The sequence below is a fragment of the Sediminibacillus sp. JSM 1682029 genome (assembly GCF_041366435.1).
Classification (GTDB): domain Bacteria; phylum Bacillota; class Bacilli; order Bacillales; family Amphibacillaceae; genus Sediminibacillus; species Sediminibacillus terrae.
This window is the reverse complement of record NZ_JBEWYY010000001.1, coordinates 459,880-574,234: the sequence shown is the minus strand read 5'-3', so window position 1 is coordinate 574,234 and position 114,355 is coordinate 459,880. Positions and strand designations below refer to the sequence as shown.

General features: G+C 44.9%; 120 protein-coding genes, 1 other RNA gene, 1 pseudogene and 2 riboswitches (1 of these 124 cut by a window edge). Of the genes and pseudogenes, 83 read left to right on the top strand and 39 right to left on the bottom strand.

Annotated features, from left to right (window positions below; translation table 11 throughout):
- Positions 1-492 precede the first annotated feature (492 nt).
- From ABVF09_RS02885 to ABVF09_RS02875, 3 genes are all read right to left on the bottom strand, one after another.
- The gene (locus ABVF09_RS02885) at positions 493-969 is read right to left on the bottom strand and encodes a GNAT family N-acetyltransferase (RefSeq protein WP_026571782.1); all 477 of its coding nucleotides are present in this window, start codon (positions 967-969) and stop codon (positions 493-495) included.
- An 18-nt stretch (positions 970-987) separates the two neighbouring features.
- Entirely contained in the window at positions 988-1,446 is a 459-nt protein-coding gene (locus ABVF09_RS02880) for a helix-hairpin-helix domain-containing protein (RefSeq protein ID WP_026571783.1), read from the bottom strand.
- A 157-nt stretch (positions 1,447-1,603) separates the two neighbouring features.
- Positions 1,604-1,987: a DUF2642 domain-containing protein gene (locus tag ABVF09_RS02875; RefSeq protein ID WP_081718234.1), complete on the bottom strand. Its 384-nt coding sequence runs from the start codon at positions 1,985-1,987 to the stop codon at positions 1,604-1,606.
- Positions 1,988-2,076: 89 nt separating this feature from the next.
- On the opposite strand from ABVF09_RS02875, the gene ABVF09_RS02870 reads away from it, so the two are divergent.
- Positions 2,077-2,565: a GNAT family N-acetyltransferase gene (locus tag ABVF09_RS02870; protein ID WP_026571785.1), complete on the top strand. Its 489-nt coding sequence runs from the start codon at positions 2,077-2,079 to the stop codon at positions 2,563-2,565.
- Positions 2,566-2,577: 12 nt separating this feature from the next.
- On the opposite strand, the gene ABVF09_RS02865 is transcribed toward ABVF09_RS02870, so the two are convergent.
- Positions 2,578-3,102 carry a hypothetical protein gene (locus ABVF09_RS02865; RefSeq protein WP_026771590.1) on the bottom strand — a complete coding sequence of 175 codons (525 nt, stop codon included), beginning with the start codon at positions 3,100-3,102 and terminating at the stop codon, positions 2,578-2,580.
- A 200-nt stretch (positions 3,103-3,302) separates the two neighbouring features.
- On the opposite strand from ABVF09_RS02865, the gene ABVF09_RS02860 reads away from it, so the two are divergent.
- The 8 genes from ABVF09_RS02860 to ABVF09_RS02825 all read left to right on the top strand — a co-directional run bounded on the left by ABVF09_RS02860 (position 3,303) and on the right by ABVF09_RS02825 (position 10,765).
- On the top strand, positions 3,303-4,223 hold the full coding sequence (locus ABVF09_RS02860) for a hypothetical protein (protein ID WP_371068580.1): 921 nt from the start codon (positions 3,303-3,305) through the stop codon (positions 4,221-4,223).
- A 1-nt stretch (position 4,224) separates the two neighbouring features.
- Positions 4,225-5,001, top strand: coding sequence for a hypothetical protein (locus ABVF09_RS02855; protein ID WP_371068579.1), 777 nt, complete (start codon positions 4,225-4,227; stop codon positions 4,999-5,001).
- A 19-nt stretch (positions 5,002-5,020) separates the two neighbouring features.
- On the top strand, positions 5,021-5,794 hold the full coding sequence (locus ABVF09_RS02850) for a hypothetical protein (protein WP_051382070.1): 774 nt from the start codon (positions 5,021-5,023) through the stop codon (positions 5,792-5,794).
- Positions 5,781-6,605 (top strand): hypothetical protein, encoded by an 825-nt coding sequence (locus ABVF09_RS02845; protein WP_026771587.1) that lies wholly within the window; start codon positions 5,781-5,783, stop codon positions 6,603-6,605. Before ABVF09_RS02850 ends, ABVF09_RS02845 begins: the two co-directional genes overlap by 14 nt.
- Complete coding sequence (locus ABVF09_RS02840; RefSeq protein WP_371068578.1) at positions 6,602-7,420, top strand: hypothetical protein; 819 nt, start codon at positions 6,602-6,604, stop codon at positions 7,418-7,420. Before ABVF09_RS02845 ends, ABVF09_RS02840 begins: the two co-directional genes overlap by 4 nt.
- A 13-nt stretch (positions 7,421-7,433) precedes the next feature.
- The gene (locus ABVF09_RS02835; RefSeq protein WP_371068577.1) at positions 7,434-8,102 is read left to right on the top strand and encodes an ATP-binding cassette domain-containing protein; all 669 of its coding nucleotides are present in this window, start codon (positions 7,434-7,436) and stop codon (positions 8,100-8,102) included.
- Complete coding sequence (locus ABVF09_RS02830; RefSeq protein ID WP_371068576.1) at positions 8,099-8,617, top strand: hypothetical protein; 519 nt, start codon at positions 8,099-8,101, stop codon at positions 8,615-8,617. The genes ABVF09_RS02835 and ABVF09_RS02830 overlap by 4 nt, the downstream gene beginning before the upstream one ends.
- A gap of 639 nt (positions 8,618-9,256) precedes the next feature.
- Positions 9,257-10,765, top strand: coding sequence for a BCCT family transporter (locus ABVF09_RS02825; RefSeq protein WP_153462063.1), 1,509 nt, complete (start codon positions 9,257-9,259; stop codon positions 10,763-10,765).
- An 83-nt stretch (positions 10,766-10,848) separates the two neighbouring features.
- Here the strand turns inward: ABVF09_RS02825 and ABVF09_RS02820 are convergent, their stop codons facing one another.
- Positions 10,849-11,310, bottom strand: a complete 462-nt coding sequence (locus ABVF09_RS02820; RefSeq protein WP_153462061.1) for a GNAT family N-acetyltransferase — start codon at positions 11,308-11,310, stop codon at positions 10,849-10,851.
- A 123-nt stretch (positions 11,311-11,433) separates the two neighbouring features.
- Here ABVF09_RS02820 and ABVF09_RS02815 point away from each other — a divergent pair, with 123 nt between their 5' ends.
- Together ABVF09_RS02815 and ABVF09_RS02810 are read left to right on the top strand one after the other, a co-directional pair.
- On the top strand, positions 11,434-12,576 hold the full coding sequence (locus tag ABVF09_RS02815) for a DEAD/DEAH box helicase (protein WP_371068575.1): 1,143 nt from the start codon (positions 11,434-11,436) through the stop codon (positions 12,574-12,576).
- Between the two features lie 357 nt (positions 12,577-12,933).
- Positions 12,934-13,119 (top strand): hypothetical protein, encoded by a 186-nt coding sequence (locus ABVF09_RS02810; protein WP_026571789.1) that lies wholly within the window; start codon positions 12,934-12,936, stop codon positions 13,117-13,119.
- On the opposite strand, the gene ABVF09_RS02805 is transcribed toward ABVF09_RS02810, so the two are convergent.
- Positions 13,116-13,544 carry a VOC family protein gene (locus ABVF09_RS02805; protein WP_371068574.1) on the bottom strand — a complete coding sequence of 143 codons (429 nt, stop codon included), beginning with the start codon at positions 13,542-13,544 and terminating at the stop codon, positions 13,116-13,118. The two genes, ABVF09_RS02810 and ABVF09_RS02805, sit on opposite strands and share 4 nt — an antisense overlap.
- Before the next feature lie 85 nt (positions 13,545-13,629).
- Here ABVF09_RS02805 and ABVF09_RS02800 point away from each other — a divergent pair, with 85 nt between their 5' ends.
- On the top strand, positions 13,630-14,262 hold the full coding sequence (locus ABVF09_RS02800) for a Type 1 glutamine amidotransferase-like domain-containing protein (RefSeq protein WP_237648594.1): 633 nt from the start codon (positions 13,630-13,632) through the stop codon (positions 14,260-14,262).
- A gap of 12 nt (positions 14,263-14,274) precedes the next feature.
- Complete coding sequence (locus ABVF09_RS02795) at positions 14,275-14,748, top strand: isochorismatase (protein WP_237648593.1); 474 nt, start codon at positions 14,275-14,277, stop codon at positions 14,746-14,748.
- A gap of 209 nt (positions 14,749-14,957) precedes the next feature.
- Here ABVF09_RS02795 and ABVF09_RS02790 read toward each other — a convergent pair whose 3' ends face one another.
- Positions 14,958-15,350 (bottom strand): DUF1259 domain-containing protein, encoded by a 393-nt coding sequence (locus ABVF09_RS02790; protein ID WP_026571792.1) that lies wholly within the window; start codon positions 15,348-15,350, stop codon positions 14,958-14,960.
- 114 nt (positions 15,351-15,464) lie between these two features.
- On the opposite strand from ABVF09_RS02790, the gene ABVF09_RS02785 reads away from it, so the two are divergent.
- From ABVF09_RS02785 to ABVF09_RS02775, 3 genes are read left to right on the top strand one after another with little or no spacing between them, the layout of a single operon-like run.
- Positions 15,465-15,971 carry a GNAT family N-acetyltransferase gene (locus tag ABVF09_RS02785; protein ID WP_035427498.1) on the top strand — a complete coding sequence of 169 codons (507 nt, stop codon included), beginning with the start codon at positions 15,465-15,467 and terminating at the stop codon, positions 15,969-15,971.
- 34 nt (positions 15,972-16,005) lie between these two features.
- Complete coding sequence (locus tag ABVF09_RS02780) at positions 16,006-16,314, top strand: hypothetical protein (RefSeq protein ID WP_026571794.1); 309 nt, start codon at positions 16,006-16,008, stop codon at positions 16,312-16,314.
- Positions 16,315-16,318: 4 nt separating this feature from the next.
- Positions 16,319-16,486, top strand: a complete 168-nt coding sequence (locus tag ABVF09_RS02775) for a hypothetical protein (RefSeq protein WP_371068573.1) — start codon at positions 16,319-16,321, stop codon at positions 16,484-16,486.
- A 38-nt stretch (positions 16,487-16,524) separates the two neighbouring features.
- Here ABVF09_RS02775 and ABVF09_RS02770 read toward each other — a convergent pair whose 3' ends face one another.
- The 4 genes from ABVF09_RS02770 to ABVF09_RS02755 form a co-directional block, all read right to left on the bottom strand.
- Positions 16,525-18,447, bottom strand: a complete 1,923-nt coding sequence (locus ABVF09_RS02770) for an ATP-dependent DNA helicase (RefSeq protein WP_371068572.1) — start codon at positions 18,445-18,447, stop codon at positions 16,525-16,527.
- A gap of 195 nt (positions 18,448-18,642) precedes the next feature.
- Positions 18,643-18,960, bottom strand: coding sequence for a DMT family transporter (locus ABVF09_RS02765; protein WP_371068571.1), 318 nt, complete (start codon positions 18,958-18,960; stop codon positions 18,643-18,645).
- Positions 18,960-19,304 (bottom strand): DMT family transporter, encoded by a 345-nt coding sequence (locus tag ABVF09_RS02760; RefSeq protein ID WP_161993050.1) that lies wholly within the window; start codon positions 19,302-19,304, stop codon positions 18,960-18,962. The genes ABVF09_RS02765 and ABVF09_RS02760 overlap by 1 nt, the downstream gene beginning before the upstream one ends.
- Before the next feature lie 480 nt (positions 19,305-19,784).
- The gene (locus ABVF09_RS02755) at positions 19,785-20,570 is read right to left on the bottom strand and encodes a hypothetical protein (protein ID WP_026571798.1); all 786 of its coding nucleotides are present in this window, start codon (positions 20,568-20,570) and stop codon (positions 19,785-19,787) included.
- 175 nt (positions 20,571-20,745) lie between these two features.
- On the opposite strand from ABVF09_RS02755, the gene ABVF09_RS02750 reads away from it, so the two are divergent.
- Positions 20,746-21,633, top strand: a complete 888-nt coding sequence (locus ABVF09_RS02750) for a 50S ribosomal protein L11 methyltransferase (RefSeq protein WP_371068570.1) — start codon at positions 20,746-20,748, stop codon at positions 21,631-21,633.
- A gap of 178 nt (positions 21,634-21,811) precedes the next feature.
- The gene (locus tag ABVF09_RS02745) at positions 21,812-22,444 is read left to right on the top strand and encodes an SDR family oxidoreductase (protein WP_371068569.1); all 633 of its coding nucleotides are present in this window, start codon (positions 21,812-21,814) and stop codon (positions 22,442-22,444) included.
- Between the two features lie 217 nt (positions 22,445-22,661).
- Here ABVF09_RS02745 and ABVF09_RS02740 read toward each other — a convergent pair whose 3' ends face one another.
- From ABVF09_RS02740 to ABVF09_RS02715, 6 genes are all read right to left on the bottom strand, one after another.
- Positions 22,662-22,892, bottom strand: coding sequence for a hypothetical protein (locus ABVF09_RS02740; protein WP_026571801.1), 231 nt, complete (start codon positions 22,890-22,892; stop codon positions 22,662-22,664).
- 175 nt (positions 22,893-23,067) lie between these two features.
- Positions 23,068-23,235: a hypothetical protein gene (locus ABVF09_RS02735; RefSeq protein WP_153462053.1), complete on the bottom strand. Its 168-nt coding sequence runs from the start codon at positions 23,233-23,235 to the stop codon at positions 23,068-23,070.
- 116 nt (positions 23,236-23,351) lie between these two features.
- Positions 23,352-23,879 carry a hypothetical protein gene (locus tag ABVF09_RS02730; RefSeq protein ID WP_371068568.1) on the bottom strand — a complete coding sequence of 176 codons (528 nt, stop codon included), beginning with the start codon at positions 23,877-23,879 and terminating at the stop codon, positions 23,352-23,354.
- Positions 23,880-24,572: 693 nt separating this feature from the next.
- Positions 24,573-25,415, bottom strand: a complete 843-nt coding sequence (locus ABVF09_RS02725) for a MetQ/NlpA family ABC transporter substrate-binding protein (protein WP_026771568.1) — start codon at positions 25,413-25,415, stop codon at positions 24,573-24,575.
- A 44-nt stretch (positions 25,416-25,459) separates the two neighbouring features.
- Complete coding sequence (locus ABVF09_RS02720) at positions 25,460-26,122, bottom strand: methionine ABC transporter permease (protein WP_026771567.1); 663 nt, start codon at positions 26,120-26,122, stop codon at positions 25,460-25,462.
- Positions 26,115-27,125, bottom strand: coding sequence for a methionine ABC transporter ATP-binding protein (locus ABVF09_RS02715; RefSeq protein ID WP_371068567.1), 1,011 nt, complete (start codon positions 27,123-27,125; stop codon positions 26,115-26,117). The genes ABVF09_RS02720 and ABVF09_RS02715 overlap by 8 nt, the downstream gene beginning before the upstream one ends.
- A gap of 75 nt (positions 27,126-27,200) precedes the next feature.
- A riboswitch (SAM riboswitch) is annotated at positions 27,201-27,308 on the bottom strand.
- Positions 27,309-27,491: 183 nt separating this feature from the next.
- Here ABVF09_RS02715 and ABVF09_RS02710 point away from each other — a divergent pair.
- Positions 27,492-27,689 carry a YwbE family protein gene (locus ABVF09_RS02710; RefSeq protein ID WP_026571806.1) on the top strand — a complete coding sequence of 66 codons (198 nt, stop codon included), beginning with the start codon at positions 27,492-27,494 and terminating at the stop codon, positions 27,687-27,689.
- Positions 27,690-27,779: 90 nt separating this feature from the next.
- Here ABVF09_RS02710 and ABVF09_RS02705 read toward each other — a convergent pair whose 3' ends face one another.
- Positions 27,780-28,568 (bottom strand): HAD family hydrolase, encoded by a 789-nt coding sequence (locus tag ABVF09_RS02705; protein WP_026571807.1) that lies wholly within the window; start codon positions 28,566-28,568, stop codon positions 27,780-27,782.
- Between the two features lie 166 nt (positions 28,569-28,734).
- On the opposite strand from ABVF09_RS02705, the gene ABVF09_RS02700 reads away from it, so the two are divergent.
- From ABVF09_RS02700 to ssrS, 4 genes are all read left to right on the top strand, one after another.
- Positions 28,735-30,078, top strand: a complete 1,344-nt coding sequence (locus ABVF09_RS02700) for a hypothetical protein (RefSeq protein WP_371068566.1) — start codon at positions 28,735-28,737, stop codon at positions 30,076-30,078.
- A gap of 105 nt (positions 30,079-30,183) precedes the next feature.
- On the top strand, positions 30,184-31,254 hold the full coding sequence (locus ABVF09_RS02695) for a C45 family autoproteolytic acyltransferase/hydrolase (protein ID WP_371068565.1): 1,071 nt from the start codon (positions 30,184-30,186) through the stop codon (positions 31,252-31,254).
- A 238-nt stretch (positions 31,255-31,492) separates the two neighbouring features.
- The gene (locus ABVF09_RS02690) at positions 31,493-31,687 is read left to right on the top strand and encodes a Spo0E family sporulation regulatory protein-aspartic acid phosphatase (RefSeq protein ID WP_037329074.1); all 195 of its coding nucleotides are present in this window, start codon (positions 31,493-31,495) and stop codon (positions 31,685-31,687) included.
- Positions 31,688-31,744: 57 nt separating this feature from the next.
- Positions 31,745-31,931: non-coding RNA, 6S RNA (gene ssrS, locus ABVF09_RS02685), on the top strand.
- 810 nt (positions 31,932-32,741) lie between these two features.
- Here ssrS and ABVF09_RS02680 read toward each other — a convergent pair.
- On the bottom strand, positions 32,742-33,620 hold the full coding sequence (locus ABVF09_RS02680) for an SDR family oxidoreductase (RefSeq protein WP_035427598.1): 879 nt from the start codon (positions 33,618-33,620) through the stop codon (positions 32,742-32,744).
- 280 nt (positions 33,621-33,900) lie between these two features.
- Between ABVF09_RS02680 and ABVF09_RS02675 the strand changes: the two genes are divergently transcribed.
- From ABVF09_RS02675 to ABVF09_RS02655, 5 genes are all read left to right on the top strand, one after another.
- A complete protein-coding gene (locus ABVF09_RS02675; RefSeq protein WP_026571968.1) occupies positions 33,901-34,116 on the top strand; it encodes a hypothetical protein in 216 nt (71 codons plus the stop codon).
- 21 nt (positions 34,117-34,137) lie between these two features.
- On the top strand, positions 34,138-34,869 hold the full coding sequence (locus tag ABVF09_RS02670) for a nucleotidyltransferase domain-containing protein (protein ID WP_371068564.1): 732 nt from the start codon (positions 34,138-34,140) through the stop codon (positions 34,867-34,869).
- A gap of 95 nt (positions 34,870-34,964) precedes the next feature.
- Entirely contained in the window at positions 34,965-35,618 is a 654-nt protein-coding gene (locus ABVF09_RS02665) for a hypothetical protein (protein WP_371068563.1), read from the top strand.
- Positions 35,619-35,800: 182 nt separating this feature from the next.
- Positions 35,801-36,373 (top strand): nucleotidyltransferase family protein, encoded by a 573-nt coding sequence (locus ABVF09_RS02660; RefSeq protein WP_026571967.1) that lies wholly within the window; start codon positions 35,801-35,803, stop codon positions 36,371-36,373.
- A gap of 504 nt (positions 36,374-36,877) precedes the next feature.
- Positions 36,878-38,803, top strand: a complete 1,926-nt coding sequence (locus ABVF09_RS02655) for a heavy metal translocating P-type ATPase (RefSeq protein ID WP_026571966.1) — start codon at positions 36,878-36,880, stop codon at positions 38,801-38,803.
- A 16-nt stretch (positions 38,804-38,819) separates the two neighbouring features.
- On the opposite strand, the gene ABVF09_RS02650 is transcribed toward ABVF09_RS02655, so the two are convergent.
- A complete protein-coding gene (locus ABVF09_RS02650; RefSeq protein WP_371068562.1) occupies positions 38,820-39,950 on the bottom strand; it encodes a 5-methyltetrahydropteroyltriglutamate--homocysteine S-methyltransferase in 1,131 nt (376 codons plus the stop codon).
- Between the two features lie 288 nt (positions 39,951-40,238).
- Positions 40,239-40,342: riboswitch (SAM riboswitch) on the bottom strand.
- A 154-nt stretch (positions 40,343-40,496) separates the two neighbouring features.
- On the opposite strand from ABVF09_RS02650, the gene ABVF09_RS02645 reads away from it, so the two are divergent.
- From ABVF09_RS02645 to ABVF09_RS02605, 9 genes are all read left to right on the top strand, one after another.
- Entirely contained in the window at positions 40,497-41,447 is a 951-nt protein-coding gene (locus tag ABVF09_RS02645) for an alpha/beta hydrolase (protein WP_026571963.1), read from the top strand.
- A gap of 162 nt (positions 41,448-41,609) precedes the next feature.
- Positions 41,610-42,146 carry a TetR/AcrR family transcriptional regulator gene (locus ABVF09_RS02640; RefSeq protein ID WP_026571962.1) on the top strand — a complete coding sequence of 179 codons (537 nt, stop codon included), beginning with the start codon at positions 41,610-41,612 and terminating at the stop codon, positions 42,144-42,146.
- A 444-nt stretch (positions 42,147-42,590) separates the two neighbouring features.
- Positions 42,591-43,478, top strand: a complete 888-nt coding sequence (locus ABVF09_RS02635; RefSeq protein WP_371068561.1) for a beta-keto acid cleavage family enzyme — start codon at positions 42,591-42,593, stop codon at positions 43,476-43,478.
- Positions 43,479-43,481: 3 nt separating this feature from the next.
- Entirely contained in the window at positions 43,482-44,456 is a 975-nt protein-coding gene (locus ABVF09_RS02630; protein WP_026571960.1) for an L-carnitine dehydrogenase, read from the top strand.
- 1 nt (position 44,457) lies between these two features.
- Entirely contained in the window at positions 44,458-44,928 is a 471-nt protein-coding gene (locus ABVF09_RS02625; RefSeq protein WP_371068560.1) for a thioesterase family protein, read from the top strand.
- A 38-nt stretch (positions 44,929-44,966) separates the two neighbouring features.
- On the top strand, positions 44,967-46,166 hold the full coding sequence (locus ABVF09_RS02620) for a quaternary amine ABC transporter ATP-binding protein (RefSeq protein WP_371068559.1): 1,200 nt from the start codon (positions 44,967-44,969) through the stop codon (positions 46,164-46,166).
- The gene (locus ABVF09_RS02615) at positions 46,163-46,993 is read left to right on the top strand and encodes an ABC transporter permease (RefSeq protein ID WP_026571957.1); all 831 of its coding nucleotides are present in this window, start codon (positions 46,163-46,165) and stop codon (positions 46,991-46,993) included. The genes ABVF09_RS02620 and ABVF09_RS02615 overlap by 4 nt, the downstream gene beginning before the upstream one ends.
- A gap of 67 nt (positions 46,994-47,060) precedes the next feature.
- Complete coding sequence (locus ABVF09_RS02610; RefSeq protein WP_026571956.1) at positions 47,061-47,942, top strand: glycine betaine ABC transporter substrate-binding protein; 882 nt, start codon at positions 47,061-47,063, stop codon at positions 47,940-47,942.
- A 77-nt stretch (positions 47,943-48,019) separates the two neighbouring features.
- A complete protein-coding gene (locus tag ABVF09_RS02605; RefSeq protein WP_026771558.1) occupies positions 48,020-49,732 on the top strand; it encodes a CocE/NonD family hydrolase in 1,713 nt (570 codons plus the stop codon).
- A gap of 45 nt (positions 49,733-49,777) precedes the next feature.
- On the opposite strand, the gene ABVF09_RS02600 is transcribed toward ABVF09_RS02605, so the two are convergent.
- Entirely contained in the window at positions 49,778-51,310 is a 1,533-nt protein-coding gene (locus ABVF09_RS02600) for a glycine betaine uptake BCCT transporter (protein ID WP_371068558.1), read from the bottom strand.
- Between the two features lie 309 nt (positions 51,311-51,619).
- Here ABVF09_RS02600 and ABVF09_RS02595 point away from each other — a divergent pair, with 309 nt between their 5' ends.
- Both ABVF09_RS02595 and ABVF09_RS02590 read left to right on the top strand, forming a co-directional pair.
- Positions 51,620-52,879 (top strand): MBL fold metallo-hydrolase, encoded by a 1,260-nt coding sequence (locus ABVF09_RS02595; protein ID WP_371068557.1) that lies wholly within the window; start codon positions 51,620-51,622, stop codon positions 52,877-52,879.
- Between the two features lie 6 nt (positions 52,880-52,885).
- A complete protein-coding gene (locus ABVF09_RS02590) occupies positions 52,886-53,152 on the top strand; it encodes a DUF3006 domain-containing protein (RefSeq protein ID WP_026571952.1) in 267 nt (88 codons plus the stop codon).
- Positions 53,153-53,450: 298 nt separating this feature from the next.
- Here the strand turns inward: ABVF09_RS02590 and ABVF09_RS02585 are convergent, their stop codons facing one another.
- Together ABVF09_RS02585 and ABVF09_RS02580 are read right to left on the bottom strand one after the other, a co-directional pair.
- Positions 53,451-54,467: an LLM class flavin-dependent oxidoreductase gene (locus ABVF09_RS02585; protein WP_026571951.1), complete on the bottom strand. Its 1,017-nt coding sequence runs from the start codon at positions 54,465-54,467 to the stop codon at positions 53,451-53,453.
- Positions 54,468-54,853: 386 nt separating this feature from the next.
- Complete coding sequence (locus ABVF09_RS02580; protein WP_026571949.1) at positions 54,854-55,831, bottom strand: NAD(P)H-quinone oxidoreductase; 978 nt, start codon at positions 55,829-55,831, stop codon at positions 54,854-54,856.
- A gap of 174 nt (positions 55,832-56,005) precedes the next feature.
- Here ABVF09_RS02580 and ABVF09_RS02575 point away from each other — a divergent pair, with 174 nt between their 5' ends.
- The 4 genes from ABVF09_RS02575 to ABVF09_RS02560 all read left to right on the top strand — a co-directional run bounded on the left by ABVF09_RS02575 (position 56,006) and on the right by ABVF09_RS02560 (position 61,042).
- Positions 56,006-56,986, top strand: coding sequence for a pyridoxal-phosphate dependent enzyme (locus tag ABVF09_RS02575; RefSeq protein ID WP_026571948.1), 981 nt, complete (start codon positions 56,006-56,008; stop codon positions 56,984-56,986).
- Positions 56,983-57,960 (top strand): cyclodeaminase, encoded by a 978-nt coding sequence (locus tag ABVF09_RS02570; protein WP_153462029.1) that lies wholly within the window; start codon positions 56,983-56,985, stop codon positions 57,958-57,960. Before ABVF09_RS02575 ends, ABVF09_RS02570 begins: the two co-directional genes overlap by 4 nt.
- 18 nt (positions 57,961-57,978) lie before the next feature.
- A complete protein-coding gene (locus tag ABVF09_RS02565; RefSeq protein ID WP_153462027.1) occupies positions 57,979-59,148 on the top strand; it encodes a M24 family metallopeptidase in 1,170 nt (389 codons plus the stop codon).
- 319 nt (positions 59,149-59,467) lie between these two features.
- Positions 59,468-61,042, top strand: coding sequence for an FAD-dependent oxidoreductase (locus tag ABVF09_RS02560; protein WP_037329068.1), 1,575 nt, complete (start codon positions 59,468-59,470; stop codon positions 61,040-61,042).
- Positions 61,043-61,385: 343 nt separating this feature from the next.
- On the opposite strand, the gene ABVF09_RS02555 is transcribed toward ABVF09_RS02560, so the two are convergent.
- Together ABVF09_RS02555 and ABVF09_RS02550 are read right to left on the bottom strand one after the other, a co-directional pair.
- Positions 61,386-61,682, bottom strand: a complete 297-nt coding sequence (locus ABVF09_RS02555) for a spore coat protein (protein WP_026571944.1) — start codon at positions 61,680-61,682, stop codon at positions 61,386-61,388.
- Positions 61,679-61,885 carry a hypothetical protein gene (locus tag ABVF09_RS02550; RefSeq protein ID WP_026571943.1) on the bottom strand — a complete coding sequence of 69 codons (207 nt, stop codon included), beginning with the start codon at positions 61,883-61,885 and terminating at the stop codon, positions 61,679-61,681. Before ABVF09_RS02550 ends, ABVF09_RS02555 begins: the two co-directional genes overlap by 4 nt.
- A gap of 126 nt (positions 61,886-62,011) precedes the next feature.
- On the opposite strand from ABVF09_RS02550, the gene ABVF09_RS02545 reads away from it, so the two are divergent.
- The 4 genes from ABVF09_RS02545 to ABVF09_RS02530 are packed head-to-tail and all read left to right on the top strand — an operon-like array spanning position 62,012 to position 63,983.
- A complete protein-coding gene (locus ABVF09_RS02545) occupies positions 62,012-62,218 on the top strand; it encodes a hypothetical protein (RefSeq protein ID WP_026571942.1) in 207 nt (68 codons plus the stop codon).
- A gap of 15 nt (positions 62,219-62,233) precedes the next feature.
- Positions 62,234-62,593 carry a spore coat protein gene (locus ABVF09_RS02540; protein WP_026571941.1) on the top strand — a complete coding sequence of 120 codons (360 nt, stop codon included), beginning with the start codon at positions 62,234-62,236 and terminating at the stop codon, positions 62,591-62,593.
- Positions 62,594-62,618: 25 nt separating this feature from the next.
- Positions 62,619-63,755 (top strand): zinc-dependent alcohol dehydrogenase, encoded by a 1,137-nt coding sequence (locus ABVF09_RS02535; protein ID WP_026571940.1) that lies wholly within the window; start codon positions 62,619-62,621, stop codon positions 63,753-63,755.
- Between the two features lie 48 nt (positions 63,756-63,803).
- Entirely contained in the window at positions 63,804-63,983 is a 180-nt protein-coding gene (locus ABVF09_RS02530; RefSeq protein ID WP_026771549.1) for an H-type small acid-soluble spore protein, read from the top strand.
- A gap of 116 nt (positions 63,984-64,099) precedes the next feature.
- Here the strand turns inward: ABVF09_RS02530 and ABVF09_RS02525 are convergent, their stop codons facing one another.
- Positions 64,100-64,372, bottom strand: coding sequence for a hypothetical protein (locus ABVF09_RS02525; RefSeq protein WP_371068556.1), 273 nt, complete (start codon positions 64,370-64,372; stop codon positions 64,100-64,102).
- Between the two features lie 236 nt (positions 64,373-64,608).
- Here ABVF09_RS02525 and ABVF09_RS02520 point away from each other — a divergent pair, with 236 nt between their 5' ends.
- From ABVF09_RS02520 to ABVF09_RS02505, 4 genes are all read left to right on the top strand, one after another.
- Positions 64,609-65,046, top strand: a complete 438-nt coding sequence (locus ABVF09_RS02520) for a GNAT family N-acetyltransferase (RefSeq protein ID WP_026771547.1) — start codon at positions 64,609-64,611, stop codon at positions 65,044-65,046.
- A gap of 157 nt (positions 65,047-65,203) precedes the next feature.
- Positions 65,204-65,839: a DUF4937 domain-containing protein gene (locus tag ABVF09_RS02515; protein WP_026571936.1), complete on the top strand. Its 636-nt coding sequence runs from the start codon at positions 65,204-65,206 to the stop codon at positions 65,837-65,839.
- A gap of 267 nt (positions 65,840-66,106) precedes the next feature.
- Positions 66,107-67,252, top strand: coding sequence for a YibE/F family protein (locus ABVF09_RS02510; protein WP_026771545.1), 1,146 nt, complete (start codon positions 66,107-66,109; stop codon positions 67,250-67,252).
- Positions 67,249-68,025 carry a YibE/F family protein gene (locus ABVF09_RS02505; protein ID WP_026571934.1) on the top strand — a complete coding sequence of 259 codons (777 nt, stop codon included), beginning with the start codon at positions 67,249-67,251 and terminating at the stop codon, positions 68,023-68,025. The genes ABVF09_RS02510 and ABVF09_RS02505 overlap by 4 nt, the downstream gene beginning before the upstream one ends.
- A 56-nt stretch (positions 68,026-68,081) precedes the next feature.
- On the opposite strand, the gene ABVF09_RS02500 is transcribed toward ABVF09_RS02505, so the two are convergent.
- The 3 genes from ABVF09_RS02500 to ABVF09_RS02490 form a co-directional block, all read right to left on the bottom strand.
- The gene (locus tag ABVF09_RS02500; RefSeq protein WP_371068555.1) at positions 68,082-69,050 is read right to left on the bottom strand and encodes an N-acetylmuramoyl-L-alanine amidase family protein; all 969 of its coding nucleotides are present in this window, start codon (positions 69,048-69,050) and stop codon (positions 68,082-68,084) included.
- A gap of 281 nt (positions 69,051-69,331) precedes the next feature.
- Positions 69,332-69,790 carry a hypothetical protein gene (locus tag ABVF09_RS02495; RefSeq protein ID WP_051382067.1) on the bottom strand — a complete coding sequence of 153 codons (459 nt, stop codon included), beginning with the start codon at positions 69,788-69,790 and terminating at the stop codon, positions 69,332-69,334.
- Positions 69,791-69,874: 84 nt separating this feature from the next.
- The gene (locus ABVF09_RS02490) at positions 69,875-70,522 is read right to left on the bottom strand and encodes an HAD family hydrolase (protein ID WP_371068554.1); all 648 of its coding nucleotides are present in this window, start codon (positions 70,520-70,522) and stop codon (positions 69,875-69,877) included.
- A gap of 477 nt (positions 70,523-70,999) precedes the next feature.
- Between ABVF09_RS02490 and ABVF09_RS02485 the strand changes: the two genes are divergently transcribed.
- From ABVF09_RS02485 to ABVF09_RS02415, 15 genes and pseudogenes are all read left to right on the top strand, one after another.
- Entirely contained in the window at positions 71,000-72,325 is a 1,326-nt protein-coding gene (locus ABVF09_RS02485; protein ID WP_371068553.1) for a D-serine ammonia-lyase, read from the top strand.
- Positions 72,326-72,495: 170 nt separating this feature from the next.
- The gene (locus ABVF09_RS02480) at positions 72,496-73,971 is read left to right on the top strand and encodes a M20 family peptidase (protein WP_371068552.1); all 1,476 of its coding nucleotides are present in this window, start codon (positions 72,496-72,498) and stop codon (positions 73,969-73,971) included.
- Between the two features lie 291 nt (positions 73,972-74,262).
- Complete coding sequence (locus tag ABVF09_RS02475; protein ID WP_371068551.1) at positions 74,263-75,078, top strand: sugar phosphate isomerase/epimerase family protein; 816 nt, start codon at positions 74,263-74,265, stop codon at positions 75,076-75,078.
- A 382-nt stretch (positions 75,079-75,460) separates the two neighbouring features.
- Positions 75,461-76,489 (top strand): Gfo/Idh/MocA family protein, encoded by a 1,029-nt coding sequence (locus tag ABVF09_RS02470; RefSeq protein ID WP_026571930.1) that lies wholly within the window; start codon positions 75,461-75,463, stop codon positions 76,487-76,489.
- Between the two features lie 57 nt (positions 76,490-76,546).
- Positions 76,547-77,707, top strand: a complete 1,161-nt coding sequence (locus ABVF09_RS02465; RefSeq protein ID WP_026771539.1) for a Gfo/Idh/MocA family protein — start codon at positions 76,547-76,549, stop codon at positions 77,705-77,707.
- Positions 77,708-77,759: 52 nt separating this feature from the next.
- Positions 77,760-78,635 carry a sugar phosphate isomerase/epimerase family protein gene (locus ABVF09_RS02460; protein ID WP_026571928.1) on the top strand — a complete coding sequence of 292 codons (876 nt, stop codon included), beginning with the start codon at positions 77,760-77,762 and terminating at the stop codon, positions 78,633-78,635.
- Positions 78,635-79,408: a sugar phosphate isomerase/epimerase family protein gene (locus ABVF09_RS02455; RefSeq protein ID WP_153462016.1), complete on the top strand. Its 774-nt coding sequence runs from the start codon at positions 78,635-78,637 to the stop codon at positions 79,406-79,408. Before ABVF09_RS02460 ends, ABVF09_RS02455 begins: the two co-directional genes overlap by 1 nt.
- Positions 79,409-79,661: 253 nt before the next feature.
- Positions 79,662-80,603: a carbohydrate ABC transporter permease gene (locus ABVF09_RS02450; RefSeq protein WP_081704542.1), complete on the top strand. Its 942-nt coding sequence runs from the start codon at positions 79,662-79,664 to the stop codon at positions 80,601-80,603.
- A gap of 19 nt (positions 80,604-80,622) precedes the next feature.
- On the top strand, positions 80,623-81,477 hold the full coding sequence (locus ABVF09_RS02445; protein ID WP_026571925.1) for a carbohydrate ABC transporter permease: 855 nt from the start codon (positions 80,623-80,625) through the stop codon (positions 81,475-81,477).
- Between the two features lie 53 nt (positions 81,478-81,530).
- On the top strand, positions 81,531-82,889 hold the full coding sequence (locus ABVF09_RS02440; protein WP_371068550.1) for an extracellular solute-binding protein: 1,359 nt from the start codon (positions 81,531-81,533) through the stop codon (positions 82,887-82,889).
- Positions 82,890-82,968: 79 nt separating this feature from the next.
- The gene (locus ABVF09_RS02435; RefSeq protein ID WP_153462012.1) at positions 82,969-83,577 is read left to right on the top strand and encodes a YesL family protein; all 609 of its coding nucleotides are present in this window, start codon (positions 82,969-82,971) and stop codon (positions 83,575-83,577) included.
- A 6-nt stretch (positions 83,578-83,583) separates the two neighbouring features.
- Positions 83,584-84,762 carry a DUF2264 domain-containing protein gene (locus tag ABVF09_RS02430; RefSeq protein WP_371068549.1) on the top strand — a complete coding sequence of 393 codons (1,179 nt, stop codon included), beginning with the start codon at positions 83,584-83,586 and terminating at the stop codon, positions 84,760-84,762.
- Between the two features lie 18 nt (positions 84,763-84,780).
- A complete protein-coding gene (locus ABVF09_RS02425) occupies positions 84,781-85,776 on the top strand; it encodes a hydroxyacid dehydrogenase (protein WP_371068548.1) in 996 nt (331 codons plus the stop codon).
- Between the two features lie 40 nt (positions 85,777-85,816).
- Positions 85,817-86,230 (top strand): GNAT family N-acetyltransferase, encoded by a 414-nt coding sequence (locus ABVF09_RS02420; RefSeq protein WP_371068547.1) that lies wholly within the window; start codon positions 85,817-85,819, stop codon positions 86,228-86,230.
- Positions 86,231-86,431: 201 nt separating this feature from the next.
- A pseudogene (locus ABVF09_RS02415) lies at positions 86,432-86,716 on the top strand (IS5/IS1182 family transposase); the annotation flags it as partial.
- 347 nt (positions 86,717-87,063) lie between these two features.
- Here the strand turns inward: ABVF09_RS02415 and ABVF09_RS02410 are convergent.
- Positions 87,064-87,654, bottom strand: a complete 591-nt coding sequence (locus ABVF09_RS02410) for a VanZ family protein (protein WP_026571919.1) — start codon at positions 87,652-87,654, stop codon at positions 87,064-87,066.
- A gap of 144 nt (positions 87,655-87,798) precedes the next feature.
- On the opposite strand from ABVF09_RS02410, the gene ABVF09_RS02405 reads away from it, so the two are divergent.
- On the top strand, positions 87,799-88,161 hold the full coding sequence (locus ABVF09_RS02405; protein WP_371068546.1) for a PadR family transcriptional regulator: 363 nt from the start codon (positions 87,799-87,801) through the stop codon (positions 88,159-88,161).
- Complete coding sequence (locus ABVF09_RS02400) at positions 88,100-89,158, top strand: HAAS signaling domain-containing protein (RefSeq protein ID WP_371068545.1); 1,059 nt, start codon at positions 88,100-88,102, stop codon at positions 89,156-89,158. The genes ABVF09_RS02405 and ABVF09_RS02400 overlap by 62 nt, the downstream gene beginning before the upstream one ends.
- Before the next feature lie 109 nt (positions 89,159-89,267).
- Here the strand turns inward: ABVF09_RS02400 and ABVF09_RS02395 are convergent, their stop codons facing one another.
- Entirely contained in the window at positions 89,268-89,798 is a 531-nt protein-coding gene (locus tag ABVF09_RS02395; protein ID WP_026771534.1) for a DinB family protein, read from the bottom strand.
- A 191-nt stretch (positions 89,799-89,989) separates the two neighbouring features.
- Here ABVF09_RS02395 and ABVF09_RS02390 point away from each other — a divergent pair, with 191 nt between their 5' ends.
- From ABVF09_RS02390 to ABVF09_RS02360, 7 genes are all read left to right on the top strand, one after another.
- Positions 89,990-90,496 carry a DinB family protein gene (locus tag ABVF09_RS02390; RefSeq protein WP_026771533.1) on the top strand — a complete coding sequence of 169 codons (507 nt, stop codon included), beginning with the start codon at positions 89,990-89,992 and terminating at the stop codon, positions 90,494-90,496.
- A gap of 196 nt (positions 90,497-90,692) precedes the next feature.
- Positions 90,693-92,108: a hypothetical protein gene (locus ABVF09_RS02385; protein WP_026571914.1), complete on the top strand. Its 1,416-nt coding sequence runs from the start codon at positions 90,693-90,695 to the stop codon at positions 92,106-92,108.
- Positions 92,109-92,168: 60 nt separating this feature from the next.
- Positions 92,169-92,546 (top strand): hypothetical protein, encoded by a 378-nt coding sequence (locus tag ABVF09_RS02380; RefSeq protein ID WP_371068544.1) that lies wholly within the window; start codon positions 92,169-92,171, stop codon positions 92,544-92,546.
- A gap of 182 nt (positions 92,547-92,728) precedes the next feature.
- Complete coding sequence (locus tag ABVF09_RS02375; protein WP_026771531.1) at positions 92,729-93,439, top strand: response regulator transcription factor; 711 nt, start codon at positions 92,729-92,731, stop codon at positions 93,437-93,439.
- A complete protein-coding gene (locus ABVF09_RS02370) occupies positions 93,436-94,908 on the top strand; it encodes a HAMP domain-containing sensor histidine kinase (RefSeq protein ID WP_371068543.1) in 1,473 nt (490 codons plus the stop codon). The genes ABVF09_RS02375 and ABVF09_RS02370 overlap by 4 nt, the downstream gene beginning before the upstream one ends.
- A complete protein-coding gene (locus ABVF09_RS02365) occupies positions 94,898-95,959 on the top strand; it encodes a LolA family protein (RefSeq protein WP_371068542.1) in 1,062 nt (353 codons plus the stop codon). The genes ABVF09_RS02370 and ABVF09_RS02365 overlap by 11 nt, the downstream gene beginning before the upstream one ends.
- Positions 95,960-95,969: 10 nt before the next feature.
- Entirely contained in the window at positions 95,970-97,688 is a 1,719-nt protein-coding gene (locus ABVF09_RS02360) for a M56 family metallopeptidase (RefSeq protein ID WP_371068541.1), read from the top strand.
- A 278-nt stretch (positions 97,689-97,966) separates the two neighbouring features.
- On the opposite strand, the gene ABVF09_RS02355 is transcribed toward ABVF09_RS02360, so the two are convergent.
- The 5 genes from ABVF09_RS02355 to ABVF09_RS02335 form a co-directional block, all read right to left on the bottom strand.
- A complete protein-coding gene (locus tag ABVF09_RS02355) occupies positions 97,967-98,305 on the bottom strand; it encodes a hypothetical protein (protein ID WP_371068540.1) in 339 nt (112 codons plus the stop codon).
- A 171-nt stretch (positions 98,306-98,476) separates the two neighbouring features.
- Entirely contained in the window at positions 98,477-98,959 is a 483-nt protein-coding gene (locus ABVF09_RS02350; RefSeq protein ID WP_371068539.1) for a GNAT family N-acetyltransferase, read from the bottom strand.
- A 21-nt stretch (positions 98,960-98,980) separates the two neighbouring features.
- Positions 98,981-99,544: a histidine phosphatase family protein gene (locus ABVF09_RS02345; protein ID WP_371068538.1), complete on the bottom strand. Its 564-nt coding sequence runs from the start codon at positions 99,542-99,544 to the stop codon at positions 98,981-98,983.
- Between the two features lie 87 nt (positions 99,545-99,631).
- Complete coding sequence (locus ABVF09_RS02340) at positions 99,632-99,808, bottom strand: hypothetical protein (RefSeq protein ID WP_153461995.1); 177 nt, start codon at positions 99,806-99,808, stop codon at positions 99,632-99,634.
- A gap of 117 nt (positions 99,809-99,925) precedes the next feature.
- The gene (locus ABVF09_RS02335; RefSeq protein ID WP_202616110.1) at positions 99,926-100,087 is read right to left on the bottom strand and encodes a hypothetical protein; all 162 of its coding nucleotides are present in this window, start codon (positions 100,085-100,087) and stop codon (positions 99,926-99,928) included.
- Positions 100,088-100,193: 106 nt separating this feature from the next.
- Between ABVF09_RS02335 and ABVF09_RS02330 the strand changes: the two genes are divergently transcribed.
- The 3 genes from ABVF09_RS02330 to ABVF09_RS02320 all read left to right on the top strand — a co-directional run bounded on the left by ABVF09_RS02330 (position 100,194) and on the right by ABVF09_RS02320 (position 103,051).
- The gene (locus ABVF09_RS02330; protein ID WP_371068661.1) at positions 100,194-101,783 is read left to right on the top strand and encodes a BCCT family transporter; all 1,590 of its coding nucleotides are present in this window, start codon (positions 100,194-100,196) and stop codon (positions 101,781-101,783) included.
- A gap of 272 nt (positions 101,784-102,055) precedes the next feature.
- The gene (locus ABVF09_RS02325; protein WP_153461993.1) at positions 102,056-102,217 is read left to right on the top strand and encodes a hypothetical protein; all 162 of its coding nucleotides are present in this window, start codon (positions 102,056-102,058) and stop codon (positions 102,215-102,217) included.
- A 30-nt stretch (positions 102,218-102,247) separates the two neighbouring features.
- Positions 102,248-103,051, top strand: coding sequence for an AAC(3) family N-acetyltransferase (locus ABVF09_RS02320; RefSeq protein ID WP_051382061.1), 804 nt, complete (start codon positions 102,248-102,250; stop codon positions 103,049-103,051).
- Between the two features lie 79 nt (positions 103,052-103,130).
- Here the strand turns inward: ABVF09_RS02320 and ABVF09_RS02315 are convergent, their stop codons facing one another.
- Positions 103,131-104,666 (bottom strand): multicopper oxidase family protein, encoded by a 1,536-nt coding sequence (locus ABVF09_RS02315; RefSeq protein ID WP_371068537.1) that lies wholly within the window; start codon positions 104,664-104,666, stop codon positions 103,131-103,133.
- Positions 104,667-104,848: 182 nt separating this feature from the next.
- Here ABVF09_RS02315 and ABVF09_RS02310 point away from each other — a divergent pair, with 182 nt between their 5' ends.
- From ABVF09_RS02310 to ABVF09_RS02300, 3 genes are all read left to right on the top strand, one after another.
- On the top strand, positions 104,849-105,466 hold the full coding sequence (locus ABVF09_RS02310) for an NUDIX hydrolase (protein WP_026571903.1): 618 nt from the start codon (positions 104,849-104,851) through the stop codon (positions 105,464-105,466).
- Positions 105,467-105,665: 199 nt separating this feature from the next.
- A complete protein-coding gene (locus ABVF09_RS02305; protein WP_026571902.1) occupies positions 105,666-106,334 on the top strand; it encodes a potassium channel family protein in 669 nt (222 codons plus the stop codon).
- Positions 106,335-106,339: 5 nt separating this feature from the next.
- Complete coding sequence (locus ABVF09_RS02300) at positions 106,340-107,665, top strand: TrkH family potassium uptake protein (protein ID WP_371068536.1); 1,326 nt, start codon at positions 106,340-106,342, stop codon at positions 107,663-107,665.
- 38 nt (positions 107,666-107,703) lie between these two features.
- On the opposite strand, the gene ABVF09_RS02295 is transcribed toward ABVF09_RS02300, so the two are convergent.
- Positions 107,704-108,918: a Bcr/CflA family efflux MFS transporter gene (locus ABVF09_RS02295; protein ID WP_026571900.1), complete on the bottom strand. Its 1,215-nt coding sequence runs from the start codon at positions 108,916-108,918 to the stop codon at positions 107,704-107,706.
- 175 nt (positions 108,919-109,093) lie between these two features.
- On the bottom strand, positions 109,094-109,240 hold the full coding sequence (locus ABVF09_RS02290; RefSeq protein WP_162832884.1) for a hypothetical protein: 147 nt from the start codon (positions 109,238-109,240) through the stop codon (positions 109,094-109,096).
- Between the two features lie 1,140 nt (positions 109,241-110,380).
- Between ABVF09_RS02290 and ABVF09_RS02285 the strand changes: the two genes are divergently transcribed.
- Positions 110,381-111,352, top strand: a complete 972-nt coding sequence (locus tag ABVF09_RS02285) for a Gfo/Idh/MocA family protein (protein ID WP_371068535.1) — start codon at positions 110,381-110,383, stop codon at positions 111,350-111,352.
- A 355-nt stretch (positions 111,353-111,707) separates the two neighbouring features.
- On the top strand, positions 111,708-114,355 hold the 5' portion of the coding sequence (locus tag ABVF09_RS02280; protein WP_371068534.1) for a UPF0182 family membrane protein. It continues 160 nt past the right edge of the window; only the first 2,648 of its 2,808 coding nucleotides appear in the window; it begins with the start codon at positions 111,708-111,710; its stop codon lies beyond the right edge, outside the window.

Below are 114,355 nucleotides of genomic sequence, written 5' to 3'. Positions count from 1 at the left end.
TCTAAGAGAGCTGTTAAAGTTTGTTGTTGATTCTCCCGAATCGCTTATCGGTGGATGCTTGCCGCGGGCACGGCCTCAGCTAACTTGGTCAAGAAAATCACTTGACCAAGTGGATCTTTGGCTCGTGCTGTTCCCGCAGGCGTCACCACCGAACGCTCATCGTGGAATCAACCGATGGTAAAACGAAAAAGAGTGATTTTCTTTGATTTATAAAAGAAAGTCACTCTTTTTTCTTGTACCAGGAAAGTAATACATAAAAGGAAGGGATTCGATGTAAGATCGATGGCGATTTTCACAGCTAATGTGAAACGAATCGTTAAACGAATGAAGGAATAGATGGCATAAATCACTTGAAATTAGATAAAAAGTGGTCAGTATGGAAATTCAGTTCCATACTGACCACTTTTTTAAAATTCTACTTTTCAAAGACCTTCAGTTTTTCAATTGTCGAATCCTCTGGCATGTTTTTGTTTATCTCTTTCTAAGTGAAAATCAGTTCAGTATCCGGTACATCATCAGGTCATCGACATACATTCCATCTAAAAAAAACTCATCTACCAATCTTCCCTGTTCTCTATATCCGTTGCGTTCATAAAAGTGGATTGCTGAGAGATTGGTTGTCATTACACGCAGACATAGTTTATGGATGCCCTGTTTTTTTGCTTCTTTTTCGACAAACCGCAAAAGGGTTGAACCAACTTTTTGTCCCTGAAAGTCTGGATGGACGCCAATCACCAACTCCCAAACGTGTCGGTTGGAATCTAGCGGTATAGGACTCCGATAACTGATAAAACCTGCAACAGATTCATCGATTACAGCAACGTATTGACTGCCGGGCGGACAGCGTTCCTCATAAGCGGCAAGCGATTCCCACTTATGTGGGTGTGGTGTGTTTTCTACATTCCAGATTAGATTGTTCAGCTGCATTAATTGCTGTGAATCCTGGTGCAAAGATGGACGTATTTTCAAGATATTCCTCCTTGACGATTACCCGACCGGCTTGGGCCTTGAGGATGGGTAACCATGTCTCTCACGATAATTTTTTCTTTCAGCGGTAAATTCAAACCACTGTTTCTTGCTGTCCGGGTTTTCTGCATAATATACCACACAGCGAAGCTGATCCTCTACACACGGATCAACTGGTGTACGGAGCTTCTTTTCCAGGCAATCCAGTAATTCAGCCGGATTTTCGCCACGTACATCCTCGAACGAGTACTTCCCGAGGTAATGCACCAGATTTTCAGCCATCCGGCAGCCAATCGACGGTATTTGCTGGAAGGTTGCCAATCCTTTTAACAATCGGGCTCGATCATAAGTGATATCCATTAAATCAGATAGCGTTTTTAACTCTAAATTGGCAATCTGATTGAGTCTTATCTTCGCTTTTCGTAAGCAGCTTCTCTCTTCTGCTGTCAGCGGAAGTTTAGGGGTTTTAGTTGTGCACATGTAATCACCTCTATTCCGAATAGTTGCCTCCTGATTTAATTCGACTTAACCTGCTGCTTTCCTTTAAAAATTTTCTTTATTTTGCAGGATTTTCGGTGATTTTACTAGTAATTTTGTAAGGAGAGCAGGAGGGATGGATACAGAAGCCGATTGGGCATTAACGGTACGTAATCGGCAGCCCTTCAAAATATACAATCTGCGAAATCCGGATATGAAGTGCCCGCGTTTTACTTATGTTCAATTGGATATGATCCACAGCAACGCCACTAAGCAGCCCCTCCACTTTTCCTGCAGTGGTCATCACGCTGATTTGCTGGCCTTGGTGCCGGCTTAGATGATCGACATAGACGGGTTCGAAAGGGGCCATATACTGTGTAGGCTGGGGCAAAGCCGGGACTGAGTAAACGGGAGTGGTAGGGGAGGGCATTTGGTTGATATATGCCGGCTGGACAATCGGCTGCAGCATCACAGGGGTTTCTTCAGGTGTTCCGCTGCGTGCTTCTGATTCGGTGTTCAGCTGGGAACGATCGTTTTCTTCCATATTCCTATCACGTTCCTTCCATTGATGTATGGCTTTATATGTATGCCGCCAACATCCCGATTATGCGGTCTATAAGGAGTTGACAAGGAGTGTTAGTGACAAATCATTGTATATTGCGACTGTTACAGCCTGGTGATTACAAAGGGATTCTGCAGCTTTACCGAAATGAGAAAGTGAGAAAATATCTTGGCGGCACGGTACCGGAACATAAAATCAGCGAAAACTTTCAGCAGTTATTTGCCTCTGGTACGCCCTCTTGCCATTGGGCGGTAAGGGAGAAATCAACGGAGAGCTTTATCGGCACGGTTTCGCTCGATCTCCATCACGATGGGCATGCTACCGAGGTATCGTATCAATTTCTCCCTGTGTTTTGGGGGAAGGGCTATGCAACAGAAGCTGTCAAAGCCGTAATCGATCATGGGTTTGCTGCTTTGGGGCTTCCAGAAATAGTGGCAGAAACACAAACGGAAAATGAACGATCAAGACGGCTTTTGGAAAGGTTGGGAATGGAAGAGTCACGATCAGTCGAACGTTTCGGTGAACAGCAAACGATTTACCGATTGCTGCATATGAATTGATTGATTGTTTTTTTACGAGTAAAAAGCCTGATAGAAATGCCGGTAGGTGTCTTGTTGCGATCTTATGTCCGAAAGTGGAACATACATCCAGCCCATTTCCTCCAGAAAGGCGTCATATCTTCTAAGTAGCTCTGTCTGCTGCAGAGCCATCTCTACATGGGCATTTCTCACCGCCATGTCCTTCATCATCAAAGCAGAAGAAAAATTGTCGTCAGCCATTTGCTTAGCCGTGGAGTGGACCTCCAAGGCAATCCACTGGTCGTTTTCTCCCGCTTCTCCATTTTGCCAGTTTTCATATCCTTTTTCCTCGAATACATATAAAGGCGGTACTTCAATCGGTTCATGATAAGCAGGATCAATAAAAGCGAGCATGATATGGACATGACCCTGCATGGCATTGGCCTGCTGACGGATGATTTTTTTCAATTGTGGCGACTGGACCATTCGCTGGTAAACGTTCAGTTTATGGATGATTCCCTTGTGCGCAGATAAGTGCTCGGCCATGATTCCCAAATCGGCTGCAGGAAGATTGTGCATAACAGCACCCCCGGTAAGTTGTGGTGGTTTTACTATATGAATGGGCAGGGAAAGTGTGCGAATGAATGTTGGGGAGATAATAATTAATATTACAGAATTTTTACAATAATGTTGTAATTATACATTGTAATGGTAAAATAAGGTAGTGAATAGAGTGATAAACAATTTGTTTATAAATTCATGATGAAGGAGGGCAGTGTGTGAAAAAATACTTTCCAGTTCTACTGATTACAATACTCGCGCTGACGTTAACAGGCATTAAATTGTATCCGACGATAGCCGGGGCGTTGAATAAAGAAGAACCGCAAAAAAAACAGCAGCTATCAAATGATCCCGATGAAATTGCCCAGGAAACGAAGCATAAAAATCCCCTGCTCGAAGATGACTTCCCATTTAAACTCGAGGAACAAGAAAAATATGCGCAAGAAAATCCCGATAAATTTGCTATCGTGGAAAAAATGTATTATGCATGGGATTACATTGACAATGCCGAAGGGTCGTATGAATACGGAAATAACGGCCAAGTGGAAAATCGCGTCACCTTTCATGTCGATTTTGAACAAAAGCAAAATAAAGCCGTCTATGAGACATTGGGGAATGGAAGTGTAGTGGAAACCGAGCAAATTTTACTGAATGATGGCCAGATTCTCAGGCAGCTAAAAGAAAAACGACTTTATTCTCTGAAGCCCGTTAATAATCAAGACGATGTAGAAGTAATGACGACCTATTTAGGTTATGTCATTGGCAGCGAATGGTGGATGCTTCTCTACGATAATTATGACAGCTGGGAATACAAGGAAAAGAAAGCGTTCGGCATTCCTGCGTTCAAAATAAAGGGGACACTCACAAAAGATACTTCCGAGATGCTGGCTGGTCCGTTTGAGATGACGGTCGCCAAAGAAACCGGCGTATTGCTCGATTTGCAATGCTATGGAGAGGAAGACAAAGATAAATCCGTATATTTTATAAAGGTCGCGGATATTTCCATTAATAAAGGGATTGAAAATGCAGAGGAAGTTTTCCAATTGGATGTATCAGGTAGTGAGGAACTGCCTTTTGAAGAATATGGTAAGGAAACATATGGCGCCAAAGCCGGTGGCGAGAAAACAGGATGGGATTAGGATGCGGGTGTTTTGGAAAGGTTATTGGTCATGGAAACACCTGGTGGCGGGTTTGTTTTACATACTGCTTGTGATCATGGCCTCGATTGCCATGTCCCTATCGGGGCCTTATAATCATTCTTTATTTGACTTTATAGCGAATTTGCAGGGCGGTGGAAGCGCAGGTGCGACTGTGCTGCTATATGGTGCACTTCCCATTATTACGCTAGTGTTTCCATTGATGATAGACAGGATGGAAACCGTAATGGTCGTCACTAGGCTTAAGCAGCGCAAACAGTTGTTCTCTCAACATGTAATCTTTGCTGTTTGTTTCAACTTTTTGTTGATTTGTTTGATGGCAGCGGCTGGATTGTCAGCTGCATATTTCTTGACCGGCAGTCTGGACAATTTATGGGGAGAAGAATCGGGAGCGATTTATTATTTTCTCGACAATAAAGCGCATTTCCCGTTTTATGTGCCGCACGTGACGGGTTGGAAAGTTTGGTTCTACATATGGAGCAATCGTTTTTTCTATTTAATGATGGTCAGCATGTTCGTTTTATGCTTCCAAACAGTGTTCCGAAAAAAAACACTCACGTTTATCGGCATGATGGTTTTGTTCGGAACTCCATTTCCCTATTTACTCGATTTTGCGGTGTTTTTACATCCGATTCACATTGAAATGCCGTTATGGCTGTCCTGGCAGGATCAAATGTTTAATCTTGTTTATTTACTGTTTTGGAATGCAGTTGCTTATTTCCTGGCAAGCAGGCTGTACACTAAGAAAGAATTTTACTAGAGAAAAAAGGGGGGATTCCATGCTGGAAATGGAATGGAAACGAGTTGCCACACGTCCGGCGTTTTGGCTGGCAATAGTGGTGGGCGTTGTGTTGGCCGTCGTCCCGGCCGTACAGACGTGGCCGCAACATGTGACAGCGGATTACTATTATACGTATCCGAGAAGTGCTTTCATCTCCTGGTTTTACTTTATAGGAACAGGCACGTATTACATATATGCGTTGCTTGTGCCGATTCTTGCTTCGATTGCTTTTGCAGATTCACACGCTGAGGATGCCAATACAGGTTTCATCAAAAACATTTTGACCAAAGTGGAAAAGAAAAAATATTTTCTCGTTCGTTATCTTTTTAATTTTGTCATAGGCGGAGTCGTGGCAGTATTTCCGTTAATCCTCAATTTTCTGCTTGAAATGGCGGCATATCCGTTAATTGAAAACAACTACTATTTCGGGATGAACCTGGTTCAAGATGGTAACTTGCTGCCGGACTTGTTTTACGGGCACCCGTTTGCCTATGTACTGGTGGTCGTGCTGCTCAATTTTTTGCTGGGCGGTATGCTGGCTTCCTTAGGCCTGGCATTTTCGTTTCTGGTGAAGAATCGTTACATCGTTTTGATACTGCCCTTACTGGTTTTTATGGCTTTAGATGTACTGATTCCTTTTTCGCATAGTATTTCTGCAGTGTTTTTGTACAACGGCAGTTGGAATTTCGCCGGCACGGCTTATTTGGCAGTAGGTATCATCGGCCCGTTAATTTGGTATGTAGCACAGGGGTACAAACATGAAACAATCTAACGTATGGACGATCACCCGCAAAGGTATTGCATCCCTCGGAAGCCGTTGGTTCTATGTGTGTATTTACTTCTTGGTTATCATTATGGGGCTGATTTTCTCTGTCTTCTATTCATTTGGCTCCAGAGAGGAAGGATTGATGGAAAAAGCAGGGGTTATGGATTTAGTGGTATTTCTTAATCAAACCTCCGGAACCACGAATCATTCCATGCTCACTTTCCTGGCGATCCCGTTGATCGTCAGTATCGTCCACTTGCTGGTGCAGTACCAGGAGAGAAGCAATGTGGTCTTGAAAATCGGTTCACGGTTTACATTATGGCAAACCCATGCCGTTTTCGCTGTGATTGTTTCGTTCGTCTTGACTGTTTGCCTGTTAATTGTTTCGTACGTGCTAAGTGGACTGATAGTCGGGTTTGACAATACTTGGATTACGAAGGACAGCATTTTATATGAATTATTAGGTGACAAACAGCTTTTTTCCTCCGTCGTGCCGTATGTTTCGACAGGGAGAGTATTGACGGTAGTTTTTGTGACCAAGTTTCTCAGTTTTCTGTTAATCTTTTTTCTAGCGTTGTTTCTTAAACGCTTCATCAAAAATATAGCGATTATTTTCATCGTCTTGATAGCTATGTCTGGACTAGACAGAACGGGCATGGTTCCATTTGAATTTTTCACCTTTTTTGCTTCACTATCCCTTGAAGACTGGCTGCATCCGGTGCATATCTATTATAAGTGCTTCTATTTATTTGTTCTATCCCTTTTTTTATATGGGATAACCGGAGTGGTTTATGAAAAGAAGGATTTTTTGCAATGAGAAAACGACTTGTCTTTAAGCGGTTGCTCTATCGCGATATAGCCTACAGCTTTTCCTACAGCAAAATAAAGTACGGTATCTTTTTTATTCTTACGTCGTTGTTGGCGGCAGGCAAAGCGCTTCAGCTGCAAGGCATAGACTCAACCGGCAGTGTCGATGTCCTCTATTTTATGTTGAAGGATGAAGGATACTTTTTGGATCTTGATAATTATCAAGTCCCTGTCGATTGGATTTTCTTTCAAACTGTCGCGCTATTTTTGCTCAGTGACTATTATGTACACGATTTGGGGAGAAACGCGCTCTATGTGACCATCCGCAGTTCTTCCAAAGCAACTTTTCTGCTGGCAAAGCTTTGCTGGTTGATTTTGCAGACGGCTGCACTGTTTGTCGGGGTGTTTCTGGTTGTTTTCTGTGTGACGGGATTGGTGCTCGGCCACTTTTCTCTGGAAGTTACGCCTTTTTATCAACACCACATCATGCCGATGCTGCAGCTTGATAGATCGCCGTTGCAATTGATGGCACAGTTGCTGATCGGCTACATCGTGACGACGTTGGTTCTGTCGATGATTCAACTGCTGCTCGTCCAATTTTTGGAACCGATCTTCTCGTTTTTAATCGTCGTTCTGTTGCTCGGAATCTCGACGATAGGCGACAGCAGATGGCTGCCTGCTATCCATTCGATGATTTTAAGGCAGGAAATCTTTGATCTGGACCACGCACTGAGCTGGCAATTTTCCTATCTGTACAGTGCTGCTTTGTTTATCGTTTTATCCATAGCTGCCTTGCTGGTATACAGGCGAAAGGACATTTTATAAAGGGGGAAACAAGATGACTGGCACTGCGTTTTTAGAAGCCAACCACGTTTCAAAACAAATCAAGAAAGAACAGGTATTGGCGGATATTGATTTAACCTTACATAAAGGGAAAATTTATGGCTTCCGCGGTAAAAATGGATCGGGAAAAACGATGCTGTTCCGCCTGCTTTGTGGATTGATACGGGCTAGCAAAGGTTCCGTGAAAGTAGACGGGAAAACGCTTGGGGAGGATATCTCCTTTCCGCCGAGTGTCGGTGTGTTAATAGAATATCCGGGTTTTCTAAATGGATACACAGGTTTTAAAAACCTGAAGCTTCTCGCTGAAATCAACAAAATCGTCGATGATGAAAAGATTAAACAGTCGATTCGGATGGTCGGTCTTGACCCTGATGACAAACGGAAATATCGCAAATATTCGTTGGGGATGAAGCAGCGGCTGGGAATTGCCCAGGCAATCATGGAAGAGCCGGAACTAATTATTTTGGATGAACCGACAAACGCCCTCGATTCTGACGGAGTGGAGGAAATAAAAAAAGTGCTGCTCGATCTCAAAGCAGATGGAAAATGTATTTTGATTGCAAGCCATGATAAGGAGGAGCTGGATTATCTTTCCGACGAGATTTTCATGATGGAAAACGGCAAAATCGTCGATCACTATGCGCTGGAAGGTGATTCCGCGTGAACAGGAAAAGATTTTTGGCATTACTTCTCGTCGTTGCTGTTGTGGCGGCATACTCGGCGCGAGTCTATGCGGTCAACAAAGGGGTGGCGAAAGAATACAGCATTGAATCCTTTGCAGTAGGAGATGAAATTTCCTTAGGGGATGCCGTACTGACAGTGGAAGACGTCCGCTTTGGCGAGGAAACCGAGGAACAGCATGGTCAGGAGTGGATACAGTGCACCGTGACAATGGAGTTGGAGAACACTTCGGAAGAAGCAATTTCAAAGGTAAAAGCCATCGAAACCAAGCTTGCTTACGGTAGGGATGTGTACCAAACGAACCAAGGAGATTTTGACATAAATGCCCTGCTAAACATGGAGCCCGGAAAGCAAGAGAAAATCGAGTTGACTTATGAAGTCAAAGCCGAGGACAGACAGGGGCAAGGCAAGCTTTATATTGTACAGGATTTGTATCCGGAACTGGTTGAGAAAACATATAAACAAGGAAAAAGGTATGGGATGGCAGTTGAATTTTAGCATCTTTTCTTAAAGGTACCGATCTTTTTCAGCAGGTTAAGTGCTAGAACTCGCTTCGGCAGCATACTTCGCTTTCCGCGGGCACGGCCTCAGCTTCCTCAGAAGGAGCCCACTTCTTGCGGGATCTTCGGACTCGTGCTATTCCCGCAGGAGTCTGCGCATGCTGTCTACGCTAGTTGTAGTTTTTTATTAAAAATCTTCAAAACAAGATATTAATCACAAGAGGAATGTAACACCAACAAAAATGCTAAGAACGTTTAAGGAATGTCTTCTTTAGAAAACACGTTAAAAGCGAAGGAAATACCTGAAGACTCCAGCGGGAGGAAAGGCTTTGGTGAGATCCCGCAGAGCGTAAGCTCGAGGAAGCTCACCAGCCGCCCGCGGAAAGCGTAAGGTATTTCTGCAGCGTCGCATTCCAACTCAACGAGTGAATGATGCTAGAAAGTCTCTTTTTGAAGTTACGTCGCAGTTTTCTATCAAAAGTATAAAAACTTGAAAGAGACAAAGTTGGCGAACAGTGCCTTTCTTAAAAACAGGTATCCATAGGATAGCTGTTTTTCCTTTTCCGTCTGTTTTATCTCTTTTCGGGAATGGGTACAGCATAAAGAATGAGCTGTACCGAAGAAAAGAGGTGGAAATATGGACAGAGCGAAAAAGAAAGCGCCTGGTGCCGTTTTTTACGTCAGCTTTTGCATCATCGTATTGTTCGTCGCTTGGGGAGTCGTTTTTCCGGAGCAGTTGAGCCAGGCATCGACAGCCGGTCTGCATTGGATGCGCAATTACTTCAGCTGGTTTTACATGCTGGCTACGACGATTTTTGTATTGACTTGCTTATACCTTGCCATCGGTCCTTATCGGCATTTGAAGCTGGGCAAGCCTGACAGCAAGCCCTCTTACTCCTTTTTCACCTGGCTCGGGCTTTTGTTCGCGGCCGGGATGGGTGTCGGTCTCGTTTTCTGGGGCGTGGCAGAACCGGTTCTGCATTATGTAGAACCGCCGCCGGGCTACGAGGCGGAAACAAATGAAGCAGCCAAAGCTGCATTGACTTACAGTGTCTTCCATTGGGCGCTCCAGCCCTGGGGAGTATTTGCGATCATCGGCTTATCGATGGCGTTTTTTAAATTCAGGAGAAATCGGCCCGGGTTGATCAGCCATGCCTTTTATCCTTTGCTTGGCGAACGGACGGATGGAGTAGTGGGAAAAGTGATCAACATTTTTGCCACGCTTGCCACTGCAATCGGAGTGGCCACCACTTTTGGACTCAGCGCCATGCAAGTGAGCGGCGGAATTTCCGAAGTCTTCGGAACGCCGAATAGTAAAGTGACACAGTTGATTATCATTGCAGTTGTCACCGGCTTGTTCATCACCTCGGCGGTTTCCGGGGTAAACAAAGGCATGCGCTACTTAAGCACAAGCAATATTATCATCGCAGGGGTACTGATGGTTTTCGTACTGGTCCTCGGACCGACTGCATTTTTACTGGAAAGCTTTACGACGGCGGTCGGGCAGTATATCGGTCAATATATCCCGCTAAGCTTATCGTTGTCCCCTTATTCGGATGGTTCCTGGCGGGGACAATGGACGATTTTCTTTTGGGCCTGGGTCATTGCCTGGGGACCCTATGTCGGGACGTTTATTGCCCGTATTTCACGAGGCAGGACGATCAGAGAGTTCGTTTTCGGTGTCTTGTTTGTCCCGGCTTTGCTTGGGGCGATATGGTTTTCCATCATGGGCGGCACCGGCTTGCATATGCAAATCAGCGAAGGCATCGACATTGCCTCCAGAGCGCAACAGCATGAGGAAGTGGCATTCTTCATGATGCTCGGCAACCTTCCGATTGGATTGGTGTTGAATATATTGGGTATTTTGTTGATTACGATTTTCTTCATTACTTCAGCTGATTCTGCAAGTTATGTGTTAAGTGTTTTGTCTTCAAAAGGTACACTGAATCCTAAGACGCTGACGAAGCTTTCCTGGGGTTTTCTGATCTCGATCACGGCAGCGGTTTTGCTTCTAAGCGGAGGACTGGAAGCACTGCGCGCAGTGGCGATCATGACGGCGATGCCGTTCACAGTGATCATTCTCGTGATGATTGTGTCGTTGATCAAAGGGCTCCGGGAAGAGTTCGGCAAGCATCCGACAAGTTGAAAAACCGGCAGGTAAGCTGCCGGTTTTTGTTAGTCTTAGGAAGATGTGCTTACGGCGGGAATTCTCTCTATAGGTGGAGCTATTCATAACTGCTTATAAACACTTTCGCGGTATGGCTGGAAGCCTTTGTTGTGATAAAAAGTCTTGGCCGATTCATTGGCGGTCCAGTAGTCCAGTTCAATGCGGCTAATTCCTTCAGACGCGGCCCTGTCGAATATCTCTTCCATTAACCTGGAACCAAATCCTTTGCCTTGATAGGCATTCTCTATGCTTATTTGATGGACATAAATGGATTGGTGTGTTTCCAGATAGGCAATGCCAGGATAGGTTCTTTTTTCAATCCAGGCAAAGCCGGCTGGCTGTTGGTCCTCTTCAACGAGTAAAAAGGTAAATTCCGGTTTATCGACGATGCTTTCAAAGAAATCAAGCGCTTTTTCGGCATTGTATTCAGCGAAAATATCGGGATAAAGCTTGCTGTGAAGCTGGTGTACGGTTTCGTTCAGTTTTGCGATGGATTGGCAGTCGCGGGTTTCATGGATTTTCAAGTTTTATTCCCCCTGTTAACGGTTTGCTTGTATTATAGCTTATAATAGACAAGTGTAGGGTGGAAGTTTAGCACTCATACTAGAAACGAAATGAATAGAGACAACGGAAAGGATTTTTTATAAATGTCACAAGCAATCGAAATGTTATTTTCAGAGCCTCGGCCGTATTTGCGTTCAGCGTGGGAAAAGGCTGGTTTCACAGAGCCGACAGCAATCCAGAAAAAAGCAATTCCGGAGATACTGCAAGGAAAAGATGTGATTGCAGAATCACCGACAGGCAGTGGGAAGACGCTTGCTTACATATTGCCGCTTTTACAAAAGGTGGATCCTGAGAAAAAGCATGTACAGGCAGTGATTCTTGCTTCCTCTCATGAACTGGTCATGCAAATCCATCAGGAAATCCAAACCTGGGCTGCCGGCAGCGGAATCGGCAGTGCATCACTTATCGGCGGAGCGAACATTAAACGCCAGCTGGAAAAGCTGAAAAAACGGCCGCAAATCATTGCAGGAACACCGGGAAGGGTGCAAGAACTAATCAACAAAAAGAAATTGAAGATGCATGAAGTGAAAACAATCGTATTGGATGAAGCAGATCAGTTGGTGGTCTCCGAACATGAGAAAACAATCCAGTCCATCATCAAAAGCACCTTGAACGAACGGCAGCTGCTGGTATTTTCCGCTACCATTTCCAAGGAAGTGGAAGAAGCTGCCTTGTACATGATGGAAGAACCATCCATTATTCGTGTTGGCAGAGAAGAAACAGATACCCCTCCTGTCGAGCACGGCTATTTAGTAGTAGAGGCGCGAGAAAAGCTGGAAGTGCTGCGCAAACTGATTCGTCGGAAGGACCATATAAAAGCGTTGGCCTTCGGCAATGATATCGGCAGTCTCACCGTCCTTGCCGAGAAGCTGGAATACAAGGGAATCAACGCTGGTATCCTGCACGGAGATTCTAAGAAGCAGGAACGGGAGAAAACAATCAAGGCATTCCGCTCGGGTGAATTGGATCTTCTTTTGGCGACAGATGTAGCTGGAAGAGGGCTGGATATCAAGGATATTACCGATATCATCAACATCGACCTGCCTGGAGAGACGGATCAATATATCCACCGAGCCGGACGAACTGGCCGGCTCGGTACTGCTGGTGGAGAAGTCCTGTCCATCATAACATCACCGGAAGAAAAGAAACTCAAACGGTATAGCAGCCAGCTAAACATCCCGATAACCAGAAAAAAACTGTACAAAGGAACCTTGCGATCTTATTAGAGGGGAACTAGAAGAGGGGTCAGTCCCTCCACGCGTTCTGAACCAAAAAATGACCGGTGGAGGGACTGACCCCAAACTGCTCATTAACACGACAAAGAGAAGCAGAAATATTGGAGTGACAGGGTGTGGAGCGGTTTGGGGTCTGACCCCAAACCGCTTTCTTCTGCGAAATAACCAGAAGAAGGGACAGTCCCCGAAACGCTCATAAAAGCAGAAAACTGTTTTTCAAACGGTTTCGGGGACTGTCCCCTCCATTTTTTTGGAACTTTTTGGCTGGGTGATCGTATAAGTAGTAACAAGGGGTATAGAAATGAATAAATTGTTTTACCTAAAATCATTTATTAGGAGGGACTCTGCATGACGATGTTTGGCTGGATTTTTTGGGGAGCGATTGCGCTGATAGCAGTCGCTGCCATTATTTTAAAGTTCAAATTTAACATGAAGTCGCCAGATTCCACTAAATCGGCTGCTCAAATGCAGGCGGAGGAAAGGGCGAGAAGCCATTTCGACAAGCTGCCGCCCGGTGGTGGGTTCGGTGGCTAATGTTCTTCTTGCTGCTCAGGATAATCGCAGTATTCGATGATGGTGCCTTCGGTATCAGCTGGATTTAAATATACCAAACGCCGCCCATGCTTGTTGACGCGCAAACTGTCGGGCAAAGTGCGAATTCCTCTTTCCTTTAGATCCTCCAGGGCTTTCTCCAAGTCATGGACGTGATAGGCGATATGATGGACTCCTTTACCTTTTTGCCTGATGAATCGGGCGATGGGGGAGGTTTCATTATTCGTCGGGTTTAGCAGCTCGATGCGGCTTCCGTTCACCTCCATAATGGCAATTTCGCTTTCGACACCTTTTGCTTCACTCCGGTAACGGTCGATGAGTTTTCCGCCCAAAACGTTCTGATTAAATCCAATGCTTGCTTCTAAATCACGGACTGCGATTCCAACGTGATCGAGTTCGTATGGCATAAATATCTCCTTTCATCTAAAAGCTTCGTCTTATTTTACCATATTGCCAGATAACCTATAAATCTTAAAAAGGTCGGTGGATTCTATGCAACACTTATTTCTTTTCGGCGGCAGCCCGCCATTTACGCCAGAGTTGGGCAAGGTTTTTGCTGAAACTGCCAGTCAGGCAAACAAAAAAGTTGCCATTTTATTCTTGGAGAGAGAGGGGTGGCGGGAGTATATGTCGAAGTATACTTCGGTGTTAAAGGAGCATGGTCTGCAGGACTTCTTTTACATGCCGCTTCACCCCCGCGTCTCAACCAGTGAATTGGAACAGTTGGACGCATGCAGCGGAATCGTCATCGGCGGAGGAGATACCGTTCGCTACCGTGACTACATAGTGGATACGCCGATTGGTGAACGGATAAGGAAGCGTTACCTGTCGGGAGTGCCGGTCGCCGGATTTTCTGCAGGAGCGTTGATCAGTCCGGAGCACTGTGTCATACCTCCTGTCGACAATCGGGAAGGAAAACATTTATTTCTTCCTGGTTTGAAGCTAATCGAAGATACTATCATCAGTGCCCATTTTACGAAGTGGAAGGAAGAAGCAAACCTGCAAAAAGCACTAAGGAAAACGGCCGTTCCCACTGGTTATGGCATAGACGATGATGCTGGTTGTTATTTTAAGAATCAGTCATTGGTTCTAACAGAAGGAAATATCAGAGTAATGAGAGGATGAAGGGGGAGTAAGATGGTTCAATTGGCTGAGGACTATAAAAAACGTTCGATTCGCTTTTTGGAAATTTGGCAAAAGCAAGGTTGGCGGATGAAGGTTTACGGTATTTCCTATCAGGGAGGGCAACCGAGGAAAGAACTGGTCGATACAGCCAGAACATTAGCATTGCAGACAGTGCCTTTTCCGGCGATGAACAGCGACCGTTACGGCGTCGGGTTCATCGGCGTGCACGATGGGAAGGATTCAGATTTTATTTTCATCGACTGGTGGTCCAATGAAAATGAACTAAACCATCATGTGTATATTTCAAAACATGGAGAGAAACCGCAGTTTGAATATTGCACACCAAAAGGACTGATAGCCTGTACGTGGGATCTCAAGGTTTTGAATTTCGAAAGGGACTGCTGGGTGATGGCGGTGTTAAACAATCCAGCCGGCACTCCCGATATAGAACAGTATTTGCAGTATCACATGAACGAGGACTTCTAAGCTATTATAAGAGGAATACCTCTCTACAGTGGATATTGTTCATACAAAACCCTGGCTGTGCCACGTTAACGAGTGGAATGTTGTAGCATCAGTTAGCATTCGAGTCATGGACAGGGCTGAGGATTGTATCGAAAGCATGTTGGTGCAACAAAATATGTGAAAACCATTAAAAAAGGGTCTTCGAGATATTCGAAAACCCTTTGACAATTCTAATCTTTTAAGACGGAAATGGCGTTTGATAGCTTCTGGGCAAAATCTTCCGGTTTTTCCACGGCTTGAACGTGGAGGTATTTGATATTCGGCTCAGCGAACAACCAGTGATTATGCAAAGCAGTAATCGTAAGATCGTTTTTACCGAGTGCCCTGGTGAAGTCGGGTATTTCTTCCGGGAGTACCACGATTTCAGCATGATTCAAGGCTGTACCGTCTTCTTCCAGGGATTCAAAATGAATTTCCATCGATAATTCGCTTTTGAAGGGACGCCCTTGAACCGTGACGTCCAAGTCCCGTTCTTTTTCTGCTTCGCACATCCCGTCTTCGACTTCGGTTTCTACTCCCAGGATGTCCCCGAAGGTTTTCGCTATTTCCTGGATATCTGGCATGCTAGTCATCTCCTTAAAAGCTTTTATGTCATTCTATTTCCCTATGCACTAAATCCTACACTCTTGATGCGGAAAAAATCTTATCAGTTATTGAAAGAAAAGAGGAGAAGCGATTTGATTACTATAAAAAAAGCCCAGCCGGAACATGCTGCGGGTATTGCCCGTGTGTGTACGGTAGCCAATTGGGCCACATACAGGAACATTCGGAGTACGACATATATAGAAAGAGTCATTGAAGAATTTTATAACGAGCCGCGTATTCTCAAGGAAATCGAACAAACCAGCAGATCCTGGGGAGGCTGGTTTGTAGCGATGGAAGAGGGGAACGTAATCGGAGCAGCGGGCGGGGGAATGACGGAAGAAAAGGAAGCCGAGATATATGTACTTTACCTAGATCCGGAACGGCGTAATGAAGGGATTGGAACCATGTTGTTAGAGGCAGTTACGGAACAGCAAAAACAATTGGGTGCAATCAAGCAATGGGTGTCCGTAGCGGAAGGTAACCAAAAGGCGATACCATTTTACGAGGCTCGAAGTTTTCAATTCCATTCCCGACAGGCGGACTATGGAAGTTCCCAGGAAGAGCGTTACCAATCACTCCGTTTCGTGCGCTTCTTCTAACCAAAGGCAAGATTGCAGAGAGAGGTGGATTTTAATGGAGGGTACCTTGACCGCAGTAGTGCTGTTTCTGATTATCGCAGCAAGCATTGCCATGAAATTCAGAAAGGCAATCGGCTTCAAAGTAGTTCATTCTGCGTTCTCCTTAGAAGAATACAGCAGGATCGCTTCCCGGCTTGAGCAAAATGGAATCCACTTCAAGATAACGTCCCACCAGAAAAACCATGTACCAATCGGGACGGCTCAACCGATCAAGACGGGAGAAACCTTAACCCAGTATGACTTTTTGGTGAAAAAAAGATATGCAGCCCGGGCCCGGCATGTTTTGCAAAATGAGAGGGGTTGATTTTTTGACGTGGAAATGGAAAGATTTTGCCGTCATTCTCCCTGGCGCGATTGGAACCTGGATGTTTTTTCGTGATGGAAATACGGCGATGGGCATCTTGTGTCTCGTTTGCGGATTCATTTGGGTAGTTGGCACAGTGAAGGAATATCGCAAGAATGATCCCCAGGATTAAAAAAACCAAGCTCTCCAATTTAGAGCTTGGTTTTTGTTTTACCATTGTATTTCGACCGGGAGGACCTTTTCGATAGCTGGTTGGTAGCTAGTGGCTTCTTCTGGTTTTAACCAAATGTGGATGGTGCCACTATCGTCACTCGACCTGATCAACCTGCCGATCCCTTGCCGAAGCCGGAGAAGCATATAAGGCTCATCAACCGATTCAATCGGATTGACAGCATGCTTTCGTTTGGCCTGAAAGACAGGATCATGCGGCGGGAAAGGAAGAGAAACGATGATTACCTGCGTCAAAGCATCCCCCGGGACATCCAACCCTTCCCATAAGTGATAGGAACACAGCACCGAAGACGGATCCAATTGAAACTTACGGACTGTTTCACTGATTTCCCGATCTCCTTCATAAAGCATGCTGAAGGTCCAGTCTTGCTTGTCCGCCCAGGAACGGAACAAATCCATCTCTTGTTTGGAAGAGAAGAGAAGCAGAGAACGCCCTTCATTTTCGTGTAGTTGTTTCCTGATTCTGCTCCACTTGTCTTCCTTGTCGACGTGTCCGAAAATACCCATTTGTCTCTCATAATCAAATGGGGAGGAGACAGAAAAAGAGTCATAGGACGCAATCCCCAAACTGTCTGCCAAGTGGGAGAAATCTCCTCCTTGCGATAAGGTGGCCGACGAGAAGATGAACGGAATGCTTTGTGAAAAGACTTCTTTTTTCAGTACATCTTCCACTAAACGCGGCATGATAACCAGCGTCGTATCTGTTCCGGTTTCTTCCAGCCAATATATTCCTTCATCGTCTTTTAACAAAATCGATAACCCATAAGAGAAAAACTCCAGATATTCTTCAATGATGCGGATGTGGTAGGGATCGATGGTAAACAGTTCAGAATCGAACACCAGCTGTTCCAGAACCTGTTGTACTTTTTCATTCAAAGTGTGCGCCATTTGTATTAGGTTGTCCGAAAGCGTGACCTCTTTACGGGAGGATCCTTCCACTATCGTCGACTTTTCGGATAAAAGGTCAAACCAATCCTCATGAAGGGCAAGAATATCTTCGATCAAATAAAGGGTTTCTTCCCGTACATCCTGACTCATGTAACCTGTCAACACCTTGGTCAACGTGTCGGCATGGAAACGGTACGTCAAGCCTTTTTGTGCAGCAAACTCCAACAGATGTCCCTCATCAAACACTACACAACTGGCTTCTGGCAGCAATGGCATTTGGCCTTCCCGTTTCCTCGATTCTTTTGTCCAGACATGCTCCATGTAGAAGTCGTGGGAACAAATAATCAAGTCAGTGGCATGGCGATAATATTCCCTGTTCAGTGTCTGGCCGCTCCGGTGTCGCCACTCACAAGTAGAGCATTGCTGTAAAGGATCCCAGGCGATTTTCTTCCATGTTTGGTTGGAGACCCACGGATATTCTTTTCGGTCGCCATAGCGCTCGAATGCCTGCATGGATGCCCCCTGGTCAAAAACGAAGTCCGGTATTTGATCGTGGACAGCCAATACGCTTTCATCATCGGTCCGATTTGCCAGGGCGTCCAGTTTTCGCACACAGACGTATTGCTCCCTGGATTTGGCCAGACGTACATCGACGCTGAGACCGAGAGCTTCCTCCAGCTTTTCGATATCGCCGCCCTTTTTGACCAGTTGTTCGATCAACGTTTCATCCGCACAGGAAATGATAGCAGGTTTACGTTGGTGGCGTGCATAACAAATGGCATAAAGCAGGTAAACAAACGTTTTTCCCGTACCGACGCCTGCTTCTGCAAATATGGTCCGCTTGTTTTTAAAGGCTTGTTCCAATTGAAAAGCCATGTAAATTTGTTCATCTCTCAATTCGTACCCTTGTTCCGGTAACATATCGTAAAAAACGTCGCCTACATAGTCGCCGAGGCGATCATAAAAATTTTCCGTCTTGTCAACGGTAAATGGAAGTGAACTTGTTTTAGACATAACATTCTCCTCAAATACATGATCAGTCGCTAAACTTCAATATTACCATAAAATATGATGTCATACCGGGAGAAAAAAACCGGAAGGGCGAATTTTTCCAGGAATTCATTGAAACATTTGTGACATAACTTATGTAGAGAACTATAACCAAATAAAATCCGCACCAATCCAGATGCGGATTCATTCCTCGTGTGTTCAGCCTGTCTCCAAATGAAGGAGGACAACACCGGCTATGATCATGAATATCGATATGATTTTCAGCCGATTGTATGTTTCTTGGAAAAACAAAATGCCGATTACCGCTGTAGAGACCACCGTGACTCCAGACCAGACCGCATAAACGAAGCCGACTTCGAAGTGTTGGACAGCCAGCGTTAGACAGGTCAGACAGAGGGCGTAGCACAAAAAGGCCGAAACAGTAGGAAAAGGTCTTGTATAACCTCTGGCCAGCTTGACCGATAAATTCGATAAAAAGGCCAGAACCAGGCTGCTTATTAAATAAACATACGCCATCATGCTCCCTCCCCGGCTGTAGGAGCTTTTTGTCTTGTACTGACGTTCAATCCAATAACGCCGGCGATGATAAGCAGTGTGCCTGCCATCTTCACAGAAGAATTGGATTCTCCGAAAGCTAAGATTCCGACGCTGACGATCAAGGCAGTTCCCACACCGGACCAAATCGCGTTGACCACGCTTATTTCTGAATGATAAGCAATCGTGATGTACAAAGTGAATGAGATGGCATAGCATACAGCGACGATGACCGCTGCCATCCAGCTGTTGTCTGCCAGCTTCATGAACGAGGCACCGGTCGTTTCCAAAATGATCGAGGTACTCAGCAAGCTGTAAAATTTCATGATGTTGTCCTCCTTGAATGTTGAACTGGTCCCAGGGCAGTGGAAGTACGATTGCTTCAAATAAATTTGCATTACGATACCTCGCAAAAAAGGAAATAAAACTAGTCTGGCATCATTTTAACTAATTTGTAATCTTTTTTAGCAGAAAGATTTGATTTTAGGAGGAAGAGGCCAATCCAAAAGCTTGTCAGAAATATTCACAATAGATTAGGGAGGAAGAAAAGGTTATGTTACATTGTTATCAGATAAGAGAGAAAAAGGGGAGTCAATACATAGTGTGAGCGAAGCAGTCCGGATGCACGACAACAGTGCCCAGCTTGCCTTACAAGGAATGGTTGTTGGTCAAAAAGATCAAAGGATCATAACCAGCATCCAAGATAGAAAAGGTAGTGCATGGCGGCCAAAATAAAACCGCGCGAATTCTGAATGCTAAACGAATTCGCGCGGTTTTTATCTTAGTCACTATGCATTTGTCCAGCCTTACTGCTCTTTTTCCAACTCATAGTCACCTTCCTGGCTATGTACCACTATATGGGTTTGATCGATAATTTCTAAACCTACTTCAGTGGAGATGGTTGTTTTCCCGTTTTCCTCTGGTCGGTACAGCAGTACACCGGAGAATGTGTTCTCAGAACGATCGTTCACGGCTAGGACTTGCTCTTGATTATTGGTGGTAATATGAAGGTTGCTAGTTAGCCCTTTTGTAAAAGTGATTGTTTCACCCGACTCTGTTTCTTTCCAGTCCCCATACAACATACCCAGCTCTTGGTTATCGAAAGCAGTAAACGTATAGGAAGCTGCACCGTCAATGGTCAGCACTGCAGTGGTCTCGTCGATTTTTTCCAGACTGGCAGCTTTTCCTTTCCATTCCGGACGGTCTTCAGGAGCTTTGACGATATCACCCAGCACAGTATTTTCATTTTTTTCACGGATATCCATGAAAAAGGTTGTCAGCCCATCCGCTTCCCTATCATTACTTGAACGGTTTAATTTTTGAAAATGGATAGATCCCAGTCCGAATTCCATGCTAGGGAGCCCGGAATTGCCCCATCCGAATTCCTCCATTTTGTATAAGTCATTCAATTCTTTTGTCAACTTTTCTTCTTCCTTTTCACTGCGTTGTTCCGGCTTCGCAGCATCTACAGAGAGTTCCAGCTGACTTTCTATTTGATCATCCTCCGAGTGGGTTTCGGCGGTGGAACTCGGTTGACAGCCAGCCATGACCGCTGTCAGAAACATGGGGATATATATGATTGCATTTCGCAAAATAACACTCCTAAAATCAATTTTTCTGATAGAATTGCCGTATTATAGTGTATCAGTTTTCCTTCCTTTTTTATAGAAAAATTTTTGTGAAGTTCAAGGAAGTCAGGGTGGTTGAAAAGCCGGGAAAGAAGTCCGTATACTTTAAATAGAAGTTGGAAAGGAAAGGAATTTGACTATGTTACATGAATTTGTAGTACGGATTGCGACAGACAGTCTCGATCAGGCAATTGAAAAATTAAATGCGTTCGGTGTTTACAATCTATATTATGAGCCTCCGATTGAAATTTTTCAGGTCGACAATGGTTATGATTATCGCGAAATCGAACAAAAGTATGCCGAGTTGAAAGTGTATGCAGAAGAGGACAGTGTTCCCGGTCTTCCGGAAGCTTATTTCAAGCGGATAGAGCAGGCATTGGAGGTGCCGAAAGAAGCCATCCTTCATCGGGAAGTGGACGAGCAGCAGTGGGATACTGCCTTCGCAGATATAGATTTGGGAAATGGCTGGATCCTCTGTTATTCGGGTAACGAGGCTAAGTATCCAGACAAGCAAGTACTGAAATTTGAACCGCAGGCTGCATTCGGGACCGGCCTTCATGAGACAACACAGGACTGTTTGCGCATCCTGTTGTCAAAGGATTTATCCGGTCGGACGATACTGGATTTGGGAACTGGTTCCGGCGTATTGTCTGTTGCGGCTGGGTTGAAAGGTGCTGGTTCACTGACCGCTGTCGATTATGAACCGGTGGAAAGAGAAATTCGCTTGAATGCCGAGCTGAATGATTTGCAGCAGCCGTTGCAGGTGGTAAAGGGAGATCTGCTAACAGGTGACTATCGAATAAAAGAACATTACGATCTGATCATCATCAATATTGGGGCAGAGGAAACAATAAAAATAATGGATAGACATCTTTTGCCTGAAAAAAGCAGTGAATTTCTCATTTCCGGCATTGTCGAATGGAATGCAGATAGTGTCGTCGCTGATTTTCAGAAGAAGGGATTTTCCATTAAGGAAAAACGGCAGGCCAATGAATGGGTGACGATTCTTTTTGAGAAAACAGCCTGATAGTCGCCGACCATTATTCGTGTTTAATCTGCTTACATGAATGCCGGAAAACCCTTGTCGGTTTTACCGATTGTGTATTTGGGGAAAAATAGTTGAGTATGGAACGTATGCCTTCTTTTTGTGGAGGGGTAAGAATTTGAATGACGTGCCAAAACCGATAAAAAGGAGAGTTGATCTCATGAAAGTATTAGTTGCAGGTGCCAATGGACATACCGGACGCCTGATTTTGCAATACTTGGTGGAACGTGGACATGAAGCGTACGGGATGGTACGCGATGAACAACAGGCTCCCCGTCTTAAAAATATAGGCGCTCATGTTGTAACCGGAGATTTGGAAAAAGATTTATCCGATCTTGTAACAGGGATGGACGCTGTCATCTTTGCAGCGGGTTCCGGTTCGAAAACAGGACCGGAAAAGACCAAAGATGTCGATCGTGACGGAGCAATCAACTTAATCGATACGGCGAAAAAACAAGGTGTCGACCGTTTTGTTATGTTGAGTTCGATTTTCGCTGACCAGCCCGATGTAGCTGAAGGGCCGTTCGGCTATTATTTGCAAATGAAAGGGGAGGCGGATGAGCACTTGTGCAACAGTGGTTTAACTTATACCATTGTCCGTCCGGGCGGATTGACACACGAAGAGCCGACCGGGAAAGTGCAGGCTGCTGAAGACGTCGAAAGAGGCTCCATCAGTCGGGGCGATGTGGCAGACGTGATTGTCACTTCTCTCGAACAAAAAAACACGTATCATAAGTCCTTTGATTTAATAGAAGGAGAAGACGAAATTCCAGAGGCATTAAAAAAACTGTAAGCAAAAAGTGTTCCTTTCTATAGGGACGCTTTTTTAGAAGAAGACACTCCCATTTCTTGGTAAGAGTCGATAAGAGTGATCGAATCACGGAGAAAAGAAGCACTTCCCATGTTGAGCGATTATTCTTTTCAACATAACTTTCATGCGAAAAACCTCAGCCTCTGTCTCTGCAATATATTTGAAAATAGAATTGTCGATGGAACCATACAATATAGTTCTATATCCATACACCAATCAAGTATACAAAAATTCCGATGATCAAACTTCCGATCACGGGCACCAGCGTTTTGGAGTGGCTTACCAAATTCACAAGCCCCAGGTAAAAGAAAAATATGGCTAGATAAGTGAACGGTGATACCGATTGAAAAACAGATGCTAAAAATAGAAGTAAAAGTGCGACTAAGGTATGAAGTCCGGCCAGTTTTCCGGACTGTTTTCTTTCTGACATGGTATTCGATCCTTTCGGGTATAGTACCCTGCCATTATACGCCAATTTTCCTGTTAGGGGAAATCTAGCGAATAAAGCAAAAAAAGACGAAAAGGAAAGTATCCCGAGCTAGCCTTTTCGCCTTTATATAATAGAAAGGAGACTAAAATTGGAGAACGCCTGTGAATCCCGATACCTACTGTTGTTTTTTCACTGCCTGAACGACTCCTGCCGCACGTTCGCGTAGGCTGTTCAAGCTAGTTTTTCTGCTGGCCGCTGAGCTGGTAAGGCGTTGCTTCTTCGCCTGTATCGATTCATGCAATTCTTTCAGCTTTGCGCGGTGATTGCTTACTTCTGGTAACATGATTGATTCCCCCCTTTCATAATATAGCTTATGGAGGGAATGCTGGTTTGCTAGTATGTTTCTACTAGAATATACAACCATTTTTTATAATTGCCAGCAGATAAGAGGGGTGAAAACTAGTTTTCCTTGCTTTCGTCATCCATCATATCACTTAACATCTTGGTCATCGACTTGAACTTTTCCTCGTCATTCAGCATGTCTTTCATCGCTCCGAAAGCCTGTTTGGAAAGCTCCGGATCATTTAGCACTTTTTCCATCATTTTGCTGCTGTCTCCACTAGAAGTGAAGCTTTTCAGCAGTTCACCCAGGTCTTTGTTTGCCATTTGTCCTACCACTCCATTCAAAAAGTTTTTCGGAAAGTGAGTTCGCACATATTGAAAGGCCTGACGCAGTCCGTTTCTTACTTGAGGTGTATTGAGCGCCTGATAGAAGCCCTGCAGTTTTTCCAATGAATCGGTGTTGAGCCGTTTTGCCTGCCATTCCGCTTTCAACCGGTCCAGAAAAAATCCGGAGTCGACCAATACCGCTTCTGATGCCTCGCTGTTATCGGTTTCTTCTTTCAACATTGCACGTTGTTTTTCCGGATCTGTGATTTGTCTGTAACCAGCGGAAGTTGTTTCGAAAAAAAGAGTGCTTTTTGCCATTATTTCACCATCCTTCAATTATACTTTCTATACATAATTACGTAGCGGGAATGGTTTCGTCCGTGTGAATGTCTAGTAGAAACAGCCTTTTTTGAAAATAGATGTTAGTCCCCCTGACTGGACGGTTCACTTGACTATTTTTACGTAATTCCGCGCGGGAATGGCTTTTTCGTCTATACCAAGCTTTTAAAATTTCATAGGTTGTTAATGTGAGGCCTCACCGAAAAACTTTTTAATAGAATAGAGGTGATATGGCATGGCTATCGTAGCTGCAATCCTATTGTTGTTTTTCTGGTTTGTAGTATTTACACCAATTATTCTATTAATTGCTGTTTTGGCTGCCCTTGGTATCTAAAACGGACAATATAAGCCAGCTTCTCACTCCTCCATCCAGGAAAGATGCTGAACGGTAGAGGGAAAGGGCAACGGCAGTGTGCCATTGCCCTTTTACATATGGATGAAAAAGTATTCGGAATCCGATGAAAACTGCCAACCTTCCATTTTGGCGTAAGATACTGCCAGTAAAGAAAGGAGCAGTACCCGCTACAATGCGAAGCGGCCATCAAACAGCCGCATAACAGGAAATCTATCTAAGGGGCTCCCCCTTATAGGAAAATAAAAATAACCGAACGAATCCGAGTGCTTGGCAGTTCGAATATCGTTCGGTTATTGGTTGGTCACGATGCTTTTCTTTTAATCTTCTTTCATCCACTCCGGTTTTCCAAAGCCTTGGAATTCTTCATCGATAATCTGTTCAAATTCATCCGATTCTACTACTTCTTTGATATCTTTGACATATTGTTTGTCAAGATCTTCAGTATTCACCACTACCCGGTTTCGGTAATCGTCCGGCATATCTTCTAGCGCCAGGGCATCCAGCAAATCAATATCGGCTGCCAGAGCGTAGTTCCCAGGTACGGCTGCCAAGTCTTCACTTTCCACGGCTCGTGGAAGCTGACCGGCTTCGATTTCCTGAAATTTCAGGTTCTTAGGATTTTCGGCGATGTCGTCTACGGAAGCACGTAAAGGATCGACGTCTTCGCTGATCGTAATCAATCCTTCATCCTGAAGCATGACCAGAGTTCTCGCCAAGTTTGTTGGATCATTGGCGATGACAATGGTACTGCCGTCTTCGATAGCATCTATACTATCGAAAGTGTTGGAGTAGAGACCCATCGGTGCTGTCGGTACAATGATCACTTCGGATAAATCCATGTTATTTTCTTCTGCAAAAGCTTCCATGTAAATTTTATGCTGGAACAGGTTGGCGTCCAAATCGCCGTTTGCCAGAGAATTATTCGGCTGAATATAGTCGGTGAATTCCTTGTTTTCCACTGTGTAGCCTTTTTCTTCAAGGAGTGGAGCGATGGCTTTGTTTACCATGTCGCTGTAAGGCCCGGTAGTTGCTCCGAAGGTTATCTCTTTTTTGCCGCTGTCGCTTCCTTCTCCATTACTGGCGGTGTCATCTTCATCTGAGCCGCATGCAGCCAACACTGTTAGCAATAAAATCGTCAGCAAGGTTAATAATTTTTTCATTTTCGTTCCCCCTCATTCTTCGTTGATAAACTTTTTATATTTTCTCAGCGCTTGTTGACCGCCTTTGCGATGAAGTCACCGAGATACTGCACAAATTGGACCAATACGATCAATACGATAACGGTAGTGAACATGACGGTATCGTCATAGCGGTAATAGCCATACCGGATAGCCAAGTCGCCGATACCTCCGCCGCCGACGGTTCCCGCCATCGCCGAGTAACCGATAAGGCTGATGGCTGTGATGGTCAAGCCACTGATCAAACCGGGCTTTGCTTCCGGGAAAATGATATCTTTGATAATCATCCATGGGGAAGCTCCGACTGCAACAGCAGCTTCGATAACACCTTTATCGATTTCTCTGGCGGCCGATTCGACAATACGGGCATAGAACGGAATGGCGGCCACCGATAAGGAAACGGATGCAGCCAGTGGCCCGATAGTTGTATTGGTCAGCAGCTTCGTAAATGGAATCAGGAAAACAAGTAAAATAATAAATGGGATCGAGCGGATTAAATTAACAATGATTCCGACAACCAGTTTTACAAATTTGTTTTCCAGAAAAAGTCCTTTGTCGGTGACGTATAGCAAAATCCCCATCGGCAAGCCAATAAGAACGGCCACCAGCAGACTTATCCCCACCATCAGCATCGTTTCCAAAAAAGCTGTATTCAACTCCGGCAAAAGTTCGATAATCCGATCAAGCATGCTGAATCACCTCCAGCTGATTGACACGCTCTTTTAAGTAAGCAACCGCTTTGTCTACTTCGGATCGTTCACCGGTCATTTCCATAATGAAAATGCCGAGTGGTGTTTCGCCGATGTATTCGACTTTCCCGTGCAGGATATTCCCGCGTACCGAGAAAGTCTGCAGCATATCGGAAACAACGGCTTCACCGGCGATGTCACCACGGAATTGGAGGCGCATCAAGGTTCCGGTGCAGTTTTCCAATAATTTGGCCGGCAGCTCAAAGCTAAGGACAGTTTGAATGAACGCTTTGGTGAGCGGCTCGGTCGGATTGGCGAAAATTTCATATGTAGATCCTTCTTCGATCACGCGTCCCTCCTGCATGACCGCACAACGGTTGCAGATTTCTTTGACAACTTCCATTTCATGGGTAATGATGACAATCGTAATTCCAAACTGCTGATTGATTTTTTTCAATAATTTCAATATCGATTTCGTCGTACCTGGATCGAGTGCGGAAGTGGCTTCATCACAAAGCAGGACCTTCGGGTTGTTCGCGAGTGCCCGGGCGATGCTTACCCGCTGTTTTTGGCCGCCGCTCAATTGAGCCGGATAGTCGTTCGCTTTCTCGCGCAAACCGACTAATTCAAGCAATTCCAAGACGCGATTTTTCCGTTTGGATTTTGGGACTCCGGCAGCTTTTAAGGCAAAAGCGACATTTTCGAAGACTGTTTTTGATGAAACCAGGTAAAATCCCTGAAAAATCATCCCGATCGATTGTCTCGCTTCCCGAAGTTCCTTGCTGGATAAGCTCAACAGATCAACATTGTCGATCCATACTTTGCCGGTAGTCGGGCGCTCCAAAATATTCATGCAGCGGAGCAATGTGCTTTTTCCGGCTCCGCTGTAACCGACGATGCCGTAAATTTCCCCTTTTCTGATGTCCAGGGAAACTTCATCAACGCCGGTCACTAAACCAGCTTTTGTTTTGAACATCTTACTTACATTTTCAATTGTAATCATCCTGTTCCCCCCCAAACATCGTACAAAAATAAAAAAACCTCTTTCATTCAGAAAGAGGGAAGAAATACTATTCAATCCTTATCTTTCAGAATGAATCACCATTCTGCAGGAGGTAGCACCACTCCGCAAGGAAGGTTGCTGTGACGTCGACAGGCCTGGTCCCTCGGTCACTCTGGATAAGATTTATTAGATATGTAATTTGTAAGTAAGATAGATTCTATCATAATTGGCTGATAAATGTTTGTCAATGTATTTTAATTGGTAAAAATCAAAAAATTTCAGAGAATGAAAATGATAAGGTTTTCATGGAAACGACAGGCTTTTAATGGTAAGATGCTAACAGCAATACTGGAAGGAGTGACTTTGATGGATGGAAGGAAACGAAGTGCTATTAACCCGGGAGACTCAGTAGATATTGTGCTGAAGAAAGACCAGCGGTCCGGAAATTTGACCAAAGGGGTTGTGCGGGATATTCTAACCAATTCAAGCGAGCATCCGCACGGGATCAAAGTCCGTTTGGAAGATGGACAGGTTGGAAGGGTCAAGTCCGTCCATAAAGATTGAACATGCGTGACATAAAACAAGGGAGCGGATCGTCGTGAACAGACGGACCGCTCCCTTTTTGGGGAAAAGCTTACCACACCTTCAATTTCCTTATTTTATCAGTCCCAAGCTTTGCAGGCCTTTATAAATGCCGGAATCTTCTACAGTCGTTGTCCGATGCTTGGCATATTGGAAAAGGTCAGGGTGGGCATTTCCCATGGCAAACCCTTCGCCGACTGCCTGCATTAACTGCTTGTCATTCATGCCATCGCCAAAAGCAATCGCGCTTTCTTTCGGGATTTGCAGTCTATCGAGTAACTTGGCCACGGCTTTTCCTTTATTGACACTGTCTCTGATAACATCATAGCAGTGGTCAAGTCCGCTTACGTTCACTTGAGAAAAATCAATGTCATCTTCAACTTTGTAAAGAGAGGGATCTGTTTTCGAAAGTTTCATTAGGGTGACACCCAAAATATCATCGATCACTTCCGGTCCGAACAGTGCGTTTTTCTTTAATTCGAAAACATCGATGAATCGTTTTACGACCTCTGCTTCCATCGAGGTGTAGTAATTTCTTTCACTAGTATAAAGCACCATTTCATGTCCATGGCGGCTGGCCGTTTCAGTGAATTTTCGAACCGTATCTGCTTTCAGCGGTTCATCGACAATTACCTCATCCCGGTAGATGGCAAAAGCGCCGTTATAACCGATAAAGGAATGGATGTCGAGCTCCGTGGCGATATCAGCGATTTCATGGAGTGGACGGCCAGTTGCCAGGAAAACTTCCACGCCTTTTTCTTTGACCTCGAGCACTGCCTGTCTGGTGGAGTCTTGGATGGTATGATCAGGACGCAGAATTGTGCCATCAATGTCTAAAAACAAAACCTTGTAGTCGTTCATGTGATTCTCCTTTTGCTTTGAATGATTATTCGTTAACTAGGATGAATCTTATCATATCTTGTGCCCTTATTGAAAACTTTGCCCTTATAGCTCGTACAATACCTGGCAAGGATGTCGGTATGGTAAAATAGGTGAAAAGCATGAGAATGAATACGGGAGAGCAGTCATGAAAAATTTACAGAAGCAAAGCATCAAGGTAATTGATTTTCGAAACGGGAATGTCACAGAAAACATTGGGCAGCTGGGAATAAAAGATGATTTTCTCATCATTGCTGGAATGGAGGTGTTTCCTCCTTCCAGAACACCATTTGGCGAACTTTTTCTGAAAGATGATTTTGAGCTGGAAGGCCCGGGGATGAATGGTCGTCTGGTACCCGTGATACAGGAAAACCTGGGGAAGATTGTCAGCAACCTGAAAGCTGTCCGGTTTTACATAGGACACGAGAAAGATACGATACAGACGCCGAGTACGGAAGAAATACAACATAGGGTGGATGATGTCAATCACCAGTTCGACTGCCTGGACAGCGAACAGGTGCAACGTTGGCTATATGAAAACAATTCTGATTATCGACATAAAATAGTATCTGCCAGAGAATGTACTGAACAAACAATCCAAACCTTGTACATTTCCAATCTGGATTTTCCTGATGTAAAAGAAATAACGGCTGATTATTTACAGCTGCCTGAGTTAAAGGAACACCTTCGGGGAACAGGGCCGGAGGAGGGCAAAACCTATGTGGGGTTGCTCCTCTGTGGCAATCATGTTCAATGGGTGGAAAAAAACGGAGACGAAACAGTCCTGAAAGATAAACTAGAGCATGAATACAGGAAATGGTGGACGGAAAACAAAGCTGAAGACCACTTGTGTCGTAAAGCGATTGTTCCACTGGACACAGATAAGGAAGATCCTTACATTGCTGTCCACCATTATGTTTTTCCGGCATTTGGCGGGAAGTATCAGTCGGGGCGGCTTCGTTACAGCGTTTGTTCGAGCTTTACCGAGGGCGTGCTGGCCAAAGACCAGTTGCAAAAGCAAAATAAGCTGAGGAACAGCAATCAAACCGAGTATTTCTTATTGTTTAACCGTACCTTGGATGTCGTTTATACTGCAGGGCTTAATGAGCGATATTGCCAGAACTGCTGCGCGTTTTATTACCCATTGCCCCGGCATTTCCTTATGGAGGACCATTTAAAACAATACAGTCCGTATATCCAAGGAAGACATATTCCTGTAGAGGTCGGCATATTCAACAAAACCAAGTATTTGTTTGATGAGTTCGCTTGTCCTTCGTGTGGTGAAAAGTTGAAGAAGGTCTATGAAGTATTCACCAAGCCCTCCAAGCCAAGAAGGTATGAGCCTGAAAGCGAAGAAGATTATGATATCTACGATTATCTGTCGATGGAAGCGAAAATGGAAGCAGAAGAGAGAAGCAGCCAGCATGAACTGGAATGGATCACTGAACAGGATCAGACGATTTTTGACAGAAGTCCTTATGAGGAAGACTGATATCTGTAAATTGTCTTATTGGTTAATCAATCCTTTTTCCTTTTCTCGTTTTGCTAGTTTCCGTTATCCTTATGGAATAAATAGCAGATAAAGAGGGAGCAGCAGATGAAACAAATCTACAGTAACATCATCCAATACCGTGGCACTCATTATGAGTTCGGCCGGAAGCAAGGAGAAGAACTGAAGGGTTCCTTGACCGTCCAAAACCGTGAAAAGCAATGGAAGGTAAGGAAACCGCGTTTTACAGTGGATAGAAAAGAGGCAGAACAAGCAATCACCCGATTTTCACCGGGTGTGTGGAAGGAACTGCAGGGACTACGGGATGCTTTGGATTGGCCGATGGAACGGGTATTGATGGAGTTTGGCGGCTATCGGGTTGAATATGAAAAATCGGGCTGCTCGATTGTGACGGGGGACAATTATCTTGTCCGGAACTATGATTATCATCCTAAAACGTACGAAGGGCGGTATGTTATGTTCCAGCCGACCGATGGAGGGTATGCGATCGTCGGACCTTCACAGAGGATAACCGGGCGTCCCGATGGGATGAACGAAAAGGGGCTGGTGCTTGGCTACAATTTCATGCATCGTAAAAAACCCGGTGATGGTTTTATATGTGCCATGATTGGAAGACTCGTACTCGAATCATGCAAGAATGTGAAGGAAGCAGTCGCAATGTTGAAGGAGATTCCGCATCGCCATTCGTTTAGTTATATCGTCTATGATGCCGGTGGAGAAACATTTATCGTAGAGGCTTCTCCCAGAGGGGTGGAAGTACGTCAATCCAATGTTTGCACGAATCATTTTGAAATCATGAAACAGGAAAACCGTAACTATTTGGTGGATTCGGAACGCAGAAAGGGAATCATTGACGGAGAAAGACAAGCTTTTAAAAACGGGTATGATGCTTTCAGACTGATGAATGACTCGGATAAGGGGGTATTTTCCGATCAGTACCGCAACTGGGCGGGTACTATCCATACATCTGCCTATTTCCCCCGGGAGATGAAAGCGTGGTTTGCATTGGGGGGAGATCAGGAGCCGACAGAAATAGACGTAAAAGAATGGCTGGATGGGGAAGATTATCCTAAACAGCGGATACATGGGGAAGTAAATACTGACATTCCGTTCGTTCATATGGAAGAAGGCGCAAGCTGGATGAACGGGAAACGTTAAAAGAGGATGGACGGCAAAAGCCGTCCATGTTTTATAAATGCAGGGTTCAGGCGGCGCTGCGAAATGCCCCTTCGCTTTTCACTGACGGCTGGCGTCCCGCTTACGGAAAGAATCGGAGTAAAGCACTTAGATAGACAAGTGTTGGGAATTTGTAACATTATGCGTGAATTTTCCATTCTTTTGCCACAATAAACTGAGATAATGTCATAATAGACTTTCCCGGAGGATGGTTTTACATATGCGCAAATATGAGGCAACGATTGGGGAAATGCAAACGAAAATAGATAAAAAGCGCAAGGAGCTATACGATTTAGCTCAAGTAAAAGGAATTGCGAGTGCAGAAGTGTTGAGATGCAGTGAACAATTGGATCAATTGATTGTTATCTTGCAACAAAAGAAGTATGAGCGTCTAAAAAAAGAGGGAAGCAAATAAACGGAAATTGGTAAACAATGTTATTGCAATTTCTGCTATGCTGCTGTATTATATGAATACAAGCTACGTTGTTCGTAATGATAATAAGTTTTAACCTTTAAACTGTAATAGGGAGTTTTAAATTGAATGTGGAATGTCAAGCCTCCACGATAGAGGAAGACAGGAAGGGTTCTGCGAACACCCACTTTGAGGAGTGGTGGTTTAAAACTTTATTACGAGAGGTTACGGCAAATGTGGCTCTAAACATGATATGGAACAGGCAGTCCTTCATAGGGCTGGCTTTTTGAATGAAAGAAATCCCCTGTCTTTGTGACAGGGGATTTTTCACTTTCCACTTTCTTACTACAGGATAACCGACATCGTTGATAGAAACTGCGACATAACTGTAATGGGAAGCTCCGTTGCCTATTCAAAAAGCGTGCTAACCACCGCTTCGGCAGTATACTTCGCTTTCCGCGGGCACGGCTTCAGCTAACTAGGTAAAGAAAACCGCTTTACCTAGTGGATCTTCAGCTCGCGCTGTTCCCGCTGGAGTCTACGCATGCTACCTACGCTAAGAAGCATGGTGTTATCGCAAACCTAGAGACTTTTTCTTTGAGTCCCAACAAGCCATCTTAAAAGCTTTTGTCAGGAAATGTGTACTTCTTTTCATAAATAGATAGTTGAAGTTCCATTTATTATCCTGTTCTTGGACTTTCTGCTTGTTCCCTGGCAATGTCTTTTGATGATACGGTGCATAGAGTACCATGAATAAAAATTTCGAGGCGTTTCTAAACAGAAAGCTGTTCCTAGCGAAGAAAATACCCGAAGACTCCTCGAAAATACAAAACAATTTTCTTCGTGCGATGCATCGCTGCCGCAGCCTTCCTTGTCCTGCGGGAGGAAAGGCCTCGGTGAGATCCCGCAGAGCGTTAGCTCGAGGAAGCTCACCAGCCGCCCGCGGAAAGCGCAGGGTATTTTCGCAGCGTCGAATTCCAACTCAACAAAAGTAAGTTCAGGAAGACGCGCCCAAACTATGTCGCAGTTTATATTTAGTGTGAATAACAACTTCCGATTATGATGAAGTGTACATCCCGCCATTGATATGGACGAATTGTCCGGTCATATAGGCCCCTTCGTCCGAAGCGAGCAGGATATAGCTGCCTACATGATCTGCTGGCTGTCCCGGGCGCCCGAGTGGAGTACTTGATCCAAATTCGCTTATTTGGTCCTCAGGTATAGTCGCTGGAATCAGCGGTGTCCAGATTGGACCTGGTGCTACCCCGTTCACACGGATGCCTTGTGGTGCGAGCTCTTGTGCAATCGAACGAGTGAAAGCGACTATCGCTCCTTTGGTGGATGTATAATCGACCAGTTGTTTGTTGCCGACATAAGCATTGATCGAAGCGGTATTAATAATCGCACTGCCAGTGTTTAAATGCGGTATGGCCGCCTGTGTGATGTAGAACATAGAGAAAAAGTTGACGTCGAACGTCCTGCGCAATTGCGCAGGAGTGATATCACGCACGTTTTGTTTCACTTCCTGCCGGGCGGCATTGTTCACGACGATATCCAGTTTCCCGTGCTGATTGACAACATCTTCGACAAGTTGGTTGCAAAAATTCTCGTCCCCAATATCCCCCGGATGGAGCGTGCATGTAACCCCTTCTTGTTCAATACGTTGTTTGGTGGCTTCGGCATCTTTATGTTCATCTAAATAGGCAATGGCCACATGGGCCCCTTCTTTTGCATACCCAATAGCGACAGCTTTGCCGATTCCGCTGTCGCCTCCAGTTATCAGTGCAACACGGTCTTTCAGTTTTCCGCTGCCAACATGGCTTTCCACCTCATAAATCGGCTTCGGATCCATTTCTGACTCCAATCCTGGCTGGCGGGATTGCTGCTGGGTAGGAATGCCGTCAGACAGGGGAGTTTGTTTACTTAATTCATCCATATCTATTGCCTCCTTGTAGGTTTCCATTTGATTTCTTTTTGGTTATACCCTTTTATGTTGCAGGAAAAACAGTCTGTCCGCTTCCTTAACATTTGTCATTCTGTTTCATTTATGACCATACGTCTCCTCTATATCAAGCGTCCATGTTCTTGCTTTTCTAAAATGAAAGGTTTCCGGAAAAGCCCGGTTATGGTAGCCTTATCTTATCAGAAATTTCCAATAACCACCTGGACGGCAAAAACAACGGGACAGACATACGACTAGAAAATGGAGGATGTTAATGAAAAAACAACCTAGAACTGTTGAAAGAAAAATGGTTTATCTTTTAGCCGGATTAGCGCTTTCCCTCGGCATCTTACTTTTGCTTTCTACTTCCGTCATGAATCACTTACAAATCAATAATGCAGCCAATCAATGTGTGGAAATTGGTGGAGATCCGATTGTGGAAAAGGATTTGCTAGCCTTTAATTGGTCTTTTTCTTGTGACGTTGATTGAATGAAGAGGAGAGGTATTCACATGGAGGCAAAAACGAAGCAGACCGCTGTGACCGCGGCAAAAAATTTTATCGGGAAGTACTTTACTCATTGCGAGGGAGCATTGTTGGCGGGCAGTGTTGTCAGAGGGGAAGCAACATCAGCTTCCGATTTGGATATCGTGATTTTCGATTCCCGCTATTCTGGTTCATTTCGAGAATCGTTTATGGAGTTTGGTTGGCCGATCGAGGCTTTTGTACATAATTTTCATACTTATAAGGCATTTTTCCAACAGGATATAGAGCGTGCCAGGCCATCCTTGCCCCGTATGGTTACAGAAGGAATCATTTTGAAAGACAGTTGCAGCTTGGTAGGTTCGATTAAAAAAGAAGCAGCAGAGCTTTTGGCAGCTGGCCCAAATCCTTGGACGGAGGAAGATTTAGAACGGAAGAGATACTTTTTGACCGATGCACTGGACGATTTCATCGGTAGTACGCTTCGCGAGGAAGATTTGCTGATTGCCAACACGCTAGCTCAGTTGACAAGTGAATTTTACTTGCGCGTGAATGGACAATGGGTCGGTGCTTCTAAATGGACCGTACGCGCCTTGCGGCAATATGACCCAGCTTTTACTGAGTGCTTTATTATGGCTTTTGAAACCTTTTATCGTGATAACAGGAAAGAAAAGGTCATCGAGCTGGTCGACCGTGTCATGGAGCCGTATGGAGGGAGGCTGTTCGCAGGGTTTTCAATAGGGAAAACAGAAAAATATTAAATAAGGAAGTTTGCTATTCCGTTTTGGTAAGAAATACAAAATGGCAGGTGCTGATCCCTATGCTCGCACAGACATCAAGTCGGGGAGGTCTGGTTTTGATTGTCCGAAAAAAGTTTTTCATCCTGTCACTGATATTGTTCTTGATTGTCTATTTTCTGAATTTGTCTTTCCCTCACGATATGCCTTTGGGCGAAGTGCTGATTTCTAATCTGGGTTTAACGGCCAGGTCTTCCACAGGGATTCATTATTTAGGAATATTGCTATTGGTTTTGTTCGCAAGCAGTTTGTTTTTCTTGAGCAATTCTTTAAAAAAGTACGAAATCCGATTCATCTTGCTGACCATTGTTATCCTGATATTCACTCCGCCGTTTTTTATCCATGCTTTTCAACGAACAATGGCTACGGGGATTTATGCACTGGATTATGAAAAAGAGCGGAGCAAGTGCGAATTTGAAATGCTGGATAAGACGCACTTGTCAGGAAAGTGCGAGCTTTTTTTCGTCAATTACAGCAGTGACCCTGTAACCTATCAGCTGACATTTACTGAACCGCCATTTGACCGTCCGCCGATGGTTTCCTTGATGAATAATCGTGCTCCTTATTCGATAACATTGCAGGGTAACGAAGAAAGATGGGTGGATTTGGAGGCCGAGATAGACACTTCCCGGATGAAAGAATACATTGAAAGCGGAGAAGCGAATGGTGTTGGCATCATTGTAAAGAATGGTGATCAATACAGGGAACTGTAAGAGTATCGTTTAAGTGGCAGCTGTTTCTTACAAGTAAGGTGAAGAAACAATTTGGCATGGTGGAAAACGTTGAAGAAATGAAAAAGGTTATTGATGCAAAGAACTGCCAGTTACGCCATTCATCTTGACAGGCCTGATCTTCTTGTCGAAACCACCGAGGCTATGCTGAAAGGAAAGGGGAAATAGTGATGAAGACAGAAGGCGATATCATCCGTTTGATAGAGGAAGATAGCTGGATGATGGAAGTCATCCATGCAGCTGCAACACTTCATTTGCCGGATTGGTGGGTGTGTGCCGGATTTGTCCGGGCGAAAATTTGGGACACGTTGCATCAATTTAATAGGAGAACACCGCTTTCCGATATAGATGTAATTTTCTTTGACCCAGAGCACCCGGAAGAAGCGTACGAGAAGCAATTGGAGCAACAGTTATCACTCGTTCTTCCCGGTCTGCCATGGTCGGTGAAAAATCAGGCGCGGATGCATCTAATCAATGGACTTCCTCCCTATACGTCTTCGGTGGATGCAATGGCCAACTTTCCGGAAACTGCAACAGCAATCGGGGTGAAAATCAACGAGCTTGGAGATATGGTCCTTTCCGCTCCGCATGGAATAGAGGATTTATTAAACCTTGAAGTGAAACCAACGCCAAAGTTTCTCGATAAAGAGCTGCTAAAGGTATTTGACCAACGGATGGAAAACAAGGCATGGAAACAAAACTGGAGTAACGTAACCATTTACAAAGGGGGAGCTTAGTGAGTAGAAGGGATCAAGAAGTGATGGTTGTGATCGGCGCAGGAATTTATCGTAACAATCCAAGATGGATTCATACCCAGGAAACGGAACAGATGGACAGTTGGGATTCATTTCTTTGATTGTGGATGCAATTAAACTGAATCATTTGCGCTGAATAATGGAGATATACTTCAGTTAATAGGATGGCATATTTGCCTAAAAAGTAACAGGATTGATTAATAAAGAAAAAGAAAGGTTGGTTGATTTTTTCTTTGAAAATTGCCGTGTGAGCTGTCTGCAGCAAAAATGCTGCAGGCAGCTTTTTTAGTTGGATTGTGAACAGTAGAGCCCGAACTCTTGTTATTTAATCTAAATAAACTAGGTAGTGAACAAGCAGTTGTGATAAGCACAAGATAAAGAAATGAGCGTTTAAGCTTGATTTCCTCTCGTTTTAATTTATAATATTAGTTAGATAATAATAATTATAAAATAATAAATCCTGTAAAGAGAGAGGAAGTGGTGGAGATGAGCTCCGAAGTTGTTCAGGCAGGGACGGCTAAAGAAAAAACAGCGTCTACTCCCATCAGCAAATTGGTTGATGGTTTGAAAAATCATGGTGAACTTGTTGCAGCCATCAGCAGTGGATTTCTGGTGTTGATTGCCTGGTCGTTGGAGGAGAGAATAACAGAGCCAATGTTTATCTTTCTTCATCTTGCGGCATTTCTGATTGGCGGATATGCAAAAGCGAAGGAAGGCTTGACTGAAACCATTCAGGACAGGAAGTTGAATGTCGAAATGCTGATGGTGTTTGCTGCAATAGGTTCAGCGGCAATTGGTTACTGGACAGAAGGAGCCATTTTGATTTTCATCTTTGCTTTGAGTGGGGCCCTGGAGACTTATACGATGAATAAAAGTCAAAAGGAGCTTTCAGGCTTGATGGATTTGCAGCCTCAGTCAGCGGTACGGCTTGTAAACGGAAAAGAAATGGCAGTAGCAGTATCAGAGTTGGCAGTGGGTGATCTTGTTCTCATCAAAGCAGGCGAAAGGGTACCGGCTGATGGAAAAATAAGCAGAGGAAACACTTCATTGGATGAATCGGCGATAACTGGTGAAGCATTTCCGGTCGGAAAACAGCAAGGCGACAACGTATTTGCGGGTACAATCAATATGAATGGCACCATTACGGTGGAAGTCAGCAAGCCTGTTGATAAGACGCTATTCCAAAAAATCATCTATCTAGTCCAGTCCGCTCAAAGTGAAAAGTCGCCATCCCAGCTTTTTATAGAGCGGTTTGAAGGTACTTATGTGAAAGCGGTCCTGATCGCTGTTCTATTAATGATGACGATTCCTCCTTTTATCATTGGTTGGAGCTGGCAGGAAGCAATTTATCGTGCGATGGTGCTACTGGTAGTAGCATCACCGTGTGCATTGGTCGCTTCCATCATGCCTGCGATGCTTTCATCGATTTCCAATGGTGCCCGCCACGGCATTCTGTTTAAAGGCGGCATCCATTTGGAAAAATTGTCCCGTTTGAAGGCAATAGCTTTCGACAAGACAGGTACCCTGACAGAAGGGAAACCTCACGTCACCGATGCCTATTTCCGTGACGACGATGTCAGCATTCTAGAAAACATCCGGCAGATAGAAGCGAACTCGAATCATCCTTTGGCTCAATCTATTGTAAGGTATGCAGAATCAAAAAAAGGGCATGCCACTTCTCTGCCGGAACAGGTCACAGAAGAACGCGGCCATGGTATAAAGGCAGTATTGGAAGAAACGAGTTGGAAAATCGGCAGTGCCGACTTCGTCGGAAGGGAAGAGGCAGCGGGATTCCGGAAAGGTATCGCCGACAGTCTGGCAGCGGAGGGAAAGACGGTTGTTTTTGCTGCCGACGAGCGAGGCATTGCTGCGGTGATAGCCCTAAAGGATACGGTCAGGAAGGAAACAGCGGCAGCACTAAACACCTTGCAGAAAAATGGCATTACGACCGTTATGCTGACCGGGGACAACGAAAAAACCGCTGCAGCAATAGCAGCGGAATGTGGAATCGATGATTATGCGGCAGGATGCCTGCCTGATGAGAAGTTAACGTATATCGACCGATTGAAAGACCGGTATGGAACAGTCGGCATGGTCGGTGACGGCATCAATGATGCACCCGCCCTGGCTACGGCTGATGTGGGGATAGCCATGGGGGCAGGTACAGATGTAGCCTTGGAAACATCAGATATCGTCTTGATGAAAAATGATTTAAGCAAGATCGCCGACGCCGTGTCGCTTTCCGGTCGAATGAACAGAATCGTTAAACAAAATGTTTTCTTTTCTGTCACAGTCATTCTGTTATTGATCATGACCAATTTCATACAGGTTCTCGACTTGCCTCTAGGAGTAATCGGCCATGAAGGCAGTACGATCCTGGTTATTTTAAATGGGTTACGGCTTTTGCGCTAGCAGGCAGTCTCTGTTGTCAGCTATTCCATACTTCATCGGCAATGTTTACGACGTGTCGCAATTTCGCCCATTGTTCTTCTTCCGTCAGCAGGTTTCCTTCTTCTGTGGAAGCAAACCCACATTGCGGACTCAAGCATAACTGATTTTTGTCTACATGCTCTGCTGCTTGTCGAATCCGTTTTTTGATGAACGTTTTGTCTTCCAAGTTACCGTGTTTGGATGTGACCAGTCCCAAGACAATTTGCAAATCTGAACGATTGACAAAACGAAGCGGCTCGAATCCTCCGGAACGGTCGTCATCGTATTCAAGAAACAGACCGTCTACATCCAGACCGCCGAAAATGATTTCCGACACAGCGTCATAACCACCGGAGGCGGCCCAGGTGGACTGATAGTTTCCACGACAAATGTGCATGGTGATTGTCAGATCATCTGGTTTGTCGGCAATCGATTCGTTGATACATCGGGCACAAAAGCGGCTGAGTTCGTCTGGATTCTGGCCGTTTTCCCGTATACGCGCGCGTCCGTCTTCCGAGAAAAACAACGACCAGGAAGTATCATCGAGTTGTAAATAACGGCAGCCGGCATCATAAAAAGTTTTGATCGCTTTTTTGTAAGCATGGGTTAAGTCAGTGAAAAACACTTCCTGGTCTTCATAAGGGGGGTACTCCAGTTTTCCGCGGAAATACAGCATATTCGGACTTGGTATCGTCATCTTGGCGGTATGATCCCCGGCGATGCTATGTAAAAATTTATAATCTTGGACCATAGGGTGCCCGCTGAAACCGACTTTTCCTGTGATTTTAATTCCGCGTGCTTTTGTTTTTGTGCCATGGAATTGAATCCCGCTTTCCGGCACGTAACCTTCCACCCCATCGAGTTGTTCCAGAAAGTCGAAGTGCCACCAGGAACGGCGGAATTCTCCGTCTGTCACAGCTTGAAGGCCTGCTTCCTTTTGTTTTTCCACTACCCGGATAATCTCTTCGTCTTCCACGTATCGAAGTTCTTCTGTCGTAATTTCTCCATTTTGATGTTGCAAACGTGCCTGTTTAAGCCTTTCCGGACGCAGCAGACTGCCGACATGATCTCCTTTAAAAGGCGGGTTCTGAAGCACGTTTACAGCTTGATCAAATTGCTTTTTTTCCATAAAAATCTTCCTTTCAAATAGTGATTGAAAATAATTTTCTCAGCATTGTTGCTTTTTCGTAAAGAGGGATTTGCTCGATCTCTTTCTTTGAACAATCGCCAGCCTGCCGCTCCTGCACCATAATTATGAGCCTGAGGACGATTTCGGTTCGATGATATTCCTTGAAACACTAAGCCCCCCATTCGTAAAACAGAACGAAAGAAAAGGGGAAATCTTCTTTATCTGTTTAGAAGCGATCTCAAAACAAAAAAGAGCCTTCTAAGAAGAAGGCTCTTTTCATTCACATTCTCCTTATCTGCTAGACACGGATGTCTACTGGATTTAGCACCATGCCGTTCAGGCTGGTTGCTGAGGCGTCTTCGGGCCAGTCCCTTAACCTCTCTTGATAAGCAATGATTAAATTTTGAGATTGATTGTCATTAACCATACACCAAATCGTTCTGGAAAACAATAGTTTTTCCATTTTTCTTGGAAAGAAGAAAATGACTGCGCTTCCAAATTATTTTCGCTATAATGATAGAAGAAACAGACAAAAGAGGGGATGGAATGAAAAAGAAGATAGCTTGGATTGCTGGCAGTGTAGTTTTTTTACTCGCTGTGCTGCTCATTGGAGCCAGTAATTACTTTTATAACCAAGGCATAAAGCGTGGGGAACAAGTAGAACTTTATAGTGAAGAACCTGTGGAGCTGCCAAACAGCGAAACGGATCAGGAATTACTTGCCGAAGCACAGGACTGGTTTTCCGTCCAGAGCCTGGCAGAAATCGAAATGACATCCCATGATGGATTGAAACTGCGCGCTTATTATTTGCAACATCCTCAAGCTTCGGGTAAAGCGGTTATCCTCGCACATGGCTACCGGGGTTATGGTCAGCAAATGGGTGATCTGGCCAAATTTTATTATGATCATGGATTTTCGCTTCTTATGCCGGATGCCCGGGGACATGGGGAAAGTCAAGGAGATTATATCGGTTATGGCTGGCACGATCGCCTGGACATTAAGGGGTGGATTCAACGACTGATCGATGACTATAAAATGAAAAGCATTTTTTTACATGGAAATTCGATGGGAGCGGCATCAGTTTTGATGACCAGTGGAGAAGATTTGCCTTCTCAAGTGAAGGGGATCATCGCGGATAGTGGATACACGGATGCAAGCGAAGAATTATCCCATCAACTTCGGCACCTGTACCATCTTCCTGCTTTTCCCTTGATATCTCTCACCAGCGGGATGACTAAACTTCGGGCTGGTTACTGGTTCGGGGAGGCCTCGGCGATCGAGCAGGTCAAAGACAATACCCGGCCGTTATTTATTATACATGGAGACCAAGATGAACTCGTGCCAACCGAAATGGCGCATCGCCTGTACGAAGCGGCCGATAGTGAAAAACAGTTATGGATTGTACCGGGGGCGGGGCATACGGATGCTTACGCGGCTGCCACCGCTGAATTTCAAAAACGATTGGAAGCATTTATCGAATCGGCTCTTGGCATTTGAAAATGAAAGAATTTTCCTCTTTAGCGAAAGGCATCGTAGATAGGGGTGTTAGCGTTTTTGGCAAGGAGGAAATTTGAGTTGCTTCATAAAATTTATTTGAAACCGAACCGTCCAGGTAGTATAGTAAATGGCATAAAATCTGATAAGCAAGAGGAGAGTTTCATGGGCAGACATTCTAGAAAAGTAGAAATACTTACTGCTGCATCCAAAATCGTCAGCGAGCGAGGGATATTTAACCTGACTCTGGAAGCTGTAGCGGAGGAAGCAGGTATCAGTAAGGGAGGATTATTGTACCATTTTCCTTCCAAGGAAGCCCTGGTAGAAGGGATGGTTGAACATTTGACCAATAACTATCGGGAGAAAATAGCTAACAATGCAGAAATGGACCCGGAAGAAAAAGGGCAGTGGGTGCGTGCCTATGTAAACGTCACGTTTAATCAAGTATATCAAAATAAAGATATGAACGCCGGATTGCTGGCAGCAAAAGCAGTCAATGAAAAACTGCTTGATCCCATCCGGGAGCTGTATGCTGAATGGCAGCAAGAGATAGAAGAGGATGGACTTGATCCTGTAAAGGCAACCATCATCCGTCTTGCTTCAGATGGTATTTGGCTGGCGGAGTTGTTTGATATTTATCATATCGAGCCGGAGAAAAAAGCAGAGGTTTACAAGACACTATTGGAGTGGGCGAACGAATGAGGTCGCCCGCTTTTTTTATTCTTTTGTTGATTTGTGTTTCCTTCCGCTCCAGATATCCGCGAATTTTTATAGTCGCGCTTTTCATAAGAGAAGCCCCCATTAAAAGTTCCTTTCCTAACACGGCCTATCCTGTATTTATTCGTTCTTGGATTAAGTTTTTCATCGTCCGCCAGGTTCTTTACATCTAACGCTTCCTGAAGTCTTTCTCTCCTTCTGCGTATTTCGACCAATCAAAACAAATTTCAAAAATTTCTTCCCTCTCCTTCATCCCAATCCTGACAAGGGATTGAGCAGAAATTTTTCTATGAAAAAATTATATGAAACCCCTTACGTATGGATGATCGGTTTGAAAGATAACCGTCTGGATGGTATAGTTTAAATCGTGTTTTAAACCGTCCGGACAGTATAGTAAAAATCGAAAACTACGTTTGGGAGGAATCCTTCATGAATAAAGTTCTATTGACTGCAGCCGTTACCGGCGCAGGTGATACGACGAAAAAAAGCAAGCATGTACCTGTTACACCGAAAGAAATTGCAGAAGCAGCCATTGCTTCCGCGAAAGCCGGAGCCACAGTGGCGCATGTCCATGCTCGTGATCCGGAAAACGGAGGAATCAGTCATGATGTCGAGCATTATCGAGAAATTGTAGATCGTATCCGCGAGTCGGAAACAGATGTGATCATCAACATTACTTCGGGTGGGGGCGGAGACTTCATCCCTAGCCTTGACACACCGGCAGCCGGAGGGAACGGAACCGATATGCAAACCCCGGCAGAGAGACACGAACCCGTAGGAGAACTGCTCCCGGAAATGTGCACGTTGGACTGCGGCAGTACAAATTTTGGCAACATGGTTTACCTTAGTCCGACAGACTGGCTCCGCCAACAGGCAAAACTGGTTCAGGACAGTGGAGTGAAGCCGGAACTGGAATGCTTTGACACCGGTCACCTTCGTTTTGCTAAACAGCTGATAAGTGAAGGGCTGATTGACGGTGATCCAATGTTTCAATTTTGCCTGGGTATTCCTTGGGGAGCAGAAGCCGATATCGAAACCATGGCGTACATGAAAAATCGATTGCCGGAAAATGCTCATTGGTCCGCATTTGGCATTGGCAGAATGCAACTTCCGATCGCTGCTCAAGCAGCGATGCTAGGCGGCAATATCCGCGTAGGATTGGAAGACAATCTGTATTTAAGCAAAGGAGTTTTTGCCCGTAACGACCAGCTTGTCGAAAAGGCAATCACTATGCTGCATGGGAACGGAATGGAAGTAATGACACCACAAGAAGCCCGTGAGCAGTACGGATTGAGAAACCCGAACGGAGGGAGATAAATCATGAATAAGACAACAATAGCACCTAAAAAGTTCGCAGTCATTGGTACCGGAGTGATCGGTAACGGTTGGGTTGCCCGCTTCTTGGCTAACGGTCACGAGGTTGTAGCGTTTGATCCAGCCGAAGGCGCGGAAGAGAAAACACGCCGCGCAGTGGAATTGGCATGGCCGTCACTGGAGGAAATCGGTTTGGCTGAAGGGGCAACCATTGACCGCTTGCGCTTTGTGCCTACCATCGAAGAAGCAGTTGCAGAAGCAGACTTGATTCAAGAAAACGTTCCTGAACGGGAAGAACTGAAAAAAAGTGTTTTGGCAAGCATTGATCGGCATGCCAAAACAGATGCGATTATCGGTTCGAGTACTTCCGGCATTATGCCATCGACCTTGCAGGAAGGTTTGCAGCATCCTGAACGCCTCGTTGTCGCTCATCCATTCAACCCGGTATATATTTTACCGTTAGTGGAATTGGTCGGCGGAAAAGCCACCAGTCAGGCAACAATCGATGCAGCGAAAGAAGTTTATGCTGCTATCCAAATGAAGCCATTGGTCATACGGAAAGAAATCGAGGGTCATTTAGCCGACCGCTTGATGGAAGCATTGTGGCGCGAAGCACTTCACATGGTGAATGACGGAGTGGCCACAACGGAGGAAGTGGATGCCGCCATCATATATGGAGCAGGTCTGCGCTGGGCACAAATGGGGCCGTTTATGACGTTCCATCTGGCCGGTGGAGAACAAGGAATGCGCCATATGCTTGAGCAATTCGGACCGGCATTGAAGCAGCCGTGGACAAAACTGATTGCACCAGAACTGACCGATGCGTTGAAAGAAAGGGTTATCGAAGGCTGTGAATCACATGCCGGTGATGTTTCTATTGCTGAATTGGAAAGCAGGCGGAACGAATTCCTCGTAAAAGTACTGGATTTAGTAGAGGATTACTGGCCGGAAACAAAAAGTATTGCTAAAAGAGGTGAGTAAAGTGGGAGACAAGCCGTTTCATTATCAAAACCGTGTGCATGATGAGTGGGTGGATTATAACGGCCATATGAACGATGCAGCTTACGCGAAAGCATTCAGTCAGGCCGTCGATGCATTTATCGTTGATATCGGGCTGGATGAGGAAACACGTTCCAGTTGGGGATATACCATTTTCACCTTAGAAACACATATTTGCTACTTGAAGGAAGCACATCGCGGTCAGGAACTGACACTTGACGTTCAGTTGCTGGATGATGATGCAAAGCGCCTGCATGTATTTTTCACCATGAAAAATGCTGAAGGTGATTTGCTTGCAACGAGCGAACAAATGCTGATGGGAATCAATAGTGAACAGGGGAGGGCTGCTCCGTTCCCGGACCCAGTCGCTGCTGCCATCGATCGTCTGCGCGAGGCTAAGCAACAATTATCAATACCGAAACAAGCGGGCAGGCGCATTGGCATAAAACGCTGATCTGCCCCGCCCGGTGGTTTCAGGAGAGGAGAATGCTTGTGAATAAGATTGAAGTAAATAATCTGACCAAGATTTTTGGCTCCCATCCCCAACAGGGACTGAAACGTTTGAAAGATGGAGAGCAAAAAAATGAAATATTAGAAAAGACGGGTATGACTGTCGGTGTGAATCAAGCGACTTTCGCTGTAAAACCAGGTGAATTTTTCGTGATTATGGGGTTATCCGGAAGCGGGAAATCGACGCTGATCCGCTTGATCAATCGTTTGATTGAACCGACAGACGGAGAAGTTCTGATAGACGGGGAAGATATCACGAAAATGGATACCACGAGCTTAATCGAAACCCGTCGTAAAAAACTCGGTATGGTCTTCCAGAAATTTGGCTTGCTGCCACATCGGACAGTCTTAAATAACGTGGCTTATGGGCTGGAAATTCAAGGAGTCGATAAGCAGGAACGATACGAGAAAGCCGAGAAAGCGATCGGAGATGTAGGATTGAAAGGTTATGAATCAAGTTATCCAGATCAGTTGAGCGGCGGAATGCAGCAGCGCGTGGGACTTGCCAGAGCGTTGGCCAACGACACGGATATTCTTTTAATGGATGAGGCATTCAGTGCGCTCGATCCGATTATCCGAAAAGAAATGCAGGATGAGATTCTCCATCTGCAAAACAAGCTCGGAAAAACGGTCTTGTTTATTACGCATGATTTGGATGAAGCGTTAAAACTTGGAGACAGGATTGCCATCATGAAAGACGGCCGGATCGTTCAAGTCGGAACCTCTGAAGAAATTCTTGAAAACCCCGCGAATGAATATGTCTCCAACTTTGTGAAGGATGTAGACCGGTCCAAGGTCCTGGAAGCGTCCCATGTCATGAAAAAGCCGGAAGTGCTGATGACTTATAAAGACGGTCCCCGTGTTGCCGTCCATAAAATGGAAGAAGCCGGAGCGTCGAGTATTTTTGTCGTAGACAAAGAGAAGAATTTCAAAGGGCTGCTGACCATCGATGACGCCATCCGAGCTTATAAAGAAAAAATCGATTTGGAAGAGGTATTGATTACGGAAATAGCTTCAGCTGCTCCGCACACACCGCTCCATGACTTGATCGGAATTGCCGTCGAGGCCAAATATCCGATCACGGTGATGGAAGACGGAAGGCTGTTGGGGATCATTTCCCGAGTATCGATTCTGTCGGGTCTGGTGCTCGGAAAAGAGAAAGATGAGGTGACTTCATCATGAACTACTTCCATTTCCCGTTAGAAGACTGGACGAATTCATTTGTGAATAATTGGCTGTTGCCGGTCATGGGTGGATTTTTCAATGCTATAAGCGATGTGCTGGGAGCTTTTATCGAAGCGGTCACCAACCTTTTGATTGCCATTCCACCTGAGGTGATCGTCCTCATTCTGATCGTGCTGTCCTGGCGGATTGCCGGCAAAGGATTGGCTCTTTTCACCTTGATCGGATGCATTTATCTAGGATCAGTGGAATTGTGGCCAGCGGCAATGCAAACGGTGGCGATCGTGCTCGTTTCGACTTTATTATCGGTAATCATCGGTGTTCCTGTCGGAATATTGACGGCTACCAGTTCCATCATGGACAAGATTGTCCGTCCCATATTGGATTTTATGCAGACATTGCCAAGTTTCGTCTATTTAATCCCGGCAATTCTTCTATTCGGCCTTGGTGGCGTTCCCGCAGTTATTTCCACCTTTATTTTTGCTACGCCGCCGGCTGTCCGCATGACGAGTCTGGGAATCAAACAAGTTCCGGAAGATGTGGTGGAAGCATCAAGAGCTTTTGGCACAACCAAATGGCAGCTTCTGTTTAAAGTTCAACTCCCGCTGGCATTGTCGACGATCATGGCCGGAGTCAATCAAACGATCATGCTTGCGCTGTCGATGGCTGTCATTGCTTCGATGATTGGAGCTCCAGGCTTAGGATCGACTGTCCTTTCCGGTATTTCCACGGTAAACGTCGGACTCGGCTTGACCGGCGGACTTGGAATTGTGGTCCTTGCCATCATCTTGGACCGCATTACGCAAGGATTAGGAAAAAGGTTTTAATGAATCTTAAGCCAGCTTTTATATACTGGCAGGATTCTAAAAATATAAAACAGGGGAGAGAATTAGCATGAAAAAACTTTTATTAGGTCTTATGGCTGCACTATTTGTAGCAGTGATTGCCGGATGTTCTTCTGACGATAAATCAGAGGGGAGCGGTGAGAAAGCAAGTGAGAGTAAAGATCAAACCATCACATTCGGGGTGACGCCTTGGACAAGCACAGTACCTCCGACCGAAATCGCAAGCTTGATTTTGGAGGATATGGGCTATACGGTAGAACAAACAGATGCCGATGTGGGCAGTGTTTTCATGGGACTTTCCCGCGGCGACATTGACGTATTCATGGATTCCTGGTTCCCGATGCATAAAGTTCATCTGGACAAATTTTCCGATTCTGTCGAAGATACAGCAGTAAGCTATCCAGAAGCTGAAACTGGTTGGGTCGTTCCGGAATACATGGAAGATATCAATAGCATGGAAGATTTAAAAGGAAAAGAAGATTTATTCGACAATAAGATGTACGGCATCGAAGAAGGTGCCAGTGCAACGAAAGAATCAAAAGAAATGATCGAAGAGTACGGTCTTGATATCGAGCACGTCGCTTCCTCAGAAGGCGGTATGCTGGCTCAGGCTCAACGTTTGATGAGTCAGGAGGAACCGGTCATTTTCTTTGGCTGGCGCCCGCACACCATGTTCAATAAATTTGATATTAAAGTATTGAAGAATGACAAAGGCTTTTTCGAAACGTCTTCTGTCCATGTTGTAACCAATAAGGATTTAAAAGAAAATGCACCAGAAGCATATGAGTTCTTGAGCAACTGGAACATATCGATTGACGATGTGGAAGAAATGATCGTGAAAATCGAAGAAGAAGACCAGGATCCTAAAGAAGTGGCACGTGAGTGGATTGAAAACAACCAAGACAAGGTAAATGAAATGACTGGTGAATAAGCGAAAAAGAGGTCTGTCCCGGCAGTTGCCGTAGCAGGCCTTTTTTCTGTGTGGAATTTAGGATAGAGGTGATAGCTTTGCCAAAAACAGTGCAAGTCTTATTTGAAAAAGATATACCCTGTCGGTTACGGGATGGTGTTACTTTATATGGAAATGTATATCGACCAGACGAGGAAGGCAATTATCCAGTTTTGCTGACAAGGCATCCATATAATAAGAATCTCGCCGATTTTTCTCACCGTTATGTGGATCCTTTCCGCTTGGCAGCGGAAGGTTTCGTAGTAATCATCCAGGATGTGCGCGGGCGTTTCTCTTCCGAAGGGGAATTCATTCCATTCATACATGAAGCGGAAGATGGGTATGATGCGGTGGAATGGGCTGCAAACCTACCATATAGTAATGGCAATGTAGGTATGTTCGGTTTATCCTATTATGGCTTTACCCAGCTGTTTGCCGCTGCGGAATCACCGCCGTCTTTAAAAGCGATTTTTCCAGCTCAGACCGGAAGCAGCTTGAAAGAAGATATGCTGTTCCGGCAAGGTGCGTTGGAATATGGTTTATTTGCAACGTGGATGCTTGATTCGGTTGCCCCGGATTTAATCCGCAGGCACAGGCCGGAAGAGTACTCCCGTGCCAGAAAAGAAATAGAGTCATCACTGCACCATATCAATGATTCTTTCCATCATGTCCCGCTATCCGAGTGGCCGCCTTTGATGAATCACGTTCCGGCACAAATCTTGTATCAGCAATTTATTACCCAGGAAATATCAGATGGAGCTAATGGCAAAGCCAATGTAAAACATCGATTATCTTCTCTTAAATTGCCCGCATATCATTTAGCCGGCTGGTATGACTGCTTTCTCGGGTCTACCTTGGAAAATTACCAGGAAATGTGCAAAGCCGGGGAAGAACAACGTTTGATCATCGGCCCTTGGGGACACGGCGATTTTTCTGCTGTTCAAGGGGAGCGGTTCTTTGGAGGGCATGCAGCGGGAGACTGGATGGATCAGGAAAGAGATATTACTTCCTTGCACTTGAACTGGTTTGAAAAATGGTTAAAGAAAACCGATTCTGTACTTGTCGAGGATGGCGCACCTGTACAATTATTTGTAATGGGTATCAATGAATGGCGGGAAGAATGGGAATGGCCGCTTGCACGGACAGACTTTATCCCTTATTATCTCCACAGCGATGGCAAGGCGGGATCGGAATCTGGTACTCTCTCGACCGTCAAACCACTTATAGAGCCCTCAGATCATTTCTTCTATGATCCGTCTCACCCTGTCCCGACTGTGGGAGGGAACGGCTTGTTTTATAATGGGGAGAATGCAGGTCCATGTGACCAGAATGTAGTAGAGGAGAGAGAAGATGTCCTGGTATATACATCTGAAGCAATGAAAGAGGCGATGGAAGTGACGGGGCCTATAGAGGTAGTGCTATGGGCATCGACCGATGCAATTTCAACTGATTTCACCGCAAAACTTGTCGATGTTTGTCCGGACGGAAAGGCTTACAACCTAACAGAGGGCATCATTCGAGGAGAACCCTTTTATGAACGGGAGACGGAGGGCACGTGTTATCAACTGGACCTGTGGGCCACCAGCAATGTTTTTCTTCCTGGTCACTCCATTCGCTTAGAAATATCCTCAAGCAGCTTTCCGCGGTATGACGTCAATCCGAATACGGGAAAAACTACAATTGATTCAAAAGAAATGTTTCCTGCCAATCAGGTTATCTACCATGACCGATATCGTCCATCGCACATTTTACTTCCGGTGGTTCCAACATAAATATAACCGGCAGCTGATCACGTTCAGCTGCCGGTTATATTGATTTTATTGTTTTTTATTTTTCTTTCCCTTTCCCTGATTAATGCGACCGATACCAAGCTCGCGTGACTCCCGGTATAGCGATTTGACAAAGCTTGCCGTCATGAGCAGCATGATAATCGAGAATGGCAAGGCTGCTATTATCATTGTATTTTGCAGAGCCTGCAAGCCGCCAGTGTATAAAAGGGCAAGTGCGGTGGCTGAAAGCAAAACACCCCAGGTAAGCTTGATGAAGTGTCCAGGATTCTGTGAACCGCCTGTTGTCATCATACCCAGTACAAATGTACCGGAGTCGGCAGATGTAATAAAGAACGTGCCAATCAGGATCATGGCCACGACCGACGCTATCATACCGAATGGATAGTTGGCAAAAACTCCGAACAAGGATTCTTCTGTAGCCAGCTCGGAAATCTTGGCGATTCCTTCGTGTTCAAGTGAGATGGCAGTACCTCCAAAAGTAGCGAACCAAAGAAAACCGATCACGGATGGGACAAGCAGTACAGTGAACACGAACTCCCGTATGCTTCGGCCGCGGGAAACACGGGCAATAAAAATTCCGACAAACGGAGACCAGGCGATCCACCATGCCCAGTAAAAGATAGTCCAATCATTGATCCATTCGCGGATATCCGGATCAAGTGGTGCGATCCGGAAGCTCATCTCCGGCAGATGTTGCACGTATGAGCCGAGTGTATTGGTGAATATGTTCAAGAGGAACAAAGTCGGTCCCATAATAAAAATCATTCCGAACAAGATGGCTGCGAGTACCATGTTGGCATTACTCAGGTAACGAATCCCTTTACTAATTCCTGTCCAGGCGGAAATCATGAACAACACGGTGACAATCGCAACAATGATAAACTGGATGACGATGTTTACCGGTATATTATATAAGTAAGACAACCCGCCGTTTATTTGAACTGCCCCGAATCCAAGAGTGGTAGCAACCCCCATGACAGTCGCGATGACAGCAAGAATGTCGATGACCCTCCCGGTGTTTCCTTCTGCAGTTTTTCCGATTAACGGCTGTAATGTCGAACTGACCAATCCTGAGCGGTCATGCCGAAAATTAAAGTAGGCAAGTACAAGGGCCACAATTCCATAAATAGCCCAGGCATGGATTCCCCAATGAAAAAATGTAAAACGCAACGCATCTTTTATCCCTTGTTCCGTTCCTATTTCTCCTGTAGGTGAACTGGTGGCGTAGTGACTAATTGGCTCTGCCGTTCCCCAGAAAACCAGCCCGATCCCCATCCCGGCACTGAACAGCATGGCAATCCAAGTCGGTCGGGAAAATTCCGGTTTGCTATCCGGTTTCCCCAGCTTGATCCTGCCGACCGGGCTGAACAACAGAAATAAACAAACAATGACAAATATAGTTACCACGATTAAGTAATACCAGCCGAATTTGTTTGCAATAAAAGCTTGAATATTGGTGGTAGCCGTTTCCAGTCCATCTGGCCAAGCTACTCCTAAAATAACTAATACTAACATAATGCCAGCGGATATTTTAAATACTGGCGTAATCCTTTTCCACATTTTACTCCATGGCTCCTTTCCTTACACTGGTTTCAACACGAATTTGTAATAAGTACGATGGCACTCTAATAGACTTTACCCTTGTGACGAGAGAAAAAACGGAAAATGTTTGGCGGAAACATATAAAAAGCGGACATGTTTCCAAAATCAAGGCGGGGAAGCGGAAAGCGAAGGCTATGATATCCTTAAGTAGAAGGCGTTCGGCGTTAGAACTTCAAAAGCAGAGCTGAAGGATAAGGATTTTTCCACGATACTTAATAGAGAAAAGACAAAAAGAGTGGTAAAATGCTGGTTTAAGGGGGAATAGGATTGAAAAAGCAATTCTTGTACATAATTTTTCTGCTGTTTTTGCTGGTTGCCGGGGGGTGCGGTACGGGGGCACAGAATTCTGCTTTAACGGACCAAGACAAACAGGATAACCAGCAAACAGAAGAAAAGACATCACATGATACAGAGGCAGGACAAAACACTACACTGAAGGAAGCAGACGCTGAAGATGATGTGCATGAAGAAAACAAAGAGTCCGGCTCACTTCAAGAAATGCAGGTCCATTATATCGATGTCGGGCAGGCGGATGCGACGCTGCTTACATTCGATTCTTATACGATTCTACTGGATGCAGGAGACTGGGATAGTCAGGACGTAATTGATTATTTACATTCTCAAAGCATTTCTCACATCGATATTGCGATTGGAACGCATCCCGATGCCGACCATATCGGACAGCTAGATAAAGTGATCGACCAATTTGAAGTAGGGGAAGTGTGGATGTCTGGCAATACGAGCTCATCTGATACGTATCAACGGGTCATGAAAGCAATCGATGCCAATCAAACAGGTTATGAAGAACCACGTATGGGAGATATGTTTGATATTGGTGATTTACAGGTGGAAGTGCTTTATCCAGCGTCGATATCCGGAGAAACGAATCAGGAATCGCTCGCTTTTAAAATGTCTTATGGGGACATTGACTTTCTTTTCACCGGTGATGCGGAAAGTGAACAAGAACAAGATATGATCGGAAGCGGCGTGGACTTGGATGCGGAAATTCTTCAACTGGGCCATCATGGATCCAATACTTCAACCAGCAAAGCTTTTTTGGAAGCAGTCTCTCCAGAAACAGCTATTTATAGTGCTGGAGCTGATAACCAATACGGTCATCCACATCAAGAAGTGCTGGAACGAATTAGGAGTTTTGACGCGGATCTTTACGGGACCGATGCGCATGGGACGATCATGGTGACGACGGATGGAATGTCATATCAGGTGACCACCCATAAAAATGGAGCGATAAAAGCAGGTCAGTCCGACCAGCAGGAGCAGTCAGAACGGGAAAAAGAATCAGAGCCGGCTGAAGCGGGTCACAACGGAGCTGGACAATGCATTGATATTAATAGTGCCGATTCAGAACAAGTGCAGGAAATTATTCATATCGGTCCGGAGCGGGCACAGGATGTAATCGATTTGCGGCCGTTTCGATCGATCGACGAGTTGACCAAAATCAACGGGATTGGGCCTGCCAGGCTTCAAGACATTAAAGACCAAGCAATGGCTTGTATAGGAGGTTGAGAATGCATGAAAGGAATGTTGGACCGAATCGAAGAAGGAAAGTATGCTGTCATTCTTGCCGAAGAAGCGGGGAAAGAATTTGTAATAAATAAGGGGCGGCTGCCTGACGGAGTACAAGTAAACGATTGGCTGGAATTTAATGTCCACGGTGAAGATATTTTCAACATTCAAATCGACAAGCAAAAGTCGTCAAACCGCCAAGAGAAGTCGGAAATGTTAAGGAATCGGGTGCGTTCCCGGTCAAAAGGAAGTAAATTTAAACGGCAACAATAAGTAGCGTAATACGGAACAGGGCTGTGCCAAAAATATAGTGGCCAAATTAACCGAGCGTATTCGATTAGCAATTTGGAATTTGGTTCGAAATTAGTTTTGGGCTATATTTTTATCCTGGTCCCTTTTTAATAGAAGCCATGCAGGAAGGCGTGCTGTAAACAAGCTCGACATGAACAGCCGCATATACCAAGAAGAAAACACATGTCCTTCGGTGGCCAGGCATGAAAAAACATCAGTGTATGATAAGAACACTGATGTTTTTCGGGAAATAACCCGTCCGGCTATTTATTAGTATTGCCTACTTCATTAATTCGCTGACAATTTCGTAAGAACGCAGCCGGTCTTCGTGATGGAAAATTTGAGAATTGATGATCAGTTCGTCAGCATCGGTCTCTTTGATGAATGCTTCCAGCTTTTGTTTGACTGTTTCCGGACCACCTATAATAGAAGCCGGTGATTCGAGCGTTTTTGCGACTGCTGCCTTTTCATGTGGAGCCCATAAGTCGTCGATGTTTTCCACTGGGGGCTGCAGTCTGGACGGTTGGCCGCGTGTAATGCTCAGGAATTGCTGTTGCTGCGAAGTGGCTAAGTACTGCGCCCGTTCGTCCGTATCGGCTGCCACGATGTTGACCCCAAGCATGGCATATGGTTTTTCCATGGATGCCGTAGGTTGGAAGTTGTCCCGATATATTTTTAAAGCTGGCAAAGTGTAATCAGGTGAAAAATGGCTGGCAAAAGAAAACGGCAATCCTTTCACGGCAGATAACCTGGCGCTGAATCCGCTGGAACCAAGCAGCCAAATCGGGATATTCAAACCGGTCCCTGGATAGGCACGCACTCTGGCTGAAGAATTTTCGTCAAAGTAACTCTCCAACTCTTCCACCTGTTGCGGAAAATCCTCTGGTGTCGTGTTCAAGGTACGACGCAAAGCATATGCAGTTGCCTGGTCACTACCCGGGGCACGACCCAGACCCAGGTCTATCCGTCCCGGATAAAGAGATTCAAGGGTTCCGAATTGTTCGGCTATTACCAAGCTCGCATGGTTTGGAAGCATGACGCCTCCTGAGCCAACCCGTATACGGTCGGTGGCACCTGCCACATGGCCGATTACGACAGAAGTGGCTGAGCTGGCAATCCCCGGCATGTTGTGATGTTCAGCGAGCCAGTAGCGGTTGTATCCCCACTTTTCGACGTGCTGTGCCAGATTGACTGTATTTTTATAGGATTGTCCGGCATCGCTTCCCTCATTGATAGGGGCAAGGTCAAGGACAGACAACGGTATATTGTTAAAAAGCTTTGCCTGATCGGTAGTCATATATAGTTACACTCCTTTTGTAAATCACTGCCATTAAATGATACGGCTAATCGATTAAACCGTCCAATAATCTGTTTGATTAGAAGAGGCACAAGCTTCTATACTTCAAGTCTACGGATCCAAAAGATCAAGAAGTTCACTTGACCAAGTGGATATCGGCTCGCGCTGTTCCCGCAGGCACGACCGATTCTAATCCCGGAATCAACAGTGGCCAATCTGAAAATTTCACAAGTTTATTTTCCAGTGTCCCTTTATGAAAAAGTATGCTGCAAATGCTTTTTTGTAAATAATACCTATTCCAAGTGTTGAAGAGCATCAATCCATGCGAAATAATCTTAGGAAAAAAGCGAACCCCTGGGGATTCGCTTCGAAGCAAAACTTATGGACTAATCCATTTTCAAAATAATCTTACCGATGTTTTGGTTGCTCTCCATGCGACGGTGTGCTTCTTGGACTTCTTCCATCGGAAACACTTTATCGATGACCGGTTTTAATCTGCCTTGTTTAAACAAGGGAAGAGCTCTTCCTGCGAAGTCCGCTGTGAGTTTTTCCTTATATTGATCAGACCTCGGAGTGAGCAAGGTACCTTTCCATTGGATGCGTTTGCTCATCATTTCCATTAAGTTCACATTTTCCAGCTGAGCGCCACCTAGCAAGCCGATTAAGATCCACCTGCCATCCATCTGGATACTGTTCAAGTTCTTTCGATAATAAGAGGCACCGATGAAATCGAGGATGACCGCTGCACCTTGCCCGTCGGTAACAGCCAGTACCTCTTTGTCAAACTCCTGCAGTTTATAATTGATGGTGTGGTCAGCGCCTAAGGACTTACAAAAATCCAGTTTTTCACTTGAACCTGCAGTCGTGATGATATGCGCATCTGCCAGCTGTCTGGCCAATTGAATGGCGGCGGTTCCGACACCGCTTCCGCCTGCGTGGATCAGAACGGTTTCTTTCTCTTGCAGTTCCCCAAGCCAGAATAACGTTTGATAAGCGGTTAAATATACTTCCGGAATAGCTGCCGCTTCTTCGAAAGAGAGGTTGTCCGGGATGATCATTGCACGATCGGCAGGCATCACGGCATATTCAGCATACCCTCCGCCATTTACCAACCCCATTACTTTTGTGCCAGGCTCGATTGCTGTATCGCTGCCGCTTTCCTCCACGATGCCTGCTACTTCAATTCCCAATACATCCAGGTTTAAATAGCCCGAAGAAGATTGACGATTGATAATATCCGTCCTATTGATGGCTGCAGCTTCCACTTTGATCAATAGCTCACCGGAATTCAATTTTGGTTTTTCGCGTTCACTCAGCTGTAGTTGCTCTGCGCCGCCCGGCTTTTTGACTGTAATCACTCGCATCATGAAAGACTCCTTTATCACCAGGTATTTTTAATGATTCCCTAACGTTTTCATCCTATCACAGCTCTATCGTCTACGAGAAAAATTTGAACCGGCGTAAAATCGATTCACAAGCATAGACGGGATGAACGCGATATATAAATGTAGAAATGACCATTTGCAGGGAGGTCCTGTATGAATAGCAATCATGAAGTGGCATTGAGCGATATACGTCTTGCCCAAGAACGGATTTCGAAGCTTGTCGCAAAAACTCCGCTGCTTAAAGCACCTGTACTCTCGGAGCATGCTGGGATGGACGCATATTTAAAGTTAGAAACAATCAATGAGGTTGGCTCTTTCAAAATAAGGGGAGCGGCAAATAAAATGCTGCAGCTTACAGAAGCACAACGCAGGCAGGGGGTCACGACCTACTCGACTGGCAACCATGGCATGGCTGTTTCATTTATCGCCCGGAAGCTGTCCATCCCGGCTGTGATTTGTATTTCCAATCGAGTCCCGCAAGCGAAAATAGCAGCCCTTCAAAGGCTGGGGGCGAGAATCGAGATTGTCGGCGATGGTCAGGACGATGCGGCCCGACGTTGCCAGCAATTGCAGGAACAGGATGGCCTGACGATCATACCGCCCTTCGACGATCGGGACATTATCGCCGGCCAGGGAACAATCGCTCTTGAACTGTTAGACGACCTGCCGGAACTGGAAGAGGTGATTATTCCAGTATCAGGGGGAGGACTGATAGCCGGAATCGGATTTACATTAAAACAACTAAAGCCAGACGTACTGGTAACAGGAGTATCGATCGAAGGGGCATCCGCCATGTATGAGAGTCTTAAAGAGGGACAGCCAATCGACTTGCCAGAGAAAAAAACGGTAGCGGACAGTCTGCTGGGAGGAATCAATCTGGATAATCTTTATACATTTACGATGGTACAGCAATATATGGATCGGTTAATCCTTCTTTCGGAACGGAACATCGTCAGGGCGATGACCTTTTTGCTTGAACAGGAGCGGATTGTGGCGGAGGGGGCGGGAGCGGCAGGTGTTGCCGCTGTGTTGAAGGAACGATCGGCCAGGAAAAAGTCCACTGCCATCATGGTTACCGGCAATAATCTGGATTGGCAACAATTTAGGAAGGCAAGGGAGGGAGAACAGGAATGATTGTTTGTACGGAAGCCCAAATTCGTGCTCATGTCCAGCAAAACCTGCAAATAATGAAAGCTGTCGAGACAGGATTCTCCCGCTTATTTGCAGGGGAGGTGTCCATGCCGCCCATCATGCGTATCGATTTTCCGGAACAGCATGGAGAAATCGATATTAAATCTGCCTACATACACGGTGTGGAGCAGTTTGCGGTGAAAATGTCGACAGGCTTCTTTAAAAATAGTCAATTAGGACTTCCGAGCGGAAACGGGATGATGCTTCTATTCAGTGCGGAAACAGGCATGCCGTTGGCGGTACTGCTGGACAATGGTTATCTGACACATTTACGTACTGCAGCGGCCGGAGCTGTTGCAGCTGATTTATTGGCCAATGAGGCAGTGGAGGCAGTAGGAATGATCGGAACAGGTGCCCAGTCGCGCTATCAGCTGGAAGCATTGCAGTTAGTCCGACGGTTTTCCAAGTTGTTCGTCCACGGCCGGAATGCTGCTAATGTTTGTAGATTTGCTGAAGATGTAAGAGGTTTTTACGAGGGGGAAGTGATTGTCTGCGGCACGGCAGAAGAGGTAGTCCAAAAGAGCAGTCTGGTGATCACCACGACATCCGCAGAGTCTCCTTTGGTTCAGGCAGAATGGCTCCATCCCGGACTGCATATTACAGCAGTAGGAGCAGATGCCCCGCACAAGAATGAGTTGGATCCTGCTATTTTTAAAAAAGCGGATAGAATTGTCTGTGACAGCGAATCGCAGTGCCGCAGCCTCGGCGAGCTCCATCATGCCGATAAAGCCAATGCCTTGGACAGACGAACACCTATCGAGGAATTAGGGGCGATAATTTCGGGAGTGAGCCCGGCAAGAAAGGAGTTAGACACCATCACTGTTTGTGATTTAACTGGAACAGGTGTGCAGGATACAATGATTGCTGCTTATGCCTATCAATTGCTTGTTGAAAATGGCGCAGGGACGACTTATTGAAAATCGAAGGCAAGGGGGCTGGCTGTGTTCACGAAGGAAGAATATAAAGAACGTCTAAAACGGACAAAGGAACAAATGGCGATTGACGGTATCGAAGTGCTGCTGGTCACTAATCCATCCAATATGAATTACCTGACCGGCTATAATGCATGGTCGTTTTACGTTCACCAAATGGTGGTCGTCCTGCCTGAAGAAGAAGAACCACGCTGGATTGGCCGGAAGCAGGATGCAAATGCAGCGAAGGAAACCACCTGGCTTCAGCACCGGCATATTTTATTTTATAACGAGGATTATATCCAATCCGCGATATTGCACCCGATGGATGCGATTGCCAGGGTCCTGGATAAAATGGGAAAAGGAAACTGCCGTATCGGTGTGGAATTGGAGAACTATTACTTCACCGCCAAAGCGCTGATCCAACTGGAAATAGGGCTGCCAAACGCGGTATTTCACGATGCTACACTTTTGGTCAATTATTTACGGATGGTAAAATCGGACAAAGAAATTCACCTCATGCAAAAAGCGGCAATGATTGCCGGGCAGACAATGGAGAAGGCGGTGGAAGCAATCGAGCCCGGACGCAGGGAAAATGATGCGGTGGCCGACATTTATCATGCCCAAATCAGCGGTACTTCCAGCTTCGGCGGCGATTATCCCGCAATCGTTCCGCTTCTTCCGGCAGGGAAAAGGACCTCTTCTCCGCACATTACTTGGTCAGATCAGCCTTACAAGATAAGAGATACGGTAATCGTCGAACTAGCAGGTTGTTATCAACGGTACCACGCTCCGTTAGCCCGGACTGTGAGTCTTGGAAAGCCGACGGAAAAAGTGAAGGACTTGGCAGAAGTAGTGGTGGAGGGGTTGAATGACGCCCTGAACGCTGTAAAGCCAGGATTCACCTGTGAGGAAATAGAGGAAGTTTGGAGGAGATCCATCGCAAAACACGGATTCATCAAAGATTCGCGGATCGGTTACTCTGTTGGTCTCAGCTATCCTCCTGACTGGGGCGAGCATACTGCCAGTCTCCGTGCAGGCGACAAAACGATACTCCGGCCGAACATGACCTTTCATTTGATTCCCGGCATTTGGTTCGACAACTACGGGATGGAAATCAGTGAGACGTTCCAGGTCACCGAAACAGGAAGCGCCACGTTGACCGATTTTCCGCGAAAACTATTTGTCAAGTAACTGCTTCTTAGGCTAAGGGGACAGAAATCGACGTAGTGACAAATGTAAGTGCAAGCAATCCGAATAAAACAGAAGCGGACCTTTGTCCAGCCCGCTTCTGTTTTCACATGTTCATTTCCGTTTTTTTCACTAGCGGTTTGATATATTTTTAACTGGAAAACATGCTCGAGCGGTTGGCGGTTGTCCAGGAGGACCATCAACATTTTAATCGAATGAAGCCACTTTGGTATGGGTGAATCATGTTTAACGTAAAAAATGGTATAATCTCCCTTCCCAAGTGAACAATACAGGTGAATAGTTTTTACTTGGAGGGATACCCATGGTGAAGAAAGGCGAAAAGGTATTGCCGAAATTTCCGGACTCTTATTGGCTGGAGAGCTCGGAAATCCCACAATACTCTCCTTTACAAGAAGATATACAGGTCGATGTCGTCATCGTTGGCGGAGGAATTACTGGAATAACAGCCGCGTATTTGCTCGTCAAGGAAGGAGTGAAGGTCGCTTTGCTGGAAGGCGATCGGTTGTTGAATGGAACGACTGGCCATACCACTGCCAAAATAACGGCCCAGCATAATTTGATTTACGATGAATTGATCAGTCATTTCGGAGAAGAGGCAGCCGGGCATTATTACCAAGCAAACACAGATGCTCTTGAATTTATCGCTGAAACGGTAAAAGAACATGATATCCAATGCGGATTTATCCGGCAGGAAGCTTATCTGTATGCGACCAGCGCAGACTATGCCAAAAAGCTGGAAAAAGAATACGATGCCTATCAAAAACTCGGAATCAGTGGCGAGCTGCAAAGTGAAATTCCGTTTGATCAAAAGGTGGAGAATGTCCTTTCCATGAAAAATCAGGCGCAATATCATCCGTTGCATTACCTGGTAAAACTCTTGGAAACAACTGAAAAATCAGGTGGTCAAATCTATGAAAGGACAACCGCTGTAAATGTAGAACGTACAGACAAAGGCACCGCTGTTTTAACAAGAGACGGTTTTCGTGTGACAGGTGATCATGTTTTGGCCTGCACGCATTTCCCTTTTTATGAGGGCACAGGCCTATACTCGACAAGAATGTATGCGGATCGCTCTTATCTGATGGCTGTTAAGACGGAACAAGACTATCCTGGCGGTATGTATCTGAGCGTCGATCAGCCGAGCCGTTCTCTTCGCGCCGCAACTGCGGGCAAAGAAAACATCGTGCTGGTAGGAGGCGAAAGTCATAAAACCGGACAGGGAAAAGACACGCTGGAATATTATAAAGCGCTGGTTTCCTTCAGTGAGAAAGTTTTGCACTCGAAGCAAATCCTCTATCGCTGGTCGGCACAGGATTTGACAACGCTCGATAAAATTCCTTATATCGGGGAGGTGACCGCCGGGCAGCCGAACGTACTAATCGCCACTGGATACCGGAAGTGGGGGATGACTAGCGGCACTTTAGCAGCGAGGCTGCTGAGGGACATCGTGATGGATAAAAAATCACCATACCGTTCCTTGTTTGCTCCGTCACGTTTCCAAGCCGATCCGAGTGCGCGAAAATTCATCAAAGAGAATGTAGACGTGGCCAAGCACTTAATCAAGGGGAAGCTTGAATTGCCGGTGAAAAAAGTCCATGACTTGTCGAGGGACCAGGGAGCGGCTGTCACCATCCATGGCAAGCGCAAAGGTGCCTATCGGGATGACCGAGGAGAAGTGCATGTCGTGGATACGACCTGTACTCATATGGGGTGTGAAGTGAATTGGAACCATGGTGACCGCACGTGGGATTGTCCATGTCATGGGTCCAGATTTTCTTATACGGGAGAAGTGGTGGAAGGACCAGCTGAAAAGCCGCTGCAAAAAGATGAACATACTTTCTTCGATAATATTTTTTCAGAGGATTCCGGTTACTGAAGGGACAACGTGTTTAAAGAAAAGAAACTGGGACAAATGCATCGTTACCAACATAAAAACCGAACGAATCGTTCGGTTTTTGTTTTGGTGGCCAAGCTTTTGTCCCAGCCACTTTTTAAAAGATAAGAATAAAATTCAGAGATATCCAGCCTCAGCACTGATTCCTTTGAGTTCTTCAGCTAAGTCTCTGTGTGGCAAAAGACCGACACGTCGGGTCGAGACTCGTCATAAGTTTGTCGGAAAAGGTTGCCATAAGGTCTGGCGGAATTAGCCAGCGCACCTTAAACAGGCGCACTCGAATTCTATATAGAAGAGACTAGGTCCTTTTTTGTAGTCCTTTCGTTCAATCCGCCAATTTTAATGCCGCTTTGGAGGTCTTCAAGTCCACCTCGAGCTGCTCTTCCAAATCGCTTGGATGATAGTAGCCTTTATCCATCATATAGTGGCTGATTTTTTCATGGGCTTCAATGGCGTAATTCAATTGGGTCCGCAAAACATCTCTTACTTCCGGAGTTGCGGCCTCGGTCAACGCGAACGTCATATTCCGTACAGCGGATTTAGTGGTAATCAAAAAATCGGTTGCGATTACCTGATCCGTCATCCCGCTCAATCCGGCCACTTTCTGCAGCATGTTTGTCATGACCCTTCCCCCTCTTGTTCTAACAACTGATTCAATTGTTCTATATGCACCTTTCCTTCACTGACATCTGTTTCCAAGATCGATTTCAACTGCTTACATCCTACCAATCCATGCATGGTGGCAGACTTTGTCAGACACAAATTTTTGAACGTAAGTATTTCATGCAGTTCTAACCGTTCATGGAGTGCCAATTGATTCGTCATTTGTTCACTTCCCATCTTTTTTGTTTTTTTTTTAGACTGCATCACTTTACCGCAATTATTCAGCGTATAAACTTAGCGGATCGAGAGAAACTATCACTTAGTTTATTACATTCTAGGAGGATTCCGATGGGACAGGAAGACTTAGCTTTTCATGAAACCATGGATTTGCATGAATTGTTGAATTTAAAGACTGTTGCCTTGTTAAAAGCCAAAATGATGCAGGGAATTGTATTCGACCAGGATCTTCGCGCACTGCTGGAAAAAAACGTCGAAATGTCGGTTATGGACATTAAACAGATTCAGCGTCTTTATCCATACGCAAAGACACAGTGAATGGAGGTGTAATAAATGAATGATTACTTAGATCCAATCAATTCGGTCGGCATGCCGGAGAAAATCGATTCAGCGATAGCGCTCGACTTGCTTATCACCATCAAGGAAGCCATTCGCAACCATGCAGTAGCTTTGACGGAGGCTGCCAGTCCGGAGGTACGCACGACCATTCGGAACCAAATGGAAGCTGCCCTCGATTTTCAAACGGAAGTCACTGATTTGATGGTAAGGAAAAAATGGTTCCATCCATATGACGTTGCCGAACAGCAAATGCTTGATTTGAAATCCGCTCAGACCGCGGTCGATATTGCCGGCCTCGACCTGTTTCCTGAAAATAATAACCGGAAAGGTCTGTTCCCGACACCACCGCAATAAGAGGAAAACGGAGGAGATAGAGACCATGAAAGCAGTAACGTATCAGGGAGTGAAAAATGTTGTCGTCAAAGACGTCGAGGCTCCCAAAATAGAGAAACCCGATGACGTCATAGTGAAACTGACCAATACCGCCATCTGTGGATCCGATTTACATTTGATACATGGCATGATTCCCAACACCCAAGAAAATTACATCATAGGACATGAACCGATGGGGATCGTGGAAGAAGCAGGGCCAGAGGTCACCAAGGTGAAAAAAGGCGACCGTGTCGTGGTACCGTTCAACGTCAGCTGCGGAAAGTGCTGGTTTTGTGAAAACCAGTTGGAAAGCCAATGCGACAACGCCAATGATAATGGCGAGATGGGTGCCTATTTCGGGTACTCAGGCACTACTGGAGGCTACCCTGGTGGACAAGCAGAATACATGCGGGTACCCTATGGTAACTTCACTCCGTTTAAAATCCCCGAAGATAGTGAAGTGGACGACGATAACCTGGTATTGCTATCGGATGCGGGATCTACGGCGTACTGGAGTGTCGATAACTCCGGCATGAAGGAAGGAGATACAGTCATCATTTTAGGCTGTGGTCCGGTCGGACTTTTAGCTCAGAAATTCGCCTGGCTGAAAGGGGCAAAACGAGTGATTGCCGTTGACTACGTCGGTTATCGACTGGAACATGCGAAACGGACGAACCGGGTGGAAATCGTCAATTTTGAAGACCATCAAAATGCCGGTGCTTATCTTCATGAAATGACCAAAGGCGGGGCGGATGTCGTCATAGATTGTGTGGGTATGGATGGAAAAATGACTGATCTGGAATTTCTCGCTTCCGGATTGAAACTGCAAGGTGGCTCGATGGGGGCATTGGTAATGGCCAGTCAGGCTGTACGAAAAGGTGGTAATATTCAAGTCACAGGTGTCTATTCTGCCAGATATAATGCATTTCCTTTCGGAGATATATTTGAGAGAAATGTAAACATCCGAACTGGACAAGCGCCTGTCATCCACTATATGCCATACCTTCACGAGCTTATTTCCCGACGAAAAGTTGATTTAAGCGACATTATAACGCACACGCTGCCATTGCATGAAGCAAAACACGGGTATGAAATATTTGATACGAAGACGGAAGACTGTATTAAAGTCGTTTTGAAGCCTTAACACAAAATCCTCTTCTATCAAAAAACGTAAAGGAAAGGAGGTCCATTTATGGATGTACAGCGTGCCCAAGAAATCACTTCCTCCGAGATGATGGTGGATGTCACCTACAAGGGAGGAAAAGTGTATATTGAACACGTCGATCAAGGAGCGGGAATGGCAACCATCCATCCGCTCGAGGAGCCGGAATCAAAACAAAGTGTTCGTCTCGAAGACTTATTAGAACAATAAATGAAAACGAATAGAGTCCGGAACAAAAACAAAAGCGGAACGAATTCTATCTCCAACGAATTCGTTCCGTTTTTTTATTATAGGGTTTCTTCGGTAGTGTTCTTTTTATCTAAGGGTTAAAACTGTATCTCGCCATCTTCCTTGACCGGTAAATATTTTGTGAAATAAGCTCCAATTATCAATAATAACACGGTAATCGTCCAGCTGATGATGCCCAAAAAGTCCAACCAGTAGGCCAGCAGCTGTGTGACAGCGATCAAATAAAAACAAATCGGTGTCAATGCGGCCTTCATTCCGGTTACCCCTGCTTTCCTTCTTTTTTTTACGTTCATGCTGATAGAGAAAACAAGTGCAATCACAGTGAGTATAGTGAGAAAGATTTGAAGCAAGCTACCCCTCCTTGCCTAATTTCTGTTCTATTGATAACTCTAGTTTAACATATTTTGGGAGGAAGGGAATGAGCAGATAAGAAATGGAATTTTCCTATCATGATTTACGTGGTTTGGAGTGATGGAAGGTTATGGTAAGATTAAAACTAGTCTTAGTGTTAACGGCCGACCGACCCAGGACAGAAGTGATCTACAGCATAAGGTCGATTGTGGAAAGAGGGAAGGAGAATAATCAGATGGAAATAAGAAAACCTGACGAGTCTGAGCTGGAATGGATTTTTACTTTATCCCCACTAGCGATAAAGGAAGGGACGACAGGGGAATCAACACCAGATGCAGTTAAGACGAAAAAATTGATTGAGCATGTACTGGAAAAGGGTGGTCGCTATTGCGCCGCATTTGAAAAAGACCAATTGCTGGGTTGGGCTTTAGTTGGCAGCGGAAAAGATTCGTTTACGGACAAGGCATTCGGCTTTGTTTATGAACTGTTTGTCCTTCCGGATTATAGAGGAAAAGGAATTGCCGAACAATTGATGAATACTGTCCGTGACCATTTTAAAAGTGATGGGTTTAGGGAAGTGCGCCTGAGTGTTTATACGGAAAACAAAGCAATCGACCTTTATAAGAAGCTGGGATATACAGAAAAGACCATCACGATGAATATGGAGTTATAAGTTGGTGGTTTTGCCAAAACTTATTAAAATACAGCGGATGAATGTCCGGCTTCAGAGGATATACGTCACCAGAAATTTGGGTAAAGCAATAGATAAAGCAGGCTCGTCAGTTCAGTCCACTTCTATTGCAGCATTATGATAAAAAGAGGTGTCCAACTTGATTATTAAAAAGATATCATGCCATGTACCTCCTGAAAGGAAAAAGTCATTTGATGAACAACAAACCATGTGGCATACCATGAAACGATGTGATGGTTTCCTTTGCCAGCTTGGCGGCTGGGAAGAAACGGATTCATCTAAGGCTTCCATCTACTCGTTTTGGGAAACGTTCCATGCTTACCAGTATTTTATGGATCACTGCCATGACCAAATCGTCGGAACCACTCAAGAAAAACCATATAATTCCATAACGATTGAGTTGTATGAAGAGCAATTCACTTTATCGGAGAAGGGTTTACCGATCCGCCGTGTTCTGGCAGAAGCCGATTTTTTACGGATTGCGCTAGCTACAGTGAAACGTGAATGTATTCCCCGATTCATAAAAAACCAACAGGATATATGGAATCCTGGCATGCAACAGGCCGAGGGGATGCTGGGTGGTGTGTTCAGTCGTTCCCGAGAGGTTGATAGTCAGTTTCTTGTGTTATCAGGCTGGAAAAGCGAATACGCTCACCGACAATATATGGACAATTTTTTTCCATCCCTTTTGGAAGCGGCAAATCCAAAAGAAGACGTCATTGTCCTGACAGGAGAACAGTTCAGCGTCGAAGAAAGCTGGCGGGTCAGTATATAACCAGGCAGGATAGAAGAACGGTGCCGGTTGGCGATTTCTCCCTTGAAGAGGGTCAGAGATACCTTTCGCATAATCTCCAAATACCGTGTGCACCGGGGGTTGGCGTTAACTTGACGGCCTGAAAGATTGACTGTTATGCTAATTTCATTATTTCCCTGTGGATAGGGTATCCTGTGCAATGATATTTCATCACGTTTTTAACTTCTCTGAGAAAAACGGAAATACCCTCTTACACGAGATGCCGTATAGAATGTAGGAGGTAGTATTATGGTCCGTGTAATAGAAACGGCAAGGAAGAAACTTACATACAGCAATGTTTTGGCTGTCGTCCTGTTTGCTGTGCTTGTTGCCTGCTCTATGTATTTTGTTTATCATAACTATTCCTTTTATGATCGGCCGATTGCCAAAGTAACGGAAACAAACCAGATTGATCACAAAGAAGTAACAGCAGAGCACGGCAACAAGGATGAAGTTTTTACACAAGAGATTTTAGCAGAAATCATGAATGGCGATAAAAAAGGACAGCAGCTTCGCTTAACAAATGAATATTCTTCTTCGGCCACCTATAGTCAGGCATACCGGGAAGGAAACGATTTATTTGTTTCCATCGATCCTGCCAGCCAAGACGACAATGCAGAGTTGACCGGAACTATTCTGGATGTCAAACGAGACAAGTATATCCTGCTTGTAGCATGGCTGTTTGTGTTCATTTTATTGCTTGTCGGCAAAAAACAAGGCTTGTATTCTGTCATCAGCTTGGCCGTCAATGCGGTGTTGATTTCCTACGCCTTGGATATGTATATCCAGTACGCAAATTTCGGCTTGTTGTTGATGTGTGCATGCAGTGTTGTTTTATTTACCTTGACTTCGTTACTGCTTGTCAACGGCTTTAACGAAAAAACATACGCTGCAATAGCTGCAACCCTGTTAGGAACATTGACCTCTTTGCTGATTACTTATTTCGTCATGTGGATCACTGCTGAAAAAGGGCTGCGTTACGAGGAAATGGGCTTTTTGACACGACCGCCACAAGTAGTGTTCATGGCAGGCATATTGATCGGTTCTTTGGGAGCAGTCATGGACGTGGCGATTACGATGTCTTCCTCCATTTTCGGACTGTATGAGAAAAATAAAAACATTGCAGTCAAAGCGCTGAGAACTTCCGGGATGGAGATTGGAAAAGACATTATGGGCACGATGACCAACATCCTGTTTTTTGCTTATATCAGTGGCTCGATTCCGACCATGATTTTGTATTTGAAAAATGAGTACCCAGTGTCCTATACGTTTTCCATGAATCTTTCCTTGGAATTAGCCAGGGCTTTAGCCGGTGGAATAGGAATCGTACTGACCATTCCCATCGGGCTTTACACTGCGATATTTTTTGTTAATCGAAAGCGGGCGAAATCATGAACACTTTAGTTTGGCTGGCGGTTATATTGTTTTTACTGATGATTGGTATTGGAGGGAAAAAGGGAGCAAGATCATTTTTCGCCATCATGTTGAACTTTGGCGTGCTGATTGTCATCTTGTTCATGATGCTCGGGCGTGATAACGATCCGATTATTTTGACGGTCATTGCCAGTACCCTTATTAGTTGCATAACACTCTTTTTTATTAACCAAGTCAATATCACGACCAAAACGGCTTTTGTTTCCACTGTTATCACCATTGTATTGTTGCTGTTTCTTATTGTCTTCCTGACGGACAGATCGATGATCCAAGGGTTCAGTGATGAAGAAATGGGCGAACTATATGTATTTACGATGCATATTGGCGTGGATTATGTGAAGATTGCAGCTTCGGTCATCATTATGAGTACAATCGGGGCAATAACGGATGTTGCCATTTCGATTTCATCGCCGATGCGGGAAATATTTTACCACAACCCCTCGATGAGCAGAAAAGAGCTGTTTGTGTCTGGTATAAGTATCGGGAGGGACATATTGGGCACCAATACGAATACAGTATTCTTTGCTTTTATGGGAGGATATTTGGCTCTATTGATTTGGTATAAAGATTTGGCTTATTCGCTTGGCGAGATTATCAACTCCAAGGTGTTCGCGGAAGAAATGATCGGCATACTCTGTGCGGGGATGGGAGTGGCTATCGTCATTCCGATCACTTCGTGGATTACCGCTCTTGCGCTGGTACGGACTAGAAAGAAGAGTGGGGCCGCCAATTAGGTCTGTGCGTTGTTAAACAGGAAACCCTCCGGCATAAAACCGGAGGGTTTGTTGTGTCAGTTGCTGAAATAGTGCTGAATTCCTTCGCTGATGCCGGCAGCCACCTTATCCTGATAGGTTTCGGTCTTGATTACCCCAAGCTCTGCAGGATTGGAGATAAAACCAAGCTCTATCAAAACCGACAAATCGCTGTTTTTCTTAAGCACACGATAGTCTGCTCGTTTCGTTCCTTTGTCCTTGAGAGAGACGTGGTCGACTATCCCTGATTGAATGTATTCTGCCAATTCCAAGTCTTCGCTGTCTGTATAATGATAGGTGCTGATTCCACCGACTGTACTGACCGGAAATGAGTTATAGTGAAAGCTGATAAATGCATCTGTATTCGAACGATTGCTGAGCTTGATCCGGTTCTCCAGCGAAATATACGTATCATCTTCTCTGGTCATGACAATGTTGGCACCGCTTGCTTCCAGGTTTTGGGCCACTTTGAAAGCCGTTGTCAGCGTTAAATCCTTTTCATATGTCCCGTCGAACCCGATGGCGCCAGGATCTTTGCCGCCATGCCCTGCATCCAGGACGATGGTGTATCCTGTCAATGGCTCGACTGTCTGGTTTTGTTCCTGCTCATTTTTGACAGCGTCAGAATTCTCTTTTTGCATTGCTTTATTTTCTGCCGATTTGCTGACATTTTGTTTTTTATACATTGCTGTTTGCTTGCGCTTATGTAAAGAATCATGACCCTGTTCCAGCGGGACAAGGTATTGGGAGGCTACCCAGCCTACCTGATTGTCATAATAAGTTTTCGCCCATCCGTAAGCTTCATCGAACACAGTGACCATATCGCCATTTTGCAGATTCCCGATTACTTTTCCATTGCCGGAAGGCTCGTCACGGATCAAAAGGGAAGAACCGTCCACCACGTCCACCATATAAGTCTCGTTGTCCGCCGCCATCACCGATGGAGCGAGCAACAAGAAGAGAAGCATCAACCCCGCCACTGTTGTCAAAGTGATTAATCGTTTCATCAAAAAACCCCTTTCTATCAAACTATTTTCCTGCCGCAGCTTTCTAGCGCGATATTTCACCATCTTACCCAGTCTGCAATTCTTTTAAACACGGTTTCTATTATTTATAGTGAAAAATCTAGCAAAATAGTACTTTCAATGGAAAAATAGTAAGAAAGATAGTAGGGGAATAGGAAAATAGAAAGGGGGGAGAAGACGGGTGATCTAAAAAGGCTAAGGCGAAAAAAGAAGAAATTCTCCACGGACCATTTTATGGCCTTGGCGGGAATTTCTTCTCTGGCTCAGGTAGACAGTTTTTGCTTGAAAGCTGTCAGTTTTTCTTTCACTTCTGAAATCAACTGTTTGATTTGGTCCACATCCGGTGTTTGTTTTTGTGCATGTGCAATCAAAGGATAGAGACTATCTTCGATGTTTTTGTAATCGTCTGGGAAGTTGGTTTCCACTGATTTTTCGATAGTGTCCCATTCCTCAGACAGGGTTTTCCCCAATTGGTTAATGGTTTCCGTTTGTTCAGGTTGATTGTTTACAGCGGCTGCCAGTTCCTCGAGGACTTCCAGTACTTTCCCCACACCATCTGCGATTTTCTGCTCGCTTCGTGCGTCAAGGGAAGTAACCTCTTCCACAGGGGGTGTATCCGCCGGACTGGTTTGCTGTTGTCGTTCCGGCTCGTCCTCTCCAAGGTAATAGTACAAGCCGAGGCCTAGCAAGGCAATCCAAAAAAGCTGCTTCAGGGGAATCATCTCCTTTTGAGTTTGTCGAAGGTAGCCTTCCCCCAATGCAGGTATTTTTATGCAAAAGTGTACTGGTTTGGTAAAGACCGACGATCAATTGACATCCTTTTTTTCCAAGAAATCAATCAGGCCGGAAACTTCATGGAATACCGCTTCAGGCTCCACGGAATATTCCGATGACTGGTATTCGGGCAGCCATTTTGCGGCGCCGATGTGAACGCCTGCCTCATTGCCGGCATTCATATCATCGTCACTGTCCCCGATATACATGGCTTCGTCGGGTGCGGCGTTCAATTTTTTCAACGCTTGCTGTATCCCTTCGGGCGCCGGCTTGGCATCCTTGACATCATCGCCGCTGATCAGTACATCGAAGTACTTTTTCATATCAAGTTCTGCGAGAGAAAATTCAAAGCTTTTCCGGGATTTCCCGGTGACGACCCCCAGCTTCACCCCCCTGTCTTTTAGTTCGGCAAGCATCTGCACGATTTCCTGATTATTGTCGACCAACCGGTCATGATTTGCTTCATACTGCTGGTAATAAAAAGCGACAGCCTCCTCCAGCTCATTGCTCTGCAAGTTCTGTTCGATCAATTCCGGTTCCGGCGGGCCGAACATTTCTTTGATTTCTTCTTTTGAATAGTCTTTTTGATCATATTTTTTGAACACCTCTTGAAATCCGTATATGTTGACGGGAAGTGTGTTCGCCAGTGTTCCGTCAAAGTCGAAAATGACTGCTTTCATGGATTACATCCTTTCTTCTGGAGTTTTTTCTGCTATCGTCTGTTCCAGTCTTTGATGTTATACCCGAAAAAGGTAATAAAAAAAAGTTGCATAAGTCTGAGTGACTGGTTGCATTTTTGTGATTCCGGTCTCACAACCAATTTTTAATTTTTTTCAGCGAGCGAAAGAAACGAGTAAAAAAAGCTTTATCATTCGATTGATGAAGATCAAAATGAAAGAAAGGCACGACGATAAAGCTCTTCAGCCAATCAATAAAGATTAAGGGGCGGGGGGCCGAACATAAGCATACAATCTATAAAAAACTGCCATAGTCGTAAAAATGCTTGCAATTGAATTATAAGCCCGGATATTCTCAATCACCGTTTAAACGTCGGACCATAGGATTTTTTTAACCATATTATCAGAACGATCATGCATACGTTTGAAATGAAACCGGGAAAGGCATTAGCTTAATATAAGAATAGAGGAGGGTGACAAATGGATAGACAAGTTGCAGGAATGACAATCAGTGACTGGATTCACCGAATTCCTTTACTGGCACATGTCAAACAATATGAACCCGTATACTGGGAAAACAAAAGAGTCCGTGGAGACCTTCCAGAAATGGAGAAGTTAAACGGAGAGGATATAACCGATGCGGCGGAAAGATGGCAGCGATTCGCTCCCTTATTGAAAAAACTATTCCCTTCCTTGCAAGAAACAGAAGGGAAAATTGTATCACCGCTCCACAGGCTGGAACGGTATCAGTCGAACTGCACGGAGGAACTGACAGAAGACAGCCTTTTTTATTTGAAATGTGACAACCAGCTTCCAGTGGCCGGATCGATCAAAGCGAGGGGGGGCATGTATGAGGTACTCAAACATGCCGAATCACTTGCGCTTCAGGAAGGGTTGCTCAAGCTCGACGATGATTATCGTCAACTCGCTTCCAAAGCCTGCAGGCAATTTTTCAACCGGCATTCTATTGGAGTCGGTTCGACCGGTAACTTAGCTCTCAGTATAGGGATTGTCGGAACGGCGCTCGGCTTTCAGGTGCATGTGCATATGTCGAACGATGCAAAGCAGTGGAAAAAAGACTTGCTGCGACAACATGGTGCCCATGTGCACGAATATGCAGGAGATTTCAGTGAAGCCATCACAAAAGGGAGACAGCTGACAGAAACGGATCCTGCTGCTTATTTTATCGATGATGAAGATTCGAAAGATTTGTTTCTAGGCTACAGCGTAGCAGCAGCTGAATTAAAACAACAGTTGGAAACAGAAAATATTTTCATCAGTGAACAAAAACCGCTTTTTGTGTATTTGCCCTGTGGTGTCGGCGGGGCGCCGGGAGGCATTGCATATGGTTTAAAACAACTGTTTGGCCGATTGGTTCATTGCCTATTTGTCGAACCGACCCATGCACCGTCAGTCTTGCTTGGACTATCGACTGGTCTTCATGAAGGTATTTCTGTCCAGGATTTCGGCTTGGATAACCGGACCGCAGCGGACGGCCTTGCGGTAGGGAGGCCGTCCAGGTTTGCTTCCTCTGTCAGTCAGCACACGGTAAGCGGAATTTACACCGAAAACGATGATACTTTTTATCGGTTGACTTATGAGCTATGGAATGAGGAAGGTATTTTTTTGGAGCCGTCGGCAGCGGCGGGATTGTCAGGACCAAGGCGGATACAGGAAGATTCACGTTTATCGCACACAGTGCCGGATGGAGTCCATGTCGCTTGGGCAACAGGCGGGGCATTAGTACCTGATTCGGAACGGGAAGTGATTTATCAGAAGGGGAGGCAGCTTGCTGAAAAGAAATAACCCTCGAATAACAAGCGTTTTGCAAAGGGCTCCTGTGGACATATGTTCTGCAGGAGCTTGGTTTATGGGGGAATGGCAGCTTAAAAACAAACATATTATAGTGTGAGTGCTGAACAAAGGAAAGATGCGAACATAGACAATAACAAAGAAATAAAGCAAGGGGTTGGGGGATGAAAAAATGGAAAATGGTTTTGCTTGGTTTAGCAAGTTTGTTTGTTTTATTTACTATTGTAACAGGTTTCAAAACGTTCATCTTGACCAGTAAACAGCCTGAACCACAACCGGTGAAAATCGACGTGCCTGGAGAGGGTGCGGTTGCCAGGTTTTCCAAGGCGATTACCTATCCCACCATTTCCCGCCAGGATTATAGTCAATTCAGTTATGCGGAATTTGATGATTTCCTCGGCTTTCTTGAAGACAGCTACCCGCTCGTCCATGAACAACTCCATCTTGATAAAGTCAACGATTATGGACTGATTTATAGATGGCAAGGCAGTGAAGAAACAAAATTACCAATCGGTCTCACAGCCCATTATGATGTAGTTCCCGTCTTAGAAGGGACAGAAACAGATTGGGGTCAGTCCCCGTTCAGTGGTGAAGTGGTGGATGGGAAGGTTTGGGGCAGAGGGACGCTTGATGACAAAATCGGGGTAATCGGCATTCTTGAAGCAGTAGAAAAGTTATTGTCCGAAGGCTATCAGCCAAAGCGGGATGTTTATCTTTTGTTTGGTTTTGATGAGGAAGTCGGCGGTGAAAAAGGGGCACAGGCGATTGCGGAAAAATTGAAACAAAGAAATATCAAGTTTGAATTTATTCTCGATGAAGGAGGTGCGATCATCGAGGGCATGGTACCTGGATTAGCTAAACCGGTTGGTGTCGTAGGTTTGTCGGAAAAAGGAATGGCGACTGCTGAACTTTCTGCCGAAGGAAGCGGAGGGCATTCATCTCAACCGGAAAATCAAACGAATATAGGCAGAATATCCCGGGCGATCGCCAAACTGGAAAAAGCGCAATTCCCGGCTGACCTGCAGGGCCCTGCCGAAGATCTTTTCGCCTATACAGCTCCGGAGATGAAAGGAGCAATGAAATATGTATTTGCCAATCAGGCCATATTTGAACCAGTAATTGAATCGATCTTGTTGAAAAAACCGACTACCGCCGCCTTGCTTCGCACGACCATTGCACCGACCATTTTCCAGGCGGGTGAGCAGTACAATGCCCTTCCGGAAAAAGCAAAGGCGATCATTAATCTACGTGTCATGCCGGGTGAATCTCTAGAAGATGTACAGTCTTATATCGAAGAAACCATAAACGATGAGCTTGTCCAGGTGAGCGTCACTGGTAACGAAGCTTCTTCCGTCTCTTCGATTGACAGCTGGCACTTCAAGTCGATCCAGCAGGCTGCACGGAATGTCTATCCGGAGGCGGTTATTGCTCCTTATTTAATGTTTGCGGGATCAGATGCCAGGCATTACGATGAAATCGCGGAGAATACGTATCGCTTTTTGCCGGTGTTGATAACTGCGGAAGATTTGAACCGTATGCATGGAAGCAATGAACATATCAGTATCGATAATTTTCTTCAGGCCGTTTCTTTTTATCAGGAACTTATTGTAAATGCCGATCATCAGGCAGGAGATAGATAGAATACTATAGAATTTTTACTTTATAATGCCAAAAAAGGTGTGAATCATAATGGTAAAAAGGTTTTTGGAAGGTATCGATTCTCATTGGTGTGGTTGCTTTTCTGGCCGCTTCCCTTGTATTTATTTGGATTGATTCTCCTTCTCCTTACCTTGCTGCTTTGGTAACTGGATTTTTGATTTTTGAAATCAGTTTTTATCACCGTTTTCATCAAAGCAAAGAAAGAAATGACTGGAACGGTTGAAATTTGTTGCTTTTTTCCAGACTAAAATCGAGAGGAGCGGGTCAACGCAATGAAACTTGCTTTTACCACACTCGGCTGTCCGCGATGGGATTTGGATACCATGATCGATTACGCAGTTGAAAATGGCTTTCAGGGGATAGATTTCCGGGGATTTCAAGGAGAGATGGATATCTTTCGTTTGCCAGCTTTTTCGACTAGACGGGAGGAAACCAAACAAAAATTCGATCAAGCCGGTCTGGAAATACCTTGTTTCTCCAGTTCTGTCAGGTTGTATACCACATCTGAAGAACAATGCCGGGATTACCTCGAGGAGTTAAAGGAGTATGGAAAGCTATGCCGGTTTTTCCATACACCTTATATTCGCGTGTTTGGGGGAATCATCGGGGATACGCCAAGGGAACAGGCACTGGATATAGTCGAGAATAACCTTAAAAAAATGCTGGCCATTGCCGAGGAATACCAAGTCACCTTGCTGCTGGAAACGCATGATGATTGGACTTCGTGCAATTACGTAGCGGAAATTCTGCAGCGTGCCCGCTCCCCTTATCTGAAAGTGCTATGGGATATCCACCATCCATACCGGATAGCAGGTGAAGCACCTGAAAAAACATGGGAGACACTTGGAAGATATATCCGCTACACTCATTGGAAGGATTCCTACGGATACATGGCCAACCAAAAGGGATATCAGCTTTGCTTGATGGGAGAAGGAGATGTGCCATTACAGCATATTTGTCGGTTACTTGAGGAAAAAGGGTTCGAAGGATATTATACCTTGGAGTGGGAAAAAGTATGGTGGCCGGACATCGAAGAACCAGAAGTGGCCATTCCCCAATACGCTGCGTTTATGAAATCGATAGGCTGAAAAAAGAGTGTACCTGAGAAAGATGATAAGATTGAGACAAGTCAATCAGCCGACAATCAAATCACTTCCGAAATTAAGAAATCCGTTCTTAGATTAATAAGACGGATTTATTTGTTTTTTATAAGATAGGGATAACCCATAGAAGGAAAACACTTCCCGGATAGAAGATAACCGACGCCAATATAGCTGTGGACACAAGCTGGATAGTATGTGGTTCCATATTTCTTTGATATCATGCTCTCTTGAATGAATATTGCTTTGGGATAGGGAGCAAATAAAAGAGCAAAACATGGAGTAGTGTACTTCAGGTATGTCGCAGAGAACCTGTTTGATATATTTCTGCAAGGAAGAGCGAACTGTTTATAAAAAGGAGCGATACCAGTTGATCAATTTTGGGGTTGTGGGATGCGGGCGTGTAGCCAGAGTGCATACAGAAGCGATTGCGGCAGCCGCCGATGCTAATTTATATGCTTTGTGTGATACGGGAGAACAGAGAATTAGGCAATATGCCGATCGTTATCCTATCAAAGCTGTTTATACAGATTTTGAAGAAATGTTAGGTGACCCGGCGATCGATGTGATCAATATTTGCACCCCGCATGGTCTTCATGCCGAAATGGCTGTCAAATCGATCGAAGCGGGAAAACATGTCATGATAGAAAAACCGCTTGCCCTTTCTTTGGATGAAGCCGATCGCATCATCGAGACTGCCCGTCGGCAACGTGTGAAAGTGACGGTAGTTCAACAAAATCGATTCAATGAAGCGATACTGACTACCCGGCGCGCTCTGCAGGAAGGGCGTTTCGGCAGACTGACTTATGGCACTGCCTATATCCGCTGGCGGAGGGAACAGGATTACTATGACCAAGACGCTTGGCGTGGGACGACTGCCATGGCTGACGGTGTACTGATGAACCAGGCGATCCATACCATCGACTTACTCGTCTGGCTGATGGGACCAGTCAAGCGGATTACAGGCAGGACTGCAACTAGACAGCATCGGTTGGAAATGGAAGACCTTGGTGTTGCCATGCTTGAATTTGAAAGCGGTGCATTGGCGATCGTGGATGGGACTACGACGATTTTTCCTTCTGATTTAGGTGCAGGTTTGAATCTGTTTGGACAGAATGGAATGGTATGTATCGGAGGGAATGCTGCGAACCGTATAGAAAAGTGGAGATTCGGCAGGGATTTTCAGCAGGAAGAAAATGAGGTGCTTGCATTGCAAAAAGAGAATCCTGCCAGTGTTTATGGAACCGGCCACACCCATTGTGTAAGGGATTTCGTACAAGCTGTCCGGGAGGATCGGGAGCCATTCATATCGTTAGAGGACGGCCGTTATGCTTTGAAAATAGTATTGGCAATCTATCAATCTAATTCAACCGGTCTACCAGTAGACTTAACACAATAATTTTCCCAATAAAAACCCCGGTTGCAAGCATAATGATCAAAGAAAGGATGAGTGCGGATGGAGCAAGTGCGCATCGGTATTATTGGCGTGGGGAACATGGGTTACGCTCATGCGAAATATTTACAGGAAAACGCTGTGAAAGGTGCAGTATTAACAGCTGTACTGGATACGGACGGGGAGCGTGCCCGATGGCTGGAAAATCATCTAGAGCCGAAAATTCCGGTATTTACGGATGAAGACGGCTTTTTCACTTCTGGTTTGGTTGATGCAGTTATGATAGCCACGCCTCATTATCAGCATTCCCGGCTGGCAATAAGAGCCTTTCAACAAGATCTCCACGTGCTGTGTGAAAAACCGGCAGGTGTGTATACCAGTCAAGTCCGAGAGATGAATAGGGCTGCTGAAGAAAGTGGAAAGGTATTTTCCATGATGTTCAATCAACGGACCAATCCGGTTTACCAAAAGCTGCGTGATTTGATTCAATCTGGAGAATTAGGTGAAGTCCGCCGGATAAATTGGATTATCACCAATTGGTATCGTTCACAGAGCTACTATGATTCCGGTGGCTGGCGGGCAACATGGGCGGGGGAAGGTGGAGGTGTGCTGATCAATCAGTGTCCCCATCAGCTCGATTTGTGGCAATGGATGACCGGCATGATGCCAGAAAGAGTACGTGCTTTTTGTTATTTCGGGAAACATCGGGATATCGAAGTGGAAGATGAAGTGACCGCTTTTGCTGAGTATGACAATGGAGCGACCGGTGTTTTTATCACAACAACAGGAGAAGCGCCTGGTACGAACAGGCTTGAAATTGCTGGAGAGCGAGGCAAACTGGTCGTGGAAGACGGCCGGCTCCAGTTTTGGAGGCTGCGGGTTCCTGAGCCCGAATTCAACCGGACTTATAAGGGCGGTTTTGGATCACCGGAGTGCTGGGAAGTCGAGATTCCAGTAACGGGGGAGGAAACTGCACACCGAGGTATCACCCAAAACTTTATTAATGCCATCTTAAAAGGAGAGCCCCTTTTGGCTCCTGGTAGGGAAGGAATCAAAGGGCTTACGCTATCAAATGCCATGCAAATGTCTGCATGGCAAGATGACTGGGTGAACCTTCCTTTAGATGAAGAGGCATATTACAAGATTTTGAAGGAAAAAATTGCGACTTCTGAGAAAAAGCGTACAAATGGCGATGTCAGGCTTGATGTAGAGGGAACGTATTAAATAGGAATCGGAGTATGGGAAACAAATTTTGTCAAAAGGGGGAGGACAGGAAATGCGATTTTCCGTATTTACAGTGATGACACCTGATCTTACGCCGAAGCAATTAATAGAGCATCTGGTGGAAACAGGTTATGACGGAGTAGAGTGGCGGTATAAGGAAACCCCGGAAGAATTTAAGCAGGAACAGCCGAGCTATTGGCGTTTTAACAAATGTACCTTGCAGCCAAACACTACCGATGAAGAACTTGCAAGTTTGCGTAAGTCAACGGATGAAAAAAGGATTGAAGTGGTCAGCGTCACTCCTTACCTTGATGTGGATGACTTGCAAGCGACGGAGAAGGTTTTGCAGACGGCTCAAAAACTGGGAGCCTCCACCATAAGGATTGGCGTTCCCCGGTATGACAGGACGGAAACGTACCAGGAATTATTTAAAAAGGCGGTACAATACGTGAAAGAAGTGGAAGGAATGTGCAAGCAGTACAAGGTGAAGGGATTGGTGGAAACGCATCATCAGACAATCACGCCTAGCGCAAGCCTTGCTTATCAGCTGGTTTGTCATTTCGACCCCAGCCATATCGGCGTGTTATATGACCCTGGCAATATGGTGCATGAGGGCTTTGAAAATTATCGCATGGGATTGGAATTGCTGGGAGATTATCTCGCACATGTTCATGTTAAAAATGCAAGTTGGCAGATCGGACAGCAATACCCGGATGGAAGCATAGGGTGGGAAGTACAATGGGCACAGCTGGAGCATGGCGTGGTCGATTGGAAGCAGGTATTAACCGATTTGCAGGCTGTAGGATATGATGGGTATGTCGGTTTTGAAGATTTTAGCGGGGCGTTTCCGACGAAAGATGCACTCTCACACAATATCAACTGGATAAAACAATTATTGACTGAAATAAAAGGAAAAGCAGGTGATTAATGTTGGATTTCGGTTGCTGTACCGATATCGCGAACGCCAAGTTGGTGAAAGAAGCAGGTTTTGATTTTTTAGAATGCAGCGTCGCTTCCCTGGTGGATGAAGAAACGGACATAGTTGATCAACAGGCTCGATCCTGCCAAGACATCGGGCTGCCAGTATCGTCCTGTAACATCTTTTTACCAGGAACGTTGAAAATCGTCGGCAATGAAGTAGATGAGGCGGCTGTGACCAGTTACTTAGCAAGAGCAATGCCGCGTATCAAGAGGATCGGGGCCGGGAAAATTGTCTTTGGAAGCGGCGGTGCCCGTTCCGTTCCGGAAGGTTTTTCCCGACAAAAAGGGGAAGAGCAAATCGGCCGTTTTCTTGATTTAGCAGCAGATTTTGCGGAACCGCTTGGTTTGACTATTGTTATTGAACCATTGAATCGAAGGGAAAGCAATATCATCAACAGCATTCCGGAAGCAGTCCGATTGGCCAAATCGATCAACCGTCGGTCGATTCAGGTTCTGGCCGATTTTTATCACATGGAGGTTGAGAACGAGCCATTGGAAAATATCATCTCTGCAAAAGAGTATGTAAAGCATATTCATGTCGCCGACACAGGCCGGAAGCCGCCGGGCACCGGCAGCTATCCCTACCATAAATTTATGAAATGCTTGGCGGCCGCTGATTTTAACGGCAGCATGGCTGTTGAATGCAATTGGTCCGACCTGTCCCGTGAATTAGTCAGTGTGCGGGAACATCTCTCAGAAGTATTTGCTCATCCATCGTAATCTCCTTTTATCCATAAAATCCTATATAGTCCTTCTAAAATTCCATCCATTATTTTTATATTTTTTCTAAGTTTGTTGAGATTCTTTTAACTCCATAGGTCTATCAATTGGCATAAACCGACATAACAGCCAATATACTAGGACAAACAGAAAGCTAGTTTTCGATTTAATGTAAACGCTAACATAGCTGCTGTCAGGTTTTCCGAGTCCCTGCATTCTATGAAGGAAATCTTCAGGAAAGGAGAATACGAGAATGAAAGACAAGGCGGAAATCGAGAACCAGTTTCCGGCGGGTACGGCTCAAAACGGACGTCTTCCTGTCAAATCGACGAAAAAAACGTCCTCTCCGTTAACATGGTATGTTTTTCTGATTCCCAGTTTCTTGGGTATCTTGTTGTTTATGATTTATCCTATCTTCGAATCTTTACGGTTAAGTTTTTACCAGTCAAACGGAACGATAGAACATTTTACTGGTTTGAACAACTTTAAAACGGTTTTGACATCTGGCCCGTTTTGGAACGCTGTGGGAAACACGTTTTTTATCGGTATTTTTCAAATCGCCATCACAATACCGCTCGGCTTTATCTTTGCTTCTTTGATAAATTCAACGCCTAAGGGAAAAAATTTCTTCAAAGTCATTTACTTTCTGCCTAATGTCACTTCCATTGTAGCTGCGGCCATGATATTTGCTTTTGTACTCCATCCCGAAATGGGGATTGTCAATTACTTACTTGATGTCATCGGGCTGCCGACACCTGGCTGGCTCTCAGATCCTTCTACATCGAAATGGGCTGTTATCTTACTTGCGGTTTGGCATTGGATCGGCTTCGTCATTATCATCTGCCTTGCCAATCTGCAGGCTATCTCGCCTGAGATGTATGAAGCAGCCCGGATTGACGGTGCAAGCGGGTTTCAGCAATGGTTGTTTATCACCGTTCCGAACATGGGCGGAACTTTCGCCTTCTTATTGATTACAGGTTGGATCGGAGCCTTGCAGCGTTTCAATGAAGTCTATGTACTTGGCGGTCCTAACGGCAGTCCCGCCCGTTCCATCCAAACAATGGGCGCCTTTATTTATGAACGAGGGTTCACTGGATTTGAATTTGGCATCGCTTCAGCAGCCACCTATATTATGTTCATGATTATCCTGGTATTTACCTTCATCAATCTCAAGCTTTCCAATATGAAAATTTAGCATGAAAGAGGTGAGTGAAATGTCCCGTCCACTTTCCATTAAGCAAGCCGAACGTGTGTCTGGTGCTTTTAAATTCATTGTTCTCTTGGTCTTCGGCGTATTACTGATGGCACCTTTCATTTGGATGGTAAGTGTCGGTTTTGACCGGACGGCAAATATCAGCATGCCTTTTCCGCCACGGCTGATTCCAGAAGAGCTTTCCGGTTTCAATTACGGAATCGTTTTTGAAAATGGACGATTGATTCAGTCTTATATCAATTCGGCCATCGTGACGGTAAGTTCGGTGCTTTTGGGAGTATCCGCTTCCCTGCTTGCGGGCTACGCTTTTTCGAAAGGCAGGTTCAAAGGGAAAAAACTGTTATTCATCCTTGTATTATGTACATTGATGATCCCCATGGAACCTAGATTGATACCGTTGTACAAATTGTTCAATTCGGTCGACTTGCTGAATACTTTTTGGCCGTTAATTTTGCCGACAGTTATCAATGGCATGCTGATTTTTCTTTGTAAGCAGTTCTTTGATCAACTTCCTGATACATTAAGGGAAGCGGCGCAAATCGATGGAGCCGGCGAATTTAAGATTTTCTTCCGGGTATATTTGCCTCTGGCCGGACCGATTGCAGCCACTATGGTTATACTGGCTTTTATCTGGAGCTGGAACGATTTCATGTGGCCGCTCGTCGTACTCAATAATCAAGAATTGCATACCGTTCCTCTTTATCTGGCAAGTTTCTCACTGGAAAACGGCACAAGCCTCGGCGGATTGACGATGGCACTGGCTACTGTGAGTATTTTGCCGATCATTATCCTGTACCTGTTCTTGCAGCGTTACATTATCCAAAGCATCGCTTTAAGCGGAGTTAAGGGAGAGTGAATGAACAGCCTCGAGCAGGCCGTTCTTTTTAAAAATTGCGAGGGGGATGAAACATGGAGAAAAAACGGATCACCAAATTGGGTGTACTGTTGGCAGTAGTATTGGGTCTGGTCGGCCTGCTTGCAGGCTGTAGTAAATCAGGTGCTGGATCAGAGGATGACGGAGGAGAGTGGGCGGGGCAGAAAATCAATGTCCAATTGATTGGCGATTTTGCGATGGAGACGAAAACGGATCCTGTGACAGGTGATTCAGTCAAAGGGGTGGAGGTGTTGAAAGAGGAATTTGAAAAACAGCACCCAGGAGCCACTGTTGAATTTACGCTAATGCCTTGGGAAGGTTATACCGAAAAAACACAGGCAATGATCACATCAGGTGACGCAGACGTCTATCAAATGCCGGGAACAGTCGATTTTGCTCCACAAGGAGTGCTTGAGCCTCTTCAACCTTATATTGACAAAGATGAAGAGTTTGATTTAGACATCTTTATCGAAAATCAGGTCGAAGGTTGGAAAGCGTTAGGTCCGGATGATGATGAACTGCAAATATATGGTCTGCCATTTCTTGGAGACGCCCGTTTTATTGCTTATGACAAGCAATTGTTTGATGAGTGGGGTGTAGAATACTTGTCGGATCATCCGACAATGGAAGAAGTGGCTGAAAAAGCAAAGCAAATGACGGGGAAAAATCCGGTAACCGGTGAGCAAAATCATGGAATCTGGTTCAGAGGTGACTGGTCATCGGCTTTTACCTTGATTGATCTGGCGGAAGGGCAAAATGGTTCATGGGGCTCCGGCTTTGCATGGGATGAAATTCAATTCACTTTTGATTCTCCAGAAATGGTCAACGGTTTGAATTGGCTGCTGGATATGCAGGAGCTCGCTCCTGAGGGACTGGTGAGCAATCAAGGGAACGAGAAATGGCTGACGAAAGAAAACAATATCGCCATCATGCTCAATCAAGGACCGGGGGATACAATTAAACCGGCATACGCTCAAGGATTGGAGGACAGGATCGGTATAGCTCAAGAATTCAAAAATGATGAAGGAGTGGGTGGGTTGTTTGCCGGGAGCCCGATAACAATCGCCAAGGACAGTGAAAACAAAGATTTGGCGTGGGAATGGGTGAAATTCGCTACAAGTGAATATACACAAAAATACATCTATGAGGAAATGGGATTGGTTCCTTCCATCAAGTCGGCAATGGAATGGGATAGTGTAAAGGATACCGAATTGATGCTTCCTGTGTTTGAAGCAATGAGTACACCTTGGACACCGCGTTATCCGTGGGGATCCGCACAACCGAGGTTTATTTTGACATCCGAAGTAGAAGCGGCGCTCACTGGTGAAAGGAGTGCAGAAGAAGCATTGACCAAAGCACAAAAAGAGAGTACGGAGTGGCTGGAAAACAGGTAGTCAAATCAGGACCTTAGCAGGAAGTCGGAAGCCCGTAACCTTCTTCCTGCTATCCGGTTTTGTCAGGAGGGGCCGAGACATGGAAGCAGGATTACTAGAAAAAATCTGTTTTTGGATAAACCGATTTGCTTATCTCAATTTGTTGTGGCTGTTATTCTGCCTGGCGGGCTTGTTGCTGGCTGGTTTCTTTCCTGCCACTGCAGCCATGTTTGCCGTTCAGCGCAAGTGGATTAGCGGCAGGGTTGAAATACCTGTCTTCCGTACCTTTCTTTCAACATATAAGAGGTATTTTTGGAAGGCCAATCAACTTGGTTTTCTCCTTTTGTTGTTTGGGGGCATGCTTTTTATCAATTTCTATCTCGTCATGGACAGGGCAAGTGTACTTGCATCGTTGTTCCATTTATTTCTTCTTTTGCTTAGTTTTTTATATCTTTTGGTTTGGCTGTATGTATTTCCGGTACTGGTTCATTTTGAAGGAACAGGTTTTGATACGGTGAAAAATGCTTTGTTTACTGCGATAACCTCTCCCTTTTTAACCATCTCAGCGATTATAGGGGTGGTCTTGCTTTTCTGGTTTTGCAGAGCTTTACCAGGAAGCATCCCGGTACTCGGTTGCAGCGGTATCAGTTTTATTATGTCTGTATTTGCTCAGCGGGTGTTTAACAATATCGAGACCAGGGCCTTTTGAATCAATATGGAAAGTGAGGGAGGAGCAATCGGATATTGTACAAATAGAGAACGTCATTACTGGTTGAGGATGATGCAGAAAGTCGCTGATCCGGTACTTTCTGCTTTAGAGAGCCGCCAATTAAAACCTGCCATGCCCGTAGAAATGAATACGAAAACAAATCGTGAACCTTTTTCAGCACTGGAAGCGATGGCTCGGCTGTTAAATGGAATGGCTCCCTGGCTGGAAAGGAAACAAGAGGACTTAGGAGAAGAAAAAATCCGTCAACGGTATGGTGAATTAGCTCGGAAAGGAATTGATGCAGGTACCGATCCCGATTCACCTGATTACATGAATTTTTCGGAGGGATTTCAACCGATAGTGGATACAGCTTTTCTGGCACATGCCCTCGTCCGGGCCCCCCAGCAGCTTTGGGACCCGCTTGACAGTCGGGTTAAGGAAAATGTGGTGTCGGCTTTGCGAGCCACTCGGAGTCGTAAACCTCATTTTTCAAACTGGCTGTTGTTTTCTGCTATGATTGAGACCGCTTTATTTCAAGTAGGAGAATCAGACTGGGATCCTATGCGGATTGATTATGCGATAAAACAAACCGAACAATGGTACGCAGGAGATGGAGTGTACAGTGACGGCCCCTCTTTCCATTATGATTATTATAACAGCTTTGTCATTCACCCTATGTTGTTTGATATAGTAGCAGCAATGGGAAGTCGATATCAGGAATGGAACATCCAATATTCGAAAATCCTGCGCAGGGCCCAAAGATACGCTGAAATTCAAGAACGGTTGATTGCTGCTGATGGCTCTTTCCCTCCAATAGGAAGGTCACTTGCTTATCGAACAGGGGTTTTTCATAATCTTGCCCACCTTGCACTTCATGAGAAGCTTCCTGACTCTCTTGAGCCAGCCCAAGTTCGGACTGGATTAACCGCTGTTATAAAGCGTTCTCTGGAAGCACCGGGCAGTTTTACTGATGATGGCTGGCTTACTATAGGTCTTAGCGGCCATCAGCCGAGTATAGGTGAAGGTTACATATCGACCGGCAGCACATATTTATGTACTGTTGTCTTTTTACCGCTCGGTTTGTCAGTTGATGCTCCGTTTTGGCGGGATCCGCCGCAGGACTGGACAGCCAAAAAGGCATGGTCGGGGAAAAGGTTTCCAATAGATCAAGCCCTTCAAGATTAATCAGAAAGGAGGTACCGGATGGAAAAAGGTTTATTCATCATGCGCTTGGAACCATTTGACTACGTTTATCCCTCTGAAATCAGGGAGGAAATCAGCCGATTTGTCGATATTATCGCCCCCCCTATGACGGTGGACACCGCCCTGCTGCATCCGGAACTTTTAAAACAGGCAGAAGTCATTTTTTCCGGGTGGAACGGCCCTGAACTGGATGAATCTTTTTTGGAAACCGCTGAAAGATTAAAGGTCATTTTTTATGCGGCAGGCTCTGTCAAACCGATTGTGACCGATGCAGTTTGGAAACGGAATGTCAAAATCACCAGTGCCGTCAGGGCGAATGCGATTCCTGTAATAGAATTCACCCTATCACAGGTGTTGTTCTGTCTGAAAAACGGTTGGCAGTTTGTCCGACAAGTCAAGCGGGAGAAACAGTTTCCGGAAAAACCTTACTATATAGCAGGAGCCTTCCAAAGTAAAGTAGGATTGATTTCCCTTAGCACTGTTGGTCGGGGTGTTGCTGATCAGTTGAAACGCTTCGATGTCGAAGTATTGGCTTACGACCCCTGCGTAGAGAAAAAACAGGCAGAACAGCTTGGAGTGAGATTGTGCTCGTTAGAGGAAATCTTTCAACAATCCGATGTAGTTTCCTTGCATACTCCTTTGCTGGAGGACACAAGAGGGATGATCAGAGGGGAGCATTTTGCCATGATGAAACAGCATGCCAGTTTCATCAATACAGCCCGTGGTGGTATTATTAGGCAATCAGAATTGGTTCATGTCTTAATGGAACGCACAGATCTCACGGCAGTTTTGGATGTCACAGAACCAGAACCGCCTGCTGCCGATTCACCATTGTATCAAATGGAAAACGTCGTACTTACCCCGCATTTGGCTGGAAGCGAAGGGGCAGAATGCGGAAGGATGGGAATGTATATGCTGGAAGAGTTGAAAAGGTACGTGTCCGGTGAACAGCTGAAATGGCAAGTGAATCCAGACAATCTACACTTTCAGGCTTGATTGGAAAATGCAAAAAAATGAAGAGGAGGTGCATACGGATATGGATATCACTTATGATAATGTACCCACTATTCCAGAGCAAACGGTGCTTGAAGGTATTCTACTGTTGCATGACTCCATATTCGGGGATGCATACGACTTAGCTGAAAAAATTAATAAAAGGCAGAAGCTTCTATTTACACTGGCTTATGATCACGATTCGGTAATCGGCTATAAAATCGGATACCCGTGTGATGAGAAAAAATTCTATAGCTGGTTAGGCGGAGTAAACGCTAATTATCGAAACATGGGGATTGCTTCGGCTTTAATGGACCATCAGCACGTGTATTTACGCGAAAAGGGGTATGGGAGGGTACAAACGAAAACAATGAATCGTTGGCGTTCTATGCTGCTATTGAATATAAAAACAGGCTTTGATATCACTGACACGTACCTTGATAGTCAGGGGGATTGAAAATCGTCTTAGAAAAGGAGTTAAACTAGAAGTTTCGTGAAAGCTTCTTTTTTTCTACGCGGAAATGTTATGAATCACCGGGAAAATACAAAGGGGGAAAGAGGCACGGCTTCCATCCTCAGAAAGTCTGAAACGCTTTTATGCGGGATTTTCAGCTTGTGCCTGCTGAAAGCGAAGTGCATTTCTGTAGTGTTTATAACCATTCATAAAGTCAAAATAACGAATGACTTAAGAAGACACAATGCACCAGCACGTGGTTCACAAGCATGGGGGACTTTGTTCAAAAAACGCACCTCAGTGGAACGTGTAAATGCTTATCTTAAAGAGTTTTTTCAGCTTAATAATGTTCGTTATCGTACTGGAAAACGTGCCAAGGTTCACTTTGACATGGTGACGCTTGTTTTTCATGCATCAAAATTAGCTGCAGATCGTATTAATGCTCAGTTAAGAAAGTCAAGTCTTCTTATAGATCTACCTTTTGATTAAAAATAGGAACAACAAGATAATGACTGAGTAGCCCGAATACCCGTAGACTCCTGCGGGAAGTGGGAGATCGGCAAGACCCCACAGGGCTATGCCCGAGGAGGCTTGCCACTCCCCCGCGGAAAGCGGAGGGTATTCGGGCTACGGGCTAATGACAAAACGCTATAAGGCTGCATTTTTAAAAATATGTTTATAAATTCTGCACAGGTCTGTAATTTTAAAAAGAGCAATGATGAAATTGATTCAGTTATCTAATAAAATGTAAAAAACCGGACATGTTCGAATGCTTAGTAGTTCGAATCATTGTTCGGTTTTTGTTTTGGCAACGAGACTTTCGTCTGAGCCTCTTTTTAATGTTCGATAGAAAAAACCTTACTAAAGAGCGGATAAATTAGATAGCCAAGTAGAATGCCGCTGGTGTTCAGGATCAAATCATCGATATCCATGCTTCCCCGGTGGGTAAGAAACTGCAGAATCTCAATCAAGCTTACGGAAGCAATGGCCATTCCCGCTAGATACCTAAGTTTCGCTTCCTCTCTTTTACAGCAATAGTAGATACCGAAAGGGATAAACAACCCTATATTGGCAGCGAGGTTGTAAAAAGCAATGAATGGAGACGTCTCTCCATACAAGTAAAACATAATCGTTTTGAAGGGAATTAAATTGTAATTGTCATAGACTTGGCCTGCCGGACGGAAAAACAAAAGGACAAGCAAGAAAATACTATAAACGATGATAGATACATCAAGCGACTTTTTGGCAATCGTGAAGCGCTTCTTGAATGCAATACTGCTAATAGAAAAGAAGATAAAACTGTAGCAAATCCACACAACAACCAATACCAGGGAATGCAAATATTCAGTAAGGGATATCCAAATGGGAAATAATAAAACAAACACGATTTGTGCCACCCATAGACTGAAAATAAACCTTTTCTCCACTTTATGACCACCATCTTTCCTATCAAGTGTACCATCAAAACGGATCGGGTTGTTACGTTAAAAACAAAAAGAATACTTATTAAAATAATGTGCATTTTACAATAGTGTGTGTCGTACACTATAATGATCGCAGGAGTTGATTGTATGAGCGAAGTCGATGAATTGGTAGAAAAACTGCTGCAAGAATTACGTCGCGGAACGATTACAATAGGGGTTCTCAGCCAATTGGATGAACCACAATATGGCTATTCTCTGGTGAGCATTCTGAGCGAAAAAGGGATGCCCATTGAGCCGGGAACGTTATATCCGTTATTAAGAAGATTGGAAAAGCAAGGGTTGCTGGAGAGCAAGTGGGACACCAATGGGGGGCGCCCGCGTAAATATTACTTGTTAAGCAGGAAGGGAAAAGAAGTCCTTGACCAACTGAAAAAAAAGTGGAAAAGCATTGTCGGCAATATGGGAGGATTATTCAGAGAAAGTGAGGGAACAAACGATGGAAATGATTGAGCGCTATATCTATGCCGTCTCGCTACGTCTTCCGCAGGGGCAGAGGCGGGATATTGCAGAAGAATTACGGAGTTTGATCGAGGATATGCTGGAAGAAAGGAACGATGGCCGGCCGATAGAGAATTCGGATATAGAGAAAGTATTGATAGAGTTAGGGAGCCCGGCAAAATTAGCTGAAAAGTACCGAGGGACCAACCGCTTCTTAGTAGGACCAGACCTGTTTCCAGCCTATTTATCAGTAATGAAAATGGTATTAATCATAGCAGTCTCAGCCATCGGCATCATTTTTGCAGTGGAAACCATCCTGAGACCAATGAGCATTCTTCAACATTTTGTCGATTTTCTAATTTCCCTTTTTGTTACCGCTACACAAGTGTTTGCCTGGATTACGGCTGGTTTCGCTGTTGCTCAATATTTTGATATGGAACCGTTTGGGTTGGCAGGGGTGTATGATCGGAAAAAGTGGGACCCGTCAGAGCTTCCGCCTGTTCCGGATGAGAAAAAACGAATAAAACGGGGTGATGTTCTAACAGGAATTATTTTTTCCGTACTACTATTGGTAGTGATCCGGTTTTCTAATCACTTGTTCGGAATTCTCTTATTCGAGGGCCATGACTTGGAAACCACCATTCCTTTTTTGAACGATGAAAAACTGGTCGAGGTAATGCCGCTCATTTATCTATTGGTAGTATTCGGAATTGCGAAGGAAATAACAAAACTAGTGGCTGGAAAGTGGACCAAGAAGTTGGCAATCACCAATCTAGTGATAAATGGTGCAATTTTTTTACTGGCTATGCTTATACTGAGAGATCAGGCGATCTTAAATCCGGATTTTGTCCAACAGCTTACCGAGAGTTGGGGAGTCAGTAAACAGCAAGAAGAATATGCGACCATAGAAACTGTCTGGAACCAATCGTATAATCTGGCGCTTGCTGCTTTTGTTATATCCTTGCTGATTGATACGATGACTGGGTTTTATAAAGCTTTGAGGAAGTAAGAGTACTACTCGAACTGCCTTTTCGGCAAGTGGTTCTTTCGTTGGATGAGAAAGCCCATTTGCCAAAAAGGTCTTTTGGTATTGAATGACCTTCCTTTCCGGACATTGGTTACTTGGACCGTTTTAGTATCCCTAAATATTCCTGCCACGGACCGACATCTGTACGATAGTGCTTTGCCATTACCCGGACGATTTGAGCAATATGGGTCAAATCGTGAACAACCCAGGTGGATAGCAGTTCTCGTAATTTCACTTCTCCAAAAGCTGGATGCGTTCCGGTCCATTCAAACTGTTCATCGGACACAACAAGCTTTTGAACGGTAGAGATATTTTCGCCGCGTAAGGTTTTAAACTCCTCTAACTTTTGGTCAATGTTTTTTTCTGTTGATTGGTTCAAATGGGAAAACCGATCAAAGTCCGGAAAGGAGGTATCCTCCCCTTGTGCTAAAATGGTTTTGATTCGTGGAATCCAATTCGTCTTTTCCGCTTCGACAAGATGACCGACTACGTCAAAGGCTGTCCAAGTCCCCTCTCCTTCATTACAATGCAGCCAACTGCTTGATAATCCAGACAGAAAGGCTTCAACTGTATGAGGTGTCCGTTCCAGTACTTCGACTGCCTCCTTCATCTGAAAGTTCATTTTCCAGCTCCTTTCCCAAACTTTTCCCTATATATTATGTTACTCGCTATTTGTTCATTCGCCAGCTTATCGCTGTTTCCTTCTGAAATCTTAATTTTTGATCAAGAAAGTCTGTTAAACTAGTAACTAATATTATCCGAAATCGGCAGAGAGGCTGAGAATAGTTAATTAATAGTTAGGAGTTATTGACCATGGAGTATAAAATCGCGGAAAAACCAGGTTATACACCTCAAATCGGGCAGCTTGTGTCGATGATGGAGTATGCAAGAAAGACGACACTCGATGCTGTCAAAGACCTTTCGACAGAACAGCTAGATTACTTGCCGACGGAAAAAAGCAATAGTATCGGCGCCTTGTTATTGCATATGGCAGCAGTCGAAATCGGTTTCCAAATAGAGATATTTGATGGCCGAAGTCCGAATGATGAGGAAAAGGGCGAGTGGGGAGCCGCTTATAGCCTCGGAAATAAAGGTCGATCGGAAATTAATGGAAATAATCTGGATTTTTATCTTGATAAGCTTGCCAAAGTCCGGCAAAGGACATTGATGGAATTCCGACAGCGAAACGATGCATGGCTTTTTGAGGGGATACAATGGGAGGGGCATCCGTCCAATCATTTTTTTATCTGGTTCCATGTAGTGGAGGATGAAATTAATCACCGGGGGCAGATACGGATTCAGAGAAAACTGATCGAGTAAAGTTCCTGCCATTATGGTATGGGGAAAATACAAGATGAAAATGTCCTTGATCCTTTTTACTCAAGGCAGTGAAGAAGCTCAAAGCTTTCATTCTGAAGAAATAGAATGTCCCTTGACTTTTAATCAGGTAAGGAGAGCTCTCTTCTCATGCTATAATAAACAGAATCATGATTCAAATAAATTAGGAGTTTTTAATATGAAAAAAATTGCCGCTACAGGATTTGCGGCAGCCGTCCTTATCTATGCTGTAATGCATTATGTTACCTTTTTGGTTCCTTCTCATGCAGGGGAAAGGATTTTGTCTGTGGCAGGAATAGCTGCGGTCATTTTTGCTGCTATAAATTTATCGCTTCGCTCGTTCATGGTGCCGTTGTTTTTATTGACAACGGCAACAGTGGTCCAAATCACGTCAGGCGGATCTTTCCTGACTTTTCTCCTGGAAGGCATCATTCAAATGCGAAGCCTTATTGCCTTGCTGCTGATTGTTCCGGTTATTGGCTGGATACTGCGGGAAGAACCTTATATTGATAGTATTATGAACGCTGCCCACCGTTTTCTGAATACTAGCAGAAAGTTTTATTTTGGAATCATGTTGGTCAATCAGCTTATTGCTTATTTTCTGCTGTTTGGTTGTATTCCGATGATGTATCAATTTATTCATGCATTCCTTCGCGACAAAAAGGGAGAAGCCTGGGAATACTTCAAGGGTACTGCCTTGTTGCGTTCTTTCGCGTTGACGACGCTTTGGGTTGTCAGCATTCCCAGTTTTGCATTTGCCGTCGACCATTTGGACGCTTCTTTAGGGTGGACAATCATTCAGGGAATGATGATTTCTCTTGCAGGGATTGGTTTGGCTGTTTGGTTTGCTGCAAGAAAAGAAAAGCAGTATGGAATAGATTATACAGCAGGAATTAATTCTGAGATTGATAGACTGGTAAAAACAAATGGACAAGTAAACCATACAAGAAAACATGTACTGGAATTCGCCACCCTGTTTGTCTCATTGTTTACGACTATTTTCCTTCTTCATCTCATCATGGGCTGGGGATTATTAATGGTCATTCCGCCGGTCATTATCGTATGGACCTGCGGTTACTTTATCCTTAAAAAACGAACAGGTAGTCTTATGAGCCAGGCAAAGCAATATTTTGGGGTGGACATGAAATACAAATCCCAGCAATTCAGTCTACTTCTAGCTGCCGGGATGCTGATCTATGCAGTCAATCAGTCGGGTATAGGTAATTACCTGGTGGAAGGTTTGTTTTATTTGGAGGATACTGTACCGTTCCTGAATTTCCTCGTCATCTTGCCATTCACAACTATCCTTCTAGGGTTTTTGGGCTTGGGCCCATTGACGGTCATCGTTTTGGTTGCCGGAATTCTCCAGCATGTGGATATGCCATATCCTCCGGAGTTGGTTGTGTTGTCGTTGACTTCTGGGAGCGTCATATCGGTTCTGCTGTCGCCGGTCATTCTCCCCATCATTATTTTGAGTGCAACGAACGGACTGAGCATTCTGAAGAACGGCTTTCGTTTCAACCTTGGCTACAGCATTGTTTTTTATTTCATGGTTCAAGCCTATATCCAATTTATGTGGTATGTTGTTTATTAAGCTGAATAAAAGCAGGCTAAAAGACGTTTGGAAACGTTTTTCGCCAGGAAGGATGAAAAAATGAAACAATTGCAGCAAGATGCAGATTCTTTTCAGAAGGAAATGGGCTGGGAAATCAGGAAGGAAAGCTATGAAGCAAGCAGGGAAGATTTATTAAATAACTATATGCTGCTGACAACGGAAGTGGCAGAGGTAGCCGAAGAGTTCCGGAAGGCTTTTAATCTTACAAATAAAGCAATACAAGAGGGCAAGACAGAACAGGAAGCGTTTGATAGGGCTAAGGCTCACGTCAAAGAGGATGTCGGAAAAGAACTCGCTGACTGTGTTGCTTACATAACCAAAATGACGAATTATTTTGAGATAGATTTAGAGGACAGTTTTTATAAGAAAATGGAAGAAGTGAAACATCGGAAAAATAAGGATGGCAGGAAAAGCTGAAATGGACTGCCCAAAGTCATGTTCGATGACTGAGGGTGGTCCTTTCTTTTATTTTAGACATCCAAACAATAGGAATTTCTTCTATAATAAAGGAGTTGCTTTCAATTTATTAAGCATTTATAAAGATTTTCTCTAAAGCAAATACCCGCCATTATAATAGAACGTGAAAGTGGGGTCTGGTGATGACGAATCAAGAAAAAATATTAATCATCGAGGATGATGCGGAGATTGCCAGGGTTATGATGGATCATCTGCGGCAGGAAGGCTACCTTCCGACATGGGCGTCTACTGGCATCGAGGGATGGGAGGAATTTAAAAATAGCGGGTTTGATTTGATTTTGGTCGATTTGATGCTTCCGGAAATGGATGGCTTTCAATTAAGCGAAAAAATCCGTCTGGAAAGTGATGTGCCGCTTTTGATCGTGAGTGCGAGGCAGGAGCAGGAGCACAAAATCCAAGGGCTGGATTTAGGTGCGGACGATTATTTAACCAAACCATTCAGTCTCGGGGAATTGAGCGCACGGATTAGCTCACACCTTCGCCGATATCGCAGGTACAGGAATGAACCAGAACATGCAGATAAGCAAATCTACCAAGATGGGTTGGAAATCGACTTCACCAACAATGTAATCAAATTGGAAACGGCTGTTGTCCCTTTATCTGCGAAAGAAAGGGAATTACTACTGTTACTTGCGAAAAATCCGTATAAAACTTTTTCCAAATCCGAGTTGTACCATCACATTTGGGGGCAGCAGGATCTTCAAGGCAACAATACGGTAACAGTCCATATCAAAAGTCTGCGGACGAAATTGCGCGATGAGACAAGAGCGGCGAAGTACATTGAAACAGTATGGGGTGTCGGCTACCGCTTCATCGGGGAGTCCGTTGAATGAAAATTAAAAATTGGCTTGCTTTAAGTTACTTGATCGTACTTCTTCTGCCTTTCGCTGCCGTATATGGATTATACATAAGCATCAGCCACTTTGAACGTCAACAGGACTTCCGGGAGTTTGTCGAGGCGAGGCAGCAAATGGAGGAGTTGGAGACCATTCTCCAGGATGAAAAACTGTACCACATTCAGCCACGGGAAAACTATCAGGAAATCGAGAAAGCGGCGTCTGGCTCCATTCGGATCACCCTTTATCGTCCAGACGGGGTTACCCTCTATTCTTCATGGAATGATTCATATGCTGGCAGGCTCTTGCAAGTAGACACTTCACGCCTTTACAGCGGTTTGAATGACTTGAGCAAGCATGCTCGTACCTATTCGTTGAAACAAACAGTCTTCCATGACAGAGAGCTGACAGGCATTTATGAAATCACGCTTCCAAGGGATGTATGGATGGATGGAGTGAACAACCGAACTATCGTGGTCGGCGGTATCCTCATCCTGTTCATTGCTCTTGTTTATGGGACGGTTATCTGGGTTCTTCATCGTAAGCTGACACGGCCGCTTGGCCAATTGCGCGGAAAAATGACGAAATTTGCCAAGGGGGAGCCGTTAAACGATCATTGGAGCCATTCCCGGGACGAGATCGGTGAATTGATTGCCCACTTTTATCAAATGAAAAAACAAATAGAGAGAACGAGGCAGGAACTTGTTCAACAGCAGCAAGAAAAGCAATTTATCGTGGCTGCGCTTTCCCATGATTTAAAAACGCCCTTAACGGTCATCCAAGCTTACTCGGAGAGCTTGTGGGGAGGACGGTTACTGTCGGAAGAAGAAAGACAGGAGTATGCAGGGATTTTATTCAATAAAATAGCGTATATGAAGCAGTTACTTCACGACTTATCTTTGTACACCGCCCTGCAATCGGAAGAAAAAGAGTCTGAACAAGTAAAGGTAGATGGCGAAGAATTGTTCGACATGCTGTTAAATGGTTATGAAGAACCATGCTCCCAAAACAAAATCAAGCTCCATACAGAAGTATGTGTAAGAAATACATACTGTTTGAATCCGGAACAGATTATGCGGGTCGTCGATAACGTGATGGCAAACAGTATCCGCCATACTCCGCCTGGTAAAAACCTGTGGCTTGCTGCTGTTTCCAGTGATTGTCTCATGCCGGAATGGGTCTTCGGTCCATTTCGCAGGGAGCTGGACTCCTTCCGGTCAGGAGGAACCTTGCTGTTGATACAAAACGAAGGAGAAGTAATACCCGAGAATCTACAGAAACGGATTTTCCTGCCTTTTGTTCAGGAGGGAGATGCTAGGTCAAACGGGAGCTCTGGACTTGGACTCAGTATAGCGAAGAAAATAATCGAACAACACGGCGGAAAAATCGGTTTATGGTCTGAAGACGGCTATGGAACCTTGATAGCCTGTTGGTTGAGAGAAGGGGAACATATGGATGAAACATAAAGGTTGGTTGAGCATTGTATTATTGTTGGTTGTCATGACAGGGTGTAAAGGAGATGTGGGTGTGTCCTCGGAAGAAATTTTCACAAAAGTGTTAGCTGAAAGTGAAGAACCCCTCGGCTATTATGGAGAGGGCAGTGTGTCGATTAAAGATGGTGAGACAGAGGAAAAGACAACTTTTGAGGAGTATGCAGGCAGGAATGGGCAAAGAAAAGTGATTACGGAGGAACCTGCCACAAGCAAAAGGTCGATAGCACTTATGGACGGGGGCTCCATGACCATTTATGAGGAAGGGAGTAAAACAGCTCAGCGCATGGACTTGTCGCCTGGTGAACTGCCTGCTTCCTTGACGCAGAAGGAACAGTTATTGAGCATGCTCGATGTAGTCCAGGGTACACATGATACGGAGTTGGTCGGTGAGGATACCATCCTGGATATGGAGACCTATCATCTGAAACTGACCAGTAAGGAAGATGGATTATTGGGGGACATGGATATTTGGGTCGAACAGGAAAACTGGTTCATTGTCAAAATGAAACAAAAAGCCGCCGATATAGAAACAAATGTGGAATACACGAAGCTCGATTTAGATCCGGATTTTTCGGATGATACGTTTTTGCTAGAGTTGCCGGAAGATGTAAAGGTATCTGACCTGGAGGAGGGGATGGCTGTCCCGGCTTCCTTGGAGGAGGCGGAACAAGCCTTGGGAACGGATTTTCTCCTGGTCGATGACGAGAAGCAGGAACTGGATCGGATTGAAATGGACAAAATCGGTGGCGAAATAAACAGAACAGAGGTCACATTCTATTATCTTCAAGATGGTGTCCCATCTTTTTCAATCTCGGTTTTTCCCACTCCCGAAGGGGAAGGGATGTCTTTGGGGGACGGTAATTTGAAAGTACGAGGAAACGATGCCGAAAAAATGGATGAAATCCGCGGAATCACCTGGGATGAACAAGGGCTTCGTTACTCCCTGCTGATGGAACATCCTGATTTGACGACAGAAGAAGTTTTGCAGCTAACTGAAACGATGAAAATGCATTCCGAATTGTAGGTGAAAATGTATGCTGCCGGGTTTTTATGAAATCATTATATGTGTTTTTCTCGGATTGACGACCCATTTAATCGGTCTTCTGGCTGGACAGAAAAACAAAAAGCAAGGCATGGCGGTCGAAGCGGCTGCAGCCCTGCTTGTGACAGGGATCGTTTTTTATTTGAATCCTTCAACGGACGGATTCCTCTACTTTTCGTTTCTGGCGAGTGGATGGTCTTCTGCCTTCACCCTGACCATGGGTTTAGAAAAATATCGAGAGGTAAAGCGAGAATTGGACACGGCCGTTGTGGAACCGATTAAGATTGCCCGTAGTATTTCCCGGATAGCCCTCGATTTAGTTTTTGTCATTATCGTATATGCCGGGGCTATCTTGTTTCTTTTATATGGGCCAAAAGAAAGTCCGCTTCATTTCATGATTGTTTTTGGCATGTTTCCATCGCTTTCTGTGCTGTTGAAACGAGTGATTGACTGGAAAAAGGTCCGATTTTATTATGGAGAAGCGGAGCAAAAGCTCTATATTATTTCCTGGTTCCATGCACGCACATACACGCTGCAGGATGCCGAGTCTGTTGCTGTGGAATCTGCCGTGGATCTGCTTAAACTTCATCCTTATTTCACCCTATTCACTAGCAGGGTTGACTTTACTACATCCATGCAAAGGGTGCTTCGAATCCGATTTCCGGGAGAAAGCGTGTATATGACCGTCAATCAAGCTGCACATTGGCAAAAGAAGTTGACAAGCTTTATCCCCGATCACACCGGGGATGAACAAGCGTTAGTGGTACTGCCGTTTTATCATCGGAAAAACATTAAAAGATTGATCGGAAAGCTTTACTTTGCGATGACAGTCAAGGGGATATCAGCATATACTGGACTGGTCTTGCTGCTGTATTTTTTAAAGGCTCCTCCGATGATGATGTTTTTTTTGGCTGGTTGTTATTGGGTTTTCAACCTATATATATCCGACAGGGTGTTGAAAACAGCTATGGATGCAAAAGAAGTAGAAGATCCAATCGTGATCGAAGCTGCCCGGAAGGTGTTTTCACGGGCGGGAATTCCTAATGTGAAAGTCTATGTAACAGAGTCAGACGAATATAACGGATTGGCCGCCGGAATGAACATCGGCCATTCATTGGTTACGTTGACCTCAGCCACTTTAAAGCTTCCGGCAACTGTTTTGGAAGGGATCCTGGCTCACGAGGCAGTCCATGTCAAAAAGAGGGACGTGATGTGGAAACAAATTGCCAATGCAGTCCTGTTGCTCGGATATGTAGGCATTGTATTCGTCATTGCGGAAAACATTTCCGACATCGAAGCTGTTAAGACGCCGTTATTCTTCGTTTTCTGGCTGATGTTTATGTTGTTTCCTATTTTTCAATCTTTGTTGTCGCAATGGTGCGAAGTCCGTGCCGATTTTCTTGGTTCCTCTTATTTAGATGGAGGTACGGAACAGATGGCGGAGAGCTTGACGGCAATCGCTGTCAAACAAGATGAGGCAGCACTGAAAAGCGTTGGGTACAGTGAAGCAAAACAGAGCGAGATGGTGAGGGAATCTTCGCTTGACCGTTCACCATGGTGGCTGCGGGCGGTGGAATTCCAGCTGATGCCTCATCCGCCAATGTATTGGCGCATCATGACTTTACATTCACTGCCGTACAGATGGGGGATGAAGATCGGGAAGCGCTGGTTTGTATCAAGGTGGACAGAATCGTTTTCTCGGAAGCTATAAAGTGAGGACTCACCTCACTTTATAAAAACAGACCGGTCACTGGATAGGGAAGGATTTCCACTCGACGGGGGCAAGCTAGGCAGACTCCATTGGAAAGAACGCGAGCTGAAGAGCCACCTGGCAAAGCGCTTTTCTTTTCCAAATTAGCTGTAGCCGTTTCTGCGGAAAACGGAGTATCTCTCGGGCTCATGCTGTGGGAAACAGCAAAAAAACACTTCCGCGATAAAATGCTTACCATCTTGCATCGGAAGCAGAAAACCGAACGAGTTCGGCTGCTATTATTTCGGATATCGTTCGGTAATTGCTTCAGCCACGAGGCTTTCGTCCAACGAGCTAGTAATCAAATCTTCCGAGGAATGTTCTTTTTCGTCATTTCCATTACCCAATAAAAACAGCAGGAGGAAGATGACTGCGATTAATCCCCAAAAGACCACTTTTCTACCAAAACCACCTCGAAAATAACAAAACACGAACAGAAAATAAAGGACCCCTGCGATGATAAAAGAGACGATTCCGGTTACCAGCATTTCCTGTGTGTATTGATGGGAATATCCCCAAAAGTGAAGCATTATCGCTATGAAAGAAAACAGGCCGAAACCATACATCATTTTTTCCATGACAACCATCTCCTTATTTTTTTGATCAAAGGAAGTCCGCATTATGTAATCTTTATCACTTTTTGTTCGTAAAGCTGATAAAAACCTGGAAGGTCACCAATACAAAAAAGACGATCCCTACACCAAGTAATAGCTGAACAATCTGGTTCATAAGTTCCTCCTAAACGCAGCTTAACGTGATTGACGAAGCTTCTTGCAAAATAAAACCCGGTCTTTTTTATTTCCATCGTAGTTTGAATGAATATCGATGCCATCAATCTGTTTATCACCCGTTTCGACAGCAAATCCTAAACGGGTGTGATAGGCAATGGACGCCTTGTTTATGGGAGAAGTAACAGCCTTGATTACACTTCTGTCATAGCTGGAAGCAGTTTGGAAAAATCGTTCATAGAGTTGTGTGCCGATATGCCGGTTGCGATATTCGGGATCTACGCCGACAAAATGGATATATGCTTCCTCGGTATTCGTTTGTGAAAGGAAGCCAATCAGAAAGGCGATGATTACTCCATCCTCCTCGACAATAAAACTGGTCGGTTGAAAATGGACAAAAAAGAGCTTCGGCAATTTTTCTTCCATGTTCCTTCCACCCCACCATTGATTGATGAGGGGGCTGATTTTTTCATAATCTTGACTTCTTACATTTCGAATGTGCATATGTACCTCCTGGTAAAGAGCTTAATCCACGTTGATAATCTCTTGTAATTGAAACGTTGCTAAGTCGAGTTCCACATAAGAAGGCATACCGAGCTTTTGCCATAGCTCGAAGACATTTACAGAATTGTATTTTTCTACAAACAAGGAGATGACCGTTCCGTGTGCCACGATGATCATATCTTGATGCTTGGGTCGGCCATCAATCACTGATTTAACTGCTGCATCGAACCGCTCAAGAGCATCGGTTGCCGTTTCTGCTCCGAAAACCAAGTCGTTTGGACAGTCGAAAAAAGTCTGGATCACCGATTTCCATTCCTTTTCCGGATAGAGTTTACGGTTTTTGTGTCTGTCGTGTTCATGTAAATCTTTTTTTATTTCAACTTGTCGATTCAACTCGTCGGCAATCATCCTGGCAGTATGGATTGCTTTCGGCTCCTCGCTTGAAAAAATCGTGTCGAAGTCATATCTATTCAATAAGGGAGCTAATTTTGCTGCCTGTTCGATTCCATCTTCCGACAGCTCCCACCTGGAAGAGGAAGTGGAAATGACCGGTTTTGCGTGTTTGATCAATAGTAACTGTGCCAATCAAATGGCCTCCAATTCTGTTTTCTGTTAGATTAGTAGCTTTTATAGCCGGGAGGAAAAGGGCTGTTTTTACAGTAGAGAAACAAGTCACCTGTTTTTCCCACGATTGTTTGTTAACAAATCGATTACCAAGCAGCCTATCGTTCCGCCGATCATCATGCTTATCCACCAGCCCCAGTCAAATTCTTTTCTCCAAATGGCTCCAATTAGGAAGGCGATCGTAAATCCTGACAGGATACCGATATATAGGGAGTACCTCTTCATATATTTCAGCCTCCTAAAAAAACATTTGAACAAATTTTAACATAAATTTCCTGGGGTGACGTTTACCGAGCATAAAAAAACAGAGCACCCAATGGGACACTCTGTTCTTTTGAAAGGTTACCTGTCTTCATGTGTCCAAGTTGTTTCTTCACCAGTGACCGGGCATAGCGGAAATGACTCGCCTTCCTTGAATGTCACTTTTTCCCCGGACTGGCATTGGTACTGCCCGCCTGCAGGAACCCCTTGACCAGTACGGTATTCGTCATAACGTTTTTCCATTCCAATACCTCCTTAGCGTTTTTCATACCGCTATTTTTTCCTGAATTATTAGTTCTTACTCTTTCTTTAAACTCTCATAAGCAGAAGCAAGTTGGAAACAATAGAAATGCTTAACATCATTTTACAGGGAGGTTTTTCGGTGAAGAAAAAAAGTATTTGGCGGAATCCTGTGTTTACAGTATCTTCAGTCATCATACTTGCATTGGTTATATTAGGTGCTATGATGCCGAAAGGGTTTGGAGCTGTTGCAAACCGGCTGTTCGATTTTACCGCGATTAATTTTGGCTGGTTGTATTTAGTTGGCGTTTTTATTTTGATCGTCTTTTTAATCGGGCTGGCGGTAAGTAAATTCGGGGCGATCCGTTTAGGAAAGGATGGAGAAAAACCTGAATTCCCCTTTTTCACGTGGGTTGGAATGTTGTTTTCAGCAGGTTTTGGGGTAGGACTCGTGTTTTGGGGTGTTGCCGAGCCGATGAGCCATTTTTTCACAACACCTTTCATCGGCATGGAAGGAGAAACGGATGAAGCGGCCAGAGTGGCGATGGGGTATGCTTTTTTTCACTGGGGTGTGAGTCAATGGTCCGTTTTTGCCATCGTAGGATTGGCTATAGCATTCTATCAATTCCGCAAGCAGGAAAACGGCTTGATTTCGACTGCGTTGCAGCCGGTAACCGGCAACAATCTGCTCGTGAAAAACACGCTCGATTCGCTGGCAGTCATTGCAACGGTAATGGGCATTGCAACTTCGTTGGGACTTGGCGTTTTACAGATGAACGGTGGACTGCATTCCGTCATGGGAATCGAAAACTCCGGCACGATCCAAGTGCTCATCATGGCCGTACTGTTGGTAGCCTATATGTTTTCATCGGCTACAGGTCTTGATAAAGGAATCCGATATTTAAGCAACCTGAACCTTGGATTGGCATTGGGACTGCTGTTATTCGTGTTTATTGTCGGTCCCACGGTGTTTATCCTTGAAACCTTCACACTGGGAATCGGTGATTATTTCGCCAATTTTGTTTCCTACAGTTTCCGGATGCAGCCATACAAAGAGGGTACCTGGGTTCGGGAATGGACGATATTCTATTGGGCATGGGCAATTGCCTGGTCACCGTTTGTCGGAGCGTTCGTTGCCAGGGTTTCACGGGGACGCACTATTAGGCAATTTATTTTGGGAGTGATGGTGATACCACCTTTGATAGCCTGCTTGTGGATCGCGGCGTTCGGAGGGACAGCATTGTGGCTGGATTTAAACCAGGGAACCGATATAGCAGAAGCAGTCAATGAGGATGTCGCGACAGCCCTGTTTCAGTTATTCGATAACCTGCCACTCAGCCTGCTGATGTCGATATTATCTATCCTGCTGATTTTCACTTTTCTTATTACGTCCGCCGATTCAGCCACCTATATTCTGGGAAGCATGACAGCTTACGGAAGCCTCCATCCGCCTAAGTTTGCTAAGTTCGTGTGGGGTTTTTTAATGGCGGCAATCGCTGCTGTCTTGTTGTTTTCCGGAGGATTGGAGGCCTTACAGACGGCTTCGCTGATCGCTGCCTTGCCGTTTACGATCATCTTGCTGTTACTTATCGTTGCGATCATCAAGCTGCTCAGCAAGGAGCCGCTCCCAGTACGCAAGGCGGATGTCAAACGTTTCCGCCGTATCAGTAAAGAAGCGGACAGGCGGGAGAAGCAGTAAAGATTAACTACCGTCATGCAGCGAGACAGAAAAGAAGCGGGTGCTAAAGCAGAGAGGTCAGGAGAAGCTGAACGGTCAAATCCCTCTTACGTTCCTCCGTTGTGCTACCAACCAAGTGCATTAATTGTTCCTTTTCACTTTGCTCTCCTGTTATCGTCCGGTTTTGCAAAAGTTCTGTTAGGTCCCAGCTCTTATTGCTTCTTTAATCCTACTAAAAAACGCGGTAAGATTGGGGAAGAGGAATTTAACAGTACCTGAAAGGATTGGGCGCTATGGAGAGAATTATCCATCAAGACGACAACATGATGTACGGAAAATACTATTTCCTGTTGTTGTTGTCTGTGCTGACCCTCAAGAAATCAACAAAATTGGAAGCATGGAAGCAGCAGGCCAAAAAAGAGCTTGAAGAGGAAAAAGAAATCACTCGTTTGTAAAAGAGAGAAAAAAAGAGGAGGACCCGTTTTATGAGTGAAGCATCAGCAGTGAAAAAAGTGGACAGGCCGAATACGCGGACAAGTCTGCATCATCAGTTTAAAGAACTTGGTTTGAAGGAAGGGATGGTCGTGATTGTCCATTCCTCGCTAAGTTCTCTCGGCTGGGTATGTGGCGGGTCAGCTGCGGTCATTCAAGCTTTGATGGATACAGTCGGAGAAGAAGGGACGATTGTCATGCCGGCCCAGACGGCGGAAAACTCCGATCCAAGCAACTGGGAGATGCCGCCGGTACCTAAAGAATGGTGGAAGACTATCCGTGCAGAAATGCCGGCATTCGATCCTGATGTCACACCGACGCGAGGGATGGGGAGTATTGCAGAAACGTTTCGCGGCTTTCCGGGAGTCAAAAGGAGCAATCATCCGACTTATTCATTTACTGCCTGGGGAAAGCATGCGGGAGAGATCATCCATGAACAGCCATTGCCTGCAGGATTTGGCGATGACTCACCATTGGCAAAAATCTATCAGTTGGATGGGTTTAGCCTGCTGCTAGGCGTCGGTCATGACAGCAATACTTCTTTGCATCTGGCAGAACACGCCGTTCCGCACAAAAAGAAACTGGAAAAAGGGACTGCCCTGCTGGAAAATGGGATACGAGTCTGGAGGACCTATGAAGAAATCGATTATGACTCCGAGTTGTTTGCTGAGTTGGGCAAGGAATATGAACAAGCTCATACGGTAGCTGCCGCTAAAGTCGGAGCTGCTGAAGCGAAACTCATCAGACAGCGCCCGATGGTCGATTACGCACGTGAGTGGTTGAAAAACAAGCATTAGAAAATGGCACTACATATGAAATTCTTTTTATTCAGAAAAGCCAAAGGGTATCAGCTCTTTGGCTTTTGTCTACCTTGTTTCACTCATCAGGATCTATCACGGTGAACGGCCGCATCATGTCGTAATCTTCATGCTCCAGGATATGACAATGCCAGACGTAGTCTCCGGTATAGGGAGCGAATTTGGCAATGACGCGTGTAATTTGGGCAGACGGGGCGGCGATGGTGTCCTTCCAGCCGCGCTCGTTGGGAGCGGGAGCTGTTGCGGTCCCTGTATAATCAATTTTGCCGTCCTGATTATATCGCTCCAGGTCAAACGGTCGTCGATCGAGTACTTGAAATTGAACGAGGTGGATGTGGATCGGATGTGTAAAATTCGTGACGTTGACCAATGACCATATTTCGGTGGTCCCGAGTTCGGGCTTCTCTGTTACAGGATCGTGCCATTTCTTGTTGTCCAATAGTAGCAGCGGCCGGTCATATTCATCCGTGGAACCGACTAATTTTAACTGACGGATAGCAGTAATATTGTTTTGTTTAAGGGAAGGAATACGGGACAAATGCCTCGGGATTTTGCTAGTATCTTTTCTTGAGAGCGGTTTTGTCACCCGGAATTGCATGATATCCCCGGTCGGATCATCTGGATCGGCATTGGCTCCAAGGTTGTTTTTCATCACCACTGTCTTGCCTTTTAGCTTGGAAAAATCGACAATTACATCGACCCTTTCGGCTGGTTCGACCCCGATTTGTTCGATTTTCACTGTATTCTTCAGCAAGCCGCCGTCAGATCCGATTTGATAAAATGGTTGACCGGAATCCAACATCAATTGATAACTTCGGGTATTCGAACCGTTGAGGACACGGAAACGGTATTTACGTGGTTCTACTTCTAAATATGGCCACACTTTTCCGTTCGCCAAAATAGTGTCTCCATTGAATGCAGGCACGATCGATGGATTTGGCAGATTGGCCGCCGCGTCATCAGGCTGACGTGGATAAGCGAGGGATCCATCTTGGTTGAAAGAGCGGTCCTGGATCAGCAAAGGTATTTCATATTTACCGGATGGCAAATGCAATGCCTTTTCGTGTTCATTCCGGATGATATACATGCCAGCCAACCCTGCATAAACATTCAAACGTGTGATTCCCATAGCATGGTCATGGTACCACAAAGTAGTGGCCCGCTGGTGGTTCGGGTATTCATACACTTCTCGGCTGAACGACGGGCCGGTTTCCTTAAAACCGTTCGTGAACCATGCTTCTGGATAGCCATCACTGTCAGGTTTTGTTTCACTGCCATGCAGGTGGACTACCGTTCTCACCTGCGGTTCATTGGCTACATTGTGAACAGAACCATCAATCGGCAGGATGTGCCTGTTCGGTAGGTGATTCGTCCAGCGAACGCGAATCGGTTCATCTTGCTTTACCTCGAAGGTGGGGCCGGGAAATTGACGATTATAACCCCAAAGCCTCGTCGGCGGTAAATCTCTATGCAGTTTTTGCCGGAACTCTTCCATTCTTACTTCATAGTAAGGACCGTTCTTTGTCCTGTGGTTCGGCTGAAGAACCTTCATGATCGGCAGCCGATCCACAAATTTTTCGAGAGTCGGACTCATGGTTTCATCTCCAGTCTTGGTGCATTTACTATAGTAGATGACAGACGCACAGGTTTTGGGAAGGCTGATATAACAAGCTGCCGTTTTTTTTATTAGTGGTGAAGTCATCTGACAGTGCTTGTCCATGCAGGACCATTTTGGAACATGTTACAATGGGGAAAGGAAAAACAGAGGTGAACGTAATGAACTCAACACAGATAGTGAAAAGATTGCAGGACCATGAGCCGGCTGTATTAGGGAGTGAAGAATTTGCCAAGTTTGCTGTGCTGCTTCCGCTTATCGAAAAAGAAGGGGAGCTGCAAGTAGTATTTGAAGTCCGTTCCCGTACGTTGAGAAGGCAGCCCGGCGACATTTGCTTTCCGGGCGGAAAAATTGATCCTGACGATCGATCAGCAAAAGAGGCTGCCATTCGGGAAACGGTGGAAGAACTAGGAATCAAAACGGAAGAGATAACGGAAATTCATCCCATTGATTATATGGTTTCGCCTTTTGGCATGATTGTATATCCCTTTACAGGTTTTATGGACGAAAAGGCAAACATCAGTCTCAATCCGCAGGAGGTCGAGGAAATATTCACTGTACCGCTATCCTTCTTTTTAGAAACGAAACCTGTCATTCATGAGGTCGATATGCACATCGAACCAAAGGAAGATTTTCCGTTCGAGCTTGTGGCCGGTGGAAAGGACTATGAGTGGCGTCCTTTAAAAATGGAAGAATATTTTTATCAGTATGACGACAAAGTTATCTGGGGTCTGACGGCAAGAGTGATCGCACATTTTGCCTCCTTGTTGAATAGCTGAGTCGGAAAGGGATAGAAGACTGTCACACAGGCAGTCTTTTTCTTCTGCTTTTGCACGATATAGGGAAGAATGAAAAAGAGTGAATAGAAAAGAAATGAAAAAGTTGCAGAAAAAACACTACCATCTTCGTCGAAATAGGAGTATGATGAAAAGCAAAAAAGTGTGGCTTCTAGGCAATATGGAAAGGAAGTATTTGTAAGTGAAACCTTCAAGAAAAGAATTCGCTATCATCGGACTGGGCAGGTTTGGAGGAACCCTCTGCAAGGAACTGGCCGAGTCGGATATCGACGTGCTGGCAATCGACAAAAGCCCAGAACGCATCCAGGAATACGCATCCATCGCCAGTCATGTTGTAGTGATGGACGCAGTGGACGAACAGTCGCTTCAGTCTGTAGGTATCAGCAATTTTGACTGTGCAGTCATCAGTTTTGGAGAGGACATTCAATCGAGCATCCTTGCCTCCCTGTTGTTAAAAGAGATGGGGATGAAAAAGGTGTGGGTAAAAGCACGGAATGAGAGTCATCAAAAAGTGTTGGAAAAAATCGGGGTCGACAAAATCATCAATCCCGAACAAGATATGGCCAAGCGGATCGCCCATCATATTGTCTCCGATCAGATTGTCGATTATATACAGCTATCCAAGCGACATAGCATGATGGAGGTGATCGCGACGAAGGACATGGAAGGAAAAGCGATAGGTGACCTGAGTATTACCAAAAAACATTTTTGTCGCACAGTTGCGATTAAAAAGGATGAAGAGACACTTCTCATGGAACCGTCGCTTGATACGAAAATCGAGCACGGGGATATCCTCATCATAATGGGGGAAAATGAACGGTTGAACCGATTGGAAGTCAGAGGAGTATAACTGCCATGACAATGAAGAATGACCTTGTTAATATCAGTCCTCCCAGATTTTTGCTGGGTATTTTCATCCTGTTTATTTTTATGGGAACTGTTTTGTTGAAATTGCCGATTGCGACCAACGAGTCGATAAGTACTCTGGACGCCTTGTTTACTGCTGTTTCGGCAATGACCGTCACAGGTCTTTCTGTTGTAGATACTGGTTCCGTATTCACGACTTTCGGCGAGTTGGTCATTCTGTTGTTGATTCAAATCGGCGGCTTGGGGATCATGACGTTTGCGGTTTTGATCTTTTTAATGATCGGCAAGAAAATCGGTGTGAAAGAACGGGTGATTGTAACACAGTCATTAAATCAAACATCCCTCGGCGGTGTGGTGTCTCTAGTAAAGAAACTCTTTATTTTTTCAATCGTGATGGAAAGCATTGCCTTTCTGTTGTTATCGATCCGCTGGATTCCGGACATGGGATGGAAGCAAGGTCTATATGCTGGTTTCTTTCATTCTATCTCTGCCTTTAACAATGCTGGTTTTTCTATTTGGTCTGACAGTTTAACCCAGTTTGCGGCAGATCCAATTGTAAACATTGTGATATCGATTTTATTCATTATTGGCGGACTTGGGTTCACGGTGATTTTTGACTTGTGGAAAAAAGGAGATCCGCACAGCTTAAGTCTGCATACCAAATTGATGCTGATTGGCACCTTTTTGTTGAATAGCGTTGCGATACTGGTCATCTTACTATTAGAGTATGATAATCCGGGAACATTGGGTAGTCTTTCTGGATTGGATAAATTGCAAGCTGCTTACTTCCAGGCAGTGACACCCAGGACAGCAGGTTTCAATACCGTCGACATAGGGAGTATGAATGATTCCACTTTATTTTTCATTGTTTTGTTGATGTTTATCGGGGCGGGAAGTGCTTCTACTGGCGGAGGAATCAAATTGACCACTTTTTTGGCCTTGATTTTTGCGGTATTTGCCTTTTTGAAAGAAAATGACGAAGTAGTGATGTTCCGCCGTGCCGTTAAATACAATACCATCGTCCGTGCTTTGGCTATTACCGTCATTGGTTTAGGATTGATTGTCACCGGTATTTTTATTTTGAATATAACCGAAGATGCCACCTTCATATCCATTGTGTTTGAAACGGTGTCAGCGTTTGGGACAGTGGGCTTATCGATGGGGCTCACTGCCTCGCTGACCATTGTTGGGAAAATCACCATCATCCTGGTTATGCTGATTGGAAAAATAGGTCCACTCACGTTGGCTTTTTCTTTTGCCCATTCCTCACAGGCGAATATCAGGTATCCAAAAGAAGACATTCTGACAGGTTGATTCTTGTTAGCCTGTAACATAGAAAGGGAATATTTCAGTTAATTTTCCGTTTTTGTTTTAGCAGGCTTCTTTGTCAACGTAAAGAAAGCGCTGAAACCGATAAAGGAACTAACAAACAGAATCAATCCCATCGGTACTGCAGATGTTTCATCAATTCCTACAAGCGGGGAGGCAACGGATCCAATCAATAGAGGAAGCAATCCCAATACTGCACTTGCGCTGCCGGCGCGATGACCTTGATGCTCCATTGCAAGTGTAAACGAACTGGTCAACGTCATTCCCATGGTGGTCATGTAAATGAAAATGGCAATGACCAGTAATGCGAGCGGACCTTCTATGATACTTATGAACAAGATAAGTGCTGTCGCAGTAGCGGCGGTGCAAACTGCGATTCGAAGTAAATTCCGTTCATGGATGATACCGCCAAAACGTCCGACAATCGAGCTTCCAGACATAATCGCCAAACCGTTTATTCCAAACAATATACCGAAGACTTGCGGGGAGACTCCATAGATTCCCTGGTACACGAACGGTGTCCCGGATACATAGGCAAAACTTCCACCGTGGACAAAACCTACAATAATCGCATAGCCGATAAACGAGCGATCCTTAAACAAACTCCCCATCGTTTTCACGGTATTTCCTATGGAGCTTGGAATCCGCTTCTCGGGCGGCAAAGTCTCTTTCAGGCGGAAAAATACCGTGGACACAATCAATAATCCGAGAAGACTCAGAAAATAAAAAATCGTGTGCCAGCTGGCAAAAGGGAGCAACAAAATGGCTCCGCCTGCCATCGGGGCGATCATCGGCGCGGCTGCGAGAATCACCATTAACAAAGCATAAAACTTGGTCAGTTCTCGCCCGGTAAATACGTCCCTTACAACGGCCCGTGAAAGGACAACACCTGCTGAAGCAGTCATCCCTTGTAAAAACCGGGCAGCAATCAATGTGAGAATATTGGGTGCAAACGCACAAAGCAGGGATGCCAGGGCAAAGAGTGTAATCCCTATTAAAAGTGGTTTCCGTCTCCCGACCGCATCGCTGATCGGTCCAATGATTACCTGGCCAGTAGCCAATCCAATCAAACAGGTCGTCAAGCTTAGCTGGACAAGCGAAGCACTTGCATTCAAGTCGGAAGCGATATCCGGAAAGCTGGGCAAATACATATCTATGTTCAGCGGCCCCATAATGGCAAGCATTCCAAGTAATAAAGCGAGCGAAAGACGCTCTTTTCCGGTAGGATTTTGCAGCATGAATACCAAACACCTTTCATCTAACTATCGATCTGTATTTCTAATCATCAATAGATTATAGTCTAATTCAGAAAGGCGTGGCTGTCCATTGAATCAACCTGTGTTTTCGGCATTCCTGGCTGAAACAAAAAACAGGCAGCTGCCGGAGGATACCGGCCAGCTGCCTGTGCTTTTTCTACATTAAATCATAAACGGATTCTTCTAAATAGAGCCAGTGGTAATATTCCACTTCCGCGTCCGTCATGTTGTTCACTTCGTTTTCATTAAGGGCTGCCAATTCGCATAAATCTTGTTCCAGATCATTCCGAAGGGCTTGGCTCATTGTAAAGTCTCCTTTTTATAAACAGTTTTGTTTTTAGGTTATTAGTTTCTACTTACTATATATCTCATTCTGCGATAAATAAAATATCATTTTTAGATTGATTTTCTCCGTATGATGCTAAAGTGATATTTAAAGATTATTTGAGACACTTTAAGCAGTTTACCTTTTTTATAGGAAGAGAATTAGGGAAAGGATGAACGGCCGCTTATTTTGAGAATTGATTCTAAAAGATTCTCACTTTTTGCACAAATTGTATAAACTGCGACATTGAATTCGCCTTCCTAACTTCCTGCATTTATTAAGTTGGAGTTCGACGCTGCGGAAATACCCTGCGCTTTCCGCGGGCGGCTGGTGAGCTTCCTCGAGCTAACGCTCTGCGGGATCTCACCGAGGCCTTTCCTCCCGCAGGAGTCTCCGGCTATTCCTCCGCTAGGAACAGATTCCTGTTTAGAAATGGGTGTACTAGACATTTTTTCTTGATTTCGCTTGGTAATATAAGAAGGTCTTATCAAAAGACATAGCTAGGGAAACAAGCAGAAAGTCCAAGAGAAGGAGAAAAGACGGATCCCTATTGCTTTTGATGAAAAGAAGAACATATTTCCTGACAAACGTTTCTAAGAATGGCTTGTTTAATCTCAAGGAAAAAGTTTATACACTTGCGATTGTCCCCATGCTTCTTAGCGTAGGTAGCATACGCAGACTCCTGCGGGAACAGCGCGAGCTGAAGATCCACTTGGTAAAGCGATTTTCTTTACCAAGTTAGCTGAAGCCGTGCCCGCGGAAAGCGAAGTATGCTACCGAAGCGGTGGTTCACACTCTTTTTGAATAGGCAAGGCAGTATCTATCAACTGTAAAAAGACTAAGACGCATAAAGTCTTGGAGAAGAATTTAAATGAAAGGCAAAACAAAAGGGAAAGGAAGCGCCTTCATTGACTTTGTCTATATAGGGGAGTTATACTTTTCATCAAAGGTATCCATCCTTGTATGATTAGCAAGGGACATTTTCGTGGCTTTACTAAATCGATTTAGTAAAAAGTGATAATAAGAAAGAGCATTCTTTGGCCTCAGGAATTGCAAAAATGCACATCTATTTGAAAACGCTTCACTGACGTGGAGAGAAATCTTTAAGGGGGATGGACATTGACACAACTAAAATGGGGAATTCTTGGTCCAGGGACAATTGCCCGGGAATTTGCGGTCGCGATAAACGAAGTGAATGGAAAAATCGCCGCAGTGGGAGGAAGAAAGATGGAAAAGGCCCGGGATTTCGCTGAAGAATTTAACATCGACAAAGTTTACGGCAGTTACGATGAATTATTGCAAGATGAGGAATTGGACATTATTTATATCGCGACTCCGCACACTTTTCATCACCAATACATTATGGAATGCCTTAGACGTAATAAGCATGTTCTTTGTGAAAAATCGATTACCGTCAACTCCAAGCAACTCAAGGAAATCGTCGAGTTGTCTGAAGAGAAGAATCTGGTGGTCGCAGAGGCCATGACAATATTCCATATGCCGGTGTACCGAAAAGCAAAGGAAGTCTTGCAGTCTGGCAAACTGGGCAAACTACGAATGATTCAAGTTTCACATGGGAGTTACAAAGACCCTGATCCTGCCAATCGGTTTTTCAATCCGGACTTGGCTGGCGGGGCGATGCTGGATGTTGGAACGTATGCCTTATCGTTGTCGCGTTTTTTCCTATCCGAGCAGCCGGACTACGTAGAAAGCACAGTGAAAAAATTTCAAACCGGTGTGGATGAGCAGGTGGGTATTCTGTTGAGAAACAAAGCAGATGAAATGGCAACCATTTCGATGACACTGCGGGCAATCATGCCGAAAACGATTTTGGTTGCAGGGGAAGAAGGGTATATTAAAGTCGATGACTATCAACGTCCGACCAAGGCGACGATTTATTACACACAAGAGGATCGAACAGAAGTTATTGAAGCTGGTGAATCCGCGAAAGCATTCCATTACGAAGTGGAAGCGATGAACGATTACGTGGCGAATAATCGCAACAATGATACATTGCAATTATCGGTGGATGTCATGAAATTGATGGATGAAGTCCGTAAACAGGGCAATGTCCGTTACTCGTTTGAATAAATAAGGGTTTGAAGGCACTGCATGGAAGAATATTCTGTGCGGTGTTTTTTGTGTGGGGTATATTTACTCATCCAGAAGTCGATGGAAACATAATCCGGCTGAAAAGACCTTGAAGGTTGACCCAAAACCTGCCACTGTATAGCGGGGGTTAAAAACGGTGTTCAGCCGCTTATCACTGGCCGGCTGGTTTGGTTATCCTTGTGGTTGGATAAAAAATGAAACCAAAACAGCCAGTGTTCCGTAAGAAAAGGGGAGGAGAAAAACGCAATCGACTGCCTACAACTTCCGATGAGGAGAGCGGCTTTATGGTAAGATGGAGGTAGTGTGCAAATGAAAGGTTTAGAGGGGGAGAAGATTGGAAAATCAAACGTTTAACATGAATACCCATCAGAAGGCGAAGCTGAAAAAATTCGGCGGATTCTTCGGGAAATTGATTGGTTTCCTAGTGATACTATTGATTCTGGGCGGGTTGTCACTGCACTGGATCACCGATTATATATGGATGGATTCACTCGGGTTTCAACAGGTGTACACAACGATTCTCGGCAGCAAGATACTGCTTGGCGTGATCGGGTTTGTGGTATTTGCAGCATTGACTTGGATAACGGCAGCATGGATCCGCAAATCTTTCTTGAAACAATTTAATCCATCGCAGCTGCCGGCGTTGATTCGCAGCAAACGATTGAGCATTTTTACCATTTTATGCATATCCTTGTTTGTCGGATTTATCGGAAGCAGTATCGTACAGGGATTCGGGTGGGAGCTTTGGCTGAAGTTTCTTAACCATACTTCTTTCGATATAAAAGATCCGCACTTTGGCATGGATGTTTCGTTTTATATGTTTGTTTTGCCGTTTATTAAATTCGCGGTGAATACACTGATCGGTTTGGCCTTCTTTTTGTTGCTTGCCGAAATAGGGGCTTATTCCGTTTTCCATATGTATCGGATCAGCCGTTCAGCGCAATTGCAATTAGGTGTTACCCTGGGCAGCATCGGATTGTTGATGGCGGTTTCCCATGTTCTGGAACCATATAGCACGATGCTGACCAATAAGGTCAATTTATTCCAGGAAAGCGTCGTACATGGCATGAGTTATACCGACAAAGTTATCAACATTCCTGCATCCTATGTCATGGCAGCTGTTGCGGTAATCGGCACGGTGTGGGTGATCGTCTCGCTTATACGCGGTCGGTTGAAGGCGATGTTGATTCCGATTATTGCTTATATGGCGATTGGCATCCTTGCAGAAGGAACTTCTATCATTGTGCAAAACTATGTCGTGTCGCCTAATGAATTTTCCAAGGAAAGCCCTTATTTGGAGCATAACCTGGAATTTACGCGGGCTGCTTACGATCTTGATAACATTGAAGAATTTGAACACCCGGGGAACGAGTCACTCGATCAGGCAATGGTGGAACGCAATGAACCGACAATCAACAATGTCCGGATCAATGATGCAAGACCGATTCTCGATATATATAATCAATTGCAAACCTTCCGGACTTATTATCAATTCAATGACATCGATATCGACCGTTATCAAATCGACGGCGAGTATCAACAAGTCTTTCTGGGTGCAAGGGAATTGAATACCGTCGATCTTCCTTCTCAGGCAAAAACATGGGTGAACGAAAACCTGCGTTATACACATGGTTATGGCATTGCGATGAGTGACGTCAATCAAATCACTTCGCAAGGCCAGCCGGAATACTTACTGAAAAATGTCCCTTCAGAAGGTGCCATGGAGATCGAGAGACCACAAATTTATTTTGGGGAAGAAAACTATGATAATGTCATCGTGAACAGTGAAGTGGATGAATTCGACTACCCAGCCGGCGATGAAAATATGTCGACCAGGTATGAAGCAGATAAAGGGATCGCATTATCCGGTTTAAACAGGCTGTTGTTCGCCTTGGACGCTGGTTCGTTCAGGATGTTCGTCTCCGATCAGTTGAACAGTGACAGCCAGCTGTTGGCAACACGTAACATCATGGACCGGGTCGAACGGATAGCGCCTTTCTTGGAGTATGATGAAGATCCTTATATTTTCGTTCGCGATGATGGCAGCATGGCTTGGATGATCGATGCTTATCTGACTGCGGATAGGTATCCCTATTCCGAAGCCCATCAAGACGATGAAAGCTATATCCGAAACTCGGTAAAAGTGACAGTGGATGCATACAGCGGGGAAGTCAACTTTTATGCAGCCGAACCGGATGAGCCATTGCTCCAAACATATCAGAAGATGTTCCCTGATTTGTTTACAGAGCAAATTCCGGAGGATGTAGCGGCGCATTTCCGGTATCCAATCGATATGTTTAAAATACAGGCCAAAATGTATGGTACGTATCATATGTCCAATCTGGAAGTATTCTACAACCGGGAAGACTACTGGCAATTTCCGACCGAGAAATACTTCAATGAAGATGTCGAAATGGAGCCGTATTATATCACGATGAAGCTTCCGGAAGCGGAAGAGGAAGAATTTGTGCTAATGATGCCATATACCCCGCGCAACAGACAAAACATGGTGGCCTGGATGGGTGTCAGAAACGACGGAGAAAATTATGGAGAGACATTCGTCTATCGTTTTCCGAAGCAGCGTAATGTATATGGTCCACAGCAAATTGAAAACCGGATCAATCAGGATAGTACGATTTCACAGCAGTTGAACTTATGGTCTCAGGGTGGATCGGAAGTCATCCGTGGAAATTTGCTGGCCATTCCGCTGGAGGATACGGTCATCTATGTGGAACCGATTTACATCGAGTCATCCAACGAAACATCGCTTCCAGAAGTGAAACAAATCATTCTTGCCTATGGTGACGAAATCGTCATGGAACCTACTTTTGACCAGGCAATGGAGCGGATGCTTGGTTTGATTGACCCGAATGTCGAACTTGATGAAGGAGAAGGCGGCACGGACGGCAATGATCAAGTAGATGAAATCATGGGATCGGAACAGATTTTAGAAGAAATTTCTTCCTTGTTCGATCAATATCA

Coding starts and splice junctions, on each gene's coding strand:
- ABVF09_RS02810 (WP_026571789.1), top strand. CDS start 12,934: ATGACGATGTTTGGCTGGATTTTTTGGGGAGCGATTGCGCTGATAGCA.
- ABVF09_RS02615 (WP_026571957.1), top strand. CDS start 46,163: ATGAACTACTTCCATTTCCCGTTAGAAGACTGGACGAATTCATTTGTG.
- ABVF09_RS02880 (WP_026571783.1), bottom strand. CDS start 1,446: ATGTGCACAACTAAAACCCCTAAACTTCCGCTGACAGCAGAAGAGAGA.
- ABVF09_RS02490 (WP_371068554.1), bottom strand. CDS start 70,522: ATGAAAGCAGTCATTTTCGACTTTGACGGAACACTGGCGAACACACTT.
- ABVF09_RS02330 (WP_371068661.1), top strand. CDS start 100,194: ATGCTTAACATCATTTTACAGGGAGGTTTTTCGGTGAAGAAAAAAAGT.
- ABVF09_RS02805 (WP_371068574.1), bottom strand. CDS start 13,544: ATGCCATACGAACTCGATCACGTTGGAATCGCAGTCCGTGATTTAGAA.
- ABVF09_RS02645 (WP_026571963.1), top strand. CDS start 40,497: ATGAAAAAGAAGATAGCTTGGATTGCTGGCAGTGTAGTTTTTTTACTC.
- ABVF09_RS02500 (WP_371068555.1), bottom strand. CDS start 69,050: ATGAAACGATTAATCACTTTGACAACAGTGGCGGGGTTGATGCTTCTC.
- ABVF09_RS02555 (WP_026571944.1), bottom strand. CDS start 61,682: ATGACAAACATGCTGCAGAAAGTGGCCGGATTGAGCGGGATGACGGAT.
- ABVF09_RS02450 (WP_081704542.1), top strand. CDS start 79,662: ATGAAAGACAAGGCGGAAATCGAGAACCAGTTTCCGGCGGGTACGGCT.
- ABVF09_RS02430 (WP_371068549.1), top strand. CDS start 83,584: ATGGAAAGTGAGGGAGGAGCAATCGGATATTGTACAAATAGAGAACGT.
- ABVF09_RS02840 (WP_371068578.1), top strand. CDS start 6,602: ATGAGAAAACGACTTGTCTTTAAGCGGTTGCTCTATCGCGATATAGCC.
- ABVF09_RS02730 (WP_371068568.1), bottom strand. CDS start 23,879: ATGGCAAAAAGCACTCTTTTTTTCGAAACAACTTCCGCTGGTTACAGA.
- ABVF09_RS02745 (WP_371068569.1), top strand. CDS start 21,812: ATGAAAGTATTAGTTGCAGGTGCCAATGGACATACCGGACGCCTGATT.
- ABVF09_RS02575 (WP_026571948.1), top strand. CDS start 56,006: ATGAATAGCAATCATGAAGTGGCATTGAGCGATATACGTCTTGCCCAA.
- ABVF09_RS02365 (WP_371068542.1), top strand. CDS start 94,898: ATGAAACATAAAGGTTGGTTGAGCATTGTATTATTGTTGGTTGTCATG.
- ABVF09_RS02650 (WP_371068562.1), bottom strand. CDS start 39,950: ATGGAAAAAAAGCAATTTGATCAAGCTGTAAACGTGCTTCAGAACCCG.
- ABVF09_RS02295 (WP_026571900.1), bottom strand. CDS start 108,918: ATGCTGCAAAATCCTACCGGAAAAGAGCGTCTTTCGCTCGCTTTATTA.
- ABVF09_RS02790 (WP_026571792.1), bottom strand. CDS start 15,350: ATGCCAGATATCCAGGAAATAGCGAAAACCTTCGGGGACATCCTGGGA.
- ABVF09_RS02720 (WP_026771567.1), bottom strand. CDS start 26,122: ATGCTTGATCGGATTATCGAACTTTTGCCGGAGTTGAATACAGCTTTT.
- ABVF09_RS02395 (WP_026771534.1), bottom strand. CDS start 89,798: ATGAACTTTCAGATGAAGGAGGCAGTCGAAGTACTGGAACGGACACCT.
- ABVF09_RS02310 (WP_026571903.1), top strand. CDS start 104,849: ATGAACTCAACACAGATAGTGAAAAGATTGCAGGACCATGAGCCGGCT.
- ABVF09_RS02340 (WP_153461995.1), bottom strand. CDS start 99,808: ATGAAGAGGTACTCCCTATATATCGGTATCCTGTCAGGATTTACGATC.
- ABVF09_RS02655 (WP_026571966.1), top strand. CDS start 36,878: ATGAGCTCCGAAGTTGTTCAGGCAGGGACGGCTAAAGAAAAAACAGCG.
- ABVF09_RS02485 (WP_371068553.1), top strand. CDS start 71,000: ATGGATAGACAAGTTGCAGGAATGACAATCAGTGACTGGATTCACCGA.
- ABVF09_RS02560 (WP_037329068.1), top strand. CDS start 59,468: ATGGTGAAGAAAGGCGAAAAGGTATTGCCGAAATTTCCGGACTCTTAT.
- ABVF09_RS02770 (WP_371068572.1), bottom strand. CDS start 18,447: ATGTCTAAAACAAGTTCACTTCCATTTACCGTTGACAAGACGGAAAAT.
- ABVF09_RS02335 (WP_202616110.1), bottom strand. CDS start 100,087: ATGGAAAAACGTTATGACGAATACCGTACTGGTCAAGGGGTTCCTGCA.
- ABVF09_RS02865 (WP_026771590.1), bottom strand. CDS start 3,102: ATGCACAATCTTCCTGCAGCCGATTTGGGAATCATGGCCGAGCACTTA.
- ABVF09_RS02435 (WP_153462012.1), top strand. CDS start 82,969: ATGGAAGCAGGATTACTAGAAAAAATCTGTTTTTGGATAAACCGATTT.
- ABVF09_RS02640 (WP_026571962.1), top strand. CDS start 41,610: ATGGGCAGACATTCTAGAAAAGTAGAAATACTTACTGCTGCATCCAAA.
- ABVF09_RS02855 (WP_371068579.1), top strand. CDS start 4,225: ATGCGGGTGTTTTGGAAAGGTTATTGGTCATGGAAACACCTGGTGGCG.
- ABVF09_RS02800 (WP_237648594.1), top strand. CDS start 13,630: ATGCAACACTTATTTCTTTTCGGCGGCAGCCCGCCATTTACGCCAGAG.
- ABVF09_RS02580 (WP_026571949.1), bottom strand. CDS start 55,831: ATGCGAGTGATTACAGTCAAAAAGCCGGGCGGCGCAGAGCAACTACAG.
- ABVF09_RS02425 (WP_371068548.1), top strand. CDS start 84,781: ATGGAAAAAGGTTTATTCATCATGCGCTTGGAACCATTTGACTACGTT.
- ABVF09_RS02520 (WP_026771547.1), top strand. CDS start 64,609: ATGGAAATAAGAAAACCTGACGAGTCTGAGCTGGAATGGATTTTTACT.
- ABVF09_RS02420 (WP_371068547.1), top strand. CDS start 85,817: ATGGATATCACTTATGATAATGTACCCACTATTCCAGAGCAAACGGTG.
- ABVF09_RS02290 (WP_162832884.1), bottom strand. CDS start 109,240: ATGAGCCAAGCCCTTCGGAATGATCTGGAACAAGATTTATGCGAATTG.
- ABVF09_RS02465 (WP_026771539.1), top strand. CDS start 76,547: ATGGAGCAAGTGCGCATCGGTATTATTGGCGTGGGGAACATGGGTTAC.
- ABVF09_RS02350 (WP_371068539.1), bottom strand. CDS start 98,959: ATGCACATTCGAAATGTAAGAAGTCAAGATTATGAAAAAATCAGCCCC.
- ABVF09_RS02845 (WP_026771587.1), top strand. CDS start 5,781: ATGAAACAATCTAACGTATGGACGATCACCCGCAAAGGTATTGCATCC.
- ABVF09_RS02355 (WP_371068540.1), bottom strand. CDS start 98,305: ATGGAAAAAATGATGTATGGTTTCGGCCTGTTTTCTTTCATAGCGATA.
- ABVF09_RS02705 (WP_026571807.1), bottom strand. CDS start 28,568: ATGAACGACTACAAGGTTTTGTTTTTAGACATTGATGGCACAATTCTG.
- ABVF09_RS02300 (WP_371068536.1), top strand. CDS start 106,340: ATGACAATGAAGAATGACCTTGTTAATATCAGTCCTCCCAGATTTTTG.
- ABVF09_RS02405 (WP_371068546.1), top strand. CDS start 87,799: ATGAGCGAAGTCGATGAATTGGTAGAAAAACTGCTGCAAGAATTACGT.
- ABVF09_RS02315 (WP_371068537.1), bottom strand. CDS start 104,666: ATGAGTCCGACTCTCGAAAAATTTGTGGATCGGCTGCCGATCATGAAG.
- ABVF09_RS02585 (WP_026571951.1), bottom strand. CDS start 54,467: ATGACTACCGATCAGGCAAAGCTTTTTAACAATATACCGTTGTCTGTC.
- ABVF09_RS02725 (WP_026771568.1), bottom strand. CDS start 25,415: ATGAAAAAATTATTAACCTTGCTGACGATTTTATTGCTAACAGTGTTG.
- ABVF09_RS02780 (WP_026571794.1), top strand. CDS start 16,006: ATGGAGGGTACCTTGACCGCAGTAGTGCTGTTTCTGATTATCGCAGCA.
- ABVF09_RS02740 (WP_026571801.1), bottom strand. CDS start 22,892: ATGTCAGAAAGAAAACAGTCCGGAAAACTGGCCGGACTTCATACCTTA.
- ABVF09_RS02480 (WP_371068552.1), top strand. CDS start 72,496: ATGAAAAAATGGAAAATGGTTTTGCTTGGTTTAGCAAGTTTGTTTGTT.
- ABVF09_RS02825 (WP_153462063.1), top strand. CDS start 9,257: ATGGACAGAGCGAAAAAGAAAGCGCCTGGTGCCGTTTTTTACGTCAGC.
- ABVF09_RS02850 (WP_051382070.1), top strand. CDS start 5,021: ATGCTGGAAATGGAATGGAAACGAGTTGCCACACGTCCGGCGTTTTGG.
- ABVF09_RS02370 (WP_371068543.1), top strand. CDS start 93,436: ATGAAAATTAAAAATTGGCTTGCTTTAAGTTACTTGATCGTACTTCTT.
- ABVF09_RS02815 (WP_371068575.1), top strand. CDS start 11,434: ATGTCACAAGCAATCGAAATGTTATTTTCAGAGCCTCGGCCGTATTTG.
- ABVF09_RS02380 (WP_371068544.1), top strand. CDS start 92,169: ATGAAACAATTGCAGCAAGATGCAGATTCTTTTCAGAAGGAAATGGGC.
- ABVF09_RS02320 (WP_051382061.1), top strand. CDS start 102,248: ATGAGTGAAGCATCAGCAGTGAAAAAAGTGGACAGGCCGAATACGCGG.
- ABVF09_RS02760 (WP_161993050.1), bottom strand. CDS start 19,304: ATGAAATTTTACAGCTTGCTGAGTACCTCGATCATTTTGGAAACGACC.
- ABVF09_RS02690 (WP_037329074.1), top strand. CDS start 31,493: ATGCGCAAATATGAGGCAACGATTGGGGAAATGCAAACGAAAATAGAT.
- ABVF09_RS02710 (WP_026571806.1), top strand. CDS start 27,492: ATGGATGGAAGGAAACGAAGTGCTATTAACCCGGGAGACTCAGTAGAT.
- ABVF09_RS02700 (WP_371068566.1), top strand. CDS start 28,735: ATGAAAAATTTACAGAAGCAAAGCATCAAGGTAATTGATTTTCGAAAC.
- ABVF09_RS02680 (WP_035427598.1), bottom strand. CDS start 33,620: ATGGATGAATTAAGTAAACAAACTCCCCTGTCTGACGGCATTCCTACC.
- ABVF09_RS02545 (WP_026571942.1), top strand. CDS start 62,012: ATGGGACAGGAAGACTTAGCTTTTCATGAAACCATGGATTTGCATGAA.
- ABVF09_RS02440 (WP_371068550.1), top strand. CDS start 81,531: ATGGAGAAAAAACGGATCACCAAATTGGGTGTACTGTTGGCAGTAGTA.
- ABVF09_RS02540 (WP_026571941.1), top strand. CDS start 62,234: ATGAATGATTACTTAGATCCAATCAATTCGGTCGGCATGCCGGAGAAA.
- ABVF09_RS02510 (WP_026771545.1), top strand. CDS start 66,107: ATGGTCCGTGTAATAGAAACGGCAAGGAAGAAACTTACATACAGCAAT.
- ABVF09_RS02750 (WP_371068570.1), top strand. CDS start 20,746: ATGTTACATGAATTTGTAGTACGGATTGCGACAGACAGTCTCGATCAG.
- ABVF09_RS02385 (WP_026571914.1), top strand. CDS start 90,693: ATGAAAAAAATTGCCGCTACAGGATTTGCGGCAGCCGTCCTTATCTAT.
- ABVF09_RS02550 (WP_026571943.1), bottom strand. CDS start 61,885: ATGACGAATCAATTGGCACTCCATGAACGGTTAGAACTGCATGAAATA.
- ABVF09_RS02695 (WP_371068565.1), top strand. CDS start 30,184: ATGAAACAAATCTACAGTAACATCATCCAATACCGTGGCACTCATTAT.
- ABVF09_RS02495 (WP_051382067.1), bottom strand. CDS start 69,790: ATGATTCCCCTGAAGCAGCTTTTTTGGATTGCCTTGCTAGGCCTCGGC.
- ABVF09_RS02460 (WP_026571928.1), top strand. CDS start 77,760: ATGCGATTTTCCGTATTTACAGTGATGACACCTGATCTTACGCCGAAG.
- ABVF09_RS02590 (WP_026571952.1), top strand. CDS start 52,886: ATGAAAGGAATGTTGGACCGAATCGAAGAAGGAAAGTATGCTGTCATT.
- ABVF09_RS02505 (WP_026571934.1), top strand. CDS start 67,249: ATGAACACTTTAGTTTGGCTGGCGGTTATATTGTTTTTACTGATGATT.
- ABVF09_RS02530 (WP_026771549.1), top strand. CDS start 63,804: ATGGATGTACAGCGTGCCCAAGAAATCACTTCCTCCGAGATGATGGTG.
- ABVF09_RS02635 (WP_371068561.1), top strand. CDS start 42,591: ATGAATAAAGTTCTATTGACTGCAGCCGTTACCGGCGCAGGTGATACG.
- ABVF09_RS02795 (WP_237648593.1), top strand. CDS start 14,275: ATGGTTCAATTGGCTGAGGACTATAAAAAACGTTCGATTCGCTTTTTG.
- ABVF09_RS02670 (WP_371068564.1), top strand. CDS start 34,138: ATGGAGGCAAAAACGAAGCAGACCGCTGTGACCGCGGCAAAAAATTTT.
- ABVF09_RS02875 (WP_081718234.1), bottom strand. CDS start 1,987: ATGGAAGAAAACGATCGTTCCCAGCTGAACACCGAATCAGAAGCACGC.
- ABVF09_RS02630 (WP_026571960.1), top strand. CDS start 43,482: ATGAATAAGACAACAATAGCACCTAAAAAGTTCGCAGTCATTGGTACC.
- ABVF09_RS02675 (WP_026571968.1), top strand. CDS start 33,901: ATGAAAAAACAACCTAGAACTGTTGAAAGAAAAATGGTTTATCTTTTA.
- ABVF09_RS02600 (WP_371068558.1), bottom strand. CDS start 51,310: ATGTGGAAAAGGATTACGCCAGTATTTAAAATATCCGCTGGCATTATG.
- ABVF09_RS02835 (WP_371068577.1), top strand. CDS start 7,434: ATGACTGGCACTGCGTTTTTAGAAGCCAACCACGTTTCAAAACAAATC.
- ABVF09_RS02375 (WP_026771531.1), top strand. CDS start 92,729: ATGACGAATCAAGAAAAAATATTAATCATCGAGGATGATGCGGAGATT.
- ABVF09_RS02715 (WP_371068567.1), bottom strand. CDS start 27,125: ATGATTACAATTGAAAATGTAAGTAAGATGTTCAAAACAAAAGCTGGT.
- ABVF09_RS02325 (WP_153461993.1), top strand. CDS start 102,056: ATGGAGAGAATTATCCATCAAGACGACAACATGATGTACGGAAAATAC.
- ABVF09_RS02475 (WP_371068551.1), top strand. CDS start 74,263: ATGAAACTTGCTTTTACCACACTCGGCTGTCCGCGATGGGATTTGGAT.
- ABVF09_RS02535 (WP_026571940.1), top strand. CDS start 62,619: ATGAAAGCAGTAACGTATCAGGGAGTGAAAAATGTTGTCGTCAAAGAC.
- ABVF09_RS02610 (WP_026571956.1), top strand. CDS start 47,061: ATGAAAAAACTTTTATTAGGTCTTATGGCTGCACTATTTGTAGCAGTG.
- ABVF09_RS02455 (WP_153462016.1), top strand. CDS start 78,635: ATGTTGGATTTCGGTTGCTGTACCGATATCGCGAACGCCAAGTTGGTG.
- ABVF09_RS02360 (WP_371068541.1), top strand. CDS start 95,970: ATGCTGCCGGGTTTTTATGAAATCATTATATGTGTTTTTCTCGGATTG.
- ABVF09_RS02735 (WP_153462053.1), bottom strand. CDS start 23,235: ATGTTACCAGAAGTAAGCAATCACCGCGCAAAGCTGAAAGAATTGCAT.
- ABVF09_RS02445 (WP_026571925.1), top strand. CDS start 80,623: ATGTCCCGTCCACTTTCCATTAAGCAAGCCGAACGTGTGTCTGGTGCT.
- ABVF09_RS02390 (WP_026771533.1), top strand. CDS start 89,990: ATGGAGTATAAAATCGCGGAAAAACCAGGTTATACACCTCAAATCGGG.
- ABVF09_RS02570 (WP_153462029.1), top strand. CDS start 56,983: ATGATTGTTTGTACGGAAGCCCAAATTCGTGCTCATGTCCAGCAAAAC.
- ABVF09_RS02765 (WP_371068571.1), bottom strand. CDS start 18,960: ATGGCGTATGTTTATTTAATAAGCAGCCTGGTTCTGGCCTTTTTATCG.